This is a genomic window from Longimicrobiales bacterium, assembly GCA_028823235.1.
In the GTDB taxonomy this organism is placed as follows: Bacteria; Gemmatimonadota; Gemmatimonadetes; order Longimicrobiales; family Gaopeijiaceae; genus UBA2589.
Genome location: JAPKBW010000006.1, coordinates 1 through 115,343 on the forward strand (window position 1 = coordinate 1; position 115,343 = coordinate 115,343).

General features: G+C 61.7%; 103 protein-coding genes and 2 tRNA genes (1 of these 105 running past the window's edge). 54 read left to right on the top strand and 51 right to left on the bottom strand.

Translation table 11 applies throughout. The features are described 5' to 3' along the window. Nucleotides 1–77: 77 nt before the first annotated feature. From OSA81_04670 to OSA81_04700, 7 genes are all read right to left on the bottom strand, one after another. Nucleotides 78–3,164 carry a hypothetical protein gene (locus OSA81_04670; GenBank protein MDE0898290.1) on the bottom strand — a complete coding sequence of 1,029 codons (3,087 nt, stop codon included), beginning with the start codon at nucleotides 3,162–3,164 and terminating at the stop codon, nucleotides 78–80. Nucleotides 3,165–3,401: 237 nt separating this feature from the next. Then, complete coding sequence (locus OSA81_04675) at nucleotides 3,402–4,073, bottom strand: dienelactone hydrolase family protein (GenBank protein ID MDE0898291.1); 672 nt, start codon at nucleotides 4,071–4,073, stop codon at nucleotides 3,402–3,404. 19 nt (nucleotides 4,074–4,092) lie between these two features. After that, nucleotides 4,093–6,003: a ferrous iron transport protein B gene (feoB, locus tag OSA81_04680; protein ID MDE0898292.1), complete on the bottom strand. Its 1,911-nt coding sequence runs from the start codon at nucleotides 6,001–6,003 to the stop codon at nucleotides 4,093–4,095. A 24-nt stretch (nucleotides 6,004–6,027) separates the two neighbouring features. Continuing rightward, nucleotides 6,028–6,354, bottom strand: a complete 327-nt coding sequence (locus OSA81_04685; protein MDE0898293.1) for a FeoA family protein — start codon at nucleotides 6,352–6,354, stop codon at nucleotides 6,028–6,030. A gap of 182 nt (nucleotides 6,355–6,536) precedes the next feature. Continuing rightward, nucleotides 6,537–7,355 carry a mechanosensitive ion channel gene (locus tag OSA81_04690; GenBank protein MDE0898294.1) on the bottom strand — a complete coding sequence of 273 codons (819 nt, stop codon included), beginning with the start codon at nucleotides 7,353–7,355 and terminating at the stop codon, nucleotides 6,537–6,539. A gap of 57 nt (nucleotides 7,356–7,412) precedes the next feature. Beyond that, nucleotides 7,413–9,641, bottom strand: coding sequence for a ferrous iron transport protein B (gene feoB, locus OSA81_04695; GenBank protein MDE0898295.1), 2,229 nt, complete (start codon nucleotides 9,639–9,641; stop codon nucleotides 7,413–7,415). Next, a complete protein-coding gene (locus tag OSA81_04700; GenBank protein ID MDE0898296.1) occupies nucleotides 9,641–10,690 on the bottom strand; it encodes a metal-dependent transcriptional regulator in 1,050 nt (349 codons plus the stop codon). The genes feoB (OSA81_04695) and OSA81_04700 overlap by 1 nt, the downstream gene beginning before the upstream one ends. Before the next feature lie 164 nt (nucleotides 10,691–10,854). On the opposite strand from OSA81_04700, the gene OSA81_04705 reads away from it, so the two are divergent. The 13 genes from OSA81_04705 (at nucleotide 10,855) to OSA81_04765 (ending at nucleotide 24,858) form a co-directional block, all read left to right on the top strand. Beyond that, entirely contained in the window at nucleotides 10,855–13,104 is a 2,250-nt protein-coding gene (locus OSA81_04705; GenBank protein MDE0898297.1) for a multicopper oxidase family protein, read from the top strand. Nucleotide 13,105: 1 nt separating this feature from the next. Further along, entirely contained in the window at nucleotides 13,106–14,527 is a 1,422-nt protein-coding gene (locus tag OSA81_04710) for an amidohydrolase family protein (GenBank protein ID MDE0898298.1), read from the top strand. Nucleotides 14,528–14,555: 28 nt separating this feature from the next. Beyond that, a complete protein-coding gene (locus OSA81_04715) occupies nucleotides 14,556–15,215 on the top strand; it encodes a hypothetical protein (protein ID MDE0898299.1) in 660 nt (219 codons plus the stop codon). Further along, nucleotides 15,208–15,786, top strand: a complete 579-nt coding sequence (locus OSA81_04720; GenBank protein MDE0898300.1) for a DsrE family protein — start codon at nucleotides 15,208–15,210, stop codon at nucleotides 15,784–15,786. The genes OSA81_04715 and OSA81_04720 overlap by 8 nt, the downstream gene beginning before the upstream one ends. A 462-nt stretch (nucleotides 15,787–16,248) precedes the next feature. After that, the gene (locus OSA81_04725; protein MDE0898301.1) at nucleotides 16,249–17,463 is read left to right on the top strand and encodes an aminotransferase class I/II-fold pyridoxal phosphate-dependent enzyme; all 1,215 of its coding nucleotides are present in this window, start codon (nucleotides 16,249–16,251) and stop codon (nucleotides 17,461–17,463) included. 241 nt (nucleotides 17,464–17,704) lie between these two features. Further along, entirely contained in the window at nucleotides 17,705–17,833 is a 129-nt protein-coding gene (locus OSA81_04730) for a hypothetical protein (protein ID MDE0898302.1), read from the top strand. A 55-nt stretch (nucleotides 17,834–17,888) separates the two neighbouring features. After that, nucleotides 17,889–19,052, top strand: coding sequence for an NAD-dependent epimerase/dehydratase family protein (locus tag OSA81_04735; GenBank protein MDE0898303.1), 1,164 nt, complete (start codon nucleotides 17,889–17,891; stop codon nucleotides 19,050–19,052). Nucleotides 19,053–19,151: 99 nt separating this feature from the next. Next, nucleotides 19,152–20,123 carry a MoxR family ATPase gene (locus OSA81_04740; protein ID MDE0898304.1) on the top strand — a complete coding sequence of 324 codons (972 nt, stop codon included), beginning with the start codon at nucleotides 19,152–19,154 and terminating at the stop codon, nucleotides 20,121–20,123. Beyond that, the gene (locus OSA81_04745) at nucleotides 20,123–21,034 is read left to right on the top strand and encodes a DUF58 domain-containing protein (GenBank protein ID MDE0898305.1); all 912 of its coding nucleotides are present in this window, start codon (nucleotides 20,123–20,125) and stop codon (nucleotides 21,032–21,034) included. Before OSA81_04740 ends, OSA81_04745 begins: the two co-directional genes overlap by 1 nt. Then, nucleotides 21,031–22,080 (top strand): hypothetical protein, encoded by a 1,050-nt coding sequence (locus tag OSA81_04750; protein MDE0898306.1) that lies wholly within the window; start codon nucleotides 21,031–21,033, stop codon nucleotides 22,078–22,080. The genes OSA81_04745 and OSA81_04750 overlap by 4 nt, the downstream gene beginning before the upstream one ends. A 2-nt stretch (nucleotides 22,081–22,082) precedes the next feature. Next, nucleotides 22,083–23,012, top strand: a complete 930-nt coding sequence (locus OSA81_04755; protein MDE0898307.1) for a VWA domain-containing protein — start codon at nucleotides 22,083–22,085, stop codon at nucleotides 23,010–23,012. Next, nucleotides 23,009–24,094: a VWA domain-containing protein gene (locus OSA81_04760; protein ID MDE0898308.1), complete on the top strand. Its 1,086-nt coding sequence runs from the start codon at nucleotides 23,009–23,011 to the stop codon at nucleotides 24,092–24,094. The genes OSA81_04755 and OSA81_04760 overlap by 4 nt, the downstream gene beginning before the upstream one ends. Continuing rightward, nucleotides 24,091–24,858, top strand: a complete 768-nt coding sequence (locus OSA81_04765) for a hypothetical protein (protein MDE0898309.1) — start codon at nucleotides 24,091–24,093, stop codon at nucleotides 24,856–24,858. The genes OSA81_04760 and OSA81_04765 overlap by 4 nt, the downstream gene beginning before the upstream one ends. A 154-nt stretch (nucleotides 24,859–25,012) precedes the next feature. Here the strand turns inward: OSA81_04765 and OSA81_04770 are convergent, their stop codons facing one another. Next, nucleotides 25,013–25,711, bottom strand: a complete 699-nt coding sequence (locus OSA81_04770; GenBank protein MDE0898310.1) for a hypothetical protein — start codon at nucleotides 25,709–25,711, stop codon at nucleotides 25,013–25,015. Continuing rightward, on the bottom strand, nucleotides 25,711–26,472 hold the full coding sequence (locus tag OSA81_04775) for a copper homeostasis protein CutC (GenBank protein MDE0898311.1): 762 nt from the start codon (nucleotides 26,470–26,472) through the stop codon (nucleotides 25,711–25,713). Before OSA81_04775 ends, OSA81_04770 begins: the two co-directional genes overlap by 1 nt. Nucleotides 26,473–26,535: 63 nt before the next feature. On the opposite strand from OSA81_04775, the gene OSA81_04780 reads away from it, so the two are divergent. The 5 genes from OSA81_04780 to OSA81_04800 all read left to right on the top strand — a co-directional run bounded on the left by OSA81_04780 (nucleotide 26,536) and on the right by OSA81_04800 (nucleotide 29,859). After that, complete coding sequence (locus OSA81_04780) at nucleotides 26,536–27,777, top strand: aminoacetone oxidase family FAD-binding enzyme (protein ID MDE0898312.1); 1,242 nt, start codon at nucleotides 26,536–26,538, stop codon at nucleotides 27,775–27,777. A 7-nt stretch (nucleotides 27,778–27,784) separates the two neighbouring features. After that, complete coding sequence (locus OSA81_04785) at nucleotides 27,785–28,567, top strand: hypothetical protein (GenBank protein ID MDE0898313.1); 783 nt, start codon at nucleotides 27,785–27,787, stop codon at nucleotides 28,565–28,567. Nucleotides 28,568–28,779: 212 nt separating this feature from the next. Beyond that, the gene (locus OSA81_04790) at nucleotides 28,780–29,082 is read left to right on the top strand and encodes a hypothetical protein (GenBank protein ID MDE0898314.1); all 303 of its coding nucleotides are present in this window, start codon (nucleotides 28,780–28,782) and stop codon (nucleotides 29,080–29,082) included. A 23-nt stretch (nucleotides 29,083–29,105) separates the two neighbouring features. Then, nucleotides 29,106–29,270 carry a hypothetical protein gene (locus tag OSA81_04795; GenBank protein MDE0898315.1) on the top strand — a complete coding sequence of 55 codons (165 nt, stop codon included), beginning with the start codon at nucleotides 29,106–29,108 and terminating at the stop codon, nucleotides 29,268–29,270. Nucleotides 29,271–29,505: 235 nt separating this feature from the next. Continuing rightward, a complete protein-coding gene (locus OSA81_04800) occupies nucleotides 29,506–29,859 on the top strand; it encodes an alkylphosphonate utilization protein (GenBank protein MDE0898316.1) in 354 nt (117 codons plus the stop codon). Nucleotides 29,860–29,872: 13 nt separating this feature from the next. Here OSA81_04800 and queG read toward each other — a convergent pair whose 3' ends face one another. Together queG and OSA81_04810 are read right to left on the bottom strand one after the other, a co-directional pair. Beyond that, the gene (gene queG, locus OSA81_04805) at nucleotides 29,873–31,072 is read right to left on the bottom strand and encodes a tRNA epoxyqueuosine(34) reductase QueG (protein MDE0898317.1); all 1,200 of its coding nucleotides are present in this window, start codon (nucleotides 31,070–31,072) and stop codon (nucleotides 29,873–29,875) included. Nucleotides 31,073–31,109: 37 nt separating this feature from the next. Then, nucleotides 31,110–32,402, bottom strand: a complete 1,293-nt coding sequence (locus OSA81_04810; GenBank protein ID MDE0898318.1) for a glycosyltransferase family 2 protein — start codon at nucleotides 32,400–32,402, stop codon at nucleotides 31,110–31,112. Between the two features lie 157 nt (nucleotides 32,403–32,559). Between OSA81_04810 and OSA81_04815 the strand changes: the two genes are divergently transcribed. Beyond that, nucleotides 32,560–33,687 carry an aminotransferase class V-fold PLP-dependent enzyme gene (locus OSA81_04815; GenBank protein MDE0898319.1) on the top strand — a complete coding sequence of 376 codons (1,128 nt, stop codon included), beginning with the start codon at nucleotides 32,560–32,562 and terminating at the stop codon, nucleotides 33,685–33,687. 341 nt (nucleotides 33,688–34,028) lie between these two features. Here the strand turns inward: OSA81_04815 and OSA81_04820 are convergent, their stop codons facing one another. Both OSA81_04820 and OSA81_04825 read right to left on the bottom strand, forming a co-directional pair. Beyond that, entirely contained in the window at nucleotides 34,029–34,403 is a 375-nt protein-coding gene (locus tag OSA81_04820) for a nucleotide pyrophosphohydrolase (protein MDE0898320.1), read from the bottom strand. Beyond that, entirely contained in the window at nucleotides 34,400–35,437 is a 1,038-nt protein-coding gene (locus tag OSA81_04825; GenBank protein ID MDE0898321.1) for a zinc-binding dehydrogenase, read from the bottom strand. The genes OSA81_04820 and OSA81_04825 overlap by 4 nt, the downstream gene beginning before the upstream one ends. A gap of 31 nt (nucleotides 35,438–35,468) precedes the next feature. Between OSA81_04825 and OSA81_04830 the strand changes: the two genes are divergently transcribed. The 3 genes from OSA81_04830 to OSA81_04840 all read left to right on the top strand — a co-directional run bounded on the left by OSA81_04830 (nucleotide 35,469) and on the right by OSA81_04840 (nucleotide 37,154). Continuing rightward, nucleotides 35,469–35,888 (top strand): hypothetical protein, encoded by a 420-nt coding sequence (locus tag OSA81_04830; protein ID MDE0898322.1) that lies wholly within the window; start codon nucleotides 35,469–35,471, stop codon nucleotides 35,886–35,888. Then, on the top strand, nucleotides 35,881–36,549 hold the full coding sequence (locus OSA81_04835; GenBank protein MDE0898323.1) for a radical SAM protein: 669 nt from the start codon (nucleotides 35,881–35,883) through the stop codon (nucleotides 36,547–36,549). Before OSA81_04830 ends, OSA81_04835 begins: the two co-directional genes overlap by 8 nt. Before the next feature lie 101 nt (nucleotides 36,550–36,650). After that, a complete protein-coding gene (locus OSA81_04840; GenBank protein MDE0898324.1) occupies nucleotides 36,651–37,154 on the top strand; it encodes a CoA pyrophosphatase in 504 nt (167 codons plus the stop codon). Between the two features lie 39 nt (nucleotides 37,155–37,193). Here the strand turns inward: OSA81_04840 and OSA81_04845 are convergent, their stop codons facing one another. The 9 genes from OSA81_04845 to OSA81_04885 all read right to left on the bottom strand — a co-directional run bounded on the left by OSA81_04845 (nucleotide 37,194) and on the right by OSA81_04885 (nucleotide 47,067). After that, nucleotides 37,194–38,201 (bottom strand): hypothetical protein, encoded by a 1,008-nt coding sequence (locus tag OSA81_04845; GenBank protein MDE0898325.1) that lies wholly within the window; start codon nucleotides 38,199–38,201, stop codon nucleotides 37,194–37,196. 878 nt (nucleotides 38,202–39,079) lie between these two features. After that, nucleotides 39,080–39,913: an arsenite methyltransferase gene (arsM, locus tag OSA81_04850; protein MDE0898326.1), complete on the bottom strand. Its 834-nt coding sequence runs from the start codon at nucleotides 39,911–39,913 to the stop codon at nucleotides 39,080–39,082. Nucleotides 39,914–39,983: 70 nt separating this feature from the next. Then, nucleotides 39,984–40,460, bottom strand: a complete 477-nt coding sequence (locus tag OSA81_04855) for a MarR family transcriptional regulator (GenBank protein MDE0898327.1) — start codon at nucleotides 40,458–40,460, stop codon at nucleotides 39,984–39,986. Nucleotides 40,461–40,841: 381 nt separating this feature from the next. After that, complete coding sequence (gene gyrA / locus OSA81_04860) at nucleotides 40,842–43,397, bottom strand: DNA gyrase subunit A (GenBank protein MDE0898328.1); 2,556 nt, start codon at nucleotides 43,395–43,397, stop codon at nucleotides 40,842–40,844. A 223-nt stretch (nucleotides 43,398–43,620) separates the two neighbouring features. Continuing rightward, on the bottom strand, nucleotides 43,621–43,941 hold the full coding sequence (locus OSA81_04865) for a tetratricopeptide repeat protein (protein MDE0898329.1): 321 nt from the start codon (nucleotides 43,939–43,941) through the stop codon (nucleotides 43,621–43,623). Nucleotides 43,942–43,958: 17 nt separating this feature from the next. Further along, on the bottom strand, nucleotides 43,959–44,381 hold the full coding sequence (locus OSA81_04870) for a hypothetical protein (protein MDE0898330.1): 423 nt from the start codon (nucleotides 44,379–44,381) through the stop codon (nucleotides 43,959–43,961). A gap of 75 nt (nucleotides 44,382–44,456) precedes the next feature. Next, nucleotides 44,457–44,870, bottom strand: coding sequence for a hypothetical protein (locus tag OSA81_04875; protein ID MDE0898331.1), 414 nt, complete (start codon nucleotides 44,868–44,870; stop codon nucleotides 44,457–44,459). Then, nucleotides 44,870–45,625, bottom strand: a complete 756-nt coding sequence (locus OSA81_04880; GenBank protein ID MDE0898332.1) for a type II CAAX endopeptidase family protein — start codon at nucleotides 45,623–45,625, stop codon at nucleotides 44,870–44,872. Before OSA81_04880 ends, OSA81_04875 begins: the two co-directional genes overlap by 1 nt. Next, nucleotides 45,622–47,067 (bottom strand): aminotransferase class V-fold PLP-dependent enzyme, encoded by a 1,446-nt coding sequence (locus tag OSA81_04885; GenBank protein ID MDE0898333.1) that lies wholly within the window; start codon nucleotides 47,065–47,067, stop codon nucleotides 45,622–45,624. The genes OSA81_04880 and OSA81_04885 overlap by 4 nt, the downstream gene beginning before the upstream one ends. An 18-nt stretch (nucleotides 47,068–47,085) precedes the next feature. Here OSA81_04885 and OSA81_04890 point away from each other — a divergent pair, with 18 nt between their 5' ends. Beyond that, a complete protein-coding gene (locus OSA81_04890) occupies nucleotides 47,086–47,400 on the top strand; it encodes a hypothetical protein (protein ID MDE0898334.1) in 315 nt (104 codons plus the stop codon). 6 nt (nucleotides 47,401–47,406) lie between these two features. Here OSA81_04890 and OSA81_04895 read toward each other — a convergent pair whose 3' ends face one another. Continuing rightward, nucleotides 47,407–48,054, bottom strand: a complete 648-nt coding sequence (locus tag OSA81_04895; GenBank protein MDE0898335.1) for a hypothetical protein — start codon at nucleotides 48,052–48,054, stop codon at nucleotides 47,407–47,409. Nucleotides 48,055–48,213: 159 nt separating this feature from the next. Here OSA81_04895 and OSA81_04900 point away from each other — a divergent pair, with 159 nt between their 5' ends. Further along, complete coding sequence (locus OSA81_04900; GenBank protein MDE0898336.1) at nucleotides 48,214–48,777, top strand: hypothetical protein; 564 nt, start codon at nucleotides 48,214–48,216, stop codon at nucleotides 48,775–48,777. Nucleotides 48,778–49,040: 263 nt separating this feature from the next. On the opposite strand, the gene OSA81_04905 is transcribed toward OSA81_04900, so the two are convergent. The 8 genes from OSA81_04905 to OSA81_04940 form a co-directional block, all read right to left on the bottom strand. Continuing rightward, entirely contained in the window at nucleotides 49,041–49,829 is a 789-nt protein-coding gene (locus OSA81_04905; protein MDE0898337.1) for a phenylacetate-CoA oxygenase subunit PaaI, read from the bottom strand. Next, on the bottom strand, nucleotides 49,826–50,053 hold the full coding sequence (locus tag OSA81_04910; GenBank protein MDE0898338.1) for a hypothetical protein: 228 nt from the start codon (nucleotides 50,051–50,053) through the stop codon (nucleotides 49,826–49,828). Before OSA81_04910 ends, OSA81_04905 begins: the two co-directional genes overlap by 4 nt. A gap of 49 nt (nucleotides 50,054–50,102) precedes the next feature. Then, nucleotides 50,103–50,531, bottom strand: a complete 429-nt coding sequence (locus OSA81_04915; GenBank protein ID MDE0898339.1) for a metal-sulfur cluster assembly factor — start codon at nucleotides 50,529–50,531, stop codon at nucleotides 50,103–50,105. Nucleotides 50,532–50,559: 28 nt separating this feature from the next. Next, nucleotides 50,560–51,510 (bottom strand): phenylacetate-CoA oxygenase subunit PaaI, encoded by a 951-nt coding sequence (locus OSA81_04920; GenBank protein ID MDE0898340.1) that lies wholly within the window; start codon nucleotides 51,508–51,510, stop codon nucleotides 50,560–50,562. Between the two features lie 93 nt (nucleotides 51,511–51,603). Next, a complete protein-coding gene (locus tag OSA81_04925) occupies nucleotides 51,604–51,912 on the bottom strand; it encodes a metal-sulfur cluster assembly factor (GenBank protein MDE0898341.1) in 309 nt (102 codons plus the stop codon). Between the two features lie 207 nt (nucleotides 51,913–52,119). Beyond that, nucleotides 52,120–52,290, bottom strand: a complete 171-nt coding sequence (locus OSA81_04930; protein MDE0898342.1) for a hypothetical protein — start codon at nucleotides 52,288–52,290, stop codon at nucleotides 52,120–52,122. A gap of 96 nt (nucleotides 52,291–52,386) precedes the next feature. Next, entirely contained in the window at nucleotides 52,387–53,433 is a 1,047-nt protein-coding gene (locus OSA81_04935) for a peptidyl-alpha-hydroxyglycine alpha-amidating lyase family protein (protein ID MDE0898343.1), read from the bottom strand. Between the two features lie 50 nt (nucleotides 53,434–53,483). Beyond that, a complete protein-coding gene (locus OSA81_04940; GenBank protein MDE0898344.1) occupies nucleotides 53,484–54,863 on the bottom strand; it encodes a HupE/UreJ family protein in 1,380 nt (459 codons plus the stop codon). 118 nt (nucleotides 54,864–54,981) lie between these two features. On the opposite strand from OSA81_04940, the gene OSA81_04945 reads away from it, so the two are divergent. Together OSA81_04945 and OSA81_04950 are read left to right on the top strand one after the other, a co-directional pair. Then, on the top strand, nucleotides 54,982–56,175 hold the full coding sequence (locus OSA81_04945; protein ID MDE0898345.1) for a hypothetical protein: 1,194 nt from the start codon (nucleotides 54,982–54,984) through the stop codon (nucleotides 56,173–56,175). Between the two features lie 286 nt (nucleotides 56,176–56,461). Next, a complete protein-coding gene (locus OSA81_04950) occupies nucleotides 56,462–57,085 on the top strand; it encodes a DUF2911 domain-containing protein (protein MDE0898346.1) in 624 nt (207 codons plus the stop codon). A 94-nt stretch (nucleotides 57,086–57,179) separates the two neighbouring features. On the opposite strand, the gene OSA81_04955 is transcribed toward OSA81_04950, so the two are convergent. Together OSA81_04955 and OSA81_04960 are read right to left on the bottom strand one after the other, a co-directional pair. Further along, entirely contained in the window at nucleotides 57,180–58,214 is a 1,035-nt protein-coding gene (locus OSA81_04955; protein ID MDE0898347.1) for a mechanosensitive ion channel family protein, read from the bottom strand. 475 nt (nucleotides 58,215–58,689) lie between these two features. Beyond that, entirely contained in the window at nucleotides 58,690–59,016 is a 327-nt protein-coding gene (locus OSA81_04960; protein ID MDE0898348.1) for a hypothetical protein, read from the bottom strand. On the opposite strand from OSA81_04960, the gene OSA81_04965 reads away from it, so the two are divergent. Both OSA81_04965 and OSA81_04970 read left to right on the top strand, forming a co-directional pair. Continuing rightward, the gene (locus tag OSA81_04965) at nucleotides 59,009–61,318 is read left to right on the top strand and encodes a DUF5916 domain-containing protein (protein ID MDE0898349.1); all 2,310 of its coding nucleotides are present in this window, start codon (nucleotides 59,009–59,011) and stop codon (nucleotides 61,316–61,318) included. The two genes, OSA81_04960 and OSA81_04965, sit on opposite strands and share 8 nt — an antisense overlap. 4 nt (nucleotides 61,319–61,322) lie before the next feature. Next, a complete protein-coding gene (locus OSA81_04970; GenBank protein MDE0898350.1) occupies nucleotides 61,323–62,927 on the top strand; it encodes a peptide chain release factor 3 in 1,605 nt (534 codons plus the stop codon). 2 nt (nucleotides 62,928–62,929) lie between these two features. On the opposite strand, the gene OSA81_04975 is transcribed toward OSA81_04970, so the two are convergent. Then, nucleotides 62,930–64,249 (bottom strand): hypothetical protein, encoded by a 1,320-nt coding sequence (locus OSA81_04975; protein MDE0898351.1) that lies wholly within the window; start codon nucleotides 64,247–64,249, stop codon nucleotides 62,930–62,932. A 577-nt stretch (nucleotides 64,250–64,826) separates the two neighbouring features. After that, nucleotides 64,827–65,507: a hypothetical protein gene (locus tag OSA81_04980; GenBank protein MDE0898352.1), complete on the bottom strand. Its 681-nt coding sequence runs from the start codon at nucleotides 65,505–65,507 to the stop codon at nucleotides 64,827–64,829. Nucleotides 65,508–66,123: 616 nt separating this feature from the next. On the opposite strand from OSA81_04980, the gene OSA81_04985 reads away from it, so the two are divergent. The 5 genes from OSA81_04985 to OSA81_05005 all read left to right on the top strand — a co-directional run bounded on the left by OSA81_04985 (nucleotide 66,124) and on the right by OSA81_05005 (nucleotide 71,802). After that, nucleotides 66,124–67,209 carry an ATP-dependent 6-phosphofructokinase gene (locus OSA81_04985; GenBank protein ID MDE0898353.1) on the top strand — a complete coding sequence of 362 codons (1,086 nt, stop codon included), beginning with the start codon at nucleotides 66,124–66,126 and terminating at the stop codon, nucleotides 67,207–67,209. Between the two features lie 66 nt (nucleotides 67,210–67,275). Beyond that, nucleotides 67,276–69,726, top strand: coding sequence for a prolyl oligopeptidase family serine peptidase (locus tag OSA81_04990; protein ID MDE0898354.1), 2,451 nt, complete (start codon nucleotides 67,276–67,278; stop codon nucleotides 69,724–69,726). A gap of 3 nt (nucleotides 69,727–69,729) precedes the next feature. Then, a complete protein-coding gene (locus OSA81_04995) occupies nucleotides 69,730–69,864 on the top strand; it encodes a hypothetical protein (protein ID MDE0898355.1) in 135 nt (44 codons plus the stop codon). Between the two features lie 118 nt (nucleotides 69,865–69,982). Then, nucleotides 69,983–70,111, top strand: a complete 129-nt coding sequence (locus tag OSA81_05000; GenBank protein ID MDE0898356.1) for a hypothetical protein — start codon at nucleotides 69,983–69,985, stop codon at nucleotides 70,109–70,111. A gap of 11 nt (nucleotides 70,112–70,122) precedes the next feature. Next, nucleotides 70,123–71,802, top strand: a complete 1,680-nt coding sequence (locus OSA81_05005; GenBank protein MDE0898357.1) for a sodium:solute symporter — start codon at nucleotides 70,123–70,125, stop codon at nucleotides 71,800–71,802. A 470-nt stretch (nucleotides 71,803–72,272) separates the two neighbouring features. On the opposite strand, the gene OSA81_05010 is transcribed toward OSA81_05005, so the two are convergent. The 6 genes from OSA81_05010 to OSA81_05035 form a co-directional block, all read right to left on the bottom strand. Further along, nucleotides 72,273–73,361, bottom strand: a complete 1,089-nt coding sequence (locus OSA81_05010; GenBank protein MDE0898358.1) for a substrate-binding domain-containing protein — start codon at nucleotides 73,359–73,361, stop codon at nucleotides 72,273–72,275. After that, on the bottom strand, nucleotides 73,334–76,015 hold the full coding sequence (locus OSA81_05015; GenBank protein ID MDE0898359.1) for a PIG-L family deacetylase: 2,682 nt from the start codon (nucleotides 76,013–76,015) through the stop codon (nucleotides 73,334–73,336). Before OSA81_05015 ends, OSA81_05010 begins: the two co-directional genes overlap by 28 nt. A 127-nt stretch (nucleotides 76,016–76,142) precedes the next feature. Continuing rightward, nucleotides 76,143–77,066, bottom strand: a complete 924-nt coding sequence (locus OSA81_05020; protein MDE0898360.1) for an ABC transporter permease — start codon at nucleotides 77,064–77,066, stop codon at nucleotides 76,143–76,145. After that, complete coding sequence (locus OSA81_05025) at nucleotides 77,063–78,121, bottom strand: ABC transporter permease (GenBank protein MDE0898361.1); 1,059 nt, start codon at nucleotides 78,119–78,121, stop codon at nucleotides 77,063–77,065. Before OSA81_05025 ends, OSA81_05020 begins: the two co-directional genes overlap by 4 nt. Further along, a complete protein-coding gene (locus OSA81_05030) occupies nucleotides 78,114–79,586 on the bottom strand; it encodes an ATP-binding cassette domain-containing protein (GenBank protein ID MDE0898362.1) in 1,473 nt (490 codons plus the stop codon). The genes OSA81_05025 and OSA81_05030 overlap by 8 nt, the downstream gene beginning before the upstream one ends. Beyond that, the gene (locus OSA81_05035) at nucleotides 79,583–80,605 is read right to left on the bottom strand and encodes a BMP family protein (protein ID MDE0898363.1); all 1,023 of its coding nucleotides are present in this window, start codon (nucleotides 80,603–80,605) and stop codon (nucleotides 79,583–79,585) included. The genes OSA81_05030 and OSA81_05035 overlap by 4 nt, the downstream gene beginning before the upstream one ends. A gap of 115 nt (nucleotides 80,606–80,720) precedes the next feature. On the opposite strand from OSA81_05035, the gene OSA81_05040 reads away from it, so the two are divergent. Then, nucleotides 80,721–82,139: a sodium-dependent transporter gene (locus OSA81_05040; protein ID MDE0898364.1), complete on the top strand. Its 1,419-nt coding sequence runs from the start codon at nucleotides 80,721–80,723 to the stop codon at nucleotides 82,137–82,139. A gap of 151 nt (nucleotides 82,140–82,290) precedes the next feature. Here the strand turns inward: OSA81_05040 and OSA81_05045 are convergent, their stop codons facing one another. Then, a complete protein-coding gene (locus tag OSA81_05045; GenBank protein MDE0898365.1) occupies nucleotides 82,291–82,821 on the bottom strand; it encodes a hypothetical protein in 531 nt (176 codons plus the stop codon). 144 nt (nucleotides 82,822–82,965) lie between these two features. Between OSA81_05045 and OSA81_05050 the strand changes: the two genes are divergently transcribed. The 3 genes from OSA81_05050 (at nucleotide 82,966) to OSA81_05060 (ending at nucleotide 86,596) form a co-directional block, all read left to right on the top strand. After that, entirely contained in the window at nucleotides 82,966–85,059 is a 2,094-nt protein-coding gene (locus OSA81_05050) for an aconitase family protein (GenBank protein MDE0898366.1), read from the top strand. Nucleotides 85,060–85,103: 44 nt separating this feature from the next. Beyond that, nucleotides 85,104–85,337: a hypothetical protein gene (locus OSA81_05055; protein MDE0898367.1), complete on the top strand. Its 234-nt coding sequence runs from the start codon at nucleotides 85,104–85,106 to the stop codon at nucleotides 85,335–85,337. 266 nt (nucleotides 85,338–85,603) lie between these two features. Beyond that, a complete protein-coding gene (locus OSA81_05060) occupies nucleotides 85,604–86,596 on the top strand; it encodes an aldolase/citrate lyase family protein (protein MDE0898368.1) in 993 nt (330 codons plus the stop codon). Between the two features lie 46 nt (nucleotides 86,597–86,642). Here OSA81_05060 and OSA81_05065 read toward each other — a convergent pair whose 3' ends face one another. Further along, nucleotides 86,643–87,041: a DoxX family protein gene (locus tag OSA81_05065; GenBank protein MDE0898369.1), complete on the bottom strand. Its 399-nt coding sequence runs from the start codon at nucleotides 87,039–87,041 to the stop codon at nucleotides 86,643–86,645. Nucleotides 87,042–87,148: 107 nt separating this feature from the next. On the opposite strand from OSA81_05065, the gene OSA81_05070 reads away from it, so the two are divergent. Then, a complete protein-coding gene (locus tag OSA81_05070) occupies nucleotides 87,149–87,673 on the top strand; it encodes a hypothetical protein (protein MDE0898370.1) in 525 nt (174 codons plus the stop codon). Nucleotides 87,674–87,680: 7 nt separating this feature from the next. Here the strand turns inward: OSA81_05070 and OSA81_05075 are convergent, their stop codons facing one another. Then, on the bottom strand, nucleotides 87,681–87,806 hold the full coding sequence (locus tag OSA81_05075; protein ID MDE0898371.1) for a hypothetical protein: 126 nt from the start codon (nucleotides 87,804–87,806) through the stop codon (nucleotides 87,681–87,683). A gap of 399 nt (nucleotides 87,807–88,205) precedes the next feature. On the opposite strand from OSA81_05075, the gene OSA81_05080 reads away from it, so the two are divergent. The 6 genes from OSA81_05080 to OSA81_05105 all read left to right on the top strand — a co-directional run bounded on the left by OSA81_05080 (nucleotide 88,206) and on the right by OSA81_05105 (nucleotide 92,189). Continuing rightward, nucleotides 88,206–88,754 (top strand): hypothetical protein, encoded by a 549-nt coding sequence (locus tag OSA81_05080; GenBank protein ID MDE0898372.1) that lies wholly within the window; start codon nucleotides 88,206–88,208, stop codon nucleotides 88,752–88,754. A gap of 24 nt (nucleotides 88,755–88,778) precedes the next feature. Beyond that, nucleotides 88,779–89,102, top strand: a complete 324-nt coding sequence (locus OSA81_05085; GenBank protein ID MDE0898373.1) for a hypothetical protein — start codon at nucleotides 88,779–88,781, stop codon at nucleotides 89,100–89,102. Nucleotides 89,103–89,296: 194 nt separating this feature from the next. Continuing rightward, on the top strand, nucleotides 89,297–89,974 hold the full coding sequence (locus OSA81_05090) for an OmpA family protein (GenBank protein MDE0898374.1): 678 nt from the start codon (nucleotides 89,297–89,299) through the stop codon (nucleotides 89,972–89,974). A gap of 385 nt (nucleotides 89,975–90,359) precedes the next feature. Further along, on the top strand, nucleotides 90,360–91,241 hold the full coding sequence (locus OSA81_05095) for an alpha/beta fold hydrolase (protein ID MDE0898375.1): 882 nt from the start codon (nucleotides 90,360–90,362) through the stop codon (nucleotides 91,239–91,241). Further along, nucleotides 91,238–91,621 (top strand): fluoride efflux transporter CrcB, encoded by a 384-nt coding sequence (crcB, locus tag OSA81_05100; GenBank protein ID MDE0898376.1) that lies wholly within the window; start codon nucleotides 91,238–91,240, stop codon nucleotides 91,619–91,621. The genes OSA81_05095 and crcB overlap by 4 nt, the downstream gene beginning before the upstream one ends. Before the next feature lie 91 nt (nucleotides 91,622–91,712). After that, a complete protein-coding gene (locus OSA81_05105) occupies nucleotides 91,713–92,189 on the top strand; it encodes a septum formation family protein (protein ID MDE0898377.1) in 477 nt (158 codons plus the stop codon). A gap of 57 nt (nucleotides 92,190–92,246) precedes the next feature. Here OSA81_05105 and OSA81_05110 read toward each other — a convergent pair. Further along, nucleotides 92,247–92,319, bottom strand: a tRNA-Val gene (locus tag OSA81_05110). Between the two features lie 48 nt (nucleotides 92,320–92,367). Continuing rightward, a tRNA-Glu gene (locus OSA81_05115) sits at nucleotides 92,368–92,440 on the bottom strand. 190 nt (nucleotides 92,441–92,630) lie between these two features. Here OSA81_05115 and OSA81_05120 point away from each other — a divergent pair. Further along, nucleotides 92,631–92,948 (top strand): 4a-hydroxytetrahydrobiopterin dehydratase, encoded by a 318-nt coding sequence (locus tag OSA81_05120; GenBank protein MDE0898378.1) that lies wholly within the window; start codon nucleotides 92,631–92,633, stop codon nucleotides 92,946–92,948. 227 nt (nucleotides 92,949–93,175) lie between these two features. Continuing rightward, entirely contained in the window at nucleotides 93,176–93,457 is a 282-nt protein-coding gene (locus OSA81_05125; protein ID MDE0898379.1) for a hypothetical protein, read from the top strand. Between the two features lie 130 nt (nucleotides 93,458–93,587). Here OSA81_05125 and OSA81_05130 read toward each other — a convergent pair whose 3' ends face one another. The 5 genes from OSA81_05130 to ligA form a co-directional block, all read right to left on the bottom strand. After that, entirely contained in the window at nucleotides 93,588–94,964 is a 1,377-nt protein-coding gene (locus tag OSA81_05130) for an aspartate aminotransferase family protein (protein MDE0898380.1), read from the bottom strand. Beyond that, entirely contained in the window at nucleotides 94,964–95,863 is a 900-nt protein-coding gene (locus OSA81_05135) for an enoyl-[acyl-carrier-protein] reductase (protein MDE0898381.1), read from the bottom strand. The genes OSA81_05130 and OSA81_05135 overlap by 1 nt, the downstream gene beginning before the upstream one ends. A gap of 73 nt (nucleotides 95,864–95,936) precedes the next feature. Next, nucleotides 95,937–96,890 (bottom strand): calcium/sodium antiporter, encoded by a 954-nt coding sequence (locus tag OSA81_05140; GenBank protein ID MDE0898382.1) that lies wholly within the window; start codon nucleotides 96,888–96,890, stop codon nucleotides 95,937–95,939. A gap of 1 nt (nucleotide 96,891) precedes the next feature. Further along, complete coding sequence (gene polX / locus OSA81_05145) at nucleotides 96,892–98,652, bottom strand: DNA polymerase/3'-5' exonuclease PolX (GenBank protein ID MDE0898383.1); 1,761 nt, start codon at nucleotides 98,650–98,652, stop codon at nucleotides 96,892–96,894. Continuing rightward, the gene (ligA, locus tag OSA81_05150) at nucleotides 98,652–100,724 is read right to left on the bottom strand and encodes an NAD-dependent DNA ligase LigA (GenBank protein MDE0898384.1); all 2,073 of its coding nucleotides are present in this window, start codon (nucleotides 100,722–100,724) and stop codon (nucleotides 98,652–98,654) included. Before ligA ends, polX begins: the two co-directional genes overlap by 1 nt. Nucleotides 100,725–100,908: 184 nt before the next feature. Here ligA and OSA81_05155 point away from each other — a divergent pair, with 184 nt between their 5' ends. From OSA81_05155 to OSA81_05190, 8 genes are all read left to right on the top strand, one after another. After that, complete coding sequence (locus OSA81_05155) at nucleotides 100,909–102,543, top strand: amidohydrolase family protein (protein MDE0898385.1); 1,635 nt, start codon at nucleotides 100,909–100,911, stop codon at nucleotides 102,541–102,543. Between the two features lie 303 nt (nucleotides 102,544–102,846). Further along, the gene (locus OSA81_05160; protein MDE0898386.1) at nucleotides 102,847–104,055 is read left to right on the top strand and encodes an aminotransferase class V-fold PLP-dependent enzyme; all 1,209 of its coding nucleotides are present in this window, start codon (nucleotides 102,847–102,849) and stop codon (nucleotides 104,053–104,055) included. 86 nt (nucleotides 104,056–104,141) lie between these two features. Continuing rightward, a complete protein-coding gene (gene dacB / locus OSA81_05165) occupies nucleotides 104,142–106,010 on the top strand; it encodes a D-alanyl-D-alanine carboxypeptidase/D-alanyl-D-alanine-endopeptidase (protein ID MDE0898387.1) in 1,869 nt (622 codons plus the stop codon). A 33-nt stretch (nucleotides 106,011–106,043) separates the two neighbouring features. Then, nucleotides 106,044–108,665: a M20/M25/M40 family metallo-hydrolase gene (locus OSA81_05170; GenBank protein MDE0898388.1), complete on the top strand. Its 2,622-nt coding sequence runs from the start codon at nucleotides 106,044–106,046 to the stop codon at nucleotides 108,663–108,665. A 278-nt stretch (nucleotides 108,666–108,943) separates the two neighbouring features. After that, nucleotides 108,944–109,750, top strand: a complete 807-nt coding sequence (locus OSA81_05175; protein ID MDE0898389.1) for a hypothetical protein — start codon at nucleotides 108,944–108,946, stop codon at nucleotides 109,748–109,750. Between the two features lie 677 nt (nucleotides 109,751–110,427). After that, nucleotides 110,428–112,932 (top strand): zinc-dependent metalloprotease, encoded by a 2,505-nt coding sequence (locus OSA81_05180; protein ID MDE0898390.1) that lies wholly within the window; start codon nucleotides 110,428–110,430, stop codon nucleotides 112,930–112,932. 18 nt (nucleotides 112,933–112,950) lie between these two features. Beyond that, nucleotides 112,951–115,287 (top strand): penicillin acylase family protein, encoded by a 2,337-nt coding sequence (locus OSA81_05185; protein MDE0898391.1) that lies wholly within the window; start codon nucleotides 112,951–112,953, stop codon nucleotides 115,285–115,287. Between the two features lie 36 nt (nucleotides 115,288–115,323). After that, nucleotides 115,324–115,343: the 5' portion of a (Fe-S)-binding protein gene (locus tag OSA81_05190; protein MDE0898392.1), read on the top strand. Its footprint extends 691 nt past the window's final position; 20 of the gene's 711 nt are visible here — the first part of the coding sequence; its start codon is at nucleotides 115,324–115,326; its stop codon lies beyond the right edge, outside the window.

A 115,343-nucleotide genomic window follows, 5' to 3' on the forward strand; every position in this document is an offset into this window, starting at 1 on the left:
TAACAGACAGTCGTATTGAGAACTTCAAGCGCTTGCTGCCGAAGGCGAAGAGGGCCCCACACCGAGGGATCACACCATCACTGCGTGACCATACGAATCAACTGCTGCAGCCGCTGCTTATGCTCCTCAAGTTCGGTGACCAGAATCTCGAGCCGCTCATACATGTCGGCTGCCGGCTTCTGATCTGCTCGCTGCGTGTTGCCGTACAGATAGTTGAACTGGTCTCGCAGCATCGGCTCCGGATAACTAGTGATCGTGCGGTCCGTCAGTAGTGCCCGCTCAATCTCCTTCAGGTCGTCCGCCACGTCTGATCCTTCCGCCGCGCGCACCTGAGCACTTTGGAGACGCTCTATCGTCGCGTCGGCGTCTTCGATCGCCGTGCGAACCTGAATCCCTAGGTCGTACTGCGCCTGGAGGTCCGCCTGCGTGACCCCGTCCGCGGCGACACGCGGATCCATGATTACCTCGAACGATCGCTCTGAGGTCTGTCCGTCGACCGTGAGTCGTGCGGTGTAGCGACCCGGCACCACAAGTGGTCCACGACCCGATCCGCCTGGACCCGGTACCGTAAAGTTCCAGACAAACCGGTTCAGACCCTGGTTCAGGGTGGGTGCGGCAGCGCCTGTGTTCCTTTGGAACGGACCGCGCATCTCCTGCCCCGTTTCGGTCGTCATGCCCGGCTCGGTGCTCTCGAAGGACCGCATCGTTTCACCAGACGCCGATACGATCTCCATCTGAATCGATCTGGCCTGGGTTGGGAGCATGTAGTCCAGCTCCGCACCGTTCGTTGAATACTGCGGCTCGTCAGGCGCGCCGCCACCGAAGCCACCACCACGCAGTCGGTAGGCATCCTCCGGCTGGTAGAGGAACGCGCCACCAGCTGCCATAGCCTGATCGGCCTGACGAAGCGGAGAGAGGTTGTCCATGATCCAGAAGGCCCGCCCCATCGTAGACAGCACGAGGTCGCCCTGATGGACTTTGATGTCGGTGATCGGCGTGCGCGGCAGATTGAACTGGAACTTCTCCCAGCTCTCCCCGTCGTTGAACGAGATGTACATCCCGAACTCGGTCCCGGCATACAGCAGACCCTCACGCTCCGTGTCCTCACGCACCGCACGGGTCGCGTGGTGTGACGGGATGCCATTGTTACCGGGCGTCAGGAGGGTCCAGCTCTCGCCGTAGTCTTCGGTCTTGTAGATGAACGGTGTCAGGTCGCCGAGTAGCGTGCGATAGCCCGCGAAGTACGCCTTCGCTGGATTGTGCGGCGACGGGTCAATGGTCTGAATCCGACCCTCTGGTGGCATGTCGGCCGGAGTAACGTCCTTCCACGTCTGGCCGCCATCCCTTGTCACCTGAACGAGGCCATCGTTGGCACCGGTCCAGATGACCCCTGGAGTCAGCGGCGATTCCTCGATGGTGTACAGAACCGAGTAGTGCTCCTCACCGGTGATGTCCCGCGTGATCGGACCACCCGACACCTGCTGCCGCTCCGGACGGAAATCGGTGAGATCGGGGCTGATCTGCTCCCACGTCACACCCTCGTCCGTCGTCTTGTGAACGAACTGAGAACCGTGGTAGACCGTGCTCGCGTCGTGCGGCGACACCTCGATCGGAACGGTGCGCTGGAAGCGATAGGTGAGTTCCGCTGGATTCACACCGTACAGATTCGCGAAGCCGACGTAGTACTGCTTCTCCTGGCCCGTGACCTGGTTGTACCGACCGAAACGACCTTTGCAGTTGGCGTAAACGATCGTCGGGTCACCCGGCTTCGGAACGGCGGGTCCGGTCTCACAACCACCGACCGCCTGCCAGTTGCCCTGATGTCCGCCCTGCGAGCCAGTGCCCGGTGGGTTACTTGGCACACGAATCGTGCTGTTGTCCTGCTGGCCCGCGTAGAGCCAGTAAGGGAATTGGTCGTCAATATCGACCTGGTATAGCTCTGCGGTCGGCTGATTCGACTGCGTCGACCACGTGCTGCCACCGTCAAGCGTGACGTTGGCCCCGCCGTCGTTCGACTGAACCTGAATGAGCGGGTTATCCGGGTTGATCCAGGTATCGTGGTTGTCCCCATGCGGCGTCTGCCGGCGCTCGAGGGTCACCCCACCGTTGGTCGATTCGTAATAGCCCTCGTTGTTCACGTAGACGTGATCCGCATCGGTCGGATCGGCTGTCACCCCGGTGTAGTAGAACGGCCGGTTCATGATGCCGCGTGCGTTGCTGACCATCTTCCAGCTCGCACCGAGATCGTCGGAGCGATACAGGCCCTCATCGGGGTCGGTGGTCTCGACCAGCGCGTAGATCCGGTTCGGCATATCGGCCGACACGGACAGATCGATCTTTCCAATCAGTCCAGCTGGCAGGCCTTCGGACAGGTACTCCCAGTTGTCGCCACCGTCGGTCGACTTCCAGATTCCGTCCTCTCGAGCCGAAGCCTCCATGCCAGAGATAATCGTCCACGGCCGACGCTGCCCCCGCCACATTGCGGCGTAGATTTCGTTCGGATTGGCCGGGTTGATCTCCAGGTCGATCGCACCGACCGAGTCAGAGGTGAACAGCACCTGATTCCAGCTGCGCCCCGCGTCCGTCGTGCGGTACACGCCGCGATCAGGTGTCTTTGCCCAAGGGTTCCCGAGTGCGGCGACATAGGCCACGTCAGGGTTATTGGGATCAATCTCAACAGCTGCAAGCTGTCCCATTTCCACCAGGCCGCGGCGCTCCCAGGTCTCTCCGGCATCACCAGAGTAGTACAGGCCACGCCCGCTGATCACGTTCGAACGGATGCCGTCAGAGCCGGTGCCGACATACACAATGTCCGCATTGGATGGGGCAACACGGATCGAGCCGATCGAACCCGTCTCGAAGTACCCGTCAGAAATCGGGCGCCAATTAGTCCCATAGTTCTCGGTCTTCCACACACCACCACCGGTCGCTCCCATATAGAAGGTCAGCGGGTGATCACGGTGTCCAGCCACCGCAGTAACGCGACCACCGCGAGACGGGCCGACGTTGCGATAGGAAAGATCCGAAAAGTCTCGCTCGACACCGGACATCTCGTCCTGTGCTGAGACCTGCGCGGGAGACAGTGCCGGGACTGCGGCCAGTGCTAGTGCGCATGCCGCAGAGGCAGCGGTGCGAAGTACGAAATCAGACGAGATACGACTCATGGTAGGTCCTGCTCCGACTGTCGTTCTTGAAGAGGACGGTGAGAATGCCCGCCCCGACCCCGAGGGTCAACCAAAAAGACACCCGAAGGCCTACTCGCGCTGAGCTGCTCTTCGAAATTCCTATCTATATCGGAATCGAAACCGGGGCAGCGGCAGCGGTCTTCACCGTGGCGAATGGCTTCAGGTTCCAGTCACTGCCCCAAAGAGCCCAACGAAGACAGAATCTGGTCGGCGAGGTCAGATCTCGCCGACCCAGTCCCGAAACACGTCGCACATCTCCGCCAACGCTTCGCCGTCCGTGCGCCCCGATCGCTTCAGGACATGGAATCCGTGATCGGCGCCATCGACGATGTGAAGGGTAGGCGTGGGGGTCACCTCGTCGAGAAGAAGGGTGAGGAGATCCAGGTTCGCCAATTTGTCGCGAGTACCCTGCAGGAACAGCATGGGGAGTTCGACATCAGCGAGGTGAACTCCACGCTCGGCCGAGTCGCGCCCAGACGGGTGAAAGGGGAATCCGAAAAACACCAAACCCTTCACGCCGGGAAGTGGCTCCCTTGAGGCAGCCGCAGATGCCATGCGGCCACCCATCGACTTGCCTCCGGCGAACAGGGGAAGGCCCGGTGCCAGGAGCGACGCTTCCGTCACCGCAGAGCGTACGGTCTCAATGAGTATCGGTGGACGATTTGGAGGCTTCTTGCCTGCCTCCTTGTAGGGGAAGTTGTATCGGAAAGAGGCGATCCCACGGTCCGCCAGTTGACCTGCTGCGGCCTCCATGAACGAGTGCTCCATGCCGGCCCCTGCACCATGTGCGAACACGTACAGGCACGTGGCATCGGTGGGGCGCATCAGAATGCCCGACACGTCACCTGAGGAGTTGGTCGCCCAAAAGGTGTGGCGGGAAACCTTCATCGCCTCTCCTCTTCCTTCGTCAGAATATCCGGTACGCTATGAACGCTCCGGCGTACCCCAGAAACAGCATGTAGCTGAACTGGAGTATGGGCCACTTCCAGCCCGCCGTCTCACGCCGCATCACCGCCACCGTGGACATGCACTGAAGCGCGAATGCGAAGAAGACGAGCAGTCCGATCGCCGAGCCGCGTGTGAGATCTCGCTTGAGTATCTCCTGGAGCGCGACCGCCTCTTCGTCAGCAGTTTCGACACCGTAAATCGTGCCGAGCGTCCCCACAATCACTTCGCGAGCGGCCAGAGACGTCACGAGTCCGACGCCGATCCGCCAATCAAAACCCAGCGGACGGATCACCGGCTCAATCACCTGTCCAATCTGGCCTAGCGCACTCTCTTCGATGCCGGGTGCGCCGAGCTCGGTGCGCGGAAACTGCATCAGTATCCACAATACGATTGCGACCGCAAAAATGACCCGGCCGGCACGGCGTAGAAAAATCTTGCTGCGATCGAGCAATCTCAACGCCAAGGTGCGCAGCGATGGAATCCGATACGGAGGCAGCTCCATCAGAAACGATGTCGGGTCGGCCTTCAAAATCGTCCGCTTGAGGATAAAGGCGGTTCCGATCGCCGCGACGATACCGAGGCCGTAGAGCCCGAGCATCGTAGCCGCCTGCGTGCCAAAGAAGGGCCCGAGGATGGGCTCGTTGGGGATGAAGGCCGCAATGAGCAGGGCGTATACAGGGAGTCGCGCCGAACACGTCATGAACGGAGTCACGAAGATCGTGGCCATCCGATCGCGTTCATCATCGATCGTGCGGGCGGCCAGGATCGCCGGTATCGCACACGCGTACCCCGAGAGCAGGGGCAGGAAGGCGCGACCCTGAAGGCCAACCCGGAACATCATCCGGTCGGCGATCACAGCAGCCCTCGCCATGTAGCCCGAGTCCTCGAGAATGCCCAGAAACAGGAAAAGGATGAGGATCTGGGGCAGGAAGATCACCACAGATCCGACACCGGCCCACACGCCATCAACCAGGAGAGATCGGTACCACGTATCCGGCATCGTTGTGGATAGCCACTCACCCGAGGTGCTGATGCCGAAGTCGATGCCATCCATGAGCGGCACCGCCCACGTGAAGATCGACTGGAATACGAGCAGGACCACGCCGAGGAATATCAGCGGGCCCCATACACGATGTAGAAAGATGCTGTCGAGACGATCACTCATTGCAGAAGGCCCCGGCGGCACGAAGTCCGCACCTTGGACCACCTCGCTGACGAGTTTCCTTCTCGCTGCGAACGCGTCGACAACCGGAAGGGAAACGCCTCGGCCCTGGTTGCTGAGCGTGCGCTCAACGTACTCAGTCGGGCCATGGGACGTGTCGATGCCCGCGAGATACGCACGCACCCCATCGACGCCTTCCCCACTCCGGGCGCTCGTCCGGGCAATGTCGACACCCAGACGCTCGGCGAGCGCCTCATCGTTCACGCTGCCTCCACGCTCTGAGAGCTCGTCACACATGTTCAGCACGAGCAGTGTCGGGAGTCCCAGTTCCAGGACCGGCTCGACAAGCATCAACTGGTTCTCGAGACGCGTGGAGTCCACGATCAGGACCAGTGCATCGGGCGGACGAATGCCCTCGACCTTGCCTTCGAGAACGTCGCGCGTGACCCGCTCATCGAGCGTTCGTGCGGAGAAGCCATGTACGCCGGGAAGATCGACCAGATCGATCTCACGGTTTGTGTCGAGCCGTACCTGCCCGACGTGCTTCTCGACGGTTACGCCGGGGTAGTTGGCGACCTTCTGACGAAGCCCTGTCAGCTGATTGAAGAGGGTCGTCTTCCCTGAATTGGGAGGACCCACAAGAGCAACGAGTGGCTCGTGCCTCTCGGCTATCGCAACGGTCGCACCATCAGCGACGGGGGGGTGCAACTCATCCAATAGAGGAGGACCGCCTTAGTCCGCGTCCTGGAACTGCGAGAGAATTTTGACGCAGAGGCAGGCCGCCGTCTCGCGTCGCAGCGCAAGGAGTGATCCATCCACCGAGACAATTGGATCGCCGCCCGGCGAGGATCGCACGGGGCAGATCCGGCATCCTGGCAGTACGCCACGCTCCAGAAGCGGCTCCGCCAGGTGTGCCGGCAGATCGATGCTGACGAGCTCAACTTCCTGACGCAGAGGGATGTCCCCCAGCCTCAGATCGGCCCCGTCCTGCTCGTTCTTCGCGACCGGCAATGCCTGCACGATGGACTTGTTCCTCCTCGTCTCACCCTGATACGACATGGATGAGAATGAAATTGACTCTCAACTAAGGTACACGGGCGCGACGCACCGCGAAAGCCGCGCTAACGGTAGAGACACAGCCCCACTCCGTTGCGCTGAGACCTCGTATAATGCAGAGAGTCTCCCGACCCCCCAGAAAAGGGGGCGGGAGACTCTAAAATGCGTCAGCGAAAGCCGTCGCGTCAGCTCTGCTGATACATGTGAACATCGCGCTGAGGGAACGGCATCGAGCATCCCGCAGCCTCGAGGCCTTCTTTCAGCCCTCGCGTCAGATCCCACCGTGTCGTCCAGTAGTCCTCGGCCTTTACCCAAGGCCGGACGACGAGATTGACGGAGGAGTCTCCCAACTCATGTACAGCGACAACCGGCGCCGGATCAGAAAGCACCCGTGTGTCGGAGGAGATGATGTCCATGCATGTGCGCACCGCTACACCGAGGTCATCACCGTAATCCACACCCATGACGAGGTCGATGCGCCGAGTGTCGTTCGTTGAGAAATTCTTGATCGTGGTGCCGAAGATCTGCGAATTCGGCACCCGAATCTGAACGTTGTCTGCCGTATGCAGGATACACGAGAAGATGCCCACCTCCTTCACTACGCCGGAACCACCGCCCACCTCCACGAAGTCGCCGACGTCGAAGGGGCGGAAGGTCAGCAGCATGATGCCCGCCGCAAAATTTGAAAACGTGCCTTGGAAGGCGAGGGCGATCGCCAGACCAGCGGCACCGAGCACTGCGACAAACGATGCCGTGCTGATACCGAGCACCCCCATTGCGGTTACCGCCACAATCACGATTACCGACACATGAATGAGTCCCGACAAGAACGGAATCATGATCTCGTCGATCGGACCCTTCTTGAGCGCCTTGCGAGCAAACGCCCGAACCCATCCGGCGAACATCCACCCGAATATGAGAACGGCTATAGCGGCCACGAACTTCGGGGCCCAGGAGGCCACGGCCTCGGTCGCAAAGGCCATGAATGCTTCAAAATCCATCATTGGATACCTCAACACGCGTTAGGAGAGGCCAGCACCTGCAGCGCAGGTCATGCGACTTCAGCCCGCGACCAGTCTCCAGATCTGGGCCACCAGGAAGCACACTACGACACCCATCACGACAGGCATCATGGTGGCGACCGCGGTCCATTTCAAACTCCGCGTTTCCTTGAAGATTGTATAAATCGTCGTAGAACACGGGTTATGGAGAAGGCTGAACAACATGAGGTTCACCGCCGTGAGCAACGTCCAGCCCCCGGCCCTCAGGTACGCACCGGTCGTCACGAGCGAGTCCTCCTCGAACATGACACCAGCCCCGGCACCCTCTCCCGCGAGTTCAGGAGTAACGAGAACGGTCAGCATCAGAATCGTGGGGATCACGATCTCGTTCGCTGGGATTGCGACGACATAGGCCAACAGGATGACCCCGTTTAGCCCGAGGACGAGCCCCGCAGGCTCGAGCCAGTCGACTGTGTACTGGGCAATGCTCACCCCGCCGAAAGTGATGTTCGAAACGAGCCAGATCGCGGCACCGGCCGGGATGGCGAAGATGATGGCGCGCCACAGCACAATCAGAGTGCGATCGATAATCGACGTATACAGCGTCTGGAGGACGCGGGGGGGGCGATACGGAGGTAGCTCGAGGCTAAAGCTGGTCGCCTCGCCGCGCAGCACCGTGCGAGACAGCAGCCAAGATGAGAAAAACATCATCACGATGCCGAGCACTGCGATGCCCACGACTGCTCCCGCACTCACAAGCCCTCCCAGGTGCGTCGGTGCGAGGGCTCCAATAAAGATTGTCGCGATCAGGATCTGGGTCGGCCACCTTCCGTTACATAACGAGAAGTTGTTAGTGATGATCGCGATGAGCCGCTCTCGCGGGCTGTCGATGACTCTCGTTGCAACGACGCCGGCGGCGTTGCAACCGAATCCCATGCACATCGTGAGCGCCTGCTTCCCATGTGCCCCTGCTTTCTGAAACATCGAGTCCAGATTGAAGGCCACGCGCGGGAGGTATCCGAAGTCCTCCAAAAGCGTAAACAGCGGAAAAAAGATCGCCATCGGAGGCAGCATGACACTGATGACCCATGCCGTCGCCAGATATACGCCGTCGAGCAGAAAGCCATCGATCCACCACGGCACGCCTATCGCTGCCGAAATGCCCTTGAGCCAGGTCCAGCCGTGGTCGATGAGAAGAGTCGCCAGCATCGATGAAGGAACGTTGGCTCCCTCGATGGTCAGCCAGAACACCACTGTTAGGATGAACAGCATCAGCGGGAACCCGAAGGTTCGACTCGTTAGCAGCTCGTCGAGCTTCCGGTCGAAAGAGAACCCGACCTTCGCAAGCCCTGTTTTCTGCACCTTGTGAGCGACCTGCTCTGCAGCGGCGTACGCGTGCTCAGTCACGATGTCGTGAAAGTCAGGGGGCAATTCCCACCGTAGTCGCGTGGCCACGTCGAGCAGCCGCTCAGACTCTTCCTCGGGGGGCGGCGACACACTGGCCCATGATTCGTCGTGGATAAGTTGCCCCAGTTCCCCTGATCGCACGGCTTCCTGAACGGCCTCGTCGGCGTTCAGCAGGCGGAGGGCAACCCATCGTGCGTTAGGCACCTCGGGGTAAACCTCTTCCACGGTGGGGACGAGGCCGGCGATCGCTCGCTCCACCTCCGGGGCGTGTTCCGCGAGGCGATACGGCGTACCCACTCGTTCACCCGTGGCGACCTGGTGCGCTGCGGTCAGCAGCTCCTCGATGCCGATGCCCTCGCGAGCCGTGCCGGGTACCACGGGGACCCCAAGTTCCTTCTCGAGTTTTTTCGGGTCCACCGCGATTCCGTGTCGCCTGGCCTCATCCATCAGGTTCAGGAAGACGACCACGCGATCCGTAATCTCAAGTATTTGAAGAACGAGATTCAGATTTCGCTCGAGGCGGGTCGCGTCGACCACTACGACCGTCACGTCTGGTCGACCGAACAGAACGAAGTCGCGCGCGACTTCCTCATCCACGCTGCCGGCTTGCAGAGAATAGGTGCCTGGAAGGTCTACGACCTTCACGCGATTGCCTTCGTGAGCGAATGCGCCCTCGGCACGAACGACCGTCTTACCCGGCCAGTTACCCGTATGCTGACGAAGTCCTGTGAGCTGATTGAAGACCGTGCTCTTTCCCACGTTGGGATTCCCGGACAGAGCGACCAGATAGTCCCACTTGTCTGGGCTCAGCCCGAGGCGAATCAGGCTACTCTGGCGGTGTTCCGCACACGACCCGCACGGACTGGTTGAGAGGGTGGCCATCAGGCGACGTCCTCGGACAGAGCGGCGCTCATCGAAGGGACGTCAATCCGGATCCACGTGGCCTGCTCGCGTCGCAGTGCGATCAGCGCACCACGAATCGAGTACGCGATCGGGTCACCTGACGCGCTGCTGAACACCGCCTCGATCTCCGTGCCTCGGACCACTCCGAGGTCCAGCAGCCGCCTGCGCTGGGAGCCTTGGCACGCAGGCGAAATCCCGACAACCTGAGCGGACTCCCCAGGGGACAGATCGGCGAGGGTCGCTACAGGAGCATCGGCTCGCTCACCCTCTGGGAGCATCCGGACCGTAACGTTGCGACAGACGACATTGTCGAGCGTGCGCTCACGCCCGTGTGATCGCAGGCGAACCCCGCGGTCACTTCTTTCTGCCACTTCGAGTCGAGTCCCCAGGTCGAGGCCATCCCGTAGAAGCGCGTCGTAAATGACACGGGGTTCATCTTCCAGATGTACGATCTCAAATGTGCGCCCAACGTCCGCGCTCACGAGCGACAGACGTTCGACCACCGGCAGCTCTCCACCCGCTGTGGGAATCGGATCTCCATGGGGATCCCAAGCTGGATGCCCAAGCCGGGCCGCCAGCGCCTCCGCCTCTTCCGCGGACAGGGCGTGCTCCATTCTTTCTGCTTCCGCATGCCACTCACCTGCGGGCACCCCGGTCCGGTCCGCCAGGTACCGTTCCCAAAGACGATGCGCACGGACCAGCCGCAGAGCTGAGTTGCGGCCCGCGTCCGTGAGCTTCGGGCCCGAAGCTTCGTTGCGTACCAACAGGGACTCGGCCAGCAGCTTCAACAGGTCGGCTGCCCGGCCTGTGGACACCTCGAGTTGCCCGGCAAGACTTTCAAGGGAGACATCTCTTCCAATGCTCTCACAGGTATAGACGTGTTTGACCGCATCCTCGAGAAGCACCCGTTCGCTGAGGCGCACAAGTCTCAGGTACCTGGCCACGACACCCCACTTCGGCCAAACAAGCAGTCCTGATAGAACACAGAGGACGCCGAAAACGGTGAGTGCGATTGTAGGATTAAGCATGGTGCCCGCTCCGCGCACGGCATTGCGCGATGATGAGAATATTTAGGCTTACCTAAATTTCATCTCACGGGAAGTTTCGTCAACCCGTACCGGTCCGTGGACACGCTGCCCTCACGGATCGACAGTGTGTTGCCCACCTCGCGGGGCGGCGCGAATCTCAACGTATGCCGTTGCAATCACATCCTCTCTCAGCGAGCCCCTGGCTTGCCACCGCACTCCTTGCCGTGGGGCACCTCCACGCTTCCGGGCAGATTCCCGACGTCTCGTCGATCTGTTCTGACCGCCCGCCCGCCACGGGGGAGTCGCTCTTCTCCGCCGACCGGGCAGTGCCGGAGCGCACCGGGTCAGATGCAGCCCGCCCGGCGTCCGACCTCTACTGCATGGACCTCTTCTCGACGACCCGAGGAGGACAAGCTGCCGGGGTGATCGAGCTTCGAAAGCCATGGTCCCCCTTCGGGGTCACGGTCACGGCCGAAGGGAGACATCGACACGATTTGAAAGCATGGATCGCTCGACTGCCTGACCCCTCATCCCTCGGGCCCTACACGACCTACGTGGCCTGGGCGACGCCCCTCGCGCTCGATCCCGTGATCAAACTCGGCGAGGTAGCGAACGGTCTGAACAACCTCGGCGAAGTGGCGTTCAACAAGTACCTGGTCTGGGTGACTGCGGAAGCGTCCGCCGATGTCGTAGAGCGGAGCGGGCCGCTGATCATCCGAGGTCGCTCCCCGTCGAGCCGCATGGAAGCGCATGACCTCCTTGCCCTAGCACCGTCGGCAGAGATGGGTGTGCCCGAGATGACGGGCGATGGGAGCGACTGGACGATGCCCCCGATGTATGCCGGCGTCCCAATGCTGCCAGGGGTGATGCAGTCGCGGCCCGTCGTCGCGCCATTCCGGCCTGCGGTGGATCTGAACACGCTCCCCGCTGCCCGGCCTCGCGACATCGTGACGCTGCCCGATGGGGGCACGCTGGACCTGACTGCCGGCTTCGTCCGGAAATCGGTGGCCGGTCGGGACCTCGTGATGATGGCATTCAACGAGCAGATCCCGGGGCCGCTGATCGAGGTCACGGAAGCCTCGACGATCTTCGTGAACTTCACAAACGACACGCCGCTCCCAGCGGCCGTCCACTGGCACGGTCTGCGGCTCGACAATCGCTACGACGGAGTCCCGGGGGTCACGCAGGACCCAGTACAGCCAGGCGAAAGCTTCCGGTACACGATCCACTTCCCCGATCCCGGGATCTACTGGTACCACCCGCACCATCGCGAAGACGTGTCTCAGGAGTTGGGACTCGCGGGCAACATGCTCGTCGAACCGCTGGCCTCAGACTACTACAACGAGGTCGACCACGAAGAGGTCGTCATGCTGGACGACCTCCTGCTCGGCGCTGACGATGTGGTTCCGTTCGGCGAAGAGTCTGCGAACTACATGCTCATGGGACGCTTCGGGAACGTCTTCCTCACGAACGGTGAGCCGGAGTACGGACTCGACGTAGATCCCGGCGACGTCGTCCGATTCCATTTCACAAACGCATCCAACACCCGCACCTTCAACATCGCGTTCCGCCCCACGGACGCCCCCAATGGCGAGCCGCTGCCGATCAAGGTCATCGGATCAGACGTTGGCAGATTCGAGCGGGAGTCGATGTCGGAGAGCGTCACTCTGGCCCCCGCTGAGCGGTACGTCGTCGAGGTACTGTTCCCCGAGGGCGGAGCTTACGCGATGACCAACCGCGTGCAGGGCATCAACCACCGTCAGGGACTTTTCCTGGAGGAGTCGGCCGTGCTGGGCCAGATCACGGTTTCGGGTGCCACCTCTGAGAGCGCCTCGGATCACGCTCATGACTTCGAGTCCCTTCGGACCCATGACGCGGTCGTCGAGGATATCGACCGCTATCGACCGCTCTTCGACGGACCCACCGACCACGAGCTCGTCCTTACACTCGAGGTCGACAACCTGCCGATGGCAATCGAACAGTCCATGAACCTCGACTGGATCTACTTCAACCCCGTCGAATGGAGTGGCACGATGCCCGTCATGAACTGGGCAACGAGCGGGGCCGAGGTCCAGTGGCTTCTACGGGATCCCCGAACTGGAGCGCAGAACGACGCGATCGACTGGGCGTTCAAGGTCGGAGACGTGGTGAAGGTGCGGGTCACCAACGATCGGGCCGCGTTCCACTCCATGCAGCATCCCCTGCACATCCATGGACAGCGCTTTCTTGTTCTTGAACAGAACGGTGTGCCGAACAAGAACATGGTCTGGAAGGACACCGTCCTGTTGCCGGCGGGGTCCACAACGGACATCCTCCTCGAACTGTCCAATCCGGGGCGATGGATGGTGCACTGCCACATCGCCGAGCATCTCGAATCCGGAATGAAATTCGTCTTCGACGTCGAAGGAAACTGACATGAGACTCCACACCACAGCCCTCTCTGCAGCACTGGCCTGCCTCGCTCTCACGGCAGTTGGGCCCGACCAGGTGGCAGCTCAGAATTTCGACGAGTTCGTCGCAGTGCCGATGGGCACAGTAGCCCTCACGCATGCGAAGGTCATCGATGGGACCGGTGCCCCGGCGATGCTGGATCAGACCATTCTGATTGAAGGAGATCGAATCATCGCCATCGGGCAGTCTGGTTCAGTCCACGTGCCTGCCAATGCCAACATCGTCGACCTCACGGGCCAGACGGTGATCCCAGGACTCGTGGGGATGCACAACCACTCCTACTACACGGGTGGAAGCGGCCGCGCGGCGCAGCTCTCCTTCTCAGGCTCACGGCTCTACCTGGCCTCGGGTGTCACGACAATCCGTACCACGGGCGCTCAGCAGCCGTATGCGGAACTGAACCTCAAAAGGGAAATCGATACGGGCAACGTCATTGGCCCGACGATGTTCACGACCGGCCCATACCTGACCGGCGAGCAAGTCGGTGGTGGAACCATGACCCAGCTCAGCGATCCTGAACAGGCGCGCCGTGTAGTGCGCTACTGGGCTGAAGAGGGCGTCAGCTGGTTCAAGGCCTACACGTGGATCTCACGCGCGGAGCTCGGCGCGGCGATCGACGAGGCGCACAAGTTGGGCGTTAAAGTCACGGCTCATCTGTGCTCTGTGGGATACCGGGAAGCCGTCGCGCTTGGCATCGACAACGTCGAACACGGACTTTTCGCGAACAGCGAGTACGCGCCCAACAAGGTTGAGGACGAGTGTCCTGCCGGCTTCCGGAACAGCTTCCCGGACCTCGATGTGAATGGTCCCGAAGTGCAGGCGACGTTCCGGGACATGATCGACAACGGTGTACCCATGACGTCTACGCCGGTGGTCTACGAGATCTCGGTATCTGGCCGCCCCCCCATCGACGAACGCATCTTTGATGTACTCGCACCTGAGATTGCTGAAGAAGTCCGTGCGATCTCCGTCGCACGACGGGCCGGACAAGGAGCGATTCCGCCTGCGCAGTACGCTAAAGCAATGGAGTACGAGCGTGCCTTCGTGGCCGCTGGCGGTCTTCTGGCGGCTGGCGTAGATCCAACCGGATACGGGGCAGCCCCTCCAGGATTCGGTGACCAGCGTAACTACGAATTGCTGCTCGAAGCAGGCTTCTCTGCCCCCGAGGTCATCCAGATCATGAGTCTGAACGGGGCCAAGGTTTTGGAAATCGACGGCGAAGTCGGAAGCGTTGCGACCGGCAAGATCGCGGATCTCGTGGTCATCGACGGTGACCTCGAAGCGGTCGGGAATCTCCACGGGACGAGCATCGTGTTTCGACACGGTATCGGCTGGGACTCACCCAAGCTGATTGAGTCGGTTCGCGGAGTGGTCGGAATCCGCTGACCCCCACGCTAAGACCGGTCCGATAGTCATGGGCTACCTCATTGCGGCGGCGGCGGCACCGCTCCTCGGACCGGTGCTGTATCGCATACTACATGGTCACCCGAAGGCCGTTCGATTCGTTGACGGATCGGTCTATGTGGCCGTGCCGCTTCTTGTCATCTGGCAGGTGTTACCAGATGCCTGGGCTTCGCGCAGCTTAATCGCCCTCGTCGCCCTCGTGGCGGGATTCACAGTTCCCGCGATTGTGGAAAAAGCTTCTCACGCACTAGCTCAGCAGACCGATAACGTTGCCATGGTCATAGGGCTATCCGGACTCGTGCTCCACGCCATGCTGGAGGGAGCAGCCTTCGTCCCTAGAGACGGAGCGGTCGATGGGCCCTTCGCGATCGCGGTAATCCTTCACCGTATCCCGGTTAGCCTCGTGATCTGGTGGCTCATTTGTCCGCGGTTCGGCTCATCGCTTGCTGCCGCAGGCGTCGGGTCCATCGTCCTAGCAACTCTGGCCGGATACGGAGTCGGCACCGAGGTTCTGGGAGGAATGCACAGCGGCGGCGCTGAGATCTATCAGGCGTTCGTCAGCGGATCGCTGGTTCATGTGGTCTTCCATCAGGGCCGCCACGATCATGATCATACCCATGAAAACGAACACGCTCACGACCACCGACAAGAGCAGGACAGCCATGACTGACCGAGCCACCGGGGCCTCGACCCTTCGCCGGGCGCTTCTCACTGCCGCCGCAATCGCTCTTGGCATCGGGACCTGGGAAACGGAGGCAGAAGCGCAGCAAACTCAGGACGGCCCGATGATTCAGTCTGCTGGGGCAGTTTTTTCCGTGGACACCGATTTTTTCACCCCTACCGATCGTGACTACAAGGTCGCCTTCGAAATTGCACAGCCGTCCTCTTCTCCGGACCAGTTAAACCCCACCATCAACACGGTCGCACGCTTTCTGAACATGCACGCCCAGGCGGGGGTGTCTGAGGATCGACTCAGCGGAGCGATCGTCGCGCACGGGCCAGCCTCCTTCGAGCTCCTCGACAATGAGGCCTACCGCGCCCGGTTCGGCGTCGACAACCCGAACGCTGAACTCATCAAGGAACTCATCGCAAATGGGCAGCCAGTGCTCCTCTGTGGCCAAAGCGCCGCATCGAGGAACGTGCCCACGGAAGGTCTCATCCCAGGGGTTCAGGTCGCCCTTTCGGCGATCACCGCCTTCATGCTGCTCCAGGAACAGGGATATAGCGTAAATCCCTGGTAGCGGGGCTGGTCGTTCGGCACGCTACCGCTTCAGCCACATCAGAATGGCATCGGTCACGGACTCCGACGTACCCTGCTGCACGAAGTGACTCATTGTCTGAAGTCACCGTGCAGTTGGCTGCCGCGCCACTCAGCATCACGATGTGGTCGGTCGACCGAAAAGTCCACGAAGGTGGCCAAGCCAGCAGCGGTGGGAGCGCCGACCTGATTATTCATTATGAAACACTTCCCCTGAATGGGATTCAAGCACCTTCCCGGTAGGCTCACGCCTCGGCGAGCCTCCCCCTGAGACGACCCCACCTGCACCTCGCAACATAGGTGCGCACGCGGCGGCTGAAGGCCCGTTTTGCGCGACCGCTCCACGTCGAGCGGTTGCGCAACCAGCGTGACCTACGGATTCTGAGTGCTTGATACCATGCGCACGCGTCGAATCTGGCCGGGCCAGCAACGGAGAAGCGAAACCATGAGCAAGAACCAAGTCTCCCGCAGACACTTCGTCGGAGGCGCGACGGCTGCCGCCGCCCTCGGCACGCTCGGACTCACGCCCACGGTGGCCGAAGCCAAGTTGCGCCGCGCCGCCGAGCGCGGAATTCGACGCCTCCCTGGTGGCGCTCCGATGCTCCGGGATCTCCAGTCGCAGGTCGATGCATACGACGCACTCGCGCATCTCTCGTCGAACGAGAATCCGTTCGGGCCATCAGAGAAGGCCATCGAGGCGATGACCTACGCGTTCAAGTACTCGATGCGGTACGGCTATCCCGACAACAACGTCCAGCAGCGTATCGCGGACGCGCACGGTGTGCCTCGAGATCACGTCCTCATGGGTGCGGGATCAGGCGAGATTCTCGACGTCGTGGGCCTGACCTGGCTGGCCGCGGACAAGAAGGTCGTCGGTGTCGAGCCCTCATACGGTTCGGTGTATCAACACGCGACTGGAATCGATGCAGATACGATCCTCCTGCCCCTTGAGTCAGACTACCGCCAGAACATCGAGCGTATGGTCGACGTCACGAATCAGAACGCCCGGGACGTGGGCTTTGTGTACCTCTGCAACCCGAACAACCCCACCGGAGTTACAGTCACCGCCGATGAGGTGGCGTACTTGCTCGACAACATCCCGCAGGACATTCCGGTGCTGATCGACGAGGCGTACCACCACTTCGTCGAGGATCCGGCATACGAAGAGTCCTTGAAGTACGTGCGCGAGGGGCGCCGTGTGATCGTCGCCCGCACCTTCTCAAAGATCTTTGGAATGGCTGCGATGCGGATCGGCTTCGCCATCGCGCCGCCCGACATGATTGCGGAGATGCGTCCGTACAGCACAGGCAGTGTCAACGCACTCGCGCGATGGGGTGCCGTCGCATCGATGGAGGACACGCCCTCCTCAGAGCGCATGCTTGCGCACAACCGGCAGTGGCGAAACAAGACGGTCTCCGACGTCGAGGGCCTGGGATTCGAGGTGATTCCCTCGCAGACGAACTTCTTCATGGTGAACCTCCGGACCAACATCGCTCCGATCCGGCAGGCCTTCCGTGACCGGGGGGTGGCCGTTGGTCGCAACTTCCCACCAATGCTGGAGCACCTGCGGGTCTCGGTCGGAAACGAAGAAGAGATGGGCCGATTCATGAACGCGTTCGAAGACATCATGAAGAATGCCGCGGCTGGAGCGGGTGCCTGAATTCAGGACCGACCAGCTTCGGGGAGAATCCGATGATCACGGTTCGTCGCGGCTTCCTGGGCACCGTAGCAGCGGCCGGTGGCGATCACTCAGTTAGCGCGAATCAGCTCTCTTCGTCTGAGATGCCGCAGGCGTCGAGCACAACGTCGGCGGCGTCTCTCGGCTCGCCCACGGCGGGCTGGGACCCACAGGCGCGGCCAGGATTCTCTCAAATGACGATGCCATCGCGGGCTTTGCCGTCGTGACGTCCAAAGGTGCGATCGCACTGAGGGAGGCACGTATTCAGAGTGACATCCTGCTCACGGGGATGGCACCTGCCGACCTTCATCTATCCCTGTACCTCGAATACGGCGCAGTTCGCCTTCCGTGACGCGCCTCGGTACCCACAGCGGTATCAAAATGACCACCAACCGAGCAAGACCTAAATGAGCGCGACCCGCAAAGACTTCCTCAAGATCTCCGCCGCTGGCGCCGCCGCGTTCGGACTCGATCCGTCCAAGGTCCTTGGAGCTCCGACGTCCACGCTTTCGTCGACCCTTGAGCCCTTCCTGCAACCCCAACGTCAGGTTCAGGAGGCGCCGCGAGCGCTCGACATCCTCATCCTTGGAGGCACCGGCTTCATTGGTCCGTTCGAGGTGCGCTACGCGCTCGACAGAGGTCACAACGTCACGCTGTTCAATCGCGGTTCCGGAAGAGCACTCTTCCCCTATCTTGAGACACTCGTCGGAGATCGAAACGGTGACTACGAGTCTCTGCGAGGAAGAAAATGGGACCTCGTCATCGACAACTCGACCTCCCGCCCCGACTGGGTAGAACTGGCGGCGAACTTCCTGAAGGACTCCGTCGATCATTTCATGTATGTGTCGTCGCGCTCGGCATACTCGGACCTATCGAGCGTCCCGATGTCGATTGCGGCTCCAACGTGGACGTACGAGACAGCGGGACTCACACCTGGAGACGAGTTGCCATACGGCCTCGCGAAAGCCGAGTCCGAGCGCACCGCGATGGGGATCATGCCAGGTCGGACCACCATCGTCAGACCAGGCCTGATTATCGGCCCGGGCGACGAGACAGACCGGTTCACATACTGGCCGGTTCGTATCGACCGTGGAGGCGAGGTTCTCGCGCCCGGCGACGGATCGGATCCAGTCCAAATTATCGATGTGCGCGACTTCACTGAGTTCATGATCCATCTCGGCGAAGACTCGACCATGGGCATCTTCAACTGTGTAGGCCCGAGAAATCCCCGCCCAATGGCAGAGCTCTTGTACGGCATCCGAGCTGCGACCACAGAGGAATGCACCTTCACTTGGGTCGATCGCGAGTTCCTCGCAGAACGTGGAGTCCGAGCCTATGCCGAAATGCCCGTGTGGCGTCCGCCGGTGGCGGGCAGGGAAGGCTTCGCTCAATTCGATCTGACCCCTGAAGTCGAAGCAGGTCTAACCTTCCGCCCGCTTGCTGTCACGGCACGTGACACGCTGGAGTACCACCACTCAAGACCCGCAGCACGTCAGGCGGACCTTCGGTCGGGGCTGGACGCCGCTCGTGAGGTCGAGGTTCTCGCGGAGTGGCACGCACAACGCGGATAATCGCGGACTGGCGCCCATCCCCCTGCCCGTGGACATTGTGGGCCGTCCCTGCAGGGGGATCCCTTCGGCCTCCGGGCCGGGTTCGAAATGGAGACGCGGGTGGAGCAAGCCACGGTCGATGAAAGCTCGAGTGTTTTCGATGCGTTAGCAGGAGCGGTCCACGAGCGTGTCGTGGGCCAGGACCAGGCAGTAGAAGGACTCCTGGTCGCGCTGCTGACAGGTGGGCATATCCTCCTTGAGGGGCTGCCAGGTCTCGCGAAAACGCTCATGGTGCGGACTCTCGCTGAAGCGATCCACACCGACTTTCGGCGTATTCAGTTCACACCCGACCTGCTACCGACAGACATCGTCGGAACACCGGTCTTCGACCAATCTTCCGGCGAATTCCGGGTGCAAAAGGGGCCAATTTTCTCGAACATCATCCTCGCTGATGAGATCAATCGGGCTCCACCCAAGGTGCAGGCGGCATTGTTGGAGGCGATGGAGGAACGACAGGTCACGATTGCGGGTGAGACCTTTCCGCTCGACGACCCCTTCATGGTCTTGGCAACTCAGAATCCAGTCGAGCTGCACGGAACGTACCCGCTCGCCGAAGCCCAGCTCGACCGCTTCGCCATGAAGCTGGAAATCGGCTATCCGAACCGCGCAGAGGAGAAGACCATCGTACGCCGCGTCGCGTCTGGGGAGACCATTCCGGTCGAGACCGTGATCACTGTCGACGCGATCGCTGCGGGCCGTAAAAAAGTGGCAGCCGTTCGGCTCGAGGACGAGGTCCTCGACTATATCGTCGAGTTGACCTTCGCGACGAGAGAACCGAGCCAGTATGGGCTGAAGGATCTTGCCCCACTCATCGAGTACGGCGCGTCTCCACGAGCGACGATCTTCCTGACACGCACCGCCAGGGCTCGTGCCTTCCTCGAAGGTCGAGACTTCGTCATGCCTGACGACGTTAAGGCGATGGCACCCATGGTCATGCGCCACCGGATCCGCACGACGTATGAAGCGGACGCGCGCGGTATCGACTCCGATGCCATCGTGAGCCGAGTCCTCGAGGCCGTGCCCTCACCCTGATGTCCGGGGGTCACCACGTATTCTCTCCTGAGGTCACAGCTCAGCTTAGGCGCATCGAGCTGACGACACGGGGATTAGTGGAGTCGCTCTTCAGCGGCGAGTACCACTCTATCTTCAAGGGACGTGGTCTCGAGTTCTCCGATGTTCGGGAGTATCAGCCCGGGGATGACGTGCGTTCCATCGACTGGAACGTGACCGCCCGAAGGGGCCGCCTCTTCATTAAAGAGTTCGTCGAAGAACGTCAGTTGAACGCGCTGGTCGTGGTCGACCTCTCCGCGTCAAAAGCGTTCGGAACAGGCGCGAAGGACAATGCGACGATCGCGTCCGAGATTTCCGCGATTCTGGCGTTGGCCGCGACGACCAACAACGACCGCGTCGGCCTTCTCCTCGTCACCGACGAGATCGAGCACTTCGTCCCACCGGACACTGGACGAAGGCACGCGCTCCGACTGGTCCTCGAGTTGCTCGCGTGGCAGCCGAAAGGGCGCGGCACCCGCATATCGACAGGACTCGCGTTCGCAGAGCGGGTACTCCGCCAGCGAACCACGGTCTTCCTTATCAGCGACTTTCTGACCGGGGAAGGCTCAGACCCCGATCTGGCTCGGGCGGCCCGAAAACTCGCGTGGCACCACGACCTCGTCCCAATTCGGCTGACCGACCCGGCTTCTTCCGAATTACCGAACGTCGGAATGCTGGCTGTGAGTGATCCGGAGACGGGTGAGCGCACTGTTCTGAATACGAGCAGTCGTCGCGTAAGGGAGGAATTCAGGACACGGGCACTCTCCGTGCGAGAAGGGATCGACCAGGTCTTTCGCGACCTCAACCTCGACACCATCGATCTCGATACGACCGCCGACTACCTGCCACCGCTTATCGGATTCTTCCGTCGAAGGGCGGCGACCAGTCGATGAGGGTACTCTTGCTCTTAGCTCTGATCGGCGTCCTGGTGGCAGGCGACCCTGTGCACGCACAGGCGGGCCCACGCCTCACCGTTCAGAGTGTGGTTGTGTCGGCCGACACCGTGGGCATCGGCGATCGATTCGACCTAACGCTCACGGTCGATCTCGCCCCGAGGTCCGTCGCGTTCTTCCCAGACTCCCTGTACGGCCGCGGCTTCGAGCCCTTCGAGGCCGTGCGCTGGACGACCTCGGGCGACCCCGCAAACGGGCTGCAGGTAGAGGTAGTCTACACACTCTTAGCTTTCGAAGTCGGCTCGGTGGCGATTCCCGAATTCGAAGTTTACGCGGCAGATGCCCGGCAGAGTGTCTCCGCAGGCCTTACGACCGAGGGAGTGTTGGTGGGACATTTCGAGGGGTTCGTAGAGAGTCCGGAGTCCGTACCATCCGCACGTCTTCGCTCCGTTTCCGAGCAGATCATCTACGTCACATCAGTGCTGTTGCTCGAAAATGTCTCGGCAGGAGTCCAGCCGAGACCCCCTGCAGATGTCGCCGGTGCGAACCGGAACTGGCCCGCCTCGTTGATCCTTCTGGCGTCCCTGGGAATCCTGCTCTCCGTGCTCGTGGTCACCATCCGCGACTGGATGGCGAAGGCTGGTGCAACCGATCCGCCATTGACCCCCCGGGCCGCTGCACTCGCAGCGCTCGACGATCTCTTGGCGACGGGCGCCCACCAGGACGGGCGTGTGCGTGATTTCTTCGAGGGATCGAGTGAGATCGTACGGCGCTACGTCGAGGCGTTTGATGCGCGATGGGGGCCGTCGTGGACGAGCACCGAACTGATGGGGGGACTGAAGCGACGGCCGACGAGCGTCGCGCCGACAGGTCTCGAAGCCGAGATGGCGGCGGCCGAAGAGGTGAAGTTCGGGGGAAGTCGACCCGAGACAGAGAACGCTGAAGCACATTGGCAGGCACTGCATGCCTGGATCGAAACAACGACGGAACCGGACAGCTCCATCGACGTCGACGTGGCTCCGGGCGTCACCCAGAGTTCGAAGTGAACGTGGCACTCGCCTCTCCCCTGTGGCTGTGGCTGGCAGCAGTGTTGCCTGCTATCGCTTGGTGGCTCGCGCCTCGCCGAGCCGGCGGAATCATCCTGGCTCAAGCAGGCGACGAGGGGGCGGCACCGGTACGCAAGAATGTCCTCGAGACGCTTCCCCTCGCTCTGCGACTGGGAGCCCTCGCGGCATTGATCGTGGCGATGGCGGGTCCCCAGATGGTCCGCGTCTACGAGGATCCTCAAGTCGAAGGCGTCGGCATTGCTCTCGCGATCGACCTGTCCACTTCGATGTGGGCGGAGGACATGGGCGCGCGGCAAAGTCGCCTCGCCGTTGCAAAGACGACGGCTCTTCGCTTTATCGACGCTCGCACCGATGACATCGGGCTTGTCAGCTTTGCCGGTGAAGCATTCACCCGCCTCCCTCTTACTCACGACGGATTCGTAGTCAAGGCGGCGGTCGAGGGGTTAGAGGTCGGGCTTCTGACCGACGGCACCGATATCGCCGGCGCGATCGCCGCTGGGGCAGGTCTCCTGAAGGATGTCCCCCACCGTTCGAAGGTCCTCATCCTGGTCACGGACGGGGCACACAACAAAGCCGGTGTCATGCCCGACCTCGCGGCGAGGGCCGCAGCGGCTGTGGGCGTAACGATCTACCCGGTGGCTATTGGTCAGGAGCAGGGCCGCGACACGCGATCTATGGAAACCGTACTGACCCAGGCAGCTCGGATCACGGGCGGCCAATACTTCAAGGCCACGGACGCCTCCGCGCTCGACGACATCTACGATGAGATCGACCGGCTCGTTCAACCGTCCGAGGAAACGATCCAGCGTGTCGAGACGACGGCGTACGCGTGGGTCTTCGCGTTGATCGCACTCGGACTCCTGGCGTTGGCGTCCGCGCTGCGGGGCTCCCGCTGGGGGGTGCTCCCATGACCTTCGAGCGACCCGATCTCCTCGTGGCGCTCCCTGCCGCCGTCACAATTCTGCTGCTCGCGGTCGTCCTCCAGTGGAGGCGGGGTGTCCGATTGGTCCGAGCATACGGTGGCTCGGATCCTGCCCGGCGCCTCCTCGGTCGCCGGCTCGAGATCTTCCCGGTGGCACGTACGCTGGTGCTCGTCCTCGTGGGCTCGGGACTGGCCCTGGCCGCAGCCGGACCCTCACGGGAGTCCTCCGAGCCGATTGAACCACCGACTCCGGTCGATCTGATCGTCGCGATCGACGTGTCGCATTCGATGACTGCTGCAGACGTTGACCCGTCGCGGGTCGCCCGGGCGAGAGATGCGCTCGACCGTATCCTAGAGCAAGGCGTCGCGGACAGAGTCTCGCTGACCCTGTTTGCGGACTGGCCCTTCGGTCTGGTGCCTCTGACAGACGACGCCGACGTCATTTCTTTCTTCTCTCCGTGGGTCGCTCCTGAGCTGGTGTCCACTCGTGACCAGGGCACCTCTCTTGCATCCGTTTTCCGGCATACACGTACCGTCTGGGAGGCTCGGCCGAGGAACGACGGCGAGCCGATCGTATTGATCATTTCGGACGGTGAGGCTCACGGATCCGACCCGGACGTCCTCGATTCCGTCGCAGTGGCGACCGAAGCTGGCATGCGGATTTGGACCGCGGGTGTAGGCACGCCGCAGGGTGCCCCCCTCTTCGTGGCCGGGTCCGAGGGAGCTCCTGTGCTGGACACGGACGGTCGCACCGTGATTGCCGAGTTCGGGCCGGAACTACTCCAGTCGATGGCCGCTCGGGGGGACGGGATCTATCACGACATCTCGACGGACGGTGGTATCCGCTCGCTCGTCTCGGCCCTTGGGCGCGAGAGCGGTCCGAGCGACACTACCGCTGATGTGCCCACAGACCCGGTATTCTGGCTCTTCCTGGCGTGCCTGGGCCTCCTGATCGTGGAGGCCGCCCTCGACTCAGGGGTGCTTGGCCGTCGCGCTGGATCGGAAAGGGCAGCGCGGGACGCTGAGACCACGCACGGTCCGGCCTCTACCGCGAGGGGCCGAGCGGCATGAAGACTCCCCTGCACCGCGCCATCCTTGCAACTGTCGTCCTGGTCGGCCTGAGCCTGTCCGTCATGTACGAACGCGAAAGTCTCGAGCGCGCGAATCGAATGCACAGAGATGGACGATCAGCGGAAGCTGCCGACCTCTACCGGGCTCGGGCCAACGAGGGTATGGGCGACGCGGAGCTAAGGTACAATCTCGGCACCGCACTCGTGCCGTCTGGCGTGGTCGAGGCGGAAGAACAACTGGCGCGAGCTCTCTCGAGCGCGGACACCGAGATCCTGGGTCGAGCGAACTACAACAGCGGGTTGCTCCAACTCAACCATGCCTTGACCGCTGGGGTCCCAGACTCGGTTCGGATCCATGCGACCGCTGCTGCCGATGCCAATCGGTCAGCGCTGCGCCTGCATCCGGACAACGTAGACGCAAAGTGGAATCTTGCGATGGCCCTTCGACTCATGGATTCAATCGATGCGATCGAGCGGAGAAGCGGTCGGGAGCTCGATGATGGGGCGATGGAGGCGGACGTCGTCACCCGGTCGGTGAACGTCCCTGACGCGGCAGAGGACGAACGTGCGGAGGATCCGCCCGCGGAGGGTGAGAACGAATCGGTAGCCGTTGCTGGAGACGAGTCACCACTGTCGCTGGATGAGGCCGCAGACATTCTCGGGCGCAGCCACCTCGACGCTACTGAATTGCTCGGGAAGTTGATCGCTCTGGAGAGTCGGAGCCGATGGGGTCGGCAGCCGAGCCGAGGGATCCGCCGCTGGTAGCAGCCGCTGGCTACGGCCGTGGATTAGCCCGACACACCTGCTGTGTCAGGTGCAACCGTCCATGTGGACGACCTGGGTAATTTGCCCGATCAGACGCCGGCGGGGCCGAGATCATCGCAGCGATCACGGAACAGGCCGACGGCGAAGCAGGCTACTAGTCCCGGCTGGCCCAGCTCACGAACTGCACGCCCTCCCCACCTGTCGCACAGCTCCTTTCGTCGTACCGGAGCCCCGTGCCGACGACCATGAAGTCCTCACGAGTGGTGGCAGCGTCGACCGGATCGGCTACCCAGACATCCCACGGGCCTGCGGCCAGCCAGAACTCCTCGGGACTCCCTACCAGCGGAACGCAGCTGAAGTCGACGCGGCGAAGTGCCCTGCTGCCACGCACGATACGGATATCGTCGATCGTGGGCGCCCGAGTTGAATCCCACTCTCGAATGCTCAGCTCTTCGAATTCACGTCTCTCGTCACCTGGCGTGACCGGCTGCCCCTCCGGATCACCCGGCAGTGGAATCCGCCAGTGCGCAGTACTCACCGAAATGTGAGCCTTCAACAACGCAGCAGCTCGGTCGCGAAAGTCGTAGTCGATGAAGACGCTGAGAAGCTCCATCGACACATAGGCGACCGGCAATTCCTCGCTGGGCGCAGCCATCCAGATCATATCGCTCGCCCAGGAACGCAACAGCGGGCGACTGAGTATCCGAGCCGCGGATCCGTCTGAAGCGCCGGCAGAGGCACCTTCGGGAGGCCCTCCAGCAGCACCCGCACGGTCACAGCCTGTCGCTCCAACCACGAACCCGGTTGCTGTCCCCGCACTGGCACGTCGCAGAAACTCCCGACGAGACTCCATCACTCTCCTCCCTGAACGAGCGCGTCGACTACGCCCCGAATCAGAGCTTGATCGGCGACTTCTCGTGAGTACTCGTCCGGCTCGTAGGCTCGGCCCATGGGCACGCCCACCACTCGATAGCCCATCGGACTCGCTTCATAGGCACTGGCGCCCATGTGTACCTCACGGACACCTGGCACAGCCAGAACCTCACGCACGTTGTCACCCCGAATACCACCACCGGGGAGGATCACGGCCGCATCCCCAGCCCGAGCGAGCAGCTTGGCCAGCAGTGGGAGAGCGTCGAGCACACGGGCTCGTCCGGCTGATGTGAGGACCCGGTCGACACCCAGTTCCAGAAGTGTATCGAGACTCTCGGGAAGATCACGAGAGACGTCGAACGCTCGATGGAAGGTCACGGGGAGCGGGCGCGCAGCATCGATCAGACGCTCCGTCCTGGCTCGGTCAATCCGTCCCACTGCGTCGAGGACGCCAAATACGACGCCGTCGGCTCCTGCCTCCCTGATGCGCGTCACATCCCTCGTCATCACCTCGAATTCGACATCGGAATAGAGAAAATCTCCACCCCGCGGCCGAACCATCACCATGATCGGCACGTCCAGGCGCTCCGTCGCGACCTCGACTTCCGCGAGGCTCGGCGTCGTCCCACCCTCTACGAGATTCGCACAGAGTTCGACACGATCGGCCCCGGCATCGACGGCGGCGATGGCAAACTCGGCAGATGCCGAGCACACCTCGAGAAGTGGGCGTTGACGATTCATGAGCGGAGCTTGGCACTCGGCGCCCGTAGACGCCAGACCGTTCAGGGGGGTATACATCTCGCCATGTCTTCATCTTCTCCACAACGCCCGGTGGTCATCGTCGGGGCCGGCGCAGCCGGCCTCATGGCTGCCCTGATCGCGTCTCGCGGAGGGGCTGAGGTCATCCTCATTGAAGGCACGAAGGATGGGGGTCGAAAGATCCTGATCAGTGGGGGAGGACGGTGCAACATCCTCCCGTCGGTGACGCAGCCGGAACGTTACGTCACCGATTCCTCTCCGAACACGCTCCGGAAAATCCTGAAGTCCTGGCCACAACCGGAGCAGCGGGCGTTCCTTGAGCGTGAACTCGGCATGCCGCTGGAGCTTGAGGAGGAGACCGGCAAACTCTTTCCTTCTTCCCACAAGGCACGTGACGTCCGCGACGGTCTCGTCCGAGGCGTCGAGGAAGCGGGCGGACGGATCTGGTTCGGCACCCGGGTGAGAGACCTCAAGAGTGAAGACGACCACTGGATCGTCGAACTGGACAACGCTCCTTCGATCGCCGCGCGGGCGGTGGTCATCGCTACGGGCGGCCTTTCGGTTCCGGCCACTGGAAGCGACGGCGCAGGGCTCCGACTCGCGGAGATGCTGGGTCACCGTATGCATCCAACGTATCCGGCCTTGACTCCACTCATCGCCAGACCGCATCCGCACGCCGCCCTGGCTGGGATTTCGCGTACCGTCACGATTACCGCCCCAGGGAGTCGTCCGCCGTTCAGCACGACAGACGGATTCCTCGTGACGCACGACGGCTGGAGCGGGCCGGCAGCCCTCGATGTCTCACATCTTGCGATCCGGGGGCGGGCGGGCGGAGCCCGCCAGGAGCTCAGGGTTCAATGGACTCAGCATGACGGAGAGTCTTGGGACGCCATGCTCCGTTCCGGAAGCGGGCCGGTTCGGGCAACGATCGCAAGGCATTTGGAGCGTCGACTGGCCGACACGCTCCTCCAGGAAATTGGACTGGATCCAATGACATCGCTCGGGCAGATGAAGAAGGCAGACCGTCGAGCCCTCGCCACCGCACTCTCCGAGTACACGCTGTCCTGGACGGGCGATGCCGGCTACAAGAAGGCTGAGGTCACCGGCGGCGGGGTAGCTCTCGATCAGATCGATCCAAGAACCATGGAGTCGCGGTGCTGTCCGGGTCTCTTCCTGTGCGGGGAGATCCTCGATGCGTTTGGACCAATCGGCGGACACAACTTTCTCTGGGCCTGGGCCACCGGAAAAGCGGCTGGTGAGGGAACGCTCTCACTATCTTCGGGATAGTCGGCCTATGTCGATTCATGAGAAAGGTCTCCCCCGACGCTCATTTCTCGCAGCCGCGCTAGGCGGCGGCGTCCTTGGTCTGACCCGGAATGCGGCGGCAGCCAAAGCCGTCCGATCGGCTTTCGACCCTCGGCTGACCGCTCGGCCGCAGAGGCCCACTCGGACGCCCGCAATCGGACTGAGTCATTTCGGTGAAGGCCTCCTACGCGGCGGCTTGCTGTACGTTCCTGAGTCGTACGATCCCGCAACGCCGGCACCGCTCATCGTCGCCCTGCATGGGTCCGGGGGCCGGGCGGAAATCTGGAGCAGGCTCTTCGACGAGTGCGAGACCCGCGGCCTGGTGCTGATGGCCTCCGACTCTCGTGACCGGACGTGGGATCGCGTGCACGGAGACTTCGGACCCGACGTCGGCTTCATCGACTCCGCCCTGCGCTACACGTTCGATCGGTGCGTGATTGACCCGACACAAGTCGCCCTCGCCGGGTTCTCAGACGGCGCCTCGTACGCGCTGTCCCTCGGTCCATCGAACGGGGACCTCTTTACTCACCTGATCGCCTGGTCTCCTGGCTTCTCGAGTCCGGCGGACCCCATCGTCGGCATGCCTCGTGTGTTCGTTTCACACGGCACCGCTGACAACGTCCTGCCCGTGACCCTCAGCCGAGTCATCATCGTGCCCACGTTCGAGATGGACGGATACGGCATCGAGTACGCGGAGTTTGACGGTCGCCACGAGATGCCCCCTGCGATCGTCACGCAGTCTCTGGACTGGTTTCTGGGCGGGCGCGACTAAGCCACGGTGCTGCATCACGCATCGCCTTCTTGGGCTGCTCAAGGAACGATTGAATGTGAACGATCCCGTGAATCCGGTCTGGCGCAGGGTGATCGGGGTCGCGGCTGATATCAAGAATTTTGGAATACGCTCCGAAAGCCGAAACGCTCTGTATCTCCCGTACGCTCAGGCCCCAACGGGATTCATGTACCTCGTTCGATCCGACTTCACTCGTGAACCCCATCCGAGCAGAGGTGGCCGCACTCGATCCGGCGATTGCTCTGGCATCGCTGCAGCCCATGGAGGACGTAGTGTCTGCGACGCTCCAGGTGGACCGCCTCACCACGACCCTTCTCCGAGGATTCTCTCTCGTGACACTCCTTCTCGCCGTCGTCGGGTTGTACGGCGTCGTCTCTTGCAACGTCAGCATGCGCATGCGAGAGATGGGCGTTCTGATCGCTCTGGGAGCTCCCGCCGGAGACATTCGCTCCCTCATCCTGAAATGGGCCTTGGGCCTGGCAGCCGGGGAATCCTGATTGGCGCTGGCGGAGCTTTCGGGATGACCTGGCTCATGGAGAGCCTTCTGTTCGGGGTTGTCGCCACCGACATTCCCACCTTCGCGTTCGTCTCCGGATTGATGGCGTTGGCTGCACTAGCTGCGAGCCTCGTTCCCGCGATTCGAGCGACGCGTGTCGACCCGATCAAGATTTTGAAAGCGGAGTAAGATAATTTTTACTACTGAGCTGTCCGCACGTGCAGGTGGGCAGTGTGAACTCTGTGCGGCAACGGGCGCCGATGTCCCATTCTCCGTCGGCCCGGACTCAGCCGACGCAATCGCTACGAGCGTCCTACTCTGTTCAACCTGCCAAAGCCAGCTCGACGGATCCGAGCCGCTCACAGCAGACCACTGGCGATCCCTCACTGACACGATGTGGAGTCAGGTGCCGGTGGTGCAGGTCATGGTTTGGCGTACGCTGCGGCGCCTCCGTCACGAGGGCTGGGCGTCAGAGGCCCTCGATATGCTCTACCTGAATGACGACGTGCGTGTGTGGGCCGAATCAGGTGAGCAGGACCCGGAACCCGATCTCACGGGAAGCCTCGTACACAGGGACGGCAATGGCGCGGTGCTCTCAGCCGGAGACACCGTGACGTTGATCAAAGACCTGAGCATCAAAGGGGCTGGCTTCACAGCAAAGAGAGGAACCGCCGTGCGAGGCATCTCACTCGTGCAGGACAACGCGGGAACTATTGAGGGCCGAATCAACGGCCAGCAGATCGTGATCCTGACAGAGTTCGTCAAGAAATCTAGATAGGGTCGAGTGACGTTCACATTCCGAGCGACCCAGAGATCTCGCTAGCGACCCAGTCGATGTCCTCGACCTCGCGTCGAGACTCGAGAGCTGGTGCACCCGCTCCATCTGAGAACTGACCCAGGGCCCAGGCGGCATGGGCTCGAACGAGTGGCTGGCCGTCATTCAGCGCCCGGGACAGCGGTGCGAGGGCGTCCACCGCCGCGACGGAATCGGTCGCTGCCCAATTTCCGAGAGCCACGCAGAGGTTTCGTAGCATTCCCTTCCGTCGAGGTCGAGCGAGCGGGGACTCGGCATACGCGCGCTGGTAGGCCTTTTCAGACATATCGAGAAGTGAATGCGCAAAATCCACGAGGCGCGGTCCATCGAGCCCAGCGCGCGCGGCATAGGCAGGCTCGCTGGTCGGCGCAGCGAATTTAGCATTCCAGGGACAAACCTCTTGGCAGATATCACAGCCGAACACCCGATTCCCCATGAGTGGGCGTAGCTCGAGGGGAATCACGTCACGGAGCTCGATGGTCAGGTAAGAGATGCACCTCCGCGCATCGATGACCGGTGCGCCGTCGGCGTCGCGTCCAAGCAGCGCATCCGTCGGACACGCATCGATACAGGCGTTGCAGCTCCCACAATGCTCTTCCTCGAAGGGCCCGCTAGCCGGCAGTTCGACATCGACCAGCAGGAGTCCGAGAAGGAACCAAGAGCCACGCCGGGGATCGATCAGGACGGTGTTCTTCCCGAACCATCCGAGTCCCGCTCGACGGGCGAGGTCGCGCTCGAGAATCGGCCCCGTGTCGACATAAACGCGCGCCTGCACGGAGTCGCCAGCCGGTCCCGACCTGACTTCATCCTCCAGCCAAGCCTGCAGGGCGAGAAGCTTATTCTTCAAGACGTGGTGATAGTCCTCACCACGCGCATACCTGGCCACGACGCCTCTGGCAGGATCCCCGGCCCGAGCGGGGTCGTCCTCGTGGTAGTATTCGTGTCCGACCACAACCACCGACGCCACCGTATCCATAGTGCCCCGAAGGTCGGCCCGCCTCGCCACCGAATCCTCACGGGCCAGGTAGCCCATCCCGCCGTGCCGCTCCCGAGCCACCCAGTCGGCGTAGTAGGGCATGTGAGCACTCGGCTCTGCACCGGCGACGCCGAAGAGAGAAAGGCCGAGAGCGCGGGCCTTCGCCTCGAGGCGCGCGGTCAGTTCGGGCGGCGGCGTCATCCCCACGCCGTGCCACAGACCTCACACGCTATCTGCCTCATGCGGCGTCCGCGGGATCAGCGACCTCGTAAACCCTGCCCTTCCACTCCACCGTGCGGCCCCGCCTCCAGGAGCGTAGGAAGATCCATGCGGAGACGCCCGCCCCGAGCGGATAGAGCCACCCATACCGTGCCTGCGCACCCATCCGCCTGGTGAACCAGCTCCACATAGCGACGCTGATCAGATACGCGCTAACGGCCCACACGAGCACGCCCGCCTCGACCGCAATCTGAGCGGCGTCGGACATCACCTGCTGACCTCCCACATTCAGATCGACCCCTCCGAAGGTGAATCCTCCACCGGCCGCCCACAGAGCGAGCACCGTCGAAGGTAGCATCCAGAACGCCACACCACCGGCGAACGCCAGCGGCGCCACGATGGAGCGAAGTCCGCGAGGCAAACTCAGTTGCCCCCCGATCATGAGGTTCTTCGACCATCCCTCAATGAGATCATCCAGTGACCGATACATCCGGGTCGCGAAGTCCGTCTCCGCGCTTCGAATGCGCAGTTGAAGCCCAGTCCGCTTCACATGCTGCGCCATCGCAAGGTCTTCGACGACCTCTCCTTTCACTGCCTGATGCCCCTCAAGCCGGTCGTAGGCCTCCCGCGTGAAAAGAAGATACTGGCCGTTGGCGACAGCATCCCTCCACTTCGCGTTCTTCGCGGCTCTCTCGAAGTCGGGGAAGCGAAGAAGCATGGCGAAGAAAATCTGCGGCTGAACCAGACGCTCCCAAAACGAGGCCATGATCTGGCGTCCCACGATCGTGAGCAGGTCCGCGCCCTCTTCCTCAAGGCCGGCGACGGCACGGCCCAGCAACCTGGGGCTATGCGTCGTGTCCGCGTCGGTAAACAGGAGCAGGTCCCCCGTGGCGACCTCTGCCCCCTGCCAGCATGCCCAAGGCTTTCCGAGCCAACCCTCCGGAAGAGAACGTCCGTCGAGGACCGTCACCCTCGGCTCGACCTCGCCCGGCGGACTCTCCTGAGAAAAGGCGCCACCTTCGACGCCCCGGGCCAAATTCGCAGTGTTATCCTCACTCCGATCATCAACGACGATGATCTCGAGCGGCCGATACTCTTGAGCCAGAAGCGAGGCAACACACGCCTCGATGTTCAGTGTCTCATTGCGGGCCGGCACGATCACGCTGACCGATCGTCCGGACTCGGTCGACTCGCCTTCGCGCGGCGCCTCAGACGGTGGAGGCAGCTCGGCGGGAAATCGCGCGACGAATCGCGCGAACACGAACAGCCCCAGCCATGGCAGTGAATAGAGGAGCGGAGTCAGATCGGGCACGGACACGGGAATCGGCGAGTATCAAGGAGACTCATACTGAAGCTAGTGCCGGATCGGGACCGGTAGCGACAGACCGGTAGCGACAGACCGATCACACAACGTCCCTTGGCGCTACGTTCGCGTGCCCACTCATCCTTCGACATACAGGCCGCTACGCGTGACCGACTTCGAACAGATCCGCTCAGAGTTCCCCATTCTCGAGCGAAAGACCTACATGAACTCGTGCTCGCTCGGGGCCCTCTCCCGTCGTTCGGAAGCCTACCTCGGCGAGTTTACCGAACACTGGCATGAGATGGGCGCGTCGGCCTGGTATCGGCACTGGCTCGGTCGAGTCGAGGACCTGCGCGGACGGGTCGCCCTCTTCCTAGGTGCCACACCCCACGAGCTCGCGCTCCTTCCATCTACCTCGACAGCCCTCGCCGCAGTGACCGAGTCTGTCCGGAACGGTGACCGCAATCGGGTGATCTGCACCGAGCTCGACTTTCCCACGCTGGCATACCAGTGGGCCGTGAAGCCGGAAATTGAGCTCGTCGTTCTGCGGTCGGAAGACGGCATCAGTATCGACCCACAGCAGTACGCCGACGTCGTGGATGAGCGCACCCTCTACATCGCGACGAGTCACGTCTTCTTCACGACGGGCTACGAACAGGACCTCACCGCTCTGGCGGACATCGCACGGGACGCCGGGGCCATGTCCCTCATCGACGGCTACCAGGGCGCGGGCCAGGTAGAGCTCTCTCTCCCCGAAACGGGAGTCGATTTCTATACCACGGGACCCCTGAAATGGCTCTGTGGAGGGCCAGGCCTCGCGTACCTGTACGTGCGCGACACCCTGGTGGGGCAGCTCGAACCGCGACTCACGTCATGGTTTGCGACAGAACGTCAGTTCGATTTCGACCTTGAGGGCTTCAGCTATCGACCCGACGCCCGTCGCTTTGAGCTCGGCACACCCGCCCTGCCGACGGTCTACACGTCCCTCGGCGGCCAAGAGATCATTGACGAGATCGGAATCGAGGCAATCGTTGCTCGGAATCGTGTGCTAACCGACCGAATCATCGCTCGTGCGGAAGGCGCTGGCCTTCGCCTTCGCCTCGCAGATCCGGATCACCGGACCTCCATCGTCATGATCCATCATGATGATCCGCCCGGAGCCATCAAGTATCTCGCCGAACACGGGGTGATCGTTGACTATCGACCAGGCTTCGTGCGCGTGAGCCCCCACTTCTACAACACCGAGGCCGAGGTCGACCGCTGCATCGACGTTCTGGCCCAGTACTCCTGCTGACAATCGCGACCAAGCCACACGGATCCACCGAATGAAGACCGCCCTCCCGACCCAGCCTCGGTCGCCAGCGCCCCACCTTGATCCTCGGGACCCTGCTCCTGCTGGTGATCTCCGTGACGGCGTTCGGCCAGTCCGACGGAGTCCAGATCGAACAGGCGCTCGTCGACGTTTGAAACGCGATTAAACAAGGAAACATCTCGAACTGGTCGGTGTCGAAAGCCGGACGACGGGCTACAACGGCATCAAGACAGAGATGCATCACACTGAGGTCACCGTGCGGGGCGACACCGCCTGAGTCACGCACTGTTGGCCGGACGGGCCAGCCCTTGGCCGTCCTTGAACTAGACCTTCGGAGCCCACCGATCCGAATCGCGAACTCGATACTTCTCTAGCACCTGTTCCAGGGCTGAGTCGAGCTCGATCCCCTGTTCGTTGGCAATCACGAGAAGTACGAACAGCACGTCCGCCAGTTCAATCGCCAGATTCTGATCAGGCTCATCGGCCTTCTTCGTCTTGTGACCGAACTGGTGGTTCATCTCGCGAGCGAGCTCGCCGACCTCCTCGATCAACCGGGCCAAGTTCGTGAGCGGTGGCCAGTAGCCCTCTTCGAACTGAGAAATCCAGCTGTCGACTCGGGCCTGCGCATCTTTGAGCGTCAGGCTCCCGTCCCCCTCTGACGTCACGTCTTCGTCAGTACTGGCCCCGTCGGCGCTCACGGCTCCAAGACCAGCTTCCCGAAGATCTCGCCCTTCTCGAGAGTCTCGTGCGCGCGACTCGCATCCTTCAGAGGCATGATCTCCTGAATCACCGGATCGAACACGCCGTCGAACACGAGTCGCATCACCTCGCGGAACTCCTGCGGCGTACCCATGGTGCTGCCCATGATCTCGAGCTGTTTCCAGAAGACGAGTCGAAGTTCCGTAACACCATGGGACCCCGTCGTTGCTCCTGACGTCACAAGCCGACCGCCTCTCGAGAGAGCTCGTAGGCACTTCGGCCAGATCTCCTCGCCGACCGTATCGAACACGACGTCGACGCCCTGCTTGTAAGTATCGCGCCACACCTCGCGTGAGAAGTCGACCTCATGGCGGTCGTAGGCGATGTCCGCACCCAGGGCCTTGATCCGAGTCACGTTCTCAATCCCACCGGTAACGGCAAACACCTTCGCTCCGGCTCTCCTCGCCACCTGCACGGCGGCCGTGCCGACGCCACCGGAAGCACCTGTAATCAAGATCCGTTCCCCTGCCCTGAGTCGCCCCCGTGTGATCAGCGCACGCCATGCAGTGACAAATACAAGGCCTGCGGCCGCGGCCTCAGCCGCCGGGAAGTCGCCGGGTATCTCGAGGAGGTTCTCGGCCGGAACAACCGCGTACTCCGCGAAGCCTCCTTGGGTGTGCTCCCCAATAATCCGGAAGGGAAGCTCCTCGAACGAATCCCCTCGATCCTGACCCTCGTACCAGTCGTAGCCGAGGGAAGGATCCACGACGACACGCGTACCGACCGGGACATCCTCCGCACTAGGTCCGACGGCATCCACCACACCAGCGATGTCAGACCCGCCGATGTGCGGCATCGGCGTCTCGATCGGGAGGCCTCTGCGCACCCACAGATCAAGATGGTTCATGGCCGCGGCATCGACCTTCACACGCACCTCACCTGGTCCCGGTTCGGGGATCGGCACCTTCTTGATCACGACGACCTCCGGACCTCCGCAGTCCTCGAAAACAGCGGCACGCATCATTCTTGGCATCGAGTCACCTGAGAAACGGGATCGAACGGCAGTGACAGTCTACGGGATCGCCGAGCGTTGTTCTAGCTTCTGCGCCATGGTGGACGACGACACAACACTGGGCGGCTACTTCCGCGTACATGATCGCCCTCCCGCGTTCGAGGGGTCGGACGGGCATCCGTACACCGTGTCGGTCGAAACCGAGAAGACTGGCAACCTCAGATCCCCGGTCGAAGGCTTCCTCGTTTTCCCGCGATGGGCGCAAAGCGGTGTAGGCATCGTCGGTCATGTGGAGACTGCGATCCTCACGCAATCGGCGTCGGTCGAAGACGCGACCGACACGATCGGCCGCCTCACTCTGTACGAAGTCCACGCGCTCCTCGAGGACGCGGTCAGACGATCGCTGCAGGCAGACGCCGAACGGACGAGTTCCGAGTCGGCCGCGGACAAGGAGGCGGCGACCGATGGCTGAGCCATTCCTGCGAATCACCGAGATCTTCCATTCGATTCAAGGCGAATCGACCTGGGCCGGGGTACCCTGCACGTTCGTCCGACTGACGGGCTGCCCACTACGGTGCACTTGGTGTGACACTGCATACGCCTTCCACGGCGGCAGTCGGATGACCTTCGACGAGATCGTCTCCGAGGTGAAGAGCCACTCCGCGACAATCGTGGAAATCACCGGCGGCGAACCACTCGCGCACCCGGGAGCGGTCGATCTAGCGACCCTCCTCCTCGACGAGGGCTTCACGGTTCTCCTCGAAACTTCTGGGGCCTTCGACATCTCACCTCTGGACGACCGCGTCCATCGGATCATGGACCTGAAGTGTCCGGGCTCCGGAGAGTCCAAGCGGAACCTCTGGAGGAACCTCGCCCATCTCGGCCCCCGAGACGAAGTGAAATTCGTGGTCAAGGACCGAACCGACTACGAGTGGGCTCGTGATGCCATACGCGAGCACGGGCTCGACGACCGGGTGCGAACGGGGACGCTACGAGCGCTCCTCATGTCTCCGGTGTGGGGTGAAGTCGACCTCGAGGCGTTTGCAGCCTGGATTCTCGAAGATGGCTTGCCGGTCCGCTTTCAGGTCCAGGTGCACAAGCTCATCTGGGGGGCGAAGGCGACCGGCGTCTGATGTCAGGGGCTGCATTTGACACCCGGTTCTCCGCACTTCGCAAAGCACTCAGAAAGAGCGGCACCCCTCGATCGGATCATCCAGGTCCTGTCACGAACAGGATGGAGGCGGCAGTTGCAATGGTTGTCCGCGGCGAACCTCAGCTCGACTTCCTCCTGATCAAGCGCGCGACCTCGGAACGAGATCCGTGGTCCGGCCAGATGGCGTTGCCTGGCGGACGCTGGGAGAGAACCGACTCCGGCCTGCTTCATACCGCACGCAGGGAGACGATGGAGGAGACCGGGGTCAACCTCGAAATCCACGGCTCACCACTAGGCCGACTCGAAGACGTAACTCCGTCTAGCACCAGACTGCCCCCCATGCGCATCGCACCCTTTGTATTCGGGGTGCCGGCCGGAACCGAGGCAGAAGTGGCGAGCCCCGAGGTCCAGAGCGTCCACTGGATCCCTCTAGATGTCCTGCGTGCTCCCGAGACCAGCACCGACGTCCGCATCCAGCTCCCCGGTCTCGATAAACGTTTCCCGAGCTACCATGTAATCGGCGAACACGTCTGGGGCCTGACCCACCGAATCCTCACAGGCTTTCTGGACCTCTACCCGTCCTGACCCCGTCCGGTGAAACCCCACCAGCAAACTCGTCACACCTCAGTCACGCCATTCCGCAATAAACACATTCGTATCCGATGTATCTCCATTGTTCCGGTTCGAACCGAATACGAGGTAACGCCCGTCCGGGCTGAATACCGGGAAGCCATCGAAGCCCTCAGAGTGCGTGACCTTCTCCATGCCCGTGCCATCGAGATTGATCATGTAGATGTCGAAGTCACGGCCCGAGTCATCTTCGTGGTTCGAGCTCCAGAGAATTCTCTCCCCGTCCGGGTGCCAGTAGGGCGCGAAATTGGCACCGCCAACGTCCGTGACCTGACGGACGTTCGAACCGTCCGCATCCATCACATATATCTCCAGCTCGCCGGGGCGCAGCAGCCCCTGCTCCAGCAGGCTCATGTAATCGCTGGCCTCATCACTTCCCTCTTCCGGATAGTGTGCACGCCAGATGATCTGCGATCCATCCGGGGAGTAGAACGCGCCACCATCGTATCCGAGGCGGTTTGTCAGCTGAACGACATCGCTCCCGTCCGGATTCATCGCGTAAAGATCGAGGTCACCGTTGCGGACACTCGTAAACACGATGCGATCACCAACCGGCGAGAACGTCGCCTCAGCGTCGTAGCCATCCTCTGTGGTCAGCTGACGCAGGTTTGAACCGTCGACGTTTGAGACCCAAACGTCGTACGAGTGGTAGATCGGCCACACGTAGCCCATCGAAAAATCGGGGTTCGGCGGGCATGACGCATCGTGGTGGTGCGTCGATGAATACAGGATCTGATCGCCGTCAGGATAGAAATACGAACACGTCGTACGACCCTCCCCGGTGCTGACCATGCTTGTCTCGGCCGTGTGCGGATCGAGAACGAAAATCTGATCACACTCCGTGCCGGGCTTCTTGGCCTGGTAGATCAGCTGCGATCCGTCGAACGCCCAGTAGGCTTCAGCGTTCTCGCCACCCAATGTGAGCTGACGCACATTCTGGAGATGACCCTCGCCCTCATATGTGAGGGGGGTATCGCCGGCAAGGTTGGCCGCGGGACCCATGGCCTCGGAGGATGTATCTTCTGCTCCCCCGCTAGATTCGCACCCAATCGCAACGACTAAAAGAGTCGCAACAGCAAGCATTCGATGAGTCACAACAAACCGTCCTGGTTAACAACGTTTTCGGCGACACTGGCCCGGTCGCTTGTGACAGCTGGCCAGCTCGCTGCTAGTCCTGCCCCGACCCGACGGTCGTCACGGGTGACGCTGTCGGGACGATGGCTCATGTCCGGCACCTCTCCGATGACCGGCTCGAAGGCCGCGCCGTCGGCACCGCGGGGGCTCGATGTGCTGCAGACTACATTACGGCCCAATTCCGTAACATCGGCCTGACCCCAGCGGGATCCCAAAGTAACTACTTCCAGTATTTTCCCATCCGTAAAGCTGCGGAGTCGGGCTCCGAAAATTCTTTCATCATTGGGGCGACAACATTTTCGGTCGGGACAGACTGGATGCCGTTCGGCTTTTCCGCCAGCATCGGCCTCGAAGGCACCCTGATCTTCGGTGGTTACGGACTCAGTAGTCCCGGGAATCCGCAGGACGAATACACTCGGCTAAACATCTCCAGGAAAGTGGCCGTGCTCGATTGGGGAGACCCCGATGCGCCTCAGGGCGGCGAGGCGCGAAACGCCCTCGGAATTCCAGTAGTCATCGTACGAGGGGACCTCGCGAATGATGTGCGCGCTGCGGCTCGCAATCTAAGATCGCCACGACGGTATCTCCGGAAGTGGTCGAGGCAAACGTTGATGCTTCGTTCCAGTTCGGCTCCTTCGCGGGTAACGGCGCGATCGCCATCTACACTCGGTAGAAGCTGAATGCCGGGGCCTGAGCCCCAAGCTAGATCGACGCGGTAGGACGGGCCCGCCCTGCCGCGCCCACCCTCAGGACTTCGTCGCCTCGAAGTGCGCGCCAGCGATTGATCCTGCGAAATCTGTGAGCGTCGATTCCTCATCTGGGTTCTGTCTGATGAAGTCTTGGACGCCGGGGTCCGTGAGGATGTAGCTCGCGGGGTAGAGCTTCTCCTCCGTAATCCGCACGTCAGCGAAGCCCGCGTCGCGGAACTGCTGCATGTACGTCTCGCGGTAGGTGGGCAGGCAGGCGGCCACCGCATTCAGGTCGCCCTGGAGGACCAGAGGCACGGGTAGGTCCGAGACCATGTCCGAGACCACGACTCGTCCGCCCGGCTTGAGGACGCGGTACGCCTCCGCGAGCACTTTGTCTTTTGCGGTGCTCAGGTTCAGGACGCAATTCGAAATGATGACGTCGACCGTCCCGTCTGCGACGGGAATTGCCTCGATCTCACCGAGCCGAAATTCGACGTTGTCGTAGCCGGCCTTGTTCGCGTTCGTCCGAGCGCGATCGATCATCTGAGGTGTCATGTCCACGCCGATGACCGTGCCGGAGGCTCCGACCTGGTTCGCGGCCAGGAAGCAGTCGATGCCCGCGCCGGACCCGAGGTCGAGAACGGTCTGACCTTCTTTGAGGGATGCCAGGGCAGTGGGGTTACCGCAGCCCAAGCCGAGATTGGCGTCTTCCGGGAGGTCAGCAAGCTCGTCTTTCGAGTAGCCGATGATCTGGCTGATGTCCTCCGCCGGGCTGGCCGTATCGTCTCCGCAGCAGGAGGGTTCGCAGCATCCAGAGCCTTCTGTGGCAGCGCGCGCGTAGCGGTCGCGGACGGCCTGTTTCTGTTCCGTCTCGGTATGTGTGGCACTCATGAATTCTCTCCAATTAGTTTGATGCTGCAACTAGTTGTGTCAAAGAAAGAGCTGACGGCGCGCACTCCGATCAGCTCACCACGCAGCAACTACCACCCGACACCTCGACCCGCGCCGAAAACGAACGGCCGAGCCTGGCGACAAGCCGAGTGATTGCCGAACGAATCTCCGGGTCGAAATCAGAGAGCATGTCAGCGTACTCGATCGTTTGGTCCTGCTCGATCTTCTCGAAGATCTCGACTCCCATCTCCGTTGGGACCAGATGCACAACGCGACCGTCCTCAGCGTCTCTCTCTCGGACGAGCAGGCCCTTGTCCACCATACCGTTTGCGATGCGGCTGGCAGTGCTCTTGTCCAAGTAAAGATGCGCGGCGAGGTCGTTCACCGTCATGGCACGAGCTTCTACGATGCCCTTGAGCGCGTAGCACTGGCTCACGCTGATGTCGTAGCAGCACGACCGGTCCCGGTCCCGGAACTGGATCACGCGGAGCAACTCACTCAAAGCACCTGACAGATGCAGTGCGTCTTCGAGCAGCGCTGGATCCACTGTGGGCTCCAGGATGGGTAGGGCGGTGGAGCCGCTCTTTGGGGTGTCGATAGTAGTTGGCATACACAACTATATATCGATGAAGATATTTGGGTCAACCCTTGGGGGTGGGTGCGGCTAGCGGTGTCTGGTGAGGGCGTTCCTGATGACCACAGTCCGGGCCTGCTGTCCAGCTGCTGAACTCTGCCCGCCGACGAACACGAAAAGATCTCCATCAGGGTGGAAATCCCAGTTCGTTAATGTCGTGGCCGTGCTTCCCGGATCGGATCCAAGCCTGCGGGACGAGTACGTGATCATTGTCGAACGCGACGGAGAGCGGCTGCGCCTGAACATCACGCTCGGAGAACTGCGCTAGCAGCCAGCCTGGCTGGCTGGCTGGACCTACTCTCCTAGCAGGTCCAGCTGGCCTCCCTTAACGCCGGGGCCGTCGTTCGGCCCGTCGTCCGCCGTGTCGTTCACGCTCGGTATCGGTTCCCCAGCGGGTGCCCCACCGCGCCCCTGCGCGCGCGTGACTTCGACAACCCGATCTCCCCCATCCACCGCCGTGATACGCTTGCCCTGGGTTCGCCGACCCTGAATCGGTACGGAGTCTGCGGCGGCTCGCGTGACCTGTCCGCCTGCCGTGACGATCATGACCTCATCGGCTTCGACGACCTCAAGAGCACACACGATCGGCGCGTTCTGATCACCGCTCGGCATCGCGAGATTGCCCTGCCCACCTCTCTTCTGGAGAGGGAATTCCGAGATCTCCGTCCTCTTACCGAGTCCGTCCTCGCTGATCGTGAGCACTGTGGCATTTCGCCTGATCAGCAGCATACCAGCGACTCGGTCATCGCCCTTCAATGCCATCCCCCGCACACCGGCCGCGGTACGGCCAACCACACTGATATCATCCTCGGGGAAACGGATCGCTCGCCCTTCCCGGGACAGCAGCATGATCTCCGTTGTCCCGTCGGAAAGACTCACGTCCATGATCCCATCACCATCCTTCACACCGGCAGCCTTCACGCCTCCTGAGCGTGGGTTTGAGAACTCGGTGACCAGCGTCCGTTTCATGATACCCTGCCTCGAAAGGAAGACCAGGTAGCGGCCTTCGACCTTCAGGTCGTCGATCGGGATCATCGAAATGATCCGATCTGAACGGTCGGCTCCGTCGAGCAACGCGTAGATGGACTGCCCACGCGACGCACGTCCGCTTTCGGGAAGGTCCAGAACCGGCAGGAAATTGCAGTGCCCGCCCTCGGTGAACGCAAGAATCCATCCCTGTGTGCGGGCCACGAAGATCCGCTCCAGATAGTCGTCTTCGTACCGCTCCATGCCCGCGAGCGCCTTTCCGGATCCGACCCGGCGCTTGTAGAGGTGCATCGGGATCCGCTTCACAAACCCTTCGTGTGAGAGCGTGACCACGACGTCCTCGTCCGCAATTTGACCCACTACCTGAGGCATCTCGAGCTCCGCCTCGTCGTCGTCGAGAAGGACGGTCCGGCGCTCGTCACTGTACTTGCTCACGACCTCCCCGAGCTCCTCCAGCATGATCTGGAGCTGGCGCTCTTCAGAACCGAGGATCTCCCTGAGCGTTGCGATCAGGCCTTCGAGTTCAGCGAGCCGATTCTCGAGCTGGACTCTCTGGAGCGCAGTCAGTCGGGACAGTCGCATGTTGAGAATGGCGTCGGCCTGGATCTCACTCAGTCCGAAGCGATCCTGAAGGCGAACCGATGCTTCTGGGCGATCTGACGACGCCCGAATGATCCTGATCACCTCGTCGATGTGATCGAGTGCAGCCAGTAGCCCCCGGATGATGTGATTCTCGGCCTCGTGCTTCTCTAGGTCGAATCTGCTGCGCTTCTGTATGACCTCGAGCCTGTGGTCCCTGAACCGCTCGAGCATCTCCTTGAGATCAAACTCCTTCGGTTCTCCGTCATCGAGAGCCAGAAGGTGGGCACCGAAAGTCGTCTGGAGGCTCGTGCCTCGGAACAGAATCTTGAGCACCGCGGCTGCGTCGGCGCCACGCTTCAACTCGATCACGAGTCGAATGCCGTCCCGGTCGGTCTCGTCCCGAATGTCCGAAAGGTCGTCGACCTTGCCCTTCTTGGAGAGGCCCGCGATCTGCTCGATCAACTTGGTTTTGTTGACCGTATAAGGCAGCTCAGTCACGATGAGCTGCTCCTTCCCGCCCCTCAGTGCTTCCTTCACGACACGGGCCCGCATGACCACACGGCCCCGACTCGCCTTATACATCTTATCAATGCCCTCTCGCCCAACGACAAAGCCGCCCGTCGGGAAGTCCGGCCCCGGGATATGGCGCATCAGATCATCAACCGAACAGTCCGGGTCGATGACGAGCTGACGGATCCCGGCCGCGACCTCCGCGAGGTTATGCGGAGGGACATTCGTACTCATCCCAACCGCGATTCCCGAGGATCCGTTGATCAGAAGATTCGGGAACCGACTGGGGAGAACCGTGGGCTCTTCACGCTGATTGTCGAAGTTCGCCTGAAACAGGACTGTTTCTTTCTCGATATCATCCAGGAGTTCTATGGCCAGAGCCTGGAGTCGCGCTTCCGTGTACCGATACGCTGCGGCCGGATCTCCGTCGATGGATCCGAAATTTCCCTGACCGTCGATCAGCGGGCGACGAAGTGAGAAGTCCTGCACCATCCGCACCATGGCGTCGTACACCGCCGAGTCACCGTGGGGATGAAATTTGCCGAGCACATCTCCGACGACCGCCGCGCTCTTTTTGTAAGGGCGATCGGGAGTGAGGCCCATCTCATACATCGCATAGAGAATGCGCCGATGCACGGGCTTTAAGCCGTCACGTACGTCGGGGAGCGCTCGCTGGACGATGACGCTCATCGAGTAGTCCAAGAACGACTCCCGCATCTCTTCTTCGAGGCTGCGGGGAAGAATTCGTTCCCGCTTGGAGGCCGTAGCCATTCCGTCTCCGGTAGTGCAATTCGAGGGTCCGCGGCACGGGCCGCAGATGGATCACGCGAGGCGAAAACCCGGAAAACCGTGTCAGGGGGTGCCGCGCGGCCCTAGCTTCTATCAATTGGCGGAGGGCCGCAAGCCGAGCATCATCGGAGAGGGCATGCTTCCAGCTGAAGATGCGGAAAGGCTTCCTCCTCGAAGCCTCTATCCGTTCTGGCTGATGCCTCGCTCAAGAAATCATGTCCCTCAGCGTCTCTCCAAATTCTTCCGCCATCGTCGGGTGTCCATGACGATTCGCTGCTGCGATTCCCGTTCTATACGCTTCGGCGGCCTCGTCATCGCGGCCCATCTCGCGTAACGCCGACCCCAGCCGACCCCAGCCATTGCCCTCGTCATCCGTCCCATCGAGATAGACGCGGAGCGCTTCGGCACCCTCCTCCGTGCGGCCGGAATTCAGGTACTCGAGCGCCAGCCCAAACCGAAGTCGTGAATCATCGGGACGGTTCCCGACCATTCTTTCCAGTGCGGCCAGGCGATCAGAGGAGGTCATCGCTTTCTCAGGTGGAATTAATCAGGGAATTGAAACGAGGTGACTGCCTCAGCCGTCGGCGAAGTCCCGCTGACAATTTCGATGAGGACCTCCATCTCCGAAGCCATCTCGCCCAGTCGGTGAGCCACTGAGAAGACATGAGCGAAGTCGAAGTACGCAGCGACAGCTTCTTCGTCCGCCGCGTGCGTCGTGACCACAAGCGATTCCATTTCGATTCGGAGACATTCTACTATGACCCACACAGTGGCCTCGACGCTCCGAACCTCAGCGAGTGTCGAGAAAGAGATGTCACCATCGAGCCGGGGCAGCAGCGCCTCGACACGGTCCCGCTCAGCGGCGGGTGCGAGCACGGCTCCACGACCGGGTTCCTCTCGTTCGAGGAAGACTCGCGCACCTGACCGGAGTGCGGTCAGTTCTTCGTAGTTGAAGTGCAAGATCACCGTGGGCTCCTTGTGAGCTTCTCCTTCCTTCTACTAATCGGAGGGTCCTGTTGTTTCTGCAAGCGTTCCATTCCGTCACGCTTGCGCGTGGGCGCCTGCTGATTCAACGGTCAGTGGAATCGAAACGTGGTGCTCGTCATTCACGATGACGTCGAACGAGTATCGACCGCCAACGGGGAACACGAGCCCGTCCATGTTCAGGACGTGTGGCACGAGGATTCCCGATGTGATGCCGAGAGGCCCGGATGACAGATTCATCTCCCCGTCGACACGGACCACCTGCTTTCCATCCGGCGCCTTGAGCACGATTCCGACTTTGTGCTTGCCGACCTCATGGACCCCCGCGGAGAAGCGCAGGACCAATGCCATTCTGGGATGGCGAGTCGGAAACGAAGATGTACCCAGACGATCGAATATGCCGAGAATGTTGAGCTTTCCGGACCCATCGACGGTTGCGGCGTCCGCCAGCAATGCAAGATCTACTTCCATCAGACAGCTCCCTTCTGAGTGACGAGAAGCCTCTCACCAAGAGTGATTCCGGCGAACACATCAATGAGGATATGCGCGGCGATCGGTGGCCAGAGGCTCCCCGAAGCAATGAATGCATAGGCCAGTACGCCACCCACGATCGTGGTACGAGCGATCCCTAACCAACCTTGATACCCATGCATGATCCCGAAGACCAATGTCGTCAGTACGACCGCTCCAGGAAGCCCGATCAACGGAGTCAACAAAGGGATCGCATATCCTCTATAGGCGAGTTCCTCTCCAGAACCAGCCGCGACGGAAAGGGCCAGGAAGAGACGTCGCTCCTCCGGAGAACGGGGAAGGAGCTGCCGAAGCAGCGGACTGTCAAAGCCCTCGGTCATAACTGTGATCTGGCGGAACGCGAACATGATCAACAGTGAGGCGAGAGTGACGCCCACCGTCCATCCGAGGAACTCCGACGGCGGGATCGCAACGAGACCTAGGGCAGCGGCGCCCCCCTCGCGCGTGCCTACGAACCAGCACGCCGTAGCAATGAGCCCGAGCGTGAATATCGAGCTCCAGTACACAGGTAGTCGCTCGATCTGTACGTCGCGGATGAGCGGGATCTGAGCGAGGGAGAACGTCGGCACAGCGGCCAACAACAAAGCGAGCAGGATCGCATCAACCAAGGGTACCTGCGCAGCGTAAGTCAGGCCAAGCAGTACAGTCCAGAACAGCACGACCGCCAACCCATTGACGACCCCGTAGAGGGTCACCGGGACTCCACGGCCGCGAGTCCGAGGCTCTCGATCTTCTCGAGTGTGAGGCGGACGTCGCCCCACGTCGTCGCATGATTCAAAATGCAAAGCCGTAGAGAGTACAGTCCTCGGAGGCGCGTGGACGACATCATGGCCACTTTCGAGCCGATCACTCCCGCCTGTACCTCTATGTTGATCGTCTCCAGAACGGCGTCATCGAGTCCGCACCCCTTCGGGTTCACCCGGAAGCACACCACGCCGAGAGAAGCCGGATTCGCCATCTGGAGCACAGCGGAAGCCCGCACATAGGCCTCCGCCTCCGCCGCGAGCTCGATCCCCTTGCTGATCGACCGCCGGAAGGCAGCCACCCCGAAGGTCTGTATCGACATCCAAACCTTCAGCGCGCGGAAGGACCGCGTGAGTTGAAGTCCGCGGTCCCCGAAGTTGGGGTGCTCGGATCCCCACTGCGCATCCTGCAGATAATCCGGATGTACTGTAAAGGCCTCTTCGAGTTTCCGGACATCCTTCACCATCAGGCATCCTGCCTCGAACGGCTGGAAGAGCCATTTGTGTGCATCCATGGCGATCGAGTCGGCGCGATTCAGTCCGCGAAACAGTCGCTGCCCTTCCTCGCAAAGAATCGCAAAGCCGCCATACGCGGCGTCGACATGCATCCAGATGCCCTCAGCTTCGCAGAAGTCGGCCATCTCCTCCATGGGATCCACGGCACCCGTGTTCGTCGTGCCGGCGTTTCCGCAAACCGCGATGGGCGCGAACCCAGCGGCACGATCCTCGGCTACCATGCGCCTCAGGGCATCTATATCAATGCGGAAGAACGGATCGCTCGGGACCTTCCGCACGTGCGCAGGCCGCACGCCCACGATCGTCGCAGCCCGGCTCAGGGCGGTGTGGCTCTGATCGCTCATGTAGACGGTAGCCCGCTCCGGGGCGCCCGCCGCTTCACGTGCGGCGACGAAGGCGTCGAGGCTCGCCGCAGAACCTCCGCTCGTGAAGAGTCCACCCGCCGTATCCGGATAGCCGAGCCAGTCCCGAAACCAGTCGAGGACGACGACCTCGAGCTGGCTGGGGCCACTCGCTCCGAGCCAGGTCCCCTGGAAGGTGTTGTACCCGGCAGCCATGTAGTCAGCGAGCACACCCGGCCAGGTCGGCGAGGAAGGCACGAAGGCGAAGAACCTCGGATGGTCGACCCTGCCCGCGATCGGAAGAATCTCTCGAGCGGCTCGCTCAATGACCTCTTCGGGCGGACGTCCCTCCTCCGGCGGATCCTCTCGCATGAGAGGCTCGAGCTCGGCGCGAGACCCTCCGAGCCATGCGGCTTCATCCGGCAGGCCCTGAATTCGGTCCACAACGATCCGTGACACCTGGTCGGCCAATTCGAGCATTCGTTCCGGGGTGAGCTCAAGCTCGCTCCGTGGGCCATCTTCCGTCGGCGAGGTCATGCCGATAATCTTCCTTTCATGTTAGCAGAAACCAGTACCCGGAACGGCGTCACATATCGTGTCCTCGACGCGATGGACGCCCCACATACGGGCCGTATTCTACGCCTTCGTCTGCAGTCCGGCGAAGCGCCTTCCATCAAGTCACTCAAAGGCTCGGAACTCGTTGCGATTTCGCAGGAAGGTGATGAGTGCCGCTTCCTTATCCTGGGCTTTGCAGTCTTCGGCGGCAAAGCCAGCAACGACCGATTCGCGCGCACTGGACGTATCGACGTCCACGTTGAAGAGCTCGGCCCGGCGGGCCCGATCGGCCTTCGCTGGGAAGTCGCCAGCTAGGCGTTCCTACTCGTTCGCTCGAATGCCGGGCGGCTCCGTATTGAAAGTGTCGAGGAACCAGTCCCGATACTCGTCCGTCCGCCCAGGGTTCTGGCGTGCCCAATCTGCACGACTCACCGCAAATTCCCCCGGCCGTGCAGTGAATATAAAGGCGTCCAGGAACCCGGCCTCCTTAGCATAGGCCAGCTCATCGAGCGGACCAAACGGCTGCGTGTCGAATACCGTCCGCCCCAGGATCCAAGCGTCCGCAGCACGTGAAGTGATCTCACGCTCGAGCGTGTACCCTACCGCCGTCGGGGCGGTGGGAACCCAAAGGGACTGCCGGCCCATCGTCGACATCAGGTGCATGTGTCCGTAAAGCTGGTAGACCAGTGACGCATCGCCGCCGCCTAGCGAGAGCTGAAGCGTCACTGTGTCGTTACTGACCAGCATGCCCTCCCAAGGGAACACCTCCGCCAGAGTCGATTGAGTGATGACCCAGAAAGACGGGTCGTCGCTGATATTGGCCTGTTCGGCGGTCACCCATTCATTGACGACCTTCATCTCTTCGTAATCGGCCCGAATTCGGGCCCCGGAATGGATGATGATCGGCCGCGGACGGGGTAGCGTCGGCTCGGCCGCCGCGCACGCTCCCATGACCGCCAGTATCATCATAAGTCCAACACGGACAAGCAGTTTGCGCACCATGATACGGCGAGGAGCCGTGAGGGCGCTGCGATCGGCCTGGGGCCGGAATATCTTCAACCTTGACACTGAGGGTCCCGTGATCCGAATTGGTGTTACTGCTAACATATGCTACGTAAGGATAGTACCGTGCAAAGCACGCTCAATGACGACGTACGCAAGTTTCGCGCTCCACAGACGATGACACCTGATGAATTGGGCGACAGCCTCGCTCGACTCGTCTGGGAGAGCTTTTCAGATTTCGTCTCGAAAGAGGACGTCGAAACGCCGCTCGAAGACTTCGCCGCCCTATATGACGACGATGGGATCGCGCACCACACAGCCGAGGAAGCTTTGATCTTCTTCATGTGGGCGCATACACGTGGCGTACAGTTGGCATTTCTCGGACGCGCTCCTGACGAGCGCATCCGCGAAGGCCTCGATGCGCTGCACACCGCCGTCTTTGAGGACATGGTCGACAACGGCACGCCCAGGGTGCAGGTGCCGCTCTTCGAACAGCTCGTGAGCGCTCGCTATGCCGAATACCATCAGGCTGCCGCGCAGTCTGACAGAAAGCTCGGAACCGCTGTGTCCGCACATCTGCTCGGTGGAGTGATTCGTGATTCGACGTCTGCCGCGATTCGCGAGCGAGCGGTTGCAGTCGCCAACCCACTCCGTGATTTCCTGCAAGATGTGGAGCTGATCGAGGCCTAGGTCAGCTCCCTGCGCCTCGCCACTTCATCATTTCGAACGGAGACCGGCAGCCTCGGCACCAATAGGTGCTCACGGAAGCGTGCGACCCGAACGCGTTCATGATCTCCGTTTCGCGCTGGTCACAAAACGGGCATACCGGTTCGGTCGGAAGCGAATCAGGCGCCTCTTCACGGCGGTCGTCCCGGCTGAACGATGACGCTCTCGTCTCAGTGCCCACTTTCCCCTTCCGGGATGGCGGATCAATGGCCACGGCTCGTCTCGTCCTACTCGACGAAGAGCGCGCGATTACGGTCGCCGCGCGCCCGCTCGATCGCTTCATCATTTGGCTGCCCCATCGTGCGGCCCCGAGTCTCGTCCCAGTCGGCGGAAGCGTCGACAGAATCAAGGTCAACATCGACAAGCTTGGTGAACTCGCCGACACGGTCAGCGAATGCCGCAAGGCGCAACTCACGGTCCTCCAGGACACCCGCGTCAACGAGAGCGCGTGAACCGGCATCATCCGCTCCAACCCAGGCCACCATCGTCGGTAGCATCGAGTGTGTGGCGGCCGTCAGGAGATCCTTCGCCTCCCCACCGGCAGCCGCGAGGCGCTTGTACCAGGCGGCTCCGAGGCTCGCGTGAAATTCCTCCTCGGCAAGCATCTTCCACACCCGATTCCGCGCAGGCTCGAAGGCTCCACCCGCAAAGGATCTCAAGACCGAAGAGATGCCGCCATCTACCAGGACCATGGCAGCCACGACCGCGGCCCAGTCCGCCATTTCTTCGTCGAGCGCAGCCACGGACGCATACTCCGAAGCCTGGCGATCATGCTCCATCGGCACCGGATCCTTGCCCAGCCCCTTGAACATCGAGTACAGCAGACGAGCGTGCCCCCACTCGTCCTGCGCCATCGAAGAAGCCGCGATCCCGGTCTCGATCGAAGGGGCACCGATAGTCCAGTCAGAGTATCGGATCCCCATGAGTCGCTTTGAGTCCGCGAGTGTCAGGATCAGGCGCTCTAGCGCAACCCGGCTGGTCTCGTCCAAGGCGTCTACATTCAGGGGCTCGGTCATACGTCGGCCCTTCGAGCGTTTGCGAACACGCCCTCATCGCGGTTCACGGGAATAATCGCGGTACGTTCTACGACGCACATCTCGAACCACTTTTCCTCGTCGTAGGTCTTCCACGCATACACGCGCGCGGTCTCGTCGTCGAACGCATCGATGTATCCGATGTGCACGAGTTGATCGCCGCGGTCTTTCCGGGTGAACACGTCGTAAACGACCTCTCGCATCATCTCAGATTCTCTCTTCGGGTCAGCGAATCGACTCGGCACGTTGTTCGGCTCAAACGCCGATCCCGAGCAAGCGAAGCTTTTCTCGACCCTCTTTTGTGATTCGTTCGTTGCTCCACAGCGGGTCCCAGACTTCTTCGATCTCCACAGAGTCGATCCACAACTCCGATTCGAGACGGTCCGTGATATCCTCGCGGATGAATTCCATGCACGGGCACGCCGTAGCCGTGAACGTGAGGAGCACACGTGCCACTCCCTTCTCGACCTCAACTCCGTAGATCAGCCCCAACTCCGGCAGGCTGATCGGAATCTCCGGGTCGAGCACTTCGTTGAGCGCATCCCACGTCGCCTGCAAAACATCAGCGGGCATCACGGTCAGGGGCACTGACCAGATATCGCGTCCGCCGCTCTTGTGGACTGAGATGTGCGACGGAAGGCCGACGTCGAGACGACGGACAACGGGCAGTTCGGCGACACTCATGCGCCCGCTCCGGTCGCATCCATCATGGTCAGGCGACTTTGCCGTTGAACCAGCGCGAAACGTCCATGCGAGAACGCTGGACCGACTCCACGTAGATCTCGTTCATCGGGCCACGACCCTTCCAGCGAGCGAAAACGTCGTCCCAGCTGATCTCGCCCTCGTCGAACGCCCAGCGCTTCTCGGCGACGTCGTACTGACATGGGAACGGATAGTCGAGTACGTACTCACCCTTCACGGTGTCGAAGTGGGCAGGCGCCTTGAGTCCGAGTTCTTCACAGAGCGGGACGGTGGACGCCATCCAGACCTGCCGGAGCTGATCATTGGTCAGGCCCTTCAGCTTGTAGTCGAGCTGACCCGAGTGACGCTTGCGATCATCAGGGAGCCCGAACCACTCAATGGTCATCGGGAACATCCAGTCGACCGACTGCTGAACCATCTCCTTAGCCTCACCACCGGCCTTGGCCAACCGGCGCATCCACACCTCACCGTGCCGCAGGTGGAACGTCTCCTCCATATCGATCTTCACGAGCGCTCTCTTGAGCGGCGCGTATGACGTGTTCTGGTAGACGTCCGACAGAAGCGTGATGCCGGCTCGATCGAAGAACCCGTTCGCGACGACGAGGTCAGCCCAGTTGTCGAGCGGCTGGTCGAATCCATAGGGATGCTTGAACTCGTGTGGCTGCCTGCCGTACACGAGCTGCTCCTTCGACTCACCGATGTCCTCTAGAAGACGGTACGCGATGTTCGCGTGAGCCAGCTCGTCCTGGATGATCGCGTGGGCGGACACCTGCGTGTTGGTCGACGGGGCGTGTCTCGCCGCCATCCAGTAGGAAGGTGCGCTCATGAGCTCGGTATCGGCTTGCACCGTCAGCTGCACGCGAAGAGCCTTCCGATATCCCTCCGTCATGTCTTCGGGTCCTTCGACCATGTATCCGTCGTTGACCTTCTGCTTGAGCTCGTCTTCGGTGAATGGGCTCATGACTTCCTCGCGCGTATGACACTTTCGTCACGACAGACGAAAGAGTGTAATAAATGTATTCAGCTAGTCGCTGGCCTCAAGGGCTCAGAACGGTCAGAGCCCGAGAGATGCACGAATCAGCGGGCTGATCCGCTCCGGGGTCCACGGCGGATCGAAGGTCAGCTCGACCTCTGCGCGCTCAACGCCATCCACGCCCTCGATCGTCGTCTTTACGTCCTCGACAATCTGCCCCGCGACTGGGCACATGGGAGAGGTCAGGGAGATCGTCGCGTGAACGTCTGCCTCGGTGATCTCGATGTCGTAGATCAAGCCCAAGACCACCAGATCCAGACCCAGCTCTGGATCTTTCACAGTCTTCAGCGCGGTACGGACGTCCTTTTCGGTGACTGCCATTGTACTCATCCGCCTGTTCGCAGCGAGGGTTCACAATCCGTCGGTCCGAGGCGTGCGTTCAGCCCTGCCAACGGGGACGAGAAGATAACTAGATGCGCGGAGGGGTGACGCAGGTGTCACGGCCGCACTCACGTCTGACCGATCTGCACCTGTGGTCGGCGTCAGCTCCAGTTGACCGAGAAATTTTGTCAGCGCGTTTCACGAATTCGACACAAATCAATCCACGATAGTGGGCGCGACGGTACTGACAGTATCGCGATGAGTGTCGGTCAGAGCCACAAGCTGCTCGTCCCGACCGAGCACAATCATCTTGGACTCATAGGTCCGGTCTCCATCCTCACCCAGCGCAGGTGCGCGCGCTGAGATCCCCGGCCTTTCCTCTCCCACGAACGATCACTCCGGTCACCGGTCCGGCATCTACCCAAGCAGTCGAACCGTATCCCTAGCGAGGGTTCTAGGAGCGCAGACGCCGCGCGAGCGCCCTTACCGGTGCACGCCGCTCTCCCGTCGTACATACTTCCGAAGCATCCGTGGGCCAACCTCTGCTCCATACACGTTCCCGAAGGCATCCACGGCCACTCCCTCGGCTGCGCTAGTACCGGAGTTGTCGGGATCCGACTCAGGATCGGGAATGAACGCAGTCACGAAGCCTGTGCGCGCAGACCCGATGTAGATCCCACGGCGCCACCCGGCGTTTCGGCCCGTATTCGACTCCGAGTCGGCTGAGTAAAGCACGTCGTTCTCGTCGATGAATAGACCGCTTGGGCGACCGAACTGGTGCCACGTCTCGAGGTGCTCCCCACCCTGAGTGAAGATCTGCAGCCGGCTGTTGGCCCGATCGCCGACGAACAGCCGACCTTGCGAATCCATGGCAAGCGCATGTGGGTCCTGGAACTGCCCATTGCCCGTGCCTGTCTCTCCCCACTCCATGAGGAAGTTGCCCTCCTCATCGAACTTCACGACTCGGTTGTTTCCGTTCGCGTGGTGCCCATCGACCACGAAGATGCTCCCATCCGGAGCGACGAGCATGTCCGACGGTCGGAGAAACTGCGTGCGGCTGTTCCCCGGATTGCCTTTCTCTCCGAGGCGCATGAGCACTTCACCCTCGGGACTGAATTTTATGATCTCATGCCCTCGGCCCGCGGGCTCAGGACCGTATCCCACAGCATCCGCAATCCAAACGTTGCCCTCGCGGTCCACATGTAGTCCATGCGGCCAGTAGATCATGCCACCGCCAAAGCTCGTCATCAGGTTGCCGTCGAGGTCGTAACGCAGAATCGGATCGACGTTCGAATCGGCACATGAGTTAGCCCCACAACGATCAGCGACCCAGATCGACATCCCGTCGGGCGCCGGATAGATCGCACTCGTCGAGCCCCAGGTTCGACCATCTGGAAGCTCAGCCCAAACCCCGGCCACGGTAGCATATGGGTTCGGCGAGACCATCTGGGCGGTCCCTTCGGCCGGAAATTGGCAGAGCAACAGGGCGGCAAGTGCAAGTCCAGTCATACCGTGGCGCGGAGCGAACATCGATGAGACTCCAGTCATGAATCAAGCTGAGGGCCTCAGGTTGTCATCCTCTAGGCCTCCGCGCCAGCCTGAATCGACTCGTCGTCGGCCCCCGCCGAGTCCCCGCCCTGTCCCGCACCCTCCAGTCTCCCGAAACCCGCCTTGAGCAACCAGAGCACGCCGGCGATCACGAGAAGTAAGGCCATCCACCTCATGAGCATGACGCCGAAGGAGACGTTCAGCACCGGAGCAGAGAAGTCGTATTGAAGCAGCGCCCCACCCCTTTCCAGCATCCAGTGCCAACCTGTATGGGCGAGAAGTGCCGACAGCGCCACGACGCCCATGACCGGGGGCAGCCAACGCCTGAACAGGAGTTCGAGCACCGGGATAACGAGCGCGAGCACGAAGAGTTGACCGAACTCGACACCGAGGTTGAAAGACAGCAGTGAGGTGACCAGGTGGGCACCCGCGAACTGAAGAGACTCCGACAGCGCAAAAGAGAAGCCAAATCCATGGACCAACCCGAAGGCGAAGGCCACCATCCACCGATTGCGAAGCGTCGAACCGACAATGTTCTCGAATGCCATGAACACGATCGAGAGCGCAATGAGAGTCTCGATCAGCGGAGGAAACCACAGCGCGTTAGGCGCCATGCCCAGGGCCGCCGCGATCAAGGTGATCGAGTGCGCCACAGTAAAGGCCGTTACAATCGGGACGAGGGCCCGGAAGCGGCGAATCGGAATGACCAGACAAAGCAGAAACAGGAGGTGGTCGATTCCGTCCAAGATGTGCTGGAATCCGAGGACGATGAACCGCCACGCCGCCTGGTGCCATCGTGGATCGAGCCGCACGAGACCGGGGAGGCCGGAGAACTGGAACGCCCGCTCGGCTCCCCCAGCGGGCTGGAACCGGAGCACCGTTATGGTCCGAAGTCCGAGATGCCCCAGACCTGACTCGATTGAAAAATCAGACTGCTCAGATTCGATAGGCCACTCGAGGAGAACGTCCACCATGGCCTGTTGAGGCGGCAACTCAATGCCCGCAGGCAGCACGCCCGATCGTAGGTTGGCAAGCGCCCGGTCATAGGTAGCAAACGCCCTGTCACCAGGGCTGGATACCCGGACTTCTGTCGCAGTGGGGCGACCCAGGTCTTCGCCGTTCTCGAGCATCGAGACGTAATCCGTGATCCACAGGTCGACTGCCTCTCGGACCATCTCGCCAGATTCCACAATCGAGAGGTAACCCGGCCCCTCTACCGGAAACTCATAGTCTCGGAGAGATGCGAGAGGTGCCCGCAGCAACATCCGCAGAACGCCGGCCTCCGGCCTGACGAAGGCTTGGATCGTCACATCCGACGGAATCTCGTGAGCCTCTCCCGACCAGGTAGGGAGTAACAGCACGAGTGCAACAAGGACCGCGGCGACGCGGCGGTTCGGAGGAATCACAGACATGGCCGCGAAGCTACCCGTGCCCGTAACTCAGCAACAGGATTGCCGAGCCGCGATTGGCGGCGTAGCCTTTCCTTCCTTGCGGGGCACGGCGTCCCGCTCGCCCTTCAGGAGAACGGTGATGGAGAAGCGTACTCTGCTCCTCGGCGTGGGTCTCGTGGCTACGATTACGGCGCTTGCCTGCGCCTCAGAAGCCGTCGACAACCTCGGCGCTGATAATGTCGGTACCGCGGGCATGGCCCCCATGTTCGAGGTCGATCCTTTCTGGCCCAAGCCTTTGCCGAATCACTGGATTCTCGGAAACGCAGTCGGCGTTGGCGTAGACTCCCGTGACCACGTCTACATCATTCACCGTGGCGCAATGTCACTGAACGAGCGGACGGAAATGGGCTCCGGCACGAACCCGCCGACCAGCGAGTGCTGCACCGCGGCACCTCCGATCCTTGAGTTCGACCCGGAAGGCAACCTGATCAATGCCTGGGGTGGCGAATCCACTGACGAATATCAGTGGCCGGCATCGAATCACGGCATCTCTATCGATCCGAACGACAATGTCTGGATTGGCGGAAACGGCGCGGGCGACAGCCATGTGCTGAAGTTCTCGCGCGACGGCGAGTTCCTGGCCCAGTTTGGGATTCCGGAGCAAGGTGCGAACAGCATGAGCACCGAACACTTCGGGCGCCCGGCCAAGATTTCGTTCAACATGACTGGCGACGAGGCTTACATCTCTGACGGTTATCTGAACAAGCGCGTCGCAGTCATCGATGCGAACACCGGTGAGGTGAAGCGCTTCTGGGGGGCCTACGGCAACGAGCCGAGCGACGAGGGCACCGGACGCTACGACCCCAACGCCGAGCTCATCCAGCAGTTCCGGACTCCGGTGCACTGCGCGGAGCCGTCTGAGGATGGACTCGTCTACGTCTGCGATCGCCCGAACGACCGTCTCCAGGTATTCCAGACCGACGGGACATATGTAACGGAAACCCGTATCGCTCCGGCCACGCTGGGCGACGGATCGACATGGGATATCGCGTTTTCTCGTGATCCCGCTCAGACCTACATGTACCTAGCCGACGGCAAGAACATGAAGGTCTACATCATGGATCGGCAGAGCCTCGAAATCCTCACGAGCTTCGGCGACGGCGGTCGTCAGCCGGGGCTCTTCTTCGCGGTGCACTCCATAGCGACGGACTCTCAGGGCAACATCTTCACCACAGAGACCTACGAAGGGAAACGCGTCCAGCGCTTCGTCTACAAGGGAATCGGTCCGGTGTCGGCCGAGAACCAGGGTGCGCCATGGCCGGTGGGCGACTAGTCAGAAACAGCAAGCCCTAACCCGAACGGGGCGCGGTGGAGTGACTGCCATCGCGCCCCGTTTGTCGTTGTGCCTTGCTCTGGCCCTGAGGCCCGTCGGGGCGTCCCACGACAGTGTCACCAATGGCGGTGACAGCTTCTCTAGCTCCCTATCAGCCTCCCCGGGTCCGCCCATGCCCGCCCCGGGATCTGCCTTCCCCTCCAGGATCAGGCCGCTTGTCGGTTCCACAAGCCGAGGTAGTTTTCTGGCTATCACCCAATGAAGGTCATCTTTAGCAGGAGATCCAATGCGCCGTTTTTCCACCCTCCCCGTGCTGTTGATCGCCGTCGCCGCGTGCGGCGGCGAGGAAGCCATGAACCAAGCTGCGTCCAGTGAGATGGATGTGGCCTCCGGGGACCCGCTTGAGTGCTATCTGGCCCGAGGCACCATGGCTGAGGCAACGGAACGCCCGAGTCCACTTCGCGAGACCGACTTCTCAGTCGGCGGCCACGATGGCCTGCTCTGCTACGGAGCTCCTTCCGCTCGCGGTCGTGGCATCATGGGCGAACTGGTCGTCTACGGTCAGCCTGAGCGTATCGGCGCCGACGAGCCCACCACGATCCACCTCTCCGGCCCTGCGTCGGTTGGTGGCGTGGATCTCGAGGCGGGCAGCTACTCGATTTACGCCATCCCGGCAGAAGACGAATGGCAGTTCTTTATCAACTCGAACTGGGAGCGGTGGGGCGTTCCGATCGACGAGAGTGTCCGTGCTTCCGAAGTGGGTGTCTTCAGCGCACAGCCTGAGCACATCGACGAGTTCGTCGAGACTCTGACGTACAGCTTCGTGCCGATGGCCGAGAACACGATGGGTGACGTAGTGCTGCAGTGGGAGAACACGCAGGTGAAGTTCCACGTGCACCCCGGTGCCTGACCGGTACCGTGCTGGTGAAGTCAGAGCTGGCTTAAGGCCAACCTGAGCAGTACAAGCGAAGGGCCCTCGACCTCACGGTTGGGGGCCCTTCTTTCTAGTCCTCACGCTGCATGACAACAGTCCTAATCGGATACGGGATCTCGATGCCCTCCGTGTTATAGCGCTTGTGAAGGCGCTTGATGAACTCATGCCGAATCGGAGCCTGGCTCCGGATCTCCCGCACCATCATCCGAGTCTCGAGGTTGATGCTCGAATCTGCAAACGTGTGGAATACCACAACAGGGTCCTCCGTGCTGATGCCGCCATCGATCTCCTCCAGCACTTCTTTGGCGACCTCCATCGTGACCCGCTCCACCTGATCAAGATCGCTGTCGTAGCTCACGCCCACCTCGATGCTGACCCAGAGGGAGGTTCTCGGAAAGCTGAAGTTCTTTACGATCGACGACGCGAGGAGCGAGTTCGGCACCACGACCAGATTCCCGTCCGGAAACGTCTGGATCGTGGTGTTCCGACCCTTCACGTCGGTGACCCAACCCCGCTCCCCTGAGCTGAGCTGGACAAAGTCCCGCGTCCGCACCTGTCGTGACAGAATGATCTGCACGCCCGCGAACAGATTCCCGAGGGTATCCTGCAGCGCGAGAGCGACGGCCAGTCCACCGATTCCGAGGGCGGTGATCAGCGGGGTGATGTCGATCCCGAGGTTCTGCAGGATGATGAAGATTCCGAGTACACCTACAGCACCACGGGCCAGGCTCACGACAAGCGTCGGTGACCCGATGGGACCCTGGGCTCCCTTCGACAACATCTCAACGACGCCGCCCGTCAAACGCATTCCACCAACAGCGACCGAGCCGATCAGCACCACCATGAGACCGCTGCTCATGAACGCCGCCATGCCCGGTGGAACGTCGCCAACCGTGCTCGCGAGATAAATCCCGGCAGCCGCCAGCCAGACAGTGGGAAGCCGCTTCAGCGAGTCGACGACAAGGTCGTCCCATTTAAAGCGCGTGTTCTTCGCGAGCACGTGCAGACGGGCCATCACGAGGCGTTCGACGATATAGCCGAGCAGGAGTCCGCCCAGAACGAAGACGCTGCGCTGCACCCAGGGATCCTGGAGGAATTTTGTCATGACTGGATCATGTGGTAGTTCGGATCGCTCGGCTCTGCAGAAGTCCTGGAATAGGCACGACTAGCCCTCCAGGATTCCTAGTGAGAACTTCGCGCGTCGTCGCATGAAAGTGAGGGAACCCCCTCCGACTCGCGTAGAGGGTTGGGGCGTGATCGAGCGGCAGGGCAGACGTGTAGCACCGAAATCACAATGCGACATAGCGCCGTACGGAGCCACGCCCAATTGCCCACTGAACGTGACGGAGGTAAAAGGATCCCTCCATTTTGCCAGCTGTCCTCTGGGGCCGGATGGCTCGTCTCTCGAGCCCACGCCACCATCGCGGCAGCGTGGCGGCCAACCCACAGACTCAGACAGTTCAGGACCGAGTGGGTGTTACTGCCGATGACGCGGACCTCGACGTGGAAGTCCTCATAGTGAAGCATGGTCGCGCATGCGCATTCCGCAATGTCATCCGGCCAGATCCTGGACAGCAACTTCAGGTCCTCCGGAGAAATGGTGTCGGATCGGAGTGATCCGTGAGCCACACGGACCCATCCAGCAGCAGGTAAGCCGTGTCATCCTCGCTGTCACTCTGCTCGATCAGAATCTCGCCGGGCCCGAACACTCGCTTCTCCCCTTCAGTACGAAGTGATTCGCGCTCATCGGGTGTGAGATATCGGAACGGGATGATCTGCTGGAGCATGGTCTTCGACCGCTGAAGCCAGAGGGGCTGAGATGCGGAAGAATAGGTGCCAGTGGCGGGGTGGCGCACCCGAGTCGTCTTGATTTTCTTCCGGGCAATGAAATTGAGATCGATGGCCACCCGCTGGGGTGCCGGGGTGGCCCTCACCTTGTTTGCGGGACTCGCGCACGAAGCACTTGGCCAACAGACGCCGAGCAGTTTATCTGCTGACATGTCCCTGGGGCAGACCGCAGCTGAGGCTTCTGGGATCGTGGATCTTCAAAGGCTCTCCGGGCCAATCACGTTCGACGGCTTCAGCGATGAGGCGGCATGGCAGGACATCGAGCCGCTATCGTTGACGATGTACGAGCCGACCTTTCGAGGCGCGACCGATCGACGCATCCAGGTGCTGGTTGGATACGACAGCGTCGCTGTCTACATGGCGGGGCGCTTCTATCATGACGACCCCGATGAGATCCGTGCCTTCTCTCTGACACGGGACCGCTGGAGTGGTGACGACGGGTTCGGGATCCTGTTCGACACCTTCAACGACAACGAGAACGGCGTACGCTTTGTCGGCCTCCCTCTCGGGGCGCGAATGGACATGACGGTCACCGGCGGTGGCGCTCAAGGAGACAGTGGTGGCAGAGGCGGGTCAGGTGGTGGCCCGCGCAGCAGCTCATGGAACGCTTTCTGGGACCTCGAGACTCAGGTGACTGAGGAGGGATGGTTCGGAGAGATCCGCATCCCCTTCTCATCTTTGCGCTTCGAGACCGAGGCCGATGGCTCGGTCGTCATGGGCATGATGGCCTACGCGTACGAGCCAGGTGAGGCGTCTCGTTGGACGTTCCCTGCTATTCCGCAGGACTTTCCCTATACCCAGATCTCCGCTTGGCAGGACGTACGCCTCGAGGACATCCAATCGTCCAGTCCGATCTACGTGATGCCCTACGCCCTGACCGGTGGAACCCGAGCCTCGGTTCTCAACGAAGCCAGGGATGAGTGGAGCTACGAAACCAGAGAGCAGTACGAAGTCGGCGGCGAGGTGAAGCTCAATCCTACGCCGAACCTCACGCTCGACCTGACGGTCAACACGGACTTCGCCGCCGTCGAGGCAGATCAACAGCAGGTCAACCTCACCCGTTTCTCACTCTTCTTCGACGAGAAGCGCCCGTTCTTCCAAGAACGTGCAGGCATCTTCGGCTTCGACACCGGTGCAGACCGGGGAACGCTGTTCTACTCGCGCAGAATCGGCCTCTCCGAGGATGGCGCTCCGGTCCGCATCTACGGCGGAGCCCGTATGGTGGGTCGCATCGGGACATGGGACCTCGGCTTCATCAATATGCAGACACAGGCCTACCTGACCCGTGCCTCTGAGAACTTCGGGGTACTCCGACTGAAGCGACGGGTGCTGAACGAGAACTCGTTCATAGGGGCGATGTCGACGAGTCGGATCGCCGCCGACGGCCGTTACAACGTGACGTACGGAACAGACGGCCTCTTCCGGCTGGGCTCGGACGAGTACTTCACGCTGAAGTGGTTGCAGACCTTCCAGGGAGGCGATGCGTTCCTCGATGCGGCGCCATCGGGCTCCGGCGCAGGACGAGTCGTCTTCGACTGGACCCGTCGACGTCTCGGCGGGCTCAGCTACCAGCATTCCTTCACGTACTCCGGCGCAGGATACAATCCAGGCATCGGCTTCGAGTCGCGGCAGAACTTCACCCGAGGCCAGAGTGACTGGAACTATCAGTGGTTCCCCAACGAAACGTCGACCTGGCGGAGGGTCTGGGTCGGGGCCAAGAACAACCTCTGGGCCCGCAACGCAGACGAGGAGGTCGAGACCGGATTGATCTCACCCTTCATCCAGCTCGAGACGAAGCCCGGTATCACTTTCAAGCTGGCCGCAAACTCGCAATACGAAGATGTGGTGGAGGACTTCAATCTCTCCGACGGGGCCACGATCCCCCGAGGCTCCTACTGGTTCACGGAAGGAGAGGGCCAGTTCCGTGCCCCACGCGGATGGACCGTTCGACCGAATCTCACACTCACTGGTGGTCAGTTCTTCGACGGCACGAGGGTCGCCATCGGCTCCAACCTGTCATGGAGTGTCAATCAGCACCTGGAGCTTCAAGGTGGATGGGAGTGGAATCGGATCGAGTTCGAAGATCGCATGCAAAACTTCGACTCAAACCTCTTCCGGTTGACTGCCCGCGGCGCCGTCAACACGAAAATCTCCGTGGATGCGTTCGCGCAGTACAACTCACTTAATGACCAACTGGCCATGAACACGCGATTCCGGTACAACTTCCGCGAGGGTCAGGATCTGTGGTTCGTGTGGAACGAGGGCCTCAACCTCGAGCGAGAAATTCTCGGGGTGCCCACGCTCCCACTTGAGAGTGCTCAGGCACTGACGCTGAAGTACACACACACTTTCATTTTTTAGTCCCGTGTCCCTCGAGCAAGAAATCGCTAGGCGCCGCACCTTCGCCATCATCAGTCACCCGGATGCCGGAAAAACTACGCTGACGGAGAAGCTGCTCCTTTATGGCGGTGCGATCCGCACCGCTGGCTCGGTCAAAGGACGGAGGGCGGATCGGCATGCGACGTCCGACTGGCTCGAGATGGAGCAGGAACGTGGAATTTCGATCACCGCGAGCGTTCTGCACTTCGACTACGAAGGCTTTCGAATCAACTTGCTGGACACCCCGGGGCACCAGGATTTTTCGGAAGACACGTACCGGGCGCTGACGGCCGCCGACAGTGCGATCATGCTCCTCGACAATCGGAAGGGTGTCGAGACGCAGACACGAAAACTCTTCAGCGTCTGTCGGAAGCGACGGCTGCCGATCTTCACCTTTGTGAACAAGTGTGACCGCGTCGGAGAGGACCCCCTCGGGCTCCTCGACGACGTGCAGGTTGAGCTCGGCATCGACTGTTTCGTGTCGACATGGCCGGTGAGAAAAGACGGACAACTCATCGGCGTGTACGACCGCTCGCGGGAACGTGTCTGGCTGTACGAGAAGACTGACGACCATGGGAAGTCGCGACCGAACGCGACGCTGCTCGAACTCGAAGCACCTGAGCTCGAAGCGGAGCTCGGGGCCAAGGCCGTCGACCAGTTGGCCGAAGAGATCGAGCTGATTTCCGTTGCGGGAACACCCGCCGATCTCGACGCCGTCGCTCGAGGTGAGGCGAGTCCGGTCTGTTTCGGGAGCGCGCTCACAAATTTCGGGGTCGATGTTTTCTTGGAGCGATTCCTCCAGCTGGCACCGCCACCTGCGGCCCGCGAGGGATCCGAGGGCACGATCGACCCCGTCTCTCATCCGTTCTCCGGGTTCGTCTTCAAGGTCCAGGCGAACATGGACCCACGACACCGCGACCGCGTCGCATTCCTCCGTGTGTGCTCCGGCCAGTTTGCCGAGGGCACCGAGGCCGTCGTCTCTCGAAGTGGGAAAACGATCCGCCTGGCCCAGCCTCAGGAGTTCATGGCTCGAGAGAGAACGCATAGCGACGCCTTCGCGGTGGCAGGGGATGTCGTGGGGCTCCTCGACCGTGGATCACTCCGGGTGGGCGATACCGTCGCCGTAGGGGGCCAGATCGAGTACGCAGGTGTCCCCCGCTTCAGCCCCGAGCACTTCGCCCAGATCCACATCGAGGACGCACTCAAGCGGAAGCACCTCGACCGTGGGCTTCGCCACCTCGCGGAAGAGGGCACGATTCTTCTTCTGTTCGCGCCCTCGCTGACTGGACCGGTGCCGATCGTGGGCGCAGTCGGCGTGCTGCAGTTCGACGTCCTCCTGGACCGGCTGCAACGAGAATACAGCGTCACGGCACGCCTCGAACGGCTCCCCTTCCATTGCGCTCGATGGGTGACCGGACCGGATGCCTCCATCGACAAGGTGGCAAATGCCTATGGTCGGCGTCGGGTCGAGGACGCTGACGGGGCTGAACTGATTCTTTTCGACAACGAGTGGACGCTCCAGCGCAGTGTCGAACAGGAGAAGGAACTGACGTTTTACGACGTCCAGCCGCGGAGGCCGGCGGGCGCCTAGTATTAGCCCCGCTGCCGCCGACGCTTCAGGAATCCGATAGCCGCCGGGACGGCGACGAGCCATAGTAGCCAGGACAGGCGCTCTCCCCAGCTGAGCATCCTGAAATACTCCCACGTCAGCCACGGCAGCGTGGCCACCATTCGTATCGGCGATCCGTTGTGGTAAGGCATGCGCCGCTCAACGACGAGAACCGCGCTCCGCCGATTGGCGTGGAGCACTTCATCGATGACCTCGCCCAGTTCCACGGGTGCCATATCCGGCCACCCTGGAATGCTCATCACACTCCAGGACGCCACGGTACGCCCCCACCCGTGAAGGTTGGCCCCGCCTATCAGTGCCAGATCGAATGAATCGGCAGCCGCAATGATCTCGGCCCGCTCGGCTCGGACCTGCTCCAATCCTCGGGGCGAGCCGTCGTTGATCTCGATGCCGATCATCCCAGAGGGAGTCTCCTCCGTTAACGGGATCAGATACTTCAATGGCCCCGGCATCGTGTAGAAGAGTGTTGGCGGTCGCTCACCTCGCGCGTGGGCAACCTCGAGTGAGTCGGCCTCCATGTATACACTGTCCGCATCGAGTGCGAAGAGATAACGATCCCGGGCGCCGAGGGCATTCGTTGGCCTCAGGTGAATCCTGATTTCCGCGCCCTCGAGAATGACGGTCCGCTCACCCGCTGTCGCCGGATTGTTCGCCGCCGACTCGTCGAACCCCTTCCACGTGTAATGATCCGTCACGTAGGCCGCGTCAAAGCCACCGGCCTCATGCCACCCCCGATTACCATCGGCAGCGAAGAGGCTCCAGCCGTCGTGAGAGTGGAGAGTGTGGGAATGGAAATCGATGGATAGCAGGTCTGCGTCGGCCAAACGCATTCCGGTCATCGGGCGAGGCAGGACCATGGCCGCCAGGTAGAATCCGAAGAGCAGAACGAGGGCTATTCCGGCGCGCGTGACCTCTTTTCCAATCCGGATAGGAAGCGCTGGCGGACGTGAGAGGGGCTGTATCCGGGCACGGCTGAGGACTCGCCAGCGCAGCGAGACATACAGAAGGACAAGGGTTAGCAGCACGGCGTAGTGCTGGGTCAGCGTCAGCAGAGAGAGCGTGTCCCAGGCCCCGAAGAGCGGGGCGCCGAGGAGGTACGCAATGGGTCGCGTCTGGTGCGCGAAAGACACCGCGGACCCGGTGACTGCGTCCTGCAGCGGGGACACGGACAGGGCGGCCGACACGACGAGCACAACAGCCAAGGCCAGACCGCCCCAGCCAGGGTGGGCTCGCACCCAACCTGATTCAACACCTCGTGAAATCTGCGACCTGTGACGCGTCACGTACCTTCCTCCAACGCCTGTTGTGGCATACCGTTTCGTCGCTTGTTCATCGACCCTTTTGAAGCAGCTGATTCCGACTCCGTCCGGGCCACGCGGCCTCGCTGAGCTAGCGGTCCTCGCGCTACCCGGCGCGGATACACTCGCGGTATCCGGGCAGGAGCCCCTCGGGCTTCAAGGCGCCAAGCTCGTGGGTGCCCGGTCCGGCCGGCACAAGCCGCCCAGCACAGAGAAGCTCGATGAGGCAGTCGAGGGCTGCGTGCGGACCGCCCGAGGACAACCCGCTAAACGCCTGACCTGTTAATTCAGCAAGGCGGGGCGCATGGTGCACCCGTCTGTCGTGAGTCAGGGCCTTCCGCCAGACACAACGGCCAGTGGAATATCTCCAAAACCCCTGCGCTGTGGATTCTGACGGCCACGGGTCTCAGCTCGCACATTCTCGCTCGCGTGCTCAAAGAGTTCGGGAAAGGTCACAATGCCGTTCCTATTGAGGTCGGCTTCGCCCCGAAGCCCCTCGAGAAGTAAGTGCGTGAAGACTCCGTGCCCGTCCCACCTCTCACCTTCATGTGGGGGGCATTCTCTAGGTGCCTTCACGCAAGCGCTCCAGCGCAAGCTGTGCATCACGATGAGTCGAGTGGATTTCCAGTGTGGCCTCATAGTGCTCGATGGCCTGCCCGAAGTCCTGTTCGTCTTCGTAAGTAACGGCTCGGCTGAATTCGATGGTCGCCCGAATTGGAATCTCTTCCACTTCGGGTCGTTGCGACGGAGCCGTGAGGTTCAGCGCCTTTCCGAAGTCGTCCGCGAGATCGACGACGACCGAGAAGAGCTCATTAGTGGTGGCGGACTTCTTCATGGCCGTAAGGACCTCAGAGGTTTCCACATCCACCGCACGAATGTCCATACGGAGGTTGTCGACGATGCTAGTGACGGCACCGAGCAGTACATACTGCATGCCCAGCAGCTTCCCGATCTCGACCGCTTCTTCGACTCGGCCCGAGTAACTCAGGTCCATCTCGCGAATCAGATCATTAATTCGCTGACGCTCGACAATACGAATCCCCTCACGCGAGCTGAACTCCGTAGCGAGCATTGCAGTCACGGCCTTGCCCAGCTGCACCGATGCGCCGCCCTCACCCATCATGAAGCTCTCAAGGTCCATGACACCCACGGTCGGGATATCCTGGGCTGCGACGGGTGCAATGGCCACGATGAGTAGCGAGGCCGCGAACGCCGCCGGCAGCACTATGGGGGGAATACGCATCCGGTTCTCCAAAGCAGGGACGAAGCCCTGTGAACATCACTCGGAATGGCAAGAAAGGCGGGCAATATGGACATTTGTCCTTTGTCCACCGTTTCAGGTCCTCCTACACCTTAGGGTAGTACCAAAGGGGGCGCGACAAGATTCACCATGGTTCACTGCCTCCCGTTTTATCTTGACAAATGTCCGCCGCCCCCTATTAGCTTGGCCATGATTCACCCCCCCAGAGAGCTTTTTCGCTCTCTATTTTCTGTTCACTGTCGGACTGGGCTTCACCGCACGGGCGGGATTCCGAAGGTCGCATAGGTCGACATTTCCCAGCTGGAGCGATAGATCGCGGCAGCGCACGAGGCCGGAAATAAGACAGCGCGCAGCTATCCCCTTCGGATCCCTGGAGGGAACGAGCACTTCCCGAAGGCGCGCGCCTACTTTGGTTCGAGTAGACACTCCCGTCGGCGCGGACGGCAGTGTCCTCAGCATGGACTTCAGGGGCACCATGCGTTGGGGGGGGGCAGGAAAGAGTTCCCCTCATGCCCTGATCGCTTCAGGCGCTTAGAATGGGCGTCCAGCCCTTGGGTCGGCTGCCCTTTTTTGTCCCATTGCCCAGCCGAAGCACGCTATGTCCGAGATTCGCCGTATCGCCGTCAACACAGGTGGCGGAGACGCCCCCGGTCTGAACGCCGTCATTCGTGCGATCGTCCTGACGGCCGAGCAGTACGGGTGGGAAGTGCACGGAGTTCGCAATAGCTACGACGGCCTGTTCGAAGAGGACGGGGTCGTGCGACTCGACCGACGTGCCGTAGCCGGAATCACGCACCTGGGTGGCACCATCCTGGGCACGACAAACAAAGGAAATCCATCCCGATGGCCGGTGAGGGCAGACGACGGATCTGTCACGTATGAGGATCGGACCCAGCAGGTCGTAGACGAGTTTGCCCGACGAGAGATCGACGCGGTGATCGCCATCGGGGGAGACGGGTCACTCGGTATCGCTCAGCAGCTCGCGGAGAAGGGTTTGAAGATCGTTGGCGTGCCGAAAACCATCGACAATGACTTGGCCGCCACGAACCTCACGTTTGGCTTCACGACCGCGGTCGAGACTGCAACGGATGCCATCGGGAAGCTACACTCCACCGCGGAAGCCCATGAGCGGGTCATGGTGGTTGAGCTGATGGGGCGTACTACCGGTTGGATCTCACTCTATGCAGGCGTCGCGGGCACCGCCGACGTGATTCTGATTCCGGAGATTCCATATGACATGGAGTCCGTCTGTCGGAAAATCGAAGCGCGGTACACCAACGGACCCAAATTCGCCATTGTGGTGGTCGCCGAGGGCGCCTACGCCAAAGGGAGCGAGCCCCTCTTCAAGCAGACCGCCGGGGGCCAGAAACGACTCGGGGGCATGGCAAGGCTCGTATCAGACGAGATCCACGAGCGCACCGGTCGCGAGACCCGTGAGCTAGTTCTTGGGCACCTGCAGAGGGGTGGTGGGCCCAACGCATACGACCGGCTGCTCGCGCTTCGTTTCGGAGCGGCAGCAGCTCGGCTTGTCGCAGCAGGGCAGTTTGGAACGATGGTCGCCCTGGACCTGTCCCAAGTCCTCGCGGTCCCCCTCGAAGACGCGGTGGCGAAGATCAAGGTGGTTCCCCTCGACTCCGACGTCGTGGAGACCGCGCAATCGCTTGGGATCTGCCTCGGCGATTAGCACAATCCACACTGGCTGCGGGCACAAAAACTAGATGAGTTCAGGTACACGCAAGGAGAGGTAAGCATGATGAGCTTGTTCAAAAGGATCATCGGGACGTCGGTCGCGACATTGTGCTTCGGCGCGGCACTGGTCGCGGCCCCTTCAGCCGTGGGTGCTCAGTCCGTCGCGGACTATGTACCCCTGTCCGTTACGGCCCAGTCATTCCCTCTTTCGATCCGCAGCATCATGCGGGCGGAGTCGAACGTAGGGCAGGCACCGTCTCAGGTCCGATGGACCGACGACTCACGCTGGGTCTACTTCCAGTGGCAGCCGGGTGGCCTTGAATGGAACGAGGGTCGATCACTCTACCGCGTAGGCGCGGAGGGAGGCGCGCCTGAGAGAGTCGACGACGCAGAAGCGCGCTCCCTCGCTCCTCTCCTGGCCGGCGGAGACCTGTCACCCGACCGCTCGAGGCGTGTCGCTTCCGTGTCCGGAGATCTTTACCTGATCGACCGCAGTTCACTCGATGTGCGAAGGCTCACTCACACGGAAGACGGAGAGGGCCAGCCGCTCTTCACAGCGGACGGAGAAGGTGTGCTCTTCCGTCGAGCAAACAACGTGTACCGGATGACGCTGGACAGTGGCGAGCTGACGCAGATCACATGGATCGCATCAGGCCCTGCCCCGGACGAAGACGAAGAGGCCGAAGGGCAGAGGGGATTCCTCGCAGCGCAGCAGACCCAGTTGTTTGAGCACATTCGACGTGGGAATGCCGCAGAGCAACGCACGGACTCGATCAGTGAGTTGGTTGCCTCCACAGAGCCCGAGACCGCATACCTGAAACGCAACGAGCGGGTCCAAGGGCTCACACCTACCCGCTCTGGTGACTATGTGCTCGTTCTAGCCGCGACAGAGGCACAGGACGCAGTCCAGACAATCGTACCGGACTGGGTCACGGAGGACGGCTACACTCGCGATCTGAACGTTCGGACGAAGGTGGGCGACAACCAAGGTGCCTCACGGGCTGGCGTCCTCAACGCCGCCACCGGCGTGATCTCCTGGGTCAACGTGTCTCCCGAGGGCTACGAGGCCGAGCATGACGTGCGTGTGTTCAACGCGGGCTGGAACGACGCAGGCACGAAAGGCTTCGTGTTCGCGGTTTCCTTCGACGACCAGGATCGTTGGCTGTGGGCCGTCGACGCGGCTTCCGGAGAGCGGACGCTCGTGGATCATCTGCACGATGACGCCTGGGTAGCGGGGCCATGCTTCTCGCAGTGCGTGGGCTTCGTGCCTGGTACGGACCGCATCTATTTCGTCAGCGAGGAGACGGGCTACGCACAGATGTACGCGGTGAACTCCGATGGATCGGACAAGCGAGCTCTGACCACGGGTCAGTGGGAAGTGCTCAGCATCACCATGCCGGAAGATCGGAGCACTTTCATCCTGCGTACCAACGAAGGATCTCCGTTCAACGAGCACATGTGGACCATGGAGTTCGACGGGTCCGATCGTGAACAGCGCACGGAGGGCGACGGGCGCTTCAACGCGACGCTCTCACCCAACGGGCGCAGAGTCGCGCTGGTGCACGATGTCGCGAACCATCCGCCAGAGCTTTACCTCGCGGACGCCGGAGACCTATCCGATATGGGCGCCGTGACAATGACGCCCACCGACGAATGGATGTCCTTCCCTTGGATTCAGCCGGATATCATTCAGTTCGAGGCCGAGGACGGCACGATGGTGCCCGCGAGGATCTACCGACCCGAAGACATGGGGGCAGAGTCACACGGTGGCGCAGTCATCTTCGTACACGGTGCGGGTTACCTGCACAATGTCCACAACTATTGGTCGTCCTATTACCGCGAGTACCAGTTCAACCAGTTCCTCGCGGCGAGCGGCTACACTGTCCTCGACATCGACTACCGTGGCTCCGCAGGTTACGGTGCTGAGTGGAGAACCGGGATCTACCGGTGGATGGGCGGGAAGGACATGTCGGACCAGGTAGATGGCGCGCGCTACCTCGCGGCCAACGAAGGTGTCGACCCGGCACGCGTGGGCCTGTACGGAGGGTCGTACGGCGGCTTTATCACACTGATGGGGCTATTCACGTCTGGTGACACGTTCAAGTCCGGTGCAGCGCTTCGCTCCGTCACGGACTGGGCACACTACAACCACGGCTATACAAGCCGGATTCTGAACCTGCCCACAGACGACGTCGAGGCGTACGAGCAGTCGTCGCCGATCTATTTCGCCGAGAACTTCCAGGCGGACCAGCACCTCGTCATGCTCCACGGCATGGTCGACACGAACGTGCACTTCTCGGACGTGGTTCGTCTCTCCCAACGGCTCATCGAGCTAGGGAAAGAGAACTGGGAGATGGCGGTATATCCGGTCGAGAATCATGGCTTTGTAGAGCCTACATCCTGGACCGATGAGTATCGCCGGATCTACGAGCTGTTCGAGCGAACCCTTAGGGGCCCCGACTGCACGAGCGCCGGTGGCTTCTGCACGGTTCGCGGCGGGGTAGGTCGCTAACCCATGACGCACATTAGGAAACAGGTTGGCTGGCTCGCTGCGGAACTGGTCAACTCCGTGGCCGAGCGCCGAAGAGTATTCGGGGAGCAACTACAGGCCGCAATCGCGCCGCTCGACGAAGAGTGGGCGACCGGATGATTCGCCCTGGATCGATCGCCAACACCTTCACCGTTTCTTCCACAACGCTTGCGCCCCCACTTCGACTCGGGGATTCTTGCCATGCTCCCCCCCCTCAATCCGGTCCGCGCCCTCACGCATGAACGAAACCGAAGCCACTCCTGAGGCCACCCCGTCGCGCTTCCAGCGCACGCTCATTCAGGTGCTGGTCGTTCAGGTCGTCGCCCTCACGCTCCTTGGCCTGCTTCAGGTCTTCTATACGCGCTGAGGTCGATCACAATGCATTGGATCAACTGGGCCATCGTCGTCGTCTACCTGGCGTACGTCGTCATCGATGGCATCAAGAAGTCGAAGGACACCGACACGATCGCAGGCTACTTCGCCGCCAATAAGAGTCTTCCCTGGTGGGTCGTCGGACTGTCGGTCATGGCCACGCAGCTATCGGCGGTGACCATGATCGGCTCGACCGGTCAGGGAGCGACCGACGGCCTGCGTTTCGTACAGACCTATTTCGGGCTTCCGCTGGCGATGGTGATCCTGGGGGTCACGATCGTTCCGATGCTCCACCGGTCGGGTGTATTCACGGCATACGAGTTTCTCGAGCGGCGCTTTGATTCGAGGACCCGGTCACTCACTGCATTGCTCTTCCTGCTGTCGCGCGGGATGTCCGTGGGCGGGATCATGGCGGCCCCGGGAATCGTCTTCAGTGCAATCTTCGGGATCCCACTCATCTGGAGTGTCGCATTAATCGGCGTACCGACGGTCCTGTACACGATGGTCGGTGGTGTACAGGCGGTCGCCTGGGCTGACGTGAAGCAGATGGTGCTGATCGTAGTCGCGCTCGTTTCCATGATGATCGTGATTCTCATTCAGATGCCGATCAATCCGCACGATGCTCTCCAGATTGCGGGGGCGACGGGACGACTCGAGACGTTCGACTTCTCCCTCGATTTCAGCGAGACATACACGTTCTGGACTGGTGTCCTTGGTGGCACCTTCCTGATGCTGTCGTATTTCGGAACGGATCAGAGTCAGGTGCAGCGCTACCTCACGGCGCGCTCCGTTGACGAGGCCCGCAGCTCGCTTCTCATGAGCGCATACTGGAAGATTCCTCTTCAGGCGCTCGTGCTGCTCGTGGGTGTCGGCGTCTTCGTTTACTACCAATTCGTGCGACCGCCCCTGCTCTTCAACCCGGCACACGAAGCCGCCGTGAGCGCTGAGCGTGGCAGTGCATACGAGGCTCTCGACGCGCAGTACGACGCCGCGTTTACATTGCGGGAGTCCGCGGCGCTGACCGTCGCAGATGCGGCCGACGAACCATCCGCCGAGGCTGCCATGGAGACCTTCTTGGCTCGGGAAGCGGATATGCAGGCGATTCGTGGTGAGGCACTCGCTCTGGCCGAAGAGGTCACGGGTGAGTCTTCCCGTGATGTGAACTACATCATCCCACGTTTCGTGCTTTCGGAACTACCGATCGGCCTGGCCGGGCTCTTCATCGCTGGTGTAATCGCGGCTGCGATGTCGAGTATTGCCGCCGAACTCAACTCGCTGGCAACGACGTCGGTCATCGACTTCTATCGAAGGTGGCTGAAGCCTGAGGCTGAGGACGCGCACTACCTCAAGGTGTCTCGCGGGGCGACGGCGTTATGGGGCATATTCGCGTGCGTCGTAGCAACGTACGCGGCAACTCTGGGATCACTGATCGAAGTGGTGAATCGCTTCGGGTCATTCTTCTACGGATCGATCCTCGGGGTCTTCCTGCTCGCGATGATCCCCCGGGCCGGCTCGAACGGAGCGTTCTTTGGACTGATCATCGGGATGGGTGTCGTTGGGTATTTCAACTTCATGACCGACGTGGCCTACCTGTGGCAGAACGTCATCGGCGCAGTCGTTGTGGTCGCCGTCGGGATGGCGTTCAGCGCAGTCGGAGTGGACCCAGTGGACCCACAGGAAGCCTGATTACGACCCTTCCGGAACGGCAGTGGCGTCGACAGAGCCGACATCTCTCTCCACAAGGATCGCCTCGAGCCATTCAGCTACTTGGCCATGGAGGTCGTTCAGAATCGCCAAGTGACCGGAGATGTCTTCGGTAGCTTCTGGGTCCGGTCCCCGCCGCGATGATTCGATTCATCGCGGAGATCAGGTCATGGCTGACGTTGGCGTAGGACTCATACGCTCGTGCGACCTGAATGACCCCGTCATAGTAAAGGTAGGGGCCAGCCTCGCTGGACTGCGCGGCGGCCAGGCAGATGATGAAGTCTCAGGCAGCTCGAAGCTGCCATCGTTCACCAAAACACCGAGGTCGCCGGTCGCAACGACCTGTTCGGTGCGTCACTCCTCCACACTGAGCGCGACCATGACGGCGAAGACGATCATGCCTGCCTCAACGAGGAGTCCCGCCACTTTCTGAACCGGGGAACGCCGCTCTACTATTTGCCCCTGCCCCTGACCTCGAGATTCCATCGAGTCACCCAGCGCTGCAAGTTCCCGGTGATCGTATCCAGCGCGAGTGGAAACGCTGAACCCCGCTGGTCGATTTCAAAGCCCCCGGGAATTCGCGTCATATCAACGTTTCCGTGCGCAGGCTGCCATCGGGTCTCGAGCTTCGCCTCAGTCCCAACCTCCAGACTGCCGACATGCTCGATGAATCGTGCTGCGGCAGCGGCGGCACCCGTCCCGCGCACCATCGCCACACCAAGGGTCAGCATGGGTGTTCCCGTCTCGGGGATACGGTAGTGGAGCCAGTCGTCTCCAGCCGCACGGGCCTTCTCGACCTCCACTCTCGGCAGAATCGTCAGCAGCGCTTCCTGTCTTTTCAGTGCACGGATGGCGTCAGCCGGCTCGGACACGTAACGCCCGACCTGACTGTCGAGCCTGCCGAGCCACTCGAATCCAATATACTCGTCGCCTTCATCACGAATGGCCTCGGTCACCATCGTGCCAAGGAAGTAGGCTCCGTCATCACTCCGGCTGGGGTCGAGGACATAGATCTGGTCGACCCAGCGATGGTGAAACAGGTCGAGCCAGTCCGTTGGGGCCCGCACCAAGGTCATCGCCTCGCGATTGAATGCCACCACGAATGGGGTCACGAGCGTCACCTGCCATAGACCTTCCGCGTTGGGTTCGCCAACCCCAGCTTGGCGGACCCATCGAGGCCGATGCGGCGCGAGCAGACCGGCGTCAGCGGCCCGTTCAAGCGCGACCCCAGGCGCACCCCACCACACGTCGAAGGGGGGAGGGTCAGCCGCCAATTGAAGCTCATGAAGCGAGCCAGCCACCTCACCCTCGGTGAAGCGCACATCGATATACGGATAGATCTCCTCGAAAGACGATTCGACGAAGTCGCGCAGATCGTCAGGGAGCGTCGTGCGCACCACGAGCTGCGTGCGGTCGTCCGGCCCACAGCTCATGGCCATCAACAAACCGACGCCCATACCCACCAGCGCGATCCGAGACCTCATCTCCTGGGCCAGGAGCCCCTCGAACAGCCTCACCGCCCCCCCTGGAACGCGCTCCATTCGGCGGCGTCTAGCGAGATCAGATTCGCAAAGAGTCGATAGGCGCCCGGTACCTGTCCGGCCCACTGTCGGAAAAAGGAAAGAGCGGCGTATGCAAAAACTCCATCGCCAACAGAAGTCACAAGGACGGATCCGTATCGTGGCTCCTCTCCCGCGTCGTTCAGGTCGAGCAGCGGTACGTACCGATCATCCCACACCGACGCGAAGTAAAGCCCCCGCTCCTGCACCCAGCCCTCGAAGTCGGCCGGTGTGATCCGGTTCGGAGAGGTAAAGAGCGGCGCGTCCGCATCGATCATCCGAACCGGCGCGGTCTCGTCGGCAACCCTCGGTGAGCCCCGACCCACCTGCAGATCATAGGGAGCCAGGCTCCCGAGGGAGCCACGGTTGTACTGGACGACGACCGTGCCGCCCTCGCGTGCGAACTCGAGCAACTCACCCGCGGCAGCCTGAAGGTCAGGCCTCGTCTCATACGCCCGGACACCGAGCACGATGGTCGTGAACTCAGCGAACGCTCCATCACGAACGCTTGTCTCGTCAAGCAGCTCAACCGGCGCGCCCATCTGCCGGATCGCCTCCGGTCCGTCATCACCCGAACCCATGATGTACCCGACGCGAAGGCCCCCTGCGACCGCCACAGGAACGACGGATATGGTCGCTACCGCAGGAGTGAAGAGGGCCGCACGCTCGATGTGGTCGTAGTCGACCAGCGAGTAGCCCTCATCGAAGGTGTTGCCCCCGGTCGTGGTCGCCGTGACCTGGAAGGCGTGCTTCCCGGGAGCCAGCGTTCTCGGTGGCGTAACCTCGAAGGTCATGGGCCGCTCGGCCCCAGCCTCGCCAAGGTCGAAAGGCAGTGACGCGGGCGACACCGTCCATCCGGCGGGCGCCGCCATCGTGACAGCCCCCGTACTTCCCTGATCCGACTCTGACCGCACGACGACTGAAACCGACCTGGAGCCAGTGCGGCTCTGAGGCCAGGTAACTCCGGCCGGAGAGACGTTCACCGACACCTCTGGAACGACCAGAACCGGCTTCTCGAATTCGCCAAAAGCAGGATCAACTCCCACGAAACGCCAGTCCGCCTCCATGCTAGTCCGGCCCGAAGGCGCGGTCACGCCGGCCAGAGCCCCATAGTCGAAGGTCGCATGAGCATGAACGAGCGCCGGATCGCGCGGCAGACCCCAGAGATCTGGTTCGTCCGGCCACAGGTAGCGTGCTCCGTCGCGTGCTTCCCGCAGATAGTAGAGTCGAGAGAGGTTGGCCTCGGCTGGCACCTGCACCTGATAGACCCAGGTCGCGATGCCACCTGGTTCCAAGGTACCCACCGCAGAGAGGCCCTCATTCTCTACGACCTCGGCGGTCCACCCCTCGGGCATCTCTAGCTCCAGCTCTGGCGCCGCGAGTGTGTACCCACCGCCGTTCCATAGCTGCGCACGTACACCCACGGTCTGTCCCGGCACCAAGAGGTCATCCTGGGACCGCAGTTCGAACGACACTCCCGTGGCGGCCGTGATCGCTCGCTGGACGACGGCGCCCTTGGCTGCGGTCGCCTGTTCGAATTCGACGTCAGCATCAGGCCCTGCTGCTGCACGCGCCATTCCGAGGTGAGTCATAGCCTCCATCAAGTGCGGCGCGATCGCCTCTGGGTCGAGGCCGAACCCGTCCTTCGCGGCCTGGACCGAGGTGCGGTACATCTCTAGATGCCGACGCGCTTCTTCGCGGGCATCCCCGGTCAAGCCGGCGGTGAGACCCACCAAGGTGGTGTCCACGCCCGAGAAGATCTCTTGGCCCTCATCCTCGACGCGACTCTCGACGAGGATCACGCCAGTCAGGCGAGGTCCAGCGGGCTGAGCAGCTCCCATGTCTTGTGACCGATGCTGACTCCGGCTCTCCATCGACAGCTGCAAGAGCGAACGACCAAGCAGCGGATCGAGGACACCGGTCTGGACGTCGATGGAGCCGTCGTCGGTGTCGGCAGCACCGGGGAAGAACCTTCTGCGAGACGTCTGATAGAGCTTCTGCGGCTTCCACGCTTCGACACCGAGCGAGAGTTGCTCGGGGAAACGGGAGGGATCTCCCGCGGCAGCGAACGCCTCGCGGGCCATGATGCCTGCAGCCTGATGCTGCCCATGTCCATCGGCTGGGGTTCCGCTGAAGACGGAAACGATGACCTGAGGGCGGTACTGACGAACCACCCAGACGACCTCCTTGAGCAGTTCTTCACGCGGCCACATCGAGAACGCCTCGTCCGCGCTCTTCGAATAGCCGTAGTCGAAGGCACGGGTGAAGAACTGTCGGCTACCGTCGCGCTCACGCGCCGCCATAAGCTCCCCCGTACGCACGATGCCGAGACCCTCCCAAAGTTCGGGGCCGATCAGATTCTGTCCACCATCTCCCCGGGTGAGGGCCAGGTACGCGGTCTCGGAGCCCCAACCACGTGCGAGCGTCGTGAGAAGGCTCGTGTCTTCGTCGTCCGGATGCGCTCCGACCATGAGAACGCGCTTCACACCATCCATCTGACGAAGCAGCAGTCCTGTTGCGACCGTTCCCGTCCCCTCCAGGCGCTGCCCACGCACAGGCGACGGGGCCAGGATGACCGCGACCACAACTCCAAAGGTGGCCGTACGAAGACGACATCTATCGATCCACTGCATCATGCACTCCCCACAAACGACTCAGTCCAACCGGGATCACCAGCAGACAGCCGGCGATCAGGCAGAAAGATAGGACGGCATTCCTGATTATGGAGACACCCAGTGGAGAGCAACTGCTCGGGCAGCCGCCCTATTTTCGCTCCCACGGCAGGGCGAGCGAAGCCGGCGCACGAGAGCTTCCCATCCACCCGGCGAGGGCCGCAAGGGTCAAGACATAAGGAAATGCGAGGAACAGCTGGTACGGCACGTCGAGGCCCAGAGCCTGAAGAAAGAACTGCAACGCCGAGGTGCCTCCAAAAAAGAGAGCCGCAAAGAGCACCAGCGCTGGATTCCAACGGCCAAGAGCCACCACCGCGATCGCGATGAACCCCTTCCCGGCGCTCATCCCCTCCGCAAACGTGCCCGCATGCGCGAGGGACAGGTGAGCTCCTGCGATCCCGGCCAACGCCCCACCGAAGAGCGTGGCCAGGAATCGAACACGCAAAACCCGCACCCCCGCAGCCTGTGCGGCGTCGGGCGCCTCTCCCACCGCTCTCAACTCCAAGCCTGGAGCAGTGCGGTAAAGGAAATACCAGAGCGCCGGCGCAAGCAGGTACGCCAGATATGCCGTCGGCGCTTGCCCGAACAGCGGCGAGCCAATCACCGGAATCTGAGAGAGCAACGGGATATCGAGCGGGGCAAGTGTCGGCAGAGACAGTGCGGTGCCCGTTACGCCGAAGCTTGCCTGATAGATCGCGCCCGTGAGGCCGAGACCTCCGATCGTCACTGCGGTCCCGGTGATGATCTGATCTACTCCAAGGCCTACTGCGAAGGCCGCGAAGACTAACGCGACCGCGAGACCAGCTAGTGCGCCCGCGACAACGCCCACGCCTGCGCTCTCGAACGCCAGGGCGCCCATCGCGCCACCGAGGGCGCCCGCGATGATGGAGCCCTCCAGCCCGATGTTGATCACACCACTGCGTTGAGTAATGGTCTCGCCGAGTGCGGCCAGAGCGAGCGGGATCCCCAGGCGAACCGATGCCTCGAGAAAGAAGACCATTTCGATCTGGCTCACGGAGCGCGCTCCGTCAGGCGGGCGCGCCGGACCCGATCGAGACCCAGCACTGCGAGGATCACCAGCGCCTCGACGACACCTACCCAGACCTGTGGGATACCAGCATCGCGCTGCATAGCGCCGGCGCCCGCCTGCATGGCGCCGAACAGCACTCCTGTGACGATCACGCCGATCGGGTCGAGTCCTGCCAATAGCGCAACGGCAATGGCGGTATAGCCCCAGCCCGGAGAGAAGCTCTCGAGCAGCGTGTATGTGACCCCGGAGACCTGCACACCACCCGCGAGTCCGGCGATCGCGCCGGAAGCGAGAAAAGTGATCGCGAGGACGCGCGTCGTGCGAATGCGGCCTGACACCCTGGCGACCTCCGGAGATGCCCCGAGAGCTCGGATCTGAAAGCCGAGACGGGACCTGCGCATCAGGATCGCCATCGCGATCGCGAGGATCACCGCCACAGCGAAGCCGAGGTGGAGTCGTGTACCGGGCAGAAGCGAGGGAAGGCGCGCAGCGGCGGGGATCGCCTCGGACTGAGGGAACACTCCCCGCGCCTCCTGCAATGGGCCGTGCACCATATACCCAGCAAGGTGGATGCCGACGTAGTTCATCAGAAGAGTGGTAATGACCTCGCCTACTCCGAATCGTACTCGCATGACGGTCGGCACTGCTGCCCAGACCGCGCCGCCGAAGGCCGACGCACCCAGTACGATGGGCACCAACACAAGGCCCGGCATCCATGCCAACGACAATCCTGCGGCCACCGCACAGATCGCGCCCGCGTACAACTGGCCTTCCGCTCCGATGTTCCAGACCCCTGCGCGGAACGCGAGCGCCACGGCGAGGCCGGTGAACGTGAGAGGCACTGCTCTCACCAGAGTGATGGAGACAAACGTCCTCCAGCTCCCAACCGAGCCGTTCACCAAGGCTGCTGCTGCCTCGACTGGGCTATGCCCCCCTGCTAGGAGGAGGATCGACCCAACTACTGCGGTAAGTGCAACCGCACCTGCCGCAATAAGAACAGGCTCCCATGCCCTCGACCGCGAGCCGGCCTCGTCACTCATCTGCTGGACCGGAGAGCATCAACGCACCCACGCCCGTTCGGGTTCGCTGATTGCCGGGCACTTCGCGTAGCACACCCCGAGACATCGCGTAGACGCTCGTCGACACATCGAGCACCTCGTCCAGGTCCGTACTGATCAGGACGATCGAGACGCCGACTGAGGCGAGGCGCCTGAGTTCGGCGTGCACGAAAGTCGCAGACACGATATCCAGTCCCCGTGTGGGGTTCTCTGCCACGAGGAGGTCGGTTGCCATAGCCACCTCCCGCCCCACCACGACACGTTGCTGGTTCCCGCCGGACAACGCCCCAGCAAGGGTTCGTGTAGACGTCGTCACGACTCCGTGGAGTTGAACGATGCGGTCAGCTTCGCCGCGAATTTCGTCCCAACGCATCCACGGGCCGTCCAGGTACTCATCCGACTGATGAAGGGCCAGTGCGACATTCTCTACGAGATCAAACGATGGGATAAGACCCTCTCTCGAACGGTCCTGCGGCACGAATCCAATGCCGGAAGGAAGTCGAGCACTACCGCCGTCGGGGCCCTGCCGGCCTGCCAGCACGAGTGCGAGCTCACGCTGTCCGTTCCCTTCGATCCCGGCGACCCCGAGGATCTCGCCGCGGCGCATCGTCATCGAGACGCTGTCGAGACGTGTGACGCCATCGATCAAGACCCGGACGTCCGTCAAAGATCCGACAATCGTCCGCTCTTCCTTTGGGAGATGTTCGCCACTTGCACCGTTCGGCTGAGGTGCCGGCACCTCGACCTCGCCGCCAACCATCGCCCGGACCAGGCTCGGCTCGTCGAAAGCGTCCGCTCGATCCGTGGCGACCGTCCGCCCATCTCGAAGCACGGTAATCCGATCAGCAACACCAAGCACTTCGCGCAGCTTGTGCGCTACCAGAACGACCGCACACCCCTCAGCAGCCATCGTTCGAAGGAGCGCAAACAGTCCTTGGACCTCGGCTGGCGACAGCACCGCCGTGGGTTCATCGAGCACAAGGATGGTCGGCTCACGAAGGAGCGCCTTGAGGATCTCCAGGCGCTGTCGATCTCCGATTCCGAGGCTGCTCACTGGCTCATCCAGTGGCACCCGCAGACCGGTACGTTCCATGATCTCGGCAACCGCATTGCCGACTGTGACCGGCGTCCCAGAACCTAGCGCTAGGTTCTCCAGACCGCTCAGCGCAGGAACGAGCGTGAAATGCTGATGGACGAGCGCGATGCCGTGCCCCCAAGCATCTCGCGGGGTGCGAAGCATGACCGACTGGCCCTGAATCTCTATCTCACCCGCGTCAGGCTGAATCATCCCGCCGAGGATGTGCAAGAGCGTCGACTTCCCCGCACCGTTCGCGCCCAACACCCCGTGGATCTCAGCGGGTGCGATCTCCAGACTCGCGCCGGCCAGGGCTGCAACCGACCCGAACCGCCGCTCGATACCGCTGAGCCGGGCCAGCGTGTCCGTCACCGCACTCCGGCCTCGCCCTCGACGAACGCGATTCGCGGCACTTCCAGATCGCCTGACTCTATGCGGTTGCGCGCATCGGCGATTCGCTCGAGTACGCCCGGGCCGAAACGATCGGCCAGCTCCGGGTTCACGACAAAGTCGATGACCCGATTGTTTGCTCCCGCATAGATGGCAACGCCCCGGACCTCGCCGGCCTGCCATAGCCGGGCGGTTTCCAGAAACGCCTGGGGAATACGAATGACCGCACTCCCGAGAATCACGTCAGGCGCAACAGCGTTCTGGTCACTGTTCATGCCGAGTGCCCAGACAGTGCGGCCCTCGGCTACCGCTTCGCGCACTGCCTGGAAAATCGCGAACGAACCCGCGTCGAGGTTGTGGATGAGGACATCCGCCCCGCGACTCAGCTGTGCAACGGCAGCTTCCTTGGCGGCGGCCACGTCGTCCCAGTCTCCGGTGAACGATTCGAGAATTTCAACGTCGGGCCTCACAGATCGAGCGCCGGCCTCGAAAGCCCGGAACGTTCCCTGAACAGGCGGAATCGCGAGCGCGCCGACCATCCCTATGATGCCGCTCTCCGTCGTCGAAGCTGCCGCCATGCCAGCGAGGTACGTCCCCTCCTCCAGTCGGAAGATGAGGGGCACGACGTTCGACGAGATCTGCCCGCCACCCGATACGATGAAGGTCGTGTTCGGATAGAGTTCACCGGCACGCATCGCTGCATCCTGGTACTCAAAGCCGTGAGCGAAAATCAGATCGTATCCTGACTCCGCATACGCTATAAATGCCTCGTCGAACTCCGCAGGGGTCGCCGTCTGCTGATGACTGACTTGCGCCCCTAGCATTTCCTCGATGAGCAGCAGCCCGTCATAGGCCCCTGCGTACCACCCGGCATCACTTACCGGACCGGACGTGAGGAGCGCGGCGCGAAGGGGCCATTGGCCGTCAGGGGTGTTCTCGCCACCACACGCGACGGTCGCGAGTAACAGCCCAACAGCTATGGAGGCAGGGAACTGGGGCATGGTTGAAGTAACTCTCTTCTTGTCGGACGTTCAAAGCGCTTGGTATGTTCGGGCCGAATCCCCGCCAAGGCGAGCCCACTCCAAGGTCGTCGCCTAACCCCACTTCGGAGACAGCATGTCAGAGCAGCGCGGCAACTGGACCTCAAACGCCGGCTTCATTCTCGCAGCAACGGGAAGCGCCATTGGCCTCGGCAACCTGTGGAAGTTCCCATTCATTACTTGGGAGAACAACGGCGGGGCCTTTGTACTAGTCTATCTGCTCTGCATTGCCGCGGTAGGCCTGCCGATCATGATGGCCGAGCTACTCATCGGCCGGAGCGCCCAGAAAAGTGCGGTGGGCGCTCTCAAGGAGGCCGTCGGACCGGCCTGGGGATTCGTCGGCCTGTGGGGCGTGCTTTGCGGGTTCACGCTCCTCAGCTACTACACGGTCATTGCCGGTTGGTCACTGTTCTTTTTCTTCAAGACCGCCGGATGGATGGTTGGCGGATTCCCCGAGAGCACGTCACTCGGGCAGGTATTCACTGAGCAGTCTGCGAATGGTGGGCTCCAGCTGGGCCTGTCGCTGGCCTTCAGCATCGCTACGGTTTCAGTCGTCTATTTCGGAGTTCAGAAGGGCATCGAGAAGATCGCGCGGCTCTTCCTGCCAGTTCTGTTCGCAATCCTGCTGCTCCTCCTCTTCACGTCCTTCGCAATGGAGGGATCCGGTGAGGCAATGGCGTTCATCTTCCGCCCGAGCTTCGGTGAGCTTGATCGCGGGAGTATCCTCGAAGCTCTCGGCCACGCGTTCTTCACGCTGTCACTCGGCATGGGGGCGATGATCACCTACGGGTCTTACATGGCCAAGCACCAGTCGATCGTGAAGGCATCCGCCATCATCGTCTTGCTCGACACGGTGATCGCACTGGTCGCCACGATCATCATGTTCACGGTGATCTTCACCGCGGGCCTACAGGATCAAGTGAGTGAGACCGGTACTGTGGGAATGCTCTTCATCTCGCTGCCACAGCTCTTCTTCGCGGAAGGTGTCGTTCCCTTCGGGCACATCCTCGCGCCGCTCTTCTACGTACTCGTGGCCCTCGCCGCGCTGACGTCGACGATGTCGCTCCTGGAGGTGGTCACATCGTACGTCATTGATGAGCACGGCATCCCTCGGCAGAAAGCCACACTCATGTGTGGTGCCACGGTGTTTATGTTCACCATCCTCGCGGCCCTTTCGTTCGGCGGCGCGTCGTTCGCGACAAACCTTTCGATGCCCGGGCCAATCGGCGACCTGTTCTTCGCTGGTAAGACGAGCTGGTTCGGCATGGCTGACCACTTCGTTTCCAACTGGATGCTGCCGACAGGCGGTCTCGCGATCACGATCGCCGCTGGCTGGGTGCTGACGCGCGAGGTATCGGAGTCGGAGCTCGTGGACGAGACGACACCGAGCTGGTTCAACTACTCCGCATGGCGGTTCTTCATCCGCTACGTGGCTCCCGTGGCAATCTCCGTCATCGTCGTCGCGGTCATCTTCTTCGGAGTGGACTTCAGCTAAGCGTCGACGCCGGGGCCTGGCATAGGGCTCGACCGCAAACGAAAGAGCCCCCGTCCGGACGTATCCGGGCGGGGGCTTCGTGCGAACCGGGCACCCCGGGCGCCGTCACCAACAGCAACCAGCGACTCCCGTCCATTGGGCGTGCAGCTGTCTAGTTCACGACCGGAGGTAGTCGTCGCACCACGCCGACCGGCACCTCGAAGTCATCTGTCTCGACGTATGCAGCCAGTCCATCCGGACCGAACGCGGCCGGGATCTCGGTCGCACCCATCGGGAAGGTGCCGACGTACTGTCCGGCGGGTGTCAGGATATCGATCGGACCCTCCTCCGTCGGCTCCTTGCCCCTGCGCTGAACCCAGATCTTCCCGCTCCAGCTCGCGTCGACAGCCATAAGCACCGGCAGTTCGGGATAGAACGTCATCTGCTTGATCCCGTCCTGGCTCACTTGCTGCCTACCGCCGCCCGGACCGGCAGTAATCATTTGCACACGCGGCCGCTCACCGAAGGTCTCCCACGTTTCCCCGTCGAACGAGCCGATCCGGAAGACCTCTTCGAAGTCCGCCGACATCGCACCGTCCTGTTCTGGCAGATCGATCATCTCCTGAGCGCCAACCGACGACGACACCATCCCACACGCGATCGCGATCGCGCCCAGCCCCACCACACAATAATTCCTCGCCACGACTTCACTCTGTTTTCGAGGTTACCGCTGTATCTAAGACAAGTGTAGAGGATCGAGGTCCGGAGAACGGTTGCCAGGGGACTTGCTTCGACTTCGACGGTGGGCACCTTTCATATCCCATCAGATCCAAATCACGGAACACGCATGATCAAGGACCTGCTCGACAGAGTCATCGAAAAGCGCTCGACGACACTGAAATTCGACGGACGCATCCTCTACCTCCTCGACGACGCCGAGTTGGTGAAGGCGCAGTTGTACGAGCGCCAGGACATCGACCTCACGTCAGAGTTGAAGAGCCGCCTGCGTGACCAGATCTCCACCGACGAGATCACCCCGGCCTACATCTGCTTCTTCTACGATGAGACACTGGGTGATTTTCCGTATCTCGGTCTGCGCACGACGAACCAGACCACGGGTGACCCCGAGTACCTCGTGGAGCGAAATGCCGTTCGCAATGGGGGCTTCGTCTGCTCCGTGGCCGGGAAGCGGCGCGGCAAGGGCAGCAGCCGTGAAGCAAGCCCGTACGCAGAGCTGCACGCGGGTATCCAGGTCGTGATAGCGGAGAGCATCGAGCGCATCTACAACGAGAACTGTCAGAACCTCGGCGTGCTCGCGACCAGCGACTTCAGCATGATCGATCGGATCAAAGCAGGAGATGAGATCCAGCTGTCGGAGTTCACCGAGGGCAAGGATGAGATCACTCGCCAGATCATCGAGTATGGGGGTCTGTTCGAGTTCAACGTGGCGCGCCTTCAAGGGAAGGTCACAATTCCGGTCACGGCCTCGATGCAGGAAGACGCAGCTACGACGCGGCCAATGACGCTCGCGGAAAAGATCTTCGCCAAGCACCTCGTTACAGACGCTACCAGTGGCGACACCGGGGTGCCGTGGGTGCAGCCTGGCGACGCAGGATTCTTCCAAACCGATATCCGATTCAGCCATGAGTACGTGACACCGATGGCTTCGATCTTCTTCGAGGACAAGGTCGGTATCGACGCGAAGGTTGTGGACAAGGACTCGATTCTGTTCTTCCGCGACCACCTGACCTATCTGGACAAGGTGATGAGTCAGGAGCGGATCGAGCAGGGACTCCTGGAGGTCGCGAACGAGCTTGAGGTGAAGCAGCGCGAGTTCTCCGTGAAGCAGGGCGTGAAGCTGTACGGCGAGCAGATGGGCAAGCAGCTCGGATCGCAGGCAATATGCCATTCGAAGATTCTCGAGTCGTACGCGGAGCCCGGCATGCTCATCATCGGGACTGACTCTCACACGCCACACGCGGGGGCGATTGGAGCAGTCGCGTTCGGTGTTGGAACGACGGCGATCTTCAATTCATGGATCACCAAGGACGTCCGCGTGAAGATTCCGGAATCGTTCAAGGTGGTCATCAGCGGTGAGCCGGCCGAGAACGTGACGGCCAAAGACTTCATGCTCGAGATCCTCCGCCATCCGTACATCAAAGATGGAGAGGCGATTGGACAGATCATCGAGTACGCGGGTCCCGCCGTCGAAGCACTCAGTGTTGACGAGCGCGCGACAATGGCGAACATGGCGGCTGAGGTTGGGGCGTTCACCGGAATCATCGCTGCCGACGAGAAGTCGGTGGACTTCATGGTCAATGAGCGGGGGATGGACCGCAGGAGGGCCATGGAGCTGATCGAAGGAATGCAGTCCGATCCGGGCGCCGAATATGTGAAGATCATCGAGATCGACGCATCGTTGATTCGTCCGATGGCAGCGCTTCCGAACGACCCGGGCAACGGTGTCTTCATCGACGAACTGGGTGACGAGCCCATTCGCATCGACATCGCGTACGCCGGTTCGTGCACCGCGGGAAAGAAGGAGGACATGGACATGTACGCTCGAGTCTTCGCTGAGGCAGATACCCAAGGGCTGTGCGTGCACGCCGACGTCGACGTCTTCATCCAGTGTGGGTCGATCGAGGTTCGCGAGTACTGCCGCGAGCAGGGCTACATGGCGCTGTTCGAGAAGATGGGGGCCGAGTTCATCGAGCCCGGGTGCGGCGCATGCATCGCTGCCGGCCCCGGCGTCACGACCTCCCCCGATGAGGTCTCGATTTCGTCGCAGAACCGGAATTTCCCGGGACGATCGGGTCCCGGAAACCTCTACCTGGGTTCGCCCTACTCCGTGGCCGCCAGCGCGGTCGCAGGATACGTGACGAGCTGGACGCCGGGCCAGACCATCGAGCCGGTCTCAGCTAGGAAGCTCGCAACCGTCTGATGGTCCACTCGTCTCGCGCAATTTCGGACTGAGTAGATCCGGGGGTGGAGGGCACCGACGCTGGGTCACTGGATGAGATTCGCGCTGTTCAAGCCGGCGGGATTGAAAAGTTTGAACGTGAGGAAGCAACGGCTCCGCAGAGTCTCCTTCGAGAGCGTGGTGATGCGATCGACAAGAAGGCGTGGGCCGAGGGCTGGCTCCTGCTCTTTGGCTTCGGTCCGGCAGCAGCGGCAGCGATTGCTCGCGCGCTCGTAGCGGGCGGACCCGATCTGATCTAGCCGTTCGTTGGCCTGGGATCGGCCGTTCAGATCTTCCGCATCTGGCAAGAGCGCAAACGCATCAAGAAGATAGAGGTCGAGCTGCTCGATCCGATTGATGGGTCCTGACAAGATCGACATCACGGACGACCGGCTCGAACGTCTCTGTGAGCAATACGAGTCCTCTGCCATGTAGTTAGCCGCCAACCGCTTGCCGGTCTCGTGAGCCCGTTCTAGGATCTGCCCCCGCTACTGGGCGGACTGAACCGGGATTGAGGAGCACGAGAATGAAGCGAGTACACGCATTGGGCGCGCTGGCCCTGGCCTTCCTGTGGACCGGCTGCGCAGCGAGCGACGACGAGGCGGGCGAAGGTGGAGCGATGGCCGCAATGTCGAGCGCCGATCGACTCAACCCTGTGATAGCGCTACATGAGGCTGACCAGCCAGTGTTCGGACTCTACGCACCCAGTCCGGGCGGCGGACGCGGACGGGGCGGGGCACCACCACCAGTCAAAGAGCCGGGCGTGCGAGCCGCAGAGACACTCGCTTATGGAATGAGCGACTATGTCTTCGACGGTAGTATGGAGCGCGGAGTTGAAGAGGCCCTGCCCGCCTTTACGGCATTCGCGGATGCACTGCACGAGGCCGGGGCGAATGCTCGTACGAATCCCTTAATCGTGAAAATGGCCAAGATCTCAGATCAGGCTCAGGCCACGCGAGACGTAGCCCTCGAGCTCGATGCCGGCGTCAGTGGCGTGATGTTCGTCGAGGTCGAAAGTGCAGGAGAAGCCCGGATGGGCCTGGACGCCATGCGCTACGAATCCCAAGGCGGCACACGTCCCAACCGGGTAGGAAAGGCGCCTGGATATTGGGGTGTGACCGAGGACGAATACCGAGCCAAGGCAGACCTCTGGCCGTTGAACCCCGAGGGTGAGCTCATCAGCTGGGTCATCGTCGAAAGCCACGAGGGACTCGCAAACGTACGGGAGATTGCGGCCGTTCCCGGCATCGGCGTGCTCTGGCCAGGTGCCGGAACACTGCGTGGGCTGTTCTCGACCACCGACGCAGAGGGCACCCGAACCCTCGATGAGGAAGGCTGGGAGAACGCGATTCAGCAGGTTCTATCCGCCTGCAAGGAATTCGACATCCCCTGTGGCTTCCCGTCCAACGCCAGCGACATCGAAATGCGCATGGATCAGGGCTTCAGTGTCTTCGTAATGGGCTGGGGTGACAGCGGCTTCGCGACCGTCGAAATAGGCCGCTCGCTCGCGGGACGTTAGCTGAAGGGGGCCGTCTGGCTCAGTTGAAAAAGAGGTCGGACGCCGGTCAGGTGTCCGACCTCTTTTTCATGACTCCGTCGAGGCTGAAGTCACCTCCACCAACGACCGACATGACCAGGAAGGTCATGCAGTAGACGGCTGCAAGCTCGCCACCGTTCTCCCAGTGCCAGAGTCCGCCGCCGCCGACATGCTGATACCAGTAGGCCACGGCCATCTGGCCAGACAGAACGAACGCCACGTACTGGGTACGAAGTCCGAGCACGATCGCGATACCACCAAAGCACTCGAGGCCCCCCGCCACGCCCCTCAGGCTGAAGTAGTCGACAGCAGTCCCGCCAAACCAACTGAACAGCTTCTGGCCGCCGTGTGTGAAGAAAGTGAACCCGACGACGATCCTCCACGTGTTCTGGGCAACAGGACGCAGCTTCTCGAGGAGAGCGTTCATAGTCTACTCTTGGCGGGTTGAGTTAAGCAGAAGGGAATACCCGTTGAAGACACAGGCTCCCGTGCTATCGTTGGACGCTCACCCCCCGTTGCTGGAGAGGCAAGAACGTGAAGATGCGCAAATGCACCCGATCGGAAGGACTACTCCTCGCCGTGGGACTACTGTCAACCGCCTCCTGTGCCTCTGGCCCACTCATCGTCGAGTGGCATCAGACAGGTCCAGTCGAGTACGGCATGGATGTTCCGTCGCTAGAGCGAGCGATCGGATATCCCATCATGGCACCCGGATCCCGCGCCGAGGATTTCTGCGCCATGGTGCCACTCACCATCGGCGTCCAGGAAGTGTATGTCATGATCGGGGGCGAACAGGTCGTTCGTGTCGACATTGAGGAACCGGGCCTCCTCACCCGTGAAGGCGTGGGCGTCGGAGACCCGATCGAGACGGTCATGGCCGCCTACCCGGACGCGATCCAGACCGAGCACGAGTACGTGGAAGGGTTTTACCTCACGGTCTCAGCCCCTCCTGAAGACGGCCCTGAGATTCGCCTTGTCTTCGAGACGGACCAGACCCAGGTGACAGGATACCGTGCCGGCCTTCTGCCCTCCGTGGGGTGGATCGAGGGCTGCTCCTAGCGCAGCTCTAATTCGCGAACGGGTTCGAGAAACGCGGATCTGGCAGTAGCGCCTCGGCGGCGAGAGCGGGCATGAGGGACCCCCGGGCGGCGTAGCCATAGCCTCGCTTGAAGAACGCCTCACTCTGATACACGAGAGCCTGCTCTCGTCGCTGAACATCGAACGCGGCGTCAAAGAGCGCTTCGATGTTTGCAACTGTGACCTCACGGGCGGGACCACCATCGATCGATCGGCTCTGGCCATCCGGATGCCGCGACCGACCGAAGCGTGAGGCGAACCATCACATTTCTTGGCTTCATGCCCCGCGGCCATCACATCTGTTGCCGCGCTCGGTCCAGGACCATCGTTCTTCAGTGCTACTCCACACGCCTCCATCCTGACGACGGACAGGGCTCGTTCATTTCGTCCAGTCCCCAATGAATCCACACGAAACCCTCGGCGCGCGCTATGCGATCGTCCTCGCACTCTGTGCGACTCTGGTTGCGGCGTTACGGCCGACCAGACCGCGTACGGTGACACTGACGCCCCCGAGGTGATTTGGCGCAAGGGGCCTCGGCTCCCCCAGCCGATCACCAACAACACGGTGGCCGCCATCGAGATTGATGGGAAGATTTCGGTCTTCTCCTTCCTCGGGCTGGACTCGACAAAGGTCTGGAGCGGCGTAACCAACGCAGCGTATCGGTGGGACGTCGGAGTCGATCAGTGGGCCGCCATTGATCCGGTCCCCGGCCCCGGTCGTCTGGCCGCCACGGCCCAAGTCGTGGACGGCCGGATCTACGTCATCGGCGGCTACACGGTGGCCGAAGACGGGGGAGAGCGATCTCTCTCGGACGTGGCGATCTACGACCCGTCGAGCGATGCGTGGAGCCGTGGAGCGGATATCCCCGTCCCCACCGACGATGCCGCGTCGGGTGTATGGCAAGGAGAAGAGATCGCCCTGGTCTCCGGATGGCACGACACGGATAACATCACCGACGTTCAGTTTTACAACCCGGCATCGGACTCATGGCAGGCCGGCTCACCGATACCAGGACGTCCGGTATTCGGCCATACGGGAGCGATCGTGGAGACCCGTCCCTGATTCGTCATCGACACGGCCTCCTGGGTGGGGAGACTCCCCGCCGACGATCTCACCGATGTGTCCTGGGCCCTGATCTCTCCTCATCCGGGGCCACCACTCTACCGCGCAGCGTCCGGCGCCATCGGTGACTACGCCACCTTCGTCGGAGGGACGGACAATCCCTACAACTACAGCGGAATCGGATACGACGGGGTGCCCTCCGAGCCGATCCGTCAGATTCTCACCTACGCCCCGGACCTCGATCTGTGGGGCGAGCTACCGCCGCTGCCGGTCGCAACCATGGATCATCGCAACGTGGGCCTGGCCGGCGGACAGGTGTTCGTCGCAGGTGGAATGCTCAAAGGCTAGATCGTGAGTGATCACGTCTGGGTCGCCGAGGTGTCCCGACTGATTGGGTCTCGATAACCCACGCACCAATCACGTTGCCATTGCTAGTCTCTCGAGATTGGCACTCTTCCTGCATCTAGTCTTCTTCGTCATCGGGGGGAGATAGACTCTCACCATTATTTCGCAGCAACGCACCAACTAAGGGAGCTCACCAAATGAGTACGCTCAGACTCACCTCGAAACTCGGCCTCGTCGCCGCGCTCGCCTTCGCAGGCGCCGCTGGTGCGTGCAAAACGGTCAGCCCGGACGACTTGGATGCGAGTCTCTCTGCGCTTCGTGCGGATATGCAGCAAGCGATGGCCAGTGGCGATGAGGCCGTGGCCAGTGACGCCGCCAACAAGTTCGCCGACATGGAGCGCCGATTCGCCGCGCTCGAGCGTGATCTTCAGCAGATGGAACGAGACTTCGAGGTCACGATTTCTCGTCTCGAAGACGAACTCCGGTTCAACGTTCCCATCTACTTCGGCTTCGACGACGCGACTGTCGAGTCGGACGATCAGGACGTCCTGGCCCGCTTCAGCAGCGTTGCTCAGAAGTACTATCCCGACGCGCTCGTGACGGTCGAAGGCTTCACGGATCCGTCCGGTGACAAGAACTACAATCTCTGGCTTGGCGAAGAGCGTGCGAAAACCGTCGCTGAGTACCTTATCGGCAGCACCGCGATGACTGAAGATGGAGTGAAGGTCGTCAGCTACGGTGAGGACACCCGTCGCCTCGTCTCTGAAGGATGGGGCCCGGGCACGGAAGGCTGGGAGAACCGCCGCGTAGTGCTGGTCATCGACCACGATGGTGACCCGCCGGAAATGGCATCCGACATCGAGTCGGGCAGCTGATCGTCGAGAGCTCCATGAAATAGACGACTCATGTCGATCCTCCTGAAGGGGTCGTCGGGTTCGCCCGGCGGCCCTTTTTGTATGTGTGGATGCGAGAGCCTCTAGTACAAGTAGCCGAGTCCGACCCGGAGTGCTGCGACCTCACGCGTCTGAGCCGAAACTGATCTCCAACGATGCATCCCTGGGTAAGCGCGGCAGCCACGATGGGTACGATTGTCCTGAGCATCCTGCCTCCACATGGGGATAGGTTCCGGGACTCTACATGCCGTATCGAACCACGCAGCATGAGAGGGCCGCGATACGTCAGACAACTCAGGCCACCTTCCCGCACACGGGTGCATCGGCCATTCTTGGTCAGCCACAGCACCCTATCCAAGAGAAAAGCTTGGTACACAAATCTCCTTTCAAGCCCGACCACCGACTGTTCCCGTTCGAGTCGAAATGGTTCGACAGCCGTGTCGGGAAGGTCCACTACGTGGACGAAGGGGCCGGCGATCCGATCCTGCTTCTGCACGGAAACCCGACATGGAGTTTCCTCTATCGCGGAATCATCATCCGCCTGAAGAAACACTTCAGGTGTATCGCCGTCGACTATCCGGGATTCGGTCTTTCGACCCGCCCCGATACGTATGGGTACACTCCAGCCGAACAGGCCAACGTCGTGCGGGATCTGGTGCGACACCTCGATCTTAAAAACCTGACAATTATGGGGCAGGACTGGGGTGGCCCCATCGGGCTCAGGGTCGCCGTCGATGAACTGCCTCGAGTCCGGGCCTTGGTCATGGGTAACACGTGGTTCTGGCCGGTGGATTCATGGCAGGGAAAGTCATTCGCATACGTGATGTCGATGGCCCCGGTGCAGAGCCAGATTATCAATAACAATTTCTTCGTCGAGAAAGTCATGCCGTGGGCAGTGAAGCACCCGCTTTCCGACGAAGTCATGGACCACTATCGAGAAGCGCTCCCGACACCCACCAGCCGCATGGGTGTAGCGGAGTTCCCTGTCCAGTTGATGGCAGCGACACACTGGCTCAGGGATCTGGAGGAAGATGTGCAGACCTCCCTCCCACACGTGCCGATGCTCCTGACCTGGGGCATGCACGATCTGATGTTCACACGGCCGTTCATGGAGCGTTTCCGGGAGACGTTTACCAACTGCCGGGTGCAGCGCCTCGACGCCAAGCACTACATCCAGGAAGACGCCCCGAAGGAGATTTCTGCAGCGATCCAGTCGTTCCTCGAGTCTCCGGGCAAGGAGGGCGCATGACACCGATCGTTGTAGGTCTGGGCGGGGCGCTGGGTGCGCTCACCCGCTACTACGGCACCGAATTTGTCCGGCGACTAGTCGGTGATTCACTGCCATGGGGCACCTTCGCGGTCAACATCATCGGGGCCTTCGCCCTGGGCTTCCTCATGGTATGGCTTCAGTCGCGCGCGCCATCGACTCAGGTTCGACAGTTCATCGGAATCGGGTTCCTCGGATCGTTCACGACGTTCAGCACCTTCAGCTACGAAACCGTGGCCATGGCCCGCGAGGGCCATTTCTGGCAGGCCGGCGGATACGCGGCTTCATCCATGGCCTTCGGGATCGTCGCAGTAGTCGCGGGCGCGGTCATCGCCTCTACGCTCAGTCCGACGGGAAATTGACCGGCATTCTTCGTTGCCGTACCAGAGACCCCGACCCTATCGTCGATGAACCGGGACCACCCGAACCTTCGTCAGCGTCAAAAGAGTCCCCATGACAGCACGCCAACTCATTACTGTGGGAATCCTCGCCGCCGCGGTCGGAATCGGCCTCACAAAGGCGGCGACGCGCGGAGACGACGAGTTCATCGCCGAGTCGGAAACCCTCAGTGCCTTCGAGGTACGGGTCGGCGACTGCTTCGACGACGGCGCATTTATGGGCAACGAGGTGCAGGACATTCCGGCAGTCCCCTGTGCAGAGCCTCACGACAATGAGGTCTACGCCACGTTTGACATGCCCGGAGATAAGTGGCCGGGCGATGCCGCGGCAGATCAGGCGGCAATGGCGGTGTGCTATGATCGCTTCAGGGCGGCGATCGGGAAGCCGTATAAAGATTCCGTCATCGACTTCACAACGATGTACCCGAGTGAGCGATCGTGGAATCAGGGCGGCGACAGAGAAGTCGTCTGCATCGCCTTCCGCATGGATCTCGAGAAGCTCACTGAAACGGTCCGCGACTCAGGCATCTAGGGAACTCTCAGGGCAGAAAAAGACTCCGCCGGCCTGGAATCCGGCCCCGCGGAGTCATGGTCGCAGCAGGACTCGAACCTGCGACATCTACGATGTGAACGTAGCGCTCTACCAGCTGAGCTATGCGACCCTGAAATCACTGGAGGCCCGGGCTCGCACCCGGACCTCTTGTCATCCATACCCCTACGGGGACTCGAACCCCGGTCTCCGCCGTGAGAGGGCGATATCCTAGGCCACTAGACGATAGGGGCATCTAATTCCCTCATTTTTCAGAGGGCACAAATTGTACCCAAGCGATCCGGCAAGCTCAACCCCTCAACCCCTCAACCCCTCAACGCTTTCGCTGCGGTACGCGTCTTTAGTATCACACGAGTGGTTGTGTCCGCAGTCCCACGACGAAAACGGGCGCTCGCAACCGATTTCCAGGTACGGAGTTGTAGGATGCCAGCAGTGCAGACAGAAACGAAACTGACCCCAGATTCAGTGCGGGGGTGGATGAACACCCGACGGGGTTGGAAGAGGCGGTCGAACAAACTCACTAAAGAGTTCCAGTTCAAGCGCTTTCGTGACTCCATCGTGTTTGTGAACCGTGTCGCGACGCTCGCGGACACGCACAAGCACTACCCAGACATCGATATACGGACTGGGAACGTGACGTTGACGCTTTCGACCCAAAAAGTCGGTGGTATTTCTGAGAAGGATCTCAATCTCGCGGAACAGATTGACTTCGCGACGTCCTTCGGGGAGAACCGACAGTAGGACTTCCTGTCCCAGGTTATGCGGCGAGCAGCCCCCCAGAGAGGGGTGAGACCGAGTAGGTCCTCCCATCTTGGTCCAGAAAGTAGTCGGGTGATTCAGCCCGCAGTACGCGGTGGTCGATAGGTCCCCACCCAACGGCCGCCGTTTTCGTTCCTGCTGATTCCCCCGCGCGAAGGGCATTCGGCAAATCACCGACGAACAGCACCCGCGTCGGGTCGAGATGAATATTGAGAGCCCAGCACCGGCTCTGGGTGAGGCTTCTCACGCACAACCTGATCGCCGCACACCACGAACTCGAACAGGTCGCCCAGCCCACACACATCCATGGTCTGTCAGGCAATCCGATGACCCTTACTCGTGACGACGCCCACGCGGGTGCCACGACCCTTCAGCTGATTGACCACATCGATGGCACCCGGAAAGGGTTGAACCATCTCATCGTGGACGCTCCGCTGATACACGACATACGTCTCCAGCATGGCGAGGCGCTCGTCCTCACTCCGCGCTAAGTCGGCCAATTGAATCGGCAGGGTCTGGCCTATGGTCTCGAGGAACCGTGTGTCAGGCGGAGCTTCTTCAGGATGAGATCTACCGTGTCTACGAGAGTGCCGTCGATGTCGAAAAGGACGCCGGTCCAGCTCAGAGGACTTCTCTCGCAGCCCGCCCAATCGTCCCGACCGCGAAGGTCACCTGCTCGTCGGTCAGGACCACCGGTGGACTGAACTCCACCACCTCGCCCACCTCACCGGCGGGAAGAACGATCAGTCCATCCCGAAGAACTCTCTCCGCGATGCGAACCCCGGCACCCGCGTCCGGTCCACCACGGGCATCTTCGAATTCGACACCGATCAGGAGCCCGAGGCCACGCACTTCGCGCACTCCCTCGACGGATCTGAGCTCGGCCTTCAGAGCCTCCAGTAGTTGGATTCCACGCCGCTCCGACTGGTCGGAAATGGCTTCGGACTCAAAGACCTCAAGCGCACCAATCGCTGCTGAACACGCGAGTGGGTGTCCAAGAAAGGTGCTGGTGTGCACCGCTTCACCGCCGCTATCAGGCCAGGCATCCATGATTTCCGCAGGGGCCATGCAGGCCGAAATCGGAAGCCCTGCTCCAAGCGACTTTCCCACGCAAACGATGTCAGGCCGTAATCCGACCCGGGAAGAGGCGAGCGTGGCTCCGCACCTGCCAAGGCCCGTGAATATCTCATCTGCGATCACAATAGCCGAAAATGCGGCTGCCAGATCGGAGAGCTCCGACATAAAGCCGTCCGGAGCGAGACGGGCACCACCACGTGCCTGCATCGGCTCAACGATGATGGCGCCGATCTCATCACCGTTGGGTGCCCCATCGCTGAGGAAGACCCTGATCCGCTCTAGGGCATCCTCGGCAGAGCAGCGGTTGGTCTCGGCATCCGTGCCACGCCGGGCTCTTGCTCCTTCCGGCCAGGGGGCGAACGCGACACCACCGTAGAGCCGGCGTTCGAAGCCACTCCGGAAGTGCGGACGCTCCGTTACCGCAAGTGACCCCAGTGTGAGGCCATGATAGCTCCCTTCGAATGCTAGAACGCCCGGGCGGCCGGAAGCGAGCGCCGCGGTCTTGAGCGCGACCTCGACCGCTTCCGACCCGGTGCTTCCCAGAACGATGCGGGTTTCGTCCCACGGAGACAGTTCGGCCAACCGCTCAAGGAGCTCCAGCTTCCGAACAGGCGGGTGAATGTCGCCCATCCCATGGATCAGCCGCTCTTCCCGGAGGGCCTTCTCCAGGGGCGCACTCCGGTGTCCGAGCAAGGCTACACCGAACGCTGAGGTCAGGTCGATGAACACATTGCCGTCGGCATCGCGCACATTCGCACCCTCAGCCTCCGACCAGAACACAGGCCAGTCCGGACTACTCCAAGTGATGTTTCGTGACTCGACCTTCGAGAGCCGAGCCGCCATCTCGCGCGAGCGGGGGCCGGGCGGTGTGCTGACGATTCTGGGCAGCTGTTTACCAAACGGCCGGTCGCCCTGGTTCACTACTCCGCCGAAAGCTGGGGCTCCGCCTGCATCCCCATCGCATGGTAGCCCTTATCTACATGCAGCGTCTCGCCGGTAATTCCAGATCCGAGGGGTGAGCACAGGAAGGCCGCCGCCCAGCCAACCTCATCGGCGGTGTTCGCCTCTGGGAGAGCGGCGTTCTCTTCGTAGTATTCGACCATGCGTTCGATCGTCCCAATCGCCCTTGCTGCCCGGCTCGCGAGTGGGCCCGCACTGATGGTGTTCACGCGAATACCCCAGCGACGACCCGCCTCGAAAGCGAGAGTGCGTGTGTCGCTCTCGAGCGCGGCCTTCGCTGAGCTCATGCCACCGCCATATCCGGGAATCACTCGCTCAGCCGCCAGATAGGACAGCGATACCACGGATCCACCCGGTCGCATAAGCGGTCCGAAACGCTGCACCATGCTCACCATGGAGAATGCGCTCGCAGAAACGGCCGCCAGATAACCGGGGCGACTTGTATCGAGGAGGTCGTTCTGCACCTCAGGCCCATTGGCGAGAGAGTGGACGAGGATATCCACGGATCCATCCCCGAAGTCCGCCTTCATGCTGTCGGCAACTCCTTGGATCGAGTAGCCGCTTAATTTCACGTATCGCTTGTCGTTCGCGACGTCCGCCGGAACCACGTCGTCCGTGTCGTAAACGGCGTCAAACGGATAAACCCGCTCAAACTCAATCTCGCCGCCGCCGGGCAGCGACACGTCCAGCTTCCCACGTTCCAAGCTCTTCGTGAAGATCCGCATCGTGGGCGGCCATGTCCCCACGCAGATCGACGCACCCGCCTCTGCAAGGGCCTTAGCAATCGCCCAGCCGTATCCCTTGTCGTCGGCGATGCCCGCCACGAAGGCTCGTTTGCCGGTGAGATCAATCGACAGCATGTGCTTTGGCTCCTCGTGGGAGGGGTTGAGTCAGGGCAGGAAAGCTATCCTTCGGGTGTGTGCGAAGGGAGTGCTAAAGGAGGTAGACCCCGGCCGCGGCATACGCCGACAACAGAATCGCTCCCTCCCATCTCCGGATACGCCAACCGCTCCTGAGCAGTGGAAAAAGCAGCAGGGAGATTGCGATCACCACTGGGAGTTCCCGAGAGAGAATCGAGGCCGGAACCCTGATCGGCTCCAGGAGCGCAGCCGTTCCCAAGATCGCCGTCACATTGAAGATGTTCGAGCCGATAACGTTGCCGACCGCGATATCCGTCTCACTCCGGGCAGCCGCGACAACTGCCGTCGCGAGCTCCGGGAGTGACGTGCCCACCGCGACGACGGTCAGACCAATTACGACCTGAGAGATTCCGAGTGAAGACGCCACCTGAACCGCGCCCTCGACGATGCAGTAGCCACCGAGCACCAAGCATGCCGATCCCGCCAGAATCCAGAGAATGTCCGGTGCGTGAACCCTCGGCCGATCTTCGGCCGAGGTCTTTACGAGGTTTTTGTACTCACCGAGAACCTCCGGTGCCTGGTCCTCGACCGACCGAAAGGCGGATACGAGGTAGGCAGTCAGCGCCATCAGCAGAAGCACGCCATCACCGCGAGTGAGCTCGAGATCCCACAGTAGCGGAAAGAGTGCGGCGGTCACGAGCAGCATGATCGGCATCTCACGCCACACGATGCGGGACTTAACCTCCAGCGGTCTGACAATCGCGGTCAGACCAAGAATGAGCCCGATGTTCGCTAGGTTGGAGCCCATGACGTTTCCGATGGCCAGATCGGGGTTGCCACCCAGCGCGGCCACGATGCAAACGACGAGTTCGGGCGCGGACGTGCCGAACGAAACGACGGTGAGCCCCACCACGATCGGCGACACACCAAGCGTAGCCGCCAGGCGCGCTGAGCCGCGGACGAGCCACTCTGCACCGAAGTAGAGAACGCCAACCCCCAGCGTGAGCAGGGCGACATCGAAGACCATGTCAGGCACGTCGCCTGACCCAGGCCATGAACTCGTCTCTGGTCTTCGTGTTCAGCACGTCACCGACCTCCAGCCACCCCCGTCGAGCCTGATCCACCCCGAATCTCATATCGAGGAGGCCTCGGGGCGAATGTGCGTCCGTGCTGATCACCACCGGGACACCCAGTTCGCGAGCACGATGCACGTGCACATCACTGAGATCCAGTCGGTTCGGATTCGCGTTCAGCTCAACGGCGACGCTGAGTTCCGCAGCTGCTTCGAGCACTGTGTCAACATCCATCTCAAACGGCTCACGACGATTGATAATACGCCCGGTCGGATGGGCAAGGATATCAACAGTCGGGTGCATTATCGCCTTCAGCACTCTCTCGGTCATAGTCTTCTTGTCTTGATCCATGAACGAGTGGACCGAGACCACGACAAGATCGAGCTCCTCAAGAATGTCGTCCGGCATGTCCAGCTCGCCCTCCCTCAGAATGTCGATCTCGCAAGAGCGCAGAAGTTCAATTCCTTTCACGCGCTCCCGAACCTCATCGAGCTCCACCCACTGCTCACGCGCACGCTCAGGCGTGAGGCCTTGAACCATCGCCATTACCTGGCTGTGGTCGGTCACTGCCATGTACTCGTAGCCGAGGTTCCTACAGGCGATCGCCATGTCTTCGACAGACACCTTCCCGTCGCTCCATGTGGAGTGCATCTGGAGGTCGCCCTTGATATCCTCAAGGGTCACAAGGTTCGGGAGTGTCCCACCGAGAGCAGCCTCGACTTCGCCTCGGTTTTCTCGGAGCTCAGGTGGCACCCAAGGAAGGCCTAGCACATCGTAGACTCCCTCTTCGCTGTCCCCGGCCAGGCGCTCTCCCTCTTCCTTGCCTAGTGTCCTTGGATCTGCGCCGTCAGGCACACGGAAAACCCCCCACTCATTCATTCGGAGGCCCTGCCTTACAGCTCGAGTGCGAAGCGCGACGTTGTGCGCCTTCGAACCCGAGAAGTACTGAAGGGCTGCACCGTACGACTGTCCTGGGATCACACGGAGGTCCACCTGAAGCCCGGAGTGCAGCACCACGCTTCCTTTGGTGGACCCCTGCCCTGAGATACGATCTACCCCCGAATACGCAACAAAATGATCTACGACTGACGATCCGTCGCCCTCGCAGCACGCCAGAATGTCGACGTCGCCAATCGTCTCCTTTCTTCGGCGCAGGCTACCTGCGACCTGGGCGTCCTCCACCCCAGGCGTCTGCTTCACATGCTCGAGGATTCCAGCAATCAGCTTTTCCACTTCGTGGATCTGGAAGCGGCCCGTGTGCTTTCGATGATCCTCGATGGAGCGTCGAATCTTCTCGACGCTCTTCAGACCGAATCCATCCAGATTCTCGACCGTCCCCGCGTCCAGTTGCGCTTCGAGATCGTCCACAGTCCGCACGCTCAGCTCTTCGAATAGTTTCCTGACCTTCTTCGGCCCCACGCCGTCGAGTCGTACGAGCTCAACAAGGGTGATGGGAATCTCCGCCGAGACCTCTTCGAGCCGCGTGATGCGGCCCGTCGAGATCAGCTCTCCAATATGCGTCGCGACACTCTTCCCGACGCCGGACAGCTCCGTCAGGTCCTCTCCCGCTTCGAGCATCGACACGAGTGAGCGACTCAGGCTGTTGATCGTGTTGACTGCGTTGCGGTAGGCCCGAATCCTGAACGGGCTCGCCCCCTGAATCTCCAGGAGGTCGGCAAGCGTTGTGAGCGTTCGAGAGACGTCGAGGTTCTCCATCAACCGTCTCCCCCGTCGATGTCGCCACCGTGTTCACGAAGGCGGACCCGATAGGCGTCGAAATCGATAACCTCCACGCCGAGGCGCTCTGCCTTCTCGAGCTTGGATCCAGCACTCTCGCCCGCAACGACAAAGGTCGTCTTCTTCGACACCGAACCCGACGTACTACCTCCCACAGACCTCCATGCCGTTTCAGCGACCACGCGCGCGACAGGAATCGCACCCGTGAAGACCGCGGTGCCCAGGTCCGGCAGCTCCACATCGACAACGTCGACCATTTGTGGAACCACACCGCGAGCCAGAATCGCATCTACTGCGGTAGCGTTTCGCTCATCGGCAAAGAACTCGATGATGGCTTCGCTCATGCGAGGCCCGATACCGTCGATCGCCACGAGCGCCTCCGCGTCCGCGCCACGAATCGCATCGAATGAACCGAACGTCCGCGCGAGGGTGCGCGCGACGGTTACGCCTACCTCGGGAATGCCCAGGGCGATCAGGAAGCGAGTGAGCTCCGGCGCGCGCTTCGAGCGTATCGCCTCGACGAGCGAGGTCGCGGACTTCTGCGCAAAGCCGTCGAGGCCTATCAGCTGCGCGGGCTCCAGGTCGAACAGTTCGGCGAGGTTCGTGACGAGGCCAAGGTCTACCAGGAGATTCGCAGTCTCCTCGCCGAGTCCCTCTACGTCCAGCGCTGACCGTCCTCCGAAGTGGATGATCCTCCCTTTCAGCTGAGCCTCACACCCAAAACGGTTTGGGCATAGGGTTCTGGGGCCATCTTCGTAAGTGTCCGTTCCACACACCGGGCACGACACCGGCATCTCATACGGTGCCGCGCGATTCGGCCCGGGCTCGACCACTTCGACGACCTGCGGAATCACGTCACCAGCCCGCTGGATCCGGACGGTGTCCCCCTCCCGTAGGTCCTTCCTCTTGAGCTCCTCTCGATTGTGCAGCGAAGCTCGGGACACCGTCACCCCACCGACCGACACCGGACGAAGCCAGGCGACGGGCGTGAGGACACCGGTACGGCCGACCTGAATGTCGATCTTCTCGATGACCGTTACTTCCTGACGGGGCGCGAACTTCAAGGCTATCGCCCAGCGCGGGTGGTGTGAGGTCGATCCCATCGCTCGGCGCGCCTGGTGATCATCGAGCTTGATGACTACCCCGTCGATCTCATAGTCGAGGGCATCTCGATCGCTGTCGTACCCCGCGTGGTACGCGAGAATCTCGTCAGCTGACCGGACCGTCTCGATCCGGTCGGGCACGCTGAAACCCCAGCTCCGGATCGCCTCGACGCCCTCCGTGTCGGTCGTGAACGACGTGCCTTCGACGTGAAGAACGTCGTATACGAGCAGGTCCAACTTCCGGGTGGCGGTCACACGAGAGTCCAGCTGCCGTACGGCTCCGGCCGCCGAGTTCCTAGGCGAGGCATACGGCTCTTGGCCGGATGCCTTGAGCCCCGCGTTAAAGTCGGCAAAGTCTGACACATACATGAGGACCTCACCCCTTACAGCGAGCAGGCTTGGCGCAGGGCGGACATCGGTACGGAGTTTCAGTGGCACCGTGCCGATCGTCCGGATGTTCTCAGTGACACCCTCACCTGCACGCCCGTCCCCCCGTGTCACGGCACGGACCAGAACACCATCCTCGTAAACGAGCTCGATCGATGCGCCGTCCAGCTTGGGCTCCAGGATATAGACCGGGTCGACCCCCTCTCCCAGAGCTTTTCGCACGCGTTCGTCAAACCGAACAATGTCCGCCGCCTTCTCAGACGAGTCGAGAGACAGCAACGGCGCAACGTGGTCGACGGTCTGAAATCGGTCCTGGGGCGGTGCGCCGACGCGGTGTGTCGGGGAGTCGGGAGTGGCGAGCCCGGGGAACTGCGCCTCGAGCGCCTGGAGTCGACGAAAGAGCTCGTCATACTCGGCGTCGCCGATTTCGGGGCGCGCCTCGTGATAGTAGAGGTCCGAGTGCCGCGTGAGTTCGGCTCGCAACTCTCCCACCTCCCGAACGACATCGTCGGGAATCGGTTGCGCCTGTTCGCGCGGATCGGGGGCGTTGGTGGTGTTCAATGCACTCCGCAGAGAAACCGAATACTTCGTGGAAAAACCGACCTCTAATATCGCCTGATTGTGTCCCGATGGCACCGGCCGTGGCCTGACGTAGCGCGAAAGCCATTAGCCACAGATCTTTACGGCCCTTCGCCGTGGGGATTCCCGGCGTCGAAATCGTTTTGTGGATTTTGGGGGAGGCAACATGAAGCTGCATCACTTGATTTTACGGACGGCTGGCGCCGCCGTGGCGACACTCGTTTTGACAAGCGGAATCGCCGCTCAGCAGGGCGGCATGGAAGAAACGACTCGTCGTGGAGCAGATGAAGGCGACGGACCACATGAGCGCCTGATCCTTCGAGGCGGCATATACATCGACGGCGCGGGAAGCCCGCCGCTCGGGCCGGTCGACATCGTCGTGGAGGATGACCGTATCGTCGAGATCCGGGCGGTCGGGTTCCCGATGGCCCCTATCAATGAGGCGCGCCGTCCGGATGGCGCTACGCGCGAGATTGATGTGAGTGGCATGTACATCATGCCGGGCTTCGTCGACATGCACGCCCACACCGGCGGCGCCGGGAAGGCGCCGCAAGCCGAGTACGTCCATAAGCTCTGGATGGGGAACGGGATTACGACGTCTCGCGGTGTCGGTCACGGGTCGATGATGTGGGGACTCGAGCAGAAGGCGCTATCGGAGCGCAACGAGATCGTTGCTCCGCGGATGTACACATACGCCCGACCCGGCGAAGCTTGGGACGAGGGTCCTGTCGATTCGCCAGAAAAGGCTCGTGAGTGGGTCCGATGGGCGGTACAGGTAGACGTCGACGGCGCGAAGATCGATGGACTGAAGCTGACGTCATATCCGCCCGACATCATGGAAGCTCTGATCGACGAGGCGCACCAACATGGCCTAGGTACAGTGGCCCACCTGGCGCAAACGGGTGTGGCCCGAATGAACGCACTCGACGCGGCCGAACTCGGTCTCGACATGATGACCCACTACTACGGTCTCTTCGAGGCGCTCTTCGACAACCGCACGATCCAAGACTACCCAGCTGACTACAACTACCAGAACGAGCAGCACCGTTTCGGTCAGGTCGGGCGGCTCTGGCAGCAGTCCGCAGAGCCCGGATCAGAGGCGTGGAATGCGCTGATCGATCGCTTCCTTGAGTTGGATTTCGGTATCGATCCGACCATGACGATCTACGAAGCGAGCCGTGACGTCATGCGCGCGCGTCAGGCTGAGTGGCACGAGGAGTACACGCTGCCCAGCCAGTGGGACTACTACCAGCCAAGCCGTCAGGCACACGGTTCCTACTGGTTCGACTGGACCACCGAAGACGAGTACCACTGGGGTCGTTTCTACGACAAGTGGATGCTCTTCCTGAACGACTACAAGAACGCAGGCGGCATCGTCACGACCGGCTCGGACTCAGGCTTCATCTACAAGCTCTACGGCTTCGACTACCTCCGTGAACTCGAGTTGCTCCGCGAAGCAGGCTTCAACCCACTCGAGGTCATTCGCGCCGCGACCTACCACGGTGCACTTCAGCTGCATAAGCCAAGTGGGCAGGAGAACAACCTTCAGTTCGGCGTTCTCGAAGTCGGCGCCAAGGCGGATATGGTCATCGTCGACGAAAACCCACTCGCAAATCTCAAGGTGCTCTACGGAACCGGAACCCCGCGATTGAACGACGAAACGGGAGAAGTCGAGCGAGTTGGCGGCATCAAGTACACTATCAAGGACGGCATCGTGTACGATGCGCAGCAGCTGCTCGAAGATGTGCGTGAGATGGTCCGCGAGGCCAAAGCGCGCTCGGTCACCGAGCAAGGCTCGTAACGTCCGAGGACCTTTAGCTGTGGTCTGCTGAAGGCCCCGGCAGTAGTAATTTGACGAGCCCTCGTCCGGTTTTCCGGGCGGGGGCTTCGCCTTCTGCGTATTTTGCGCCCCCTCCAAGATACAGGGTCTCGGGGGACAAGTATGAGCTTTCCGGAGAGAGCCAATGAGCACGAGGGGACGTATCGGGCACAGTGATCGCGAGCGGAGCGGCAACAACGGAATGCGATTTCGGGTGGCCGCGGCTTGCGCATTGCTCGCAGCAGGCGTGGCGGGTCCGTTGTTGGGGGGAGGTTGAGCGACTCCATGAAGGACTCAGGAATGACCCTCGACGTTGCAGCGCTCCGGGCAGACACACCCGGCCTGGCTCATCGTGTACACCTCAACAATGCCGGGGCAGCGCTGATGCCTCAGCCCGTCATCGAAGCGATCCAAGGGCAACTCGACCTCGAGGTCTGGCACGGTGGGTATGAGGCCGAGGCCGAGGCCAAGGCGAGCGGAATCGTCGACCAGGCGTATGAGGCGGTCGCCACGCTACTCGGAACCTCGGCCGACCGGATCGCGATGACCGAGCATGCGACCGCGTCTTTTTCAGCGGCACTGTCGTCGATCCCCTTCGAGAAAGGCGATGCAATCGTAACGACGCGCCACGACTACGTGTCGAACCAGATTCAGTACCTGTCGCTCGCGCACCGACTCGGGATCGAGATCGTTCGAGTTCCCGACGCCCCTGAGGGCGGCGTCGACCTGGCCGCGATGGAGGAAACCATTCACCGGCGGCGTCCTCGGCTCGTCGCAGTCACCCAAATTCCGACGAACTCCGGCCTGGTTCAGGACGTTGCTGCCATCGGCACCATGTGTCGCGCTCGAGACATCGTGTATCTGGTAGATGGGTGCCAGTCGGTGGGTCAGATGCCAGTCGACGTCGAGGCCATGGGATGCGATTTCTTCTCGGCTACCTCACGGAAGTATCTGCGTGGACCGCGTGGCGCCGGCTTTCTCTATGTGTCCGATCGAGTGCTCGATCGAGGCTTTGAGCCGCTGTTTCCTGACATGCGGGGAGCCGACTGGATCGATGGCGATCTTTACCAGCCAGCGCCGGACGCGCGACGCTTCGAGAGTTGGGAGTTCTTCTGGGGGCTTGTCCTTGGAACGGGCGCAGCGGCAGCCTACGCGAACGCGCTGGACATGGAACTGATCCGTGATCGAGCACGCGGGCTCGCCGACACACTGCGCACCCGGATCACCGGGTTGCCTGGCGCCCGTGTTCTTGATCACGGTGCGGAACTTGGGGCAACTGTGACGGCATCCTTCGAAGGTCAGGTGCCTTCGGAACTTGTCACCCAGCTAAAGGCACGTGGAATCAACACGTCATCACAGACCAGGATCGATGCCGTTCTCGACTACGACGAGAAAGGCGTCGACGGGGCCCTCCGGATGTCACCTCACTACTACAACGACCACTCGGATCTCGATGCCCTGATGGCTGGGCTCGAGGAAATCCTGTCTTCATGACACGCTACCTGACAGAGTCCGTGAAGATTTCTAGAAGTGCTTCCGTACTTCTGAACACGGGTATGAGGCCCGTAAGGGAGTAAGGAGTGCAGAGATCGTTGGAACTCGAATTGATCAGAAAGTGCAAGGCCGGACGGTCCCGGTTCTACGAACCTTTGGTGCGTGCCTATGAGCCAGCCGGCTTGCGCCTCGCTGTTGCCATGATGGGCAATACGGAGGACGCCAAGGACGCACTGCAACTGGCGTTCATTAAGACGTACGGCACGTTCCCGTGCTTCGATTTGCGCAAGCCATTCGGCCCCTGTTTTTTCCAGATCCTCCGCAATCAGTGCAGGGACATACTTCGGTCACGGAAGGCCAAGTCCAACATGGAGGCGATCGATGAGCGGCTCGAACAGCGATCCGCGAGTTCGGAGCGGGGGGCCGGACGAATACGTAAGCGGTCGGCTGCAAAAGCGCGTCTGTGGGCTACGCCAATGGCTCGACTCGCTACGCTACTCGCGGCCCTGCTGATGGTTGGATGCGCCAGCACGGGACTCCGGGGCTCCGGCGTGGACCGGGACTCGATCGAGGAAACGCTAAACACGGCGCCAATGGACCAACTCCACTTTGGAGTGCTGGCGGTTGATGCAGCCTCCGGTCGCGCCCTCTACAGCTACAACGCGCACAGAAAATTCATCCCTGCCTCGAATCAGAAGATTCTGGTCACGGCTGTGGCCCTGTCCCTGTTCGGACCGGACTATCGCTTTCGGACCGAGGTCCGGACACGCGGGTCGATCGACGGATCATTCCTCAACGGCGACTTGGTCTTCGTTGCATCGGGAGATCCATCGCTATCGGACCGGTACTGGTCCTCAGGCACGGCAGCGCTGGAGGCCCTGGCCGACAGCGTGAGGCGTGTCGGAATCACTCACGTGGCGGGCTCCGCCTGGGTGGATGTCTCGTCATGGGACTCGACCACCGTAGGTCCGACATGGGAGGTCGAGGACCTCAGGTACGGCTACGGATCGACCGGTGGAGCCTTCGCGATCGACGAAGGGGAGATCCAGGTCATCGTGGAAGGAGGTCCCTCCCCTGGGGAAACCGTAAAAGTGGAATGGACCCCGCTCGGGACGTCAGACTTCGTTCAATCCGAGCTCGTGACCTCCGCCCCGGGCAGTTCGACACGGGTGCGTCCTCACTATCTACCTGAAAGCCGCCGACTTGTGCTCAAGGGCAGGGTCGAGTCCGGTCGAACCGACACGCTTTCGTTCGCTCTTCGAGATCCTGTCCGGCAAGCGGCGACTGTCCTGTCCAACGCTGTGGACCGTGCCGGCATCGAAATTGAAGGTGGATTGAGCGTTCGATGGCCCGCTGACAACCCGACCGGAGCCCTCTGTTCAAGGACCCGGCCACACTCCTGCTCGAATAGCCAGGTCATTGCAATACTTGAGTCACCCCCGCTCTCGAAGCTTGCCTCAGGAATCCTCGGACCGAGTCAGAACTGGATGACGGAACAGCTGGTTCGCACCCTGGGTGCCCGGTACGGAGATGAGGGGAGTTGGGACGAAGGCATGAGTATCATTCGTGCATACCTCATCAATGAGATGGGAGTCGATCCGCTCGACGTCTCTGCACGAGATGGGTCAGGTCTGTCCTTCTACAACCTTGTCACCCCGCGCGCGCTGGTTCGCATCCTCCGGGAAATGCAGCAGGGCGGGTCTGCCGCCGAGTACCGGACGGCGATGGCGGAGCCCGGGGAGAAAGACTCGACACTCGAAAATCGCCTTCCGGAACTTGAGGGCCGGCTCTTCGCCAAAACCGGGACGATCTCTAATGTGAACTCCCTGTCCGGATATCTCGTACGGGATGACGGGCAGGAAGTAGTGTTCTCGATTCTGGCCAATGCCTCGGGAATGCCCGCTAGTCAAGTCCGTGTAGCGATCGACGAGATCGTTCGAGGGCTCGCCCGCTAATCAGCCGCAATCAGACAACGACGCCGTGACCACATGAGCGACTACGACTTCTCAGAACTCCCGTCCGATGACGAGCTCGGCGTCACGGACGAGGACCAAGAACAATATGCGCAGGAAGGCCCTCCTGCTCCTTCACTGGACGAACCGGCCCTCTACCCGGAGTCCCGCGCGGAGCGAAAGCATGCCAAGGATTCGGCCAAGGCGGGCATGAAAGCTTCCGCCGCCGTGGGTGCAGAAGGTCCTCGCCGCCGATGGCGCGGCCCAGCCACGCTGGTTGTGCTCCTAGCCTTGGGCTGGGTGTCGAGCTCGCGCACCGGGATCCCAAGCCCGGCACCGGCAAACGCCCCGGCCACCCAGTTCTCCTCAGCTCGCGCGATGGCGACGCTCGTCGAGCTCGCACGAGAGCCACACGCACCAGGGTCGCCAGAACACGTCCGGGTGCGTGGATTCATTGTCGAGCGCCTCCTAGAGCTGGGCTTGGCTCCGGAGATCCAGACGACGACCAGTGTCGCTCAACGCGGTGGGTACGCCCGCGCCGCGACCGTCCGAAACATCATCGCTCGCATACCGGGAACCGACCCGAGCGGAACCGTGCTGATCACTGCTCACTACGACAGCCGCGAGATCGCAGTTGGAGCCGCAGACGATGGATCCGGGGTCGTGACGATTCTCGAATCCGTGCGGGCCCTGCTCAAGGACGGCCCGCTCGAGAACGACATCGTCGTCCTTATCACTGACGCTGAAGAGCTGGGGCTTCTCGGGGCACGAGCCTTCGTCGCCGAGCACCCGCTCATGGCAGACGTCGACCTCGTCCTCTCGTTCGAGATGCGGGGTTCAGGCGGCCCGTCCATCATGTTTGAGACGAACGATGAGAACGGTTGGGTGGTCCGAGCGCTCAAGGAATTTGATCCAAGTCCAGCGACAAACTCGCTGTCGTACGAGGTCTACCGGCGAATGCCGAACGGCACGGACTACACGGCGTTCAAGAACGTCGGCGTCCAAGGCCTCAATTTCGCTGCAATCGACAACGCCCACGTGTACCACCAGGCCTACGACACTCCGGACAACCTGTCGGAGTCGACGCTGCAACATCACGGCCTTCATGCGCTCTCCGCTCTACAGTATTTCGGTCAGGCCGACCTGTCTGAGGTGAACGCTCCAAACGTGGTGTACTTCACCTTACCGGGCGCAGGACTGGTCATCTATCCGTCCGTTTGGGTGAATGGCATCTCGTTACTGTTGCTCATTCTCTTCGCGGCGTTCTTCTGGATGGCACGACGAAACGGCGCTCGGCTTCTCGGAGCCGCCGCAGGCCTTGGCATCGCAGTCACGGCCGCAACGGCAAGCTGGGTCGCTGCGACCGCGCTTCTCGACTGGCTGCCGACGATACACGACGAAATCGGTTCTCTCCCCGGATCGATCTACCACAGTGAAGGCTTGTATATCTTAGTGATAGCCTTCGCCGCATTCGCAGTCGTGACCGCGCTGACGGCAGCCACCCGTCGGTGGGTATCCCTAGTCGAACTCATGCTCGGCGCTTTCCTGGTACCGCTCGGCGCGGCGATCGCTCTGGGTGTGGTCGCGCCACTGGGCGCGATGAACGTCCAACTCCCCCTCGCGGCCGCCCTGTTGGCAGGCATCGCCATGACATCGCTGGGTTCACGGGCGGACAGCACGGTCGGATGGGTCGCCGGCCTGCTCCTCGCGGCTCCCGTGTTCTTCATCCTGCAGTGGGTTGTCGAAATCCTCTGGCTTGCGTTGACGCTCTCGCTGGGAGGAGTGATCGCGGTCGTGATCACGTTCGGAGTCCTGCTCTGCCTGCCGGCGCTCGAAGGTCTGCGCTACCCGAACAGCTGGTGGGCACCACTGTCCGCCGCGGCCCTTGCCGGAACCTGCCTTGGTATGGGGTGGCTGGGCGCCCGACCAAACGCAGAGCGTCCTTCACCGAGCACGCTCGTCTACGCGTACGAGCACGGAAGTGGCGCGGCGCTCTGGGCGACATCACCCACCGAGGAAGGGCGCGATCTGGCGGCGACTGCCTGGGCCGAATCGAGTGCCTCAGGGCCGTTCGATGAGAGTCGTGACTTGGAAGGATTCGGGTACCGATCCGGTGTCGTGCCGGTACGAACGGCGTCAGTCGTTTCGGCCGCACCACCGTCGGTCATGCTCGTCGGGGACTCAGTCATAGACGGCACGAGGCACGTCACGATGCGTGTGCGCTCCGAGATCGGCGCCGAGATGTTGGCTTTTCAGTTCAATGGCGGAACACGCGTGCACAGCATCAACGGCAAGCCACTGGATAACCCTGAGACCATCGTTGGAATGGATCACTGGGGTGAACCCGACGGCAGCGTCGCACTCGAGCTAACCCTGCCTCCGCTGGAGGCCATAGACGTCACGGTGATCGAGCACCTTCTCCGCCCGGAGGAATTACTGGGCGCGGAGCCATTCAAGCGACCAGACGGGCTGGCCCCGGACATCGTGTGGATGAGTGATCGAGCCATGTTTCGGTATTCCGTCGCAGCGTTTGTCGACCCCCGTCACGCCATCGTGCAGCCGGTGCAGATCGACTTGCCCGGGCCGGGCGATGGAGCTGCGGAACTCAAGGTGGACGAAGGCGACACGACCGACCGGGCTCGGAAAGGCTCCAGCTAACCCAACGCTACGCGATCTCGTTAGCCTCATTCCCTTCTGTGATCGCTCCGTTGAGGACCAGGAAAGGCAACGCTTTAGATGCGGCGAGCACGTGGCTGGTTCGCGTGAGGGCCCGACGTGGTCAGGCCCGCCGGTTAGGTTCACAGCAGGCCGACGCACCCACCACAATCAGGGCGTTCCGCCCTTGCCTCGTGGAGGCAGATTTAACGCCCGTTGCTCTTGGGGCGTCTAGTGCTTCAGTTAAGTTGAGTTCTACAAGTTAGCCAAGGATGAAAACGATGAAGGGCACCAATCCCCTCCTGCGCACCGTTGGCGTGGCTTCATTAGCCATCACTATAGTCGCATGTGACGATTCGACTGGAGTCGAAGGTCCCAACGAAGAAATGGTTCTCGACGCAGCAATCATTGCCGCCGACGCTACGGTCGAAGTGGTCAGAATGTGGAGCCAATCTCTCGGCTTCGGCCTCATGCCCACCTCGCCCGAGTATGACACCACGCCCGGTAACTTCGCCGCGGCAGGTCGCCCTGGCGGCCACGGGAGCTGGGCCGGTAAGTCTTCGGGGACCAGGGAGAAGACCTGCTTTGATGAGCTCAGAAAAGAACAGACGGAATGCGACCCCCTCACGACGGCCTCCATGCACATCGTTAGGGCCATAGCTGGAACTATTGATCGCGACAAATTCACTGCCGAGATCGCGCGTGAGCGGGACATGACCGTCACGGGCATGCTCGGTGAAGAGACGCACCGGACATGGGACGGGGTCGGCACGAGCCACACCTCCCGTGCGGGCGTGCTCGCGGACGGGTCCGAACGCTCACACGAATCAAGAGGAGCATTCACCTTCACGGAGGTCGTGACGCCGATCCCGGGCTCTGAGCCACGCTGGCCGGTTTCAGGGACGGTTACCCGCAATATGACGATGACTCGCACTAACGCCGACCGCACGAAAACCCGTGAAGTCGAAATCGTCATCACTTTCGATGGTACCTCGATCGCCTCGGCTGTTGTGAACGGGGAAGTCATGGAAATCGACTTGGCCGCTAAAAAAGGCCGGAGTCCATTGAAAAAACGTCACCAAGGCTAATAACGGCATTTAGTGAAAGAGCTGCACCGTCCCTTGGGCCTTATAGAAAAGACTGAGGTGTGGCTGGCTTAGGGCCTACCACTTCTCGGTCATCCCCCTAGATAAGCGACGCGACCTGCTGAGGGTGACGAATCTCCTCGGGTCCAAACTAGCGATGTCCCTGCAGTGTTTGGTCACCCGGGCAGTGGCACGAGGCGCAACCAGCGCCTTCCTGTCACCTCGAGGCCTGATCGATGCGCACGCGAAGGCCTTCGCGTGCGCTGCTGGGACGAGATCTCGCCACATGATCGACGCGTTCATCGATGTCGGAGTGGACGTGAACACCGTTTCGGTCTGGGTGCATGGGCCGTGCGCCGCGTTTCATCGTCTGGTGGACCGCGCGATCCCGGAAAGTGCGGAGCGGATAGCTCGCTCAGGTGGACTCACGAGAACGATCAGACCGAGATCCTGGAGGTGATCCTTCGTCGACGGCCTAGAGGAGGGTTGCGTCTCACCGCTTCGCAGAGCTTCTAGGTCCGGGAAAACAGCACTCAACTTCGCACTGGAGCAGAGGTTCGAGGAGATCGCTCAACTCTTGTCGTCAGCTTAGCGGACTTCTACCGTCATCCCTGTCTGCCGCTCGACCCGCGTCACGTCGAGCGATGCAGGCCCATCCATCTCACCTTCCGACTGATTCCATGACCCGACTGTCCCGTATTTTTGTCAGCGTGCTGATCATCGCCGTTCCGCTGCAAGCCTGCTCTTCACCCGCATCGGCGACGCCCCCAGCCCCAGCGATGAACGCAGCACTCCAGGAACGTCCAGAAGGAAGAGGCGGACCCGATGGCGGAGGCAAAGATGGCCCTGACGGCCCCGGAGAGTACTCCGAGGTCATCACCGAGGACGCGGTCACGCAGCCGGGCATGTTCGACGTCCACCACGTCGACGAAGACATCTTTTTCGAGATTCCAGACAGCGAATTCGGAAACGAGATGCTCCTCATACAACGGCCTCTCGAGTCGACGCTTCAGCAGCCCGGCTCGTTCTTCGGGGGCGGACCTCGGCTCATCGTGCAGTGGGAGCGGGATGGAAACTATATCATCCTGAGACAGAAAGAGTACGACCTGATTGCGAACGAGAGCGAGGCGATCTGGGGGCAGGTCGCACCGTTCCGAAAGGGTCCGGTCCTGCAGCGGTTCGACATCGAGGCCTTCGGCTCAGACAGCTCGGCCGTCGTCGACGTCTCCGACCTGTTCATCTCAAACATCCCCGAGTTCGGACCGATCGAGGGCCTCAACGCTGGCCGTAGCTGGGTCGAGGAGACCTGGTCGTTCGACGACGCGGTGAACGTTCGAGTTACTCAGAGTGGTCAGGCCCGGCCACCTACCGGTGTGAGCGGTGGGCGTGGGCGTGGGGGGCCTCCTCGCGCTACCTCTCAGACTGTTCGCCTTTTATTCAGCATGGCACGCCTCCCCGAGGAAGCCATGATGCCGCGATGGCACGATGACCGGGTGGGCTTCAACTCCAGTCGTTCCTGGGACTTTAGTCGACCCAACAACCGACTCGAGCAGGTGCGGTTCATTCACCGCTTCAACCTGGAGAAGCAGAACCCGGGCACCGAGGTATCGGACCCGGTCGAGCCAATCGTCTACTGGATTGATCCTGCGACGCCTGAGTGGATGCAGCCCTACATCGTGAAGGGCGTCGACGCCTGGCAGTCAGCCTTCGAAAAAGCGGGCTTCAGTAATGCGATCTTCGGCCGGATGGCACCCACCGCAGAAGAAGATCCCGATTTCTCAATCTTCGACGCACGCAATTCCGCCATCTATTGGTGGCCGTCGACCGTCGCAAACGCGACCGGTGGGCAGATCGTCGATCCCCGTTCTGGACAGATCCTGAAGGGTGAGGTCAACATGTTTCACAACATCATGGACCTTCAGAAGTACTGGTACTTCATCCAGGTCGGCCCACTTGATGAGCGCACACAGGAGTTGCCGCTACCGGACTCGCTGATGGGGCGTCTCGTTGAGTATGTAGTCACACATGAGATCGGCCACTCGATCGGGTTCCCTCACAACATGAAAGCCTCATCGCAGTATCCGGCAGACTCGATTCGTAGCGTGAGCTTCCTGGAGCGCATGGGAGGCAGCCACGTCGCGACCCTCATGGATTACTCGCGATTTAACTACGTAGCGCAGCCCGAAGACAACATCCCGCTCGAGTACCTGATTCCAAAGGTCGGCCCCTACGACGATTTCGCCGTGAACTGGGGCTACGCCGAGATCCTGGGGGCGCAAACACCCGATGATGAGCTCGCGACGCTCGACGGGTGGGCCCGTCAGCAGGACGACTTCCCCTGGCTTCGTTTCTCGACCCCGGACGCGGCCGGGAGTGACGCCGGAAACCTGACCGAGGCCGTCGGTGATGCCGACGCGGTGAAGTCCACCACGTATGGCATGCTCAACCTCGGGCGAGTCATGGACATGATGCTCGACGTGACAGAGACACCGGGACAAAGCTATTCAGAGCTCGAAGCGATGTACGGGCAGGCCGTTAGTCAGTGGGGACGATACATGAACCACGTGGCCGCCATCATCGGCAGTGCCGAGACGCAGGAGAAGTACGGCACCGGGGCACGCTTTGAACCGACGTCGAAGGCACGGCAGGAGGAGGCGATGGCCTACCTCGCGTCCACGGCTTTCGAGGTCCCAGGCATGTTTCTGGACGCGGGCATCCTCAGAAGGATTGAGCCATCCGGCGTTGTCGCCCGTTTCCGCACACAGCAAAGCCGCGTGGTGAATACCCTACTCAGTCAGGCACGTCTCGAACGTCTGATCGAGTTCGAGTCCCTGGATGGCGCCGCGGCCTACACCGTCGCCGACTTGATGGGCGACCTCCGACAAGGCGCATGGGGCGAACTGGATGACTCGTCGGTGCGGGTCAACACCTACCGCAGGAATGTGCAGCGCGCGTATCTCGAGGCGGTCGATAATCGCCTCAACCCGACTGAGGACGAACTGGGTCGAGCGAACAACCCGGCCCCCGCCCCGTGGTCTTCCGACATCCGGGCAGTGATGCGGGCCGAGCTGGCCGACCTCTCCGAAGCGGCAATGGACGCGCTGTCACGGGCGGCCAACGACATGACACGGATCCACCTGCGCGATGTGATCGCGGAGACCGAGAAGATTCTAGGCAGTGACTGATAGCCCCCGGAGACACCCATGCGTGATTTGACCCACACGACAGGAGGGCGAGGGGCCACAGCACGACCCCTCGCCATCGTGGCGCTCATAGTCCTCGCCGCGGCGGTCGGATTCGGGCCGGTCACTCCGGCCTTGGGGCAAACAATCCTCGTGAATACGGACAAGAGCGACCCCACGGCGAGACCTCTTAGTCACCCGGACTCAGGGACCGCGATCGCGGATCGTGTCGAGATCGCACGCACGGATCACGGCGTCCCGCATATCATGGCGGACGACCTGAAGTCGATGGGCTTCGCGATGGCCTGGGTGCAATCCGAGGACTACGGCGATCAAGTCGCAGTCGGAATGGTCCAGCGTCGTGGAGAGTATGCGTGGTTCGTCGGCCCCGACGCCGTGAGCGGAGACTTCACGGGCCGCATCATACATGCACGAGCCGAGGATACGTTCTCTCAACTCGACTCACGAGCGCAGGCAGTCTACGCGGGATTCGCGGAGGGGATCAACCACTTCGTCCGGCTGAACCCCGACCAGATGCCTTCATGGATGGTACCGAACTTCACCGCGGTCGATGCCCACGCGGCCGACGTACAGACGTGGAGCCGCGCAGACGCGGCGGCATTCACTCGTGCCGAGCTGCGGAGAAGAAGCCTCATCGCTCGCGAGGATGACGAGCCATCAGCCATTGAACTGCCGACCTCGTGGCGAAAGGCAGAGATCGACGCTGCAGCGGGCGCGGCAGTGGAATTCGAAATTGAAATGGATGGTTCGAATGCATGGGCACTCGATGGGAGTAGGATCGAATCGGGTCACGCGGTTCTTGTACGCAATCCGCACCTGTCCTGGGACGCCGGGTATTACGAAGCGCACGTTCGCGTGCCGGGGGTCATCGACTTCTACGGCGACTTCCGGATTGGAGGCGCCTTCGGAATCATCGGGGGCTTCAATGAGCACTTGGGGTGGGCGACGACGAACAACTCGCCACAGTACTCGCAAGTCTACTCGCTCAAGAAGAGCGCAACCCGACCGGACTATGTTCTGGTCGACGGACGAGAGGTTCCGATCGAATCGCGCGAGGTCCGTGTGGCCTACCGAAACGAGGACAGGACGGAAGGCTCGGCGTCAGAGTCGATCCGCTGGACACCCTGGGGTCCGATCGTCCTCGAGTTTGATGATGAAGTCTTCGTGTTAAAAGACCCGAGGGATGGGGAATTTCGAAGGGGCGAACAGTTCATGCGAATGATGCTCACGGAGAGCCTAGACGAGTGGCTGAACGTCATGACGACGCGCGCCCACCCGAGCTCGAACTTCACGTACGCAGACGCCGCCGGAAACATCGCGCTCTACTACAATGCCCGGATCCCCGCCCTGCCGCACGAGTCGACAGGCGACACCGCAGCAGTAGTCACATCAGAGGCAGACATGTGGAGTGAGCTGGCCCCGTGGGAGAGCCTTCCGCTCTACGTGAACCCGCCGGGCGGATACGTGCAGCAGGCCAATGACACGCCGGACTACATCAACCTGAACGTGCCGCTCGATCGAGATACCGTGGCTCCGAATTTGCCCGAGCCCCGATTGCGCCTTCGCAGTCAGCTGTCCTTGGACCTGATTCACAACGATCGGGTCATGACGCTGGAGGAAGTTGTCGAGCTGAAGCACTCTCCGCGGATGCTCGCCGCCGAGCGGATGCTCGACGATCTGCTCGACGCTCTCTCGGCTACTGAGCCCGACCCAGATCTGACAGAGGCCCGCCGTGTCCTCAGCGCATGGGACCGGACGGCTGCTGTGGACAGTCGAGGAGGGGTGCTCTTCAAACGCTGGATGACACACTACCTCGAAGTCACCGACACCCTGGTCTACCGGGAAGCGTGGAGCCCGGAGGCCCCAGCCAGTACACCGAGCGGTGTCGGTTCTCCGGGCCGCGCCGTAGCGGCGCTCAAAATGTCGACCGAAGAGCTACGTTCTGAGAACATTCCGCTCGACGTGCCCTGGGGACAGCTGCACCGTGTTGTGAGAGGGACCGTCGATGAGCCGGTGTCGGGATGTGAGGGCGGGTTAGGGTGCTTCCGCACCCTGTCCTTCGCGCCCACAGGAGATGGGCGCCTGGCGGCGAACCGCGGAGACGGATGGGTCTTTGCCGTCGAGTTCGGTGAGGTCCCTCGCGGGTACTCGGTGCTCGCCTACGGGCAGAGTCGCCTGGAGAACTCCCCGTACTTCGACGATCAGGCAGCCATGTTCGCACGAAGCGAAATGAAGCCGATACGCTGGACGGACGCGGACATCCGCACAGCTACGATTCGGCGTTATCGCCCTGGGCAGGAACGCACCGAGGGGACCACCGGAGGGAACCATGAGTGAACAGTCGATGGAGGCCCTTCCGGAATTGGGACAGTGATGTCATCGACTCGTGTCGC

What these genes read in the sequence shown, in the direction of transcription:
- OSA81_05140 (MDE0898382.1), bottom strand. Translation starts at nt 96,890, where the DNA reads ATGGTCTTCGATGTCGCCCTGCTCACGCTGGGGGTTGGCGTTCTCTAC.
- polX (MDE0898383.1), bottom strand. Translation starts at nt 98,652, where the DNA reads ATGGAGAACCTCGACGTCTCTCGAACGCTCACAACGCTTGCCGACCTC.
- OSA81_04745 (MDE0898305.1), top strand. Translation starts at nt 20,123, where the DNA reads ATGTCCGGGGGTCACCACGTATTCTCTCCTGAGGTCACAGCTCAGCTT.
- OSA81_04965 (MDE0898349.1), top strand. Translation starts at nt 59,009, where the DNA reads ATGGCCACCCGCTGGGGTGCCGGGGTGGCCCTCACCTTGTTTGCGGGA.
- OSA81_04940 (MDE0898344.1), bottom strand. Translation starts at nt 54,863, where the DNA reads ATGTCTGTGATTCCTCCGAACCGCCGCGTCGCCGCGGTCCTTGTTGCA.
- OSA81_04675 (MDE0898291.1), bottom strand. Translation starts at nt 4,073, where the DNA reads ATGAAGGTTTCCCGCCACACCTTTTGGGCGACCAACTCCTCAGGTGAC.
- OSA81_04925 (MDE0898341.1), bottom strand. Translation starts at nt 51,912, where the DNA reads ATGAGTACAATGGCAGTCACCGAAAAGGACGTCCGTACCGCGCTGAAG.
- OSA81_05160 (MDE0898386.1), top strand. Translation starts at nt 102,847, where the DNA reads ATGAAGGACTCAGGAATGACCCTCGACGTTGCAGCGCTCCGGGCAGAC.
- OSA81_04725 (MDE0898301.1), top strand. Translation starts at nt 16,249, where the DNA reads ATGAGCAAGAACCAAGTCTCCCGCAGACACTTCGTCGGAGGCGCGACG.
- OSA81_04685 (MDE0898293.1), bottom strand. Translation starts at nt 6,354, where the DNA reads ATGTCGTATCAGGGTGAGACGAGGAGGAACAAGTCCATCGTGCAGGCA.
- OSA81_05000 (MDE0898356.1), top strand. Translation starts at nt 69,983, where the DNA reads ATGAACGAAACCGAAGCCACTCCTGAGGCCACCCCGTCGCGCTTCCAG.
- OSA81_04710 (MDE0898298.1), top strand. Translation starts at nt 13,106, where the DNA reads ATGAGACTCCACACCACAGCCCTCTCTGCAGCACTGGCCTGCCTCGCT.
- OSA81_04840 (MDE0898324.1), top strand. Translation starts at nt 36,651, where the DNA reads ATGGAGGCGGCAGTTGCAATGGTTGTCCGCGGCGAACCTCAGCTCGAC.
- OSA81_05060 (MDE0898368.1), top strand. Translation starts at nt 85,604, where the DNA reads ATGAAGCGAGTACACGCATTGGGCGCGCTGGCCCTGGCCTTCCTGTGG.
- OSA81_04770 (MDE0898310.1), bottom strand. Translation starts at nt 25,711, where the DNA reads ATGGAGTCTCGTCGGGAGTTTCTGCGACGTGCCAGTGCGGGGACAGCA.
- OSA81_04835 (MDE0898323.1), top strand. Translation starts at nt 35,881, where the DNA reads ATGGCTGAGCCATTCCTGCGAATCACCGAGATCTTCCATTCGATTCAA.
- gyrA (MDE0898328.1), bottom strand. Translation starts at nt 43,397, where the DNA reads ATGGCTACGGCCTCCAAGCGGGAACGAATTCTTCCCCGCAGCCTCGAA.
- OSA81_04700 (MDE0898296.1), bottom strand. Translation starts at nt 10,690, where the DNA reads ATGCTTAATCCTACAATCGCACTCACCGTTTTCGGCGTCCTCTGTGTT.
- OSA81_04720 (MDE0898300.1), top strand. Translation starts at nt 15,208, where the DNA reads ATGACTGACCGAGCCACCGGGGCCTCGACCCTTCGCCGGGCGCTTCTC.
- OSA81_04760 (MDE0898308.1), top strand. Translation starts at nt 23,009, where the DNA reads ATGACCTTCGAGCGACCCGATCTCCTCGTGGCGCTCCCTGCCGCCGTC.
- OSA81_05180 (MDE0898390.1), top strand. Translation starts at nt 110,428, where the DNA reads ATGACCCGACTGTCCCGTATTTTTGTCAGCGTGCTGATCATCGCCGTT.
- OSA81_05005 (MDE0898357.1), top strand. Translation starts at nt 70,123, where the DNA reads ATGCATTGGATCAACTGGGCCATCGTCGTCGTCTACCTGGCGTACGTC.
- OSA81_04945 (MDE0898345.1), top strand. Translation starts at nt 54,982, where the DNA reads ATGGAGAAGCGTACTCTGCTCCTCGGCGTGGGTCTCGTGGCTACGATT.
- OSA81_04955 (MDE0898347.1), bottom strand. Translation starts at nt 58,214, where the DNA reads ATGACAAAATTCCTCCAGGATCCCTGGGTGCAGCGCAGCGTCTTCGTT.
- OSA81_04910 (MDE0898338.1), bottom strand. Translation starts at nt 50,053, where the DNA reads ATGATGCGAGAGGTCGTTTACGACGTGTTCACCCGGAAAGACCGCGGC.
- OSA81_04875 (MDE0898331.1), bottom strand. Translation starts at nt 44,870, where the DNA reads ATGGAAGTAGATCTTGCATTGCTGGCGGACGCCGCAACCGTCGATGGG.
- OSA81_04780 (MDE0898312.1), top strand. Translation starts at nt 26,536, where the DNA reads ATGTCTTCATCTTCTCCACAACGCCCGGTGGTCATCGTCGGGGCCGGC.
- OSA81_05065 (MDE0898369.1), bottom strand. Translation starts at nt 87,041, where the DNA reads ATGAACGCTCTCCTCGAGAAGCTGCGTCCTGTTGCCCAGAACACGTGG.
- OSA81_04865 (MDE0898329.1), bottom strand. Translation starts at nt 43,941, where the DNA reads ATGACCTCCTCTGATCGCCTGGCCGCACTGGAAAGAATGGTCGGGAAC.
- OSA81_04980 (MDE0898352.1), bottom strand. Translation starts at nt 65,507, where the DNA reads ATGCGTATTCCCCCCATAGTGCTGCCGGCGGCGTTCGCGGCCTCGCTA.
- OSA81_05185 (MDE0898391.1), top strand. Translation starts at nt 112,951, where the DNA reads ATGCGTGATTTGACCCACACGACAGGAGGGCGAGGGGCCACAGCACGA.
- OSA81_05170 (MDE0898388.1), top strand. Translation starts at nt 106,044, where the DNA reads ATGAGCGACTACGACTTCTCAGAACTCCCGTCCGATGACGAGCTCGGC.
- crcB (MDE0898376.1), top strand. Translation starts at nt 91,238, where the DNA reads ATGACACCGATCGTTGTAGGTCTGGGCGGGGCGCTGGGTGCGCTCACC.
- OSA81_04995 (MDE0898355.1), top strand. Translation starts at nt 69,730, where the DNA reads ATGACGCACATTAGGAAACAGGTTGGCTGGCTCGCTGCGGAACTGGTC.
- OSA81_04990 (MDE0898354.1), top strand. Translation starts at nt 67,276, where the DNA reads ATGATGAGCTTGTTCAAAAGGATCATCGGGACGTCGGTCGCGACATTG.
- OSA81_04885 (MDE0898333.1), bottom strand. Translation starts at nt 47,067, where the DNA reads ATGACCTCGCCGACGGAAGATGGCCCACGGAGCGAGCTTGAGCTCACC.
- OSA81_04735 (MDE0898303.1), top strand. Translation starts at nt 17,889, where the DNA reads ATGAGCGCGACCCGCAAAGACTTCCTCAAGATCTCCGCCGCTGGCGCC.
- OSA81_05175 (MDE0898389.1), top strand. Translation starts at nt 108,944, where the DNA reads ATGAAGGGCACCAATCCCCTCCTGCGCACCGTTGGCGTGGCTTCATTA.
- queG (MDE0898317.1), bottom strand. Translation starts at nt 31,072, where the DNA reads ATGACGCCGCCGCCCGAACTGACCGCGCGCCTCGAGGCGAAGGCCCGC.
- OSA81_05035 (MDE0898363.1), bottom strand. Translation starts at nt 80,605, where the DNA reads ATGCCCCAGTTCCCTGCCTCCATAGCTGTTGGGCTGTTACTCGCGACC.
- OSA81_04795 (MDE0898315.1), top strand. Translation starts at nt 29,106, where the DNA reads ATGACCTGGCTCATGGAGAGCCTTCTGTTCGGGGTTGTCGCCACCGAC.
- OSA81_05040 (MDE0898364.1), top strand. Translation starts at nt 80,721, where the DNA reads ATGTCAGAGCAGCGCGGCAACTGGACCTCAAACGCCGGCTTCATTCTC.
- OSA81_04825 (MDE0898321.1), bottom strand. Translation starts at nt 35,437, where the DNA reads ATGCCAAGAATGATGCGTGCCGCTGTTTTCGAGGACTGCGGAGGTCCG.
- OSA81_04705 (MDE0898297.1), top strand. Translation starts at nt 10,855, where the DNA reads ATGCCGTTGCAATCACATCCTCTCTCAGCGAGCCCCTGGCTTGCCACC.
- OSA81_04785 (MDE0898313.1), top strand. Translation starts at nt 27,785, where the DNA reads ATGTCGATTCATGAGAAAGGTCTCCCCCGACGCTCATTTCTCGCAGCC.
- OSA81_04915 (MDE0898339.1), bottom strand. Translation starts at nt 50,531, where the DNA reads ATGAGTGTCGCCGAACTGCCCGTTGTCCGTCGTCTCGACGTCGGCCTT.
- OSA81_04750 (MDE0898306.1), top strand. Translation starts at nt 21,031, where the DNA reads ATGAGGGTACTCTTGCTCTTAGCTCTGATCGGCGTCCTGGTGGCAGGC.
- OSA81_04920 (MDE0898340.1), bottom strand. Translation starts at nt 51,510, where the DNA reads ATGAGCCCATTCACCGAAGACGAGCTCAAGCAGAAGGTCAACGACGGA.
- OSA81_05015 (MDE0898359.1), bottom strand. Translation starts at nt 76,015, where the DNA reads ATGATGCAGTGGATCGATAGATGTCGTCTTCGTACGGCCACCTTTGGA.
- OSA81_05155 (MDE0898385.1), top strand. Translation starts at nt 100,909, where the DNA reads ATGAAGCTGCATCACTTGATTTTACGGACGGCTGGCGCCGCCGTGGCG.
- OSA81_04845 (MDE0898325.1), bottom strand. Translation starts at nt 38,201, where the DNA reads ATGGGTCCCGCGGCCAACCTTGCCGGCGATACCCCCCTCACATATGAG.
- arsM (MDE0898326.1), bottom strand. Translation starts at nt 39,913, where the DNA reads ATGAGTGCCACACATACCGAGACGGAACAGAAACAGGCCGTCCGCGAC.
- OSA81_05050 (MDE0898366.1), top strand. Translation starts at nt 82,966, where the DNA reads ATGATCAAGGACCTGCTCGACAGAGTCATCGAAAAGCGCTCGACGACA.
- OSA81_04895 (MDE0898335.1), bottom strand. Translation starts at nt 48,054, where the DNA reads ATGATGATACTGGCGGTCATGGGAGCGTGCGCGGCGGCCGAGCCGACG.
- OSA81_04715 (MDE0898299.1), top strand. Translation starts at nt 14,556, where the DNA reads ATGGGCTACCTCATTGCGGCGGCGGCGGCACCGCTCCTCGGACCGGTG.
- OSA81_04670 (MDE0898290.1), bottom strand. Translation starts at nt 3,164, where the DNA reads ATGAGTCGTATCTCGTCTGATTTCGTACTTCGCACCGCTGCCTCTGCG.
- OSA81_05025 (MDE0898361.1), bottom strand. Translation starts at nt 78,121, where the DNA reads ATGAGTGACGAGGCCGGCTCGCGGTCGAGGGCATGGGAGCCTGTTCTT.
- feoB (MDE0898295.1), bottom strand. Translation starts at nt 9,641, where the DNA reads ATGGCCACCCTCTCAACCAGTCCGTGCGGGTCGTGTGCGGAACACCGC.
- OSA81_05090 (MDE0898374.1), top strand. Translation starts at nt 89,297, where the DNA reads ATGAGTACGCTCAGACTCACCTCGAAACTCGGCCTCGTCGCCGCGCTC.
- OSA81_04765 (MDE0898309.1), top strand. Translation starts at nt 24,091, where the DNA reads ATGAAGACTCCCCTGCACCGCGCCATCCTTGCAACTGTCGTCCTGGTC.
- OSA81_04690 (MDE0898294.1), bottom strand. Translation starts at nt 7,355, where the DNA reads ATGATGGATTTTGAAGCATTCATGGCCTTTGCGACCGAGGCCGTGGCC.
- OSA81_04800 (MDE0898316.1), top strand. Translation starts at nt 29,506, where the DNA reads ATGGTTTGGCGTACGCTGCGGCGCCTCCGTCACGAGGGCTGGGCGTCA.
- OSA81_05105 (MDE0898377.1), top strand. Translation starts at nt 91,713, where the DNA reads ATGACAGCACGCCAACTCATTACTGTGGGAATCCTCGCCGCCGCGGTC.
- OSA81_04950 (MDE0898346.1), top strand. Translation starts at nt 56,462, where the DNA reads ATGCGCCGTTTTTCCACCCTCCCCGTGCTGTTGATCGCCGTCGCCGCG.
- OSA81_05010 (MDE0898358.1), bottom strand. Translation starts at nt 73,361, where the DNA reads ATGGAGCGCGTTCCAGGGGGGGCGGTGAGGCTGTTCGAGGGGCTCCTG.
- OSA81_04775 (MDE0898311.1), bottom strand. Translation starts at nt 26,472, where the DNA reads ATGAATCGTCAACGCCCACTTCTCGAGGTGTGCTCGGCATCTGCCGAG.
- OSA81_05120 (MDE0898378.1), top strand. Translation starts at nt 92,631, where the DNA reads ATGCCAGCAGTGCAGACAGAAACGAAACTGACCCCAGATTCAGTGCGG.
- OSA81_04905 (MDE0898337.1), bottom strand. Translation starts at nt 49,829, where the DNA reads ATGACCGAGCCCCTGAATGTAGACGCCTTGGACGAGACCAGCCGGGTT.
- OSA81_05135 (MDE0898381.1), bottom strand. Translation starts at nt 95,863, where the DNA reads ATGCTGTCGATTGATCTCACCGGCAAACGAGCCTTCGTGGCGGGCATC.
- OSA81_04890 (MDE0898334.1), top strand. Translation starts at nt 47,086, where the DNA reads ATGTTAGCAGAAACCAGTACCCGGAACGGCGTCACATATCGTGTCCTC.
- OSA81_04985 (MDE0898353.1), top strand. Translation starts at nt 66,124, where the DNA reads ATGTCCGAGATTCGCCGTATCGCCGTCAACACAGGTGGCGGAGACGCC.
- OSA81_04935 (MDE0898343.1), bottom strand. Translation starts at nt 53,433, where the DNA reads ATGTTCGCTCCGCGCCACGGTATGACTGGACTTGCACTTGCCGCCCTG.